This is a genomic window from Bacillus thuringiensis, from assembly GCF_001182785.1.
Classification (GTDB): Bacteria; Bacillota; Bacilli; order Bacillales; family Bacillaceae_G; genus Bacillus_A; species Bacillus_A thuringiensis_S.
The window spans coordinates 1,490,034-1,605,376 of the sequence record NZ_CP012099.1; the positions used below are offsets into that span (position 1 = coordinate 1,490,034).

Consider the following 115,343-nt stretch of genomic DNA (forward strand, 5'->3'; position numbering starts at 1 on the left):
GCGATAGGAAATCGAGATTACTTTAATGAATTACAACCGAAAGCTTCGGCGCATACATTTATAGATGATAAAACAATATTGGAGATTATTCCTATAAATGAAGTTGCGTATCATGTTCGATATGGTGTGCCGACGGATAATGACTTATACGGCTATGACGCGAATAAGGCGGCCATTGGAGTGGAACTTTGTTATGGCGGTGATGTTAACTTTTGGGAAGCATATAATCGTTTTACATGGTATCATGCGTATTTATGCCAAAACTTTGGCTTAAATCCGAAAAAAGATATCGTGTCACATAAAACGCTTGATCCGGCTAGAAAGATTGATCCTGAGAATGTATTAGGGAAACAAGGTATTAAATTTCAGCAGTTTTTAGCAGATGTCTATCGGATGTACGTTTCGTTTAGATGACAAATATATGAAAAATGAATACAATAAAGATAGGTGCCTACTGCTGTAAGTAGGTTTTTTCTTGTTTTTATAAATAGTGTATTGGTAGAAGACTAGGAGTGGACGAGTATGCAGAAAGAAACAGTTATTATAATCGGAGGCGGTCCGTGCGGATTAGCGGCAGCGATTTCGTTGCAAAAGGTAGGGATAAATCCATTAGTAATTGAAAAAGGAAACATTGTAAATGCCATTTATAATTATCCAACTCATCAAACATTTTTCTCTTCTAGTGAAAAATTAGAAATTGGTGATGTAGCTTTTATTACAGAAAATCGTAAGCCAGTTCGAAATCAAGCGCTTGCGTATTATCGTGAAGTAGTAAAACGTAAATCTGTACGTGTAAATGCTTTTGAGCGAGTGGAGAAAGTTCAAAAAGATGGAGAAGTTTTTCAGGTTAAGACGACAAAGCGTGACGGAAGTAAAGAAATATATATAGCGAAATATATTGTTGTAGCAACTGGATATTATGATAATCCAAATTATATGAATGTTCCAGGTGAGGAATTGAAGAAAGTAGCTCACTATTTTAAAGAGGGGCACCCTTATTTTGATCGAGATGTAGTAGTTATAGGTGGGAAAAACTCGAGTGTAGATGCCGCGTTAGAACTTGTTAAAGCTGGTGCGCGTGTAACGGTACTGTATCGTGGAAGTGAGTATTCACCAAGCATAAAGCCTTGGATTTTGCCGGAATTTGAGGCGTTAGTACGAAACGATACAATTCAAATGCATTTCGGGGCTCATGTGAAAGAAATTACTGAGCATACATTAACATTTATAGTTGATGGTGAAGCTTTTACAATCCAAAATGATTTTGTATTTGCGATGACTGGTTATCATCCTGACCATAGCTTCTTAACAAAGATGGGTGTTCAGATTGATGAAGAAACAGGACGTCCGATTTATACAGAGGATAGAATGGAAACGAATGCTGAAAATATTTTCATTGCAGGTGTCATAGCTGCTGGAAATAATGCAAATGAAATATTTATCGAGAACGGTAGATTTCATGGAGATGCGATTGCACAAACTATTGCATCAAGAGAAAAATAAAAAGGAGCTGTCGGGAAAACCTCGACAGCTCCTTTTTATTCGTGCATAAACATATTTTGAATGGATTCATGAGAATTTGTATTCTCTAATGCGACAAGTAATTTAATGCGTGCTTTTTGTGCATTTAAGCCGTATGTGAATACAATGCCCATATCTTTTAAATGTTTACCGCCACCTTCATACGAATATACGTCTTGAACGATACCGTTGAAACAGCGAGAAACTAATACGACAGGAATACCTTTATTTAATAATCGTTCTAGACTAGGAAGTGTTCTTGGAGGTAGATTACCTTGTCCAAGCGCTTCGATAACAATACCGTCTACAGGAAGATTTTCGATTGCTGCTAATAATGTATCATCCATGCCGGCATATGCTTTTAGAACAACTACATTTTTAGACACTTTGTTTATCGTATATGTTTCGTGATGTACTAAAGCGTGATGGAAGACAACACCGCGTTTTGTTACCATTCCAATTGGTCCATATTGTGGGCTTTGGAATGTTGCGACATTACTTGTATGTGTTTTCGTTACATTTGTAGCGCAATGAATTTCGTCGTTTAATACGACTAAAACACCTTTTCCTGCAGCTTCATCACAACTAGCAACTTTTACAGCTGATAAGAAGTTATATAGACCATCAGCACCTAACTCATTGCTAGAGCGCATTGCACCTGTCACAACGATCGGAATAGTTGCTTGTACTGTTAAATCTAAGAAATAGGCTGTTTCTTCTAATGTATCCGTGCCATGCGTAATGACTACGCCATGAATATTGTCTTGTTTTACTCTTTCATCAATGATGACTTGTAATTGTAACATTTCGCTCGGTGTCATATGAGGAGATGGTAGATGGAACACATCTTCAACGATTAAATCAACATCGCCTTCTAAATCAGGAATGAATTTTAAAAGAGGATTTTTTTCACCTGGTTGTACGACCCCAGTTTCTTTATCTTCCTCCATTGCAATTGTTCCACCTGTGTGTAAAACTAGGATTCTTTTCAATGCTTATACCCCTTTCAAGTAAAAAAATACATTTAGAACATAACATGTTTTGAGTAAATTCGACAATGGAAATGTATAAAAGTATGCCTCGAAAATGACAATAAAATTAACTGCTATATGTACGATGTATAAAATCGTGAAACGAAATGTGCAAATATAGTATAGGAGGGAGCAATTACGGTGAAAAAGATGGAGACAATTTTTATTCGTATATTAATAATACAATTCATTTGTCTTTCTGTTGTACAATTGTTATTTATACATAAGTCATCAGTGAAATATTTATCTAAAATTGTTTATTACGAAGGTGTCATGGTAAAAAACAAAGCAGAAATCTTGCAGGTGAATAGGTAGTTTTCATTTTCTTCTATGAAGGATTATGCTACAATAATTGAGGATTTAATGACGTGAAGCAAATGAGAAGAAGCAGGGTGAACACCTGCTTTTCGTTTTGTTTTATAAGTGAAAAAATGAGGTGTTACAATGGATAAACGAATTTCAATTGCTATAGATGGTCCAGCAGCTGCTGGGAAAAGTACAGTGGCAAAAGTTGTTGCGAAGGAACTTTCTTACGTTTATATTGATACAGGCGCGATGTACCGTACGCTTACATATGCAGCCCTTGAACAAAAAGTAGACATTGAAAATGAAGAACAGCTAATGGAAGTTGTAAAGAATGTAAATATTGAATTTCAGCAAGGAGAAAATACACAGCTTGTATTTTTGAATGGACAAGATGTTTCTGAAGTAATCCGTACACCTGATGTGACGAATCGAGTATCTATTGTAGCGAAGCATCGCCTTGTTCGTGAAGAAATGGTACGTCGTCAGCAAGAGTTAGCGAAAAAAGGCGGCGTTGTAATGGACGGCCGTGATATTGGTACACATGTATTACCGGATGCTGAAGTGAAAATCTTTATGCTTGCTTCTGTTGAAGAAAGAGCGGAAAGAAGACATTTAGAAAATTTAAATAAAGGTTTCGATTCTAATTTAGAGCAGCTAAAAGAAGAAATTGCTCAGCGTGATAAATTAGATTCAGAACGCGAAGTTTCTCCACTAAAAAAGGCTGATGATGCATTGGAATTAGATACGACTTCTTTATCAATTGAAGAAGTTGTCCAAAAAATTATGAGTATTGTTTCAGGAGTGTTTGCGAAATAAAGAAAGGGGATAGTCCTCTTTCTTTTTTGTTTAAATAGAAATGTAAAGGATACGTGAATTGTGAGTCTCTTTCCTTGACAAATGAGCTGATTTGTAAGAAGTTAGTTAAAGAGGAATAAAACTGTCAGAATATATTCGCTATTATATTTCAAAACATACTTTTTTCAAGCTGGTTTTGCTGTATACTATTTATATAGGTTTAATATATTTTCTTGTGAATGATATTGAAAAAGAGTATGTGATGAGAAATTCTTAAACATGCAAATGAAAACTTTGTTTTCATTTCGTATATACATAAAAATGCTTTGTCAATTCTGTAGGGAGGTATTTCCATGGTAGAGAAAATGAATGAAGAAGTTATGGATTCAAAAGAATTACAAGTTGGTGACGTTGTTACAGGTTCTGTAACGAAAGTTGAAGAGAAACAAGTGCTTGTAAATGTTGGATACAAAACAGATGGCGTAATTCCAATTAGTGAATTAGCTAACGTTCATATTGAAAAAGCAAGCGATGTTGTAGAATTAGATCAAACACTAGAGTTGAAAATTATTAAATTAGAAGAAGATGATCTTGTCTTATCTAAACGTGCTGTTGATGCAGAAAAAGCATGGGTAGAATTACAAGAGAAATTTACTTCTGGTCATGTATTTGATGTTACTGTAAAAGATATCGTGAATGGCGGATTGGTTGTGGACCTTGGTGTTCGCGGTTTTATCCCAGCTTCACTTGTAGAAGTACATTATGTAGAAGACTTTACTGACTATAAAGGTAAAACATTAGCGGTGAAAATTGTTGAATTAGACCGTGAAAAAAATCGTGTAATCCTTTCGCATAAAGCGGTAGTAGAATTAGAACTAGATTCTAAGAAAAAAGAAGCAATTTCTTCATTAAAAGAAGGGGACGTTGTTGAAGGAACAGTGCAACGATTAACTGACTTTGGTGCTTTCGTTAACGTTGGTGGCGTGGACGGTTTAGTTCACATTTCACAAATTTCACACGAACGTGTAGAGCAACCTTCTGAAGTATTAGAGCAAGGTCAAAAGGTTAAGGTAAAGGTGTTATCTGTTGATGCTGATACACAACGTATTTCTTTATCAATTAAAGCAGCTCAACCAGGACCTTGGGAAAACGTTGCTGGTGAAATAAAAGCTGGAGATATTCGTGAGGGAGTAGTAAAACGCCTTGTTACATTTGGTGCATTCGTTGAGATTTTACCTGGCGTTGAAGGACTTGTACACGTATCGCAAATTGCAAATCGTCACGTGAAAAACCCGAGTGAAGTATTGGAAATGAGACAGGAAGTAAAAGTGAAAGTACTTGAAGTTCACGTAGCAGAGAAACGTATTTCTTTAAGTATAAAAGAAGTGCTTGAGGAAAATAATGTAATTGAAGATTATAGTCAGTATGAGCCAAATGCTGATTCTGCTACTTTCCAATTAAGTGATATTATTGGTGAACAACTGAAAAAATTAAAGAAATAATGAGGGGTACAAGTGGTAAGGGCAAAACGTAAATTAGATCATATTGAATACGCTCTTTCTACTGGTCAGTCTCGTACGCATGGCTTTCATGATATTGGTTTTGTGCATCAAAGCTTGCCAAATTCAAATTATGACACAATAACATGTGAAACAAAAATCGGCGAACTTTCACTAAGTTCGCCGATTTTTATCAATGCGATGACTGGTGGTGGAGGAGAGAAAACGTTACATATTAATGAGCAATTAGCATATGTAGCGAAACATCATAACCTTGCTATGGCTGTAGGTTCGCAAATGGCGGCGTTAAAAGATGAAAGTGAGGCTGCTTCTTATAAGGTGATCAGAAAGGTAAACCCAAATGGTATTTTCTTTGCTAATTTAGGTAGTGAGGCAACTATCGAGCAGGCGGAGCGTGCCGTTGATATGATTGAAGCGAATGCATTGCAAATTCATTTAAATGTCATACAAGAGTTAACGATGCCAGAAGGAGACCGTGACTTTACTGGTGTACTTCAGCGAATCGAGAAAATTGTTTTAAATAGTAAAGTTCCTGTCATTGTAAAAGAAGTTGGATTTGGGATGAGTAAGGAAACGGTACAACAGTTAGCAAAAGTAGGTGTAGCAGCAATTGATATTGGTGGACAAGGTGGTACGAATTTTGCTGCTGTTGAAAATGAAAGAAGACAGCGAATGCTTTCTTATTTTAATAACTGGGGCATACAAACAGCAACCTCGATTATTGAAGCAACCTCTACAAATAATAACCTCTCTTTTATTGCATCTGGGGGTATACAAACAGCGCTTGACGTAGCGAAAGCAATCGCATTAGGGGCGAATACAACTGCATTTGCTGGTTACTTTTTACGTATTTTAATGGAAGATGGTATCGAGAAATTAGTGGATGAAATTGAGTTTCTGCATACAGATTTGAAATTTATTATGGCAGCTCTCGGTGCGAAGACGATAGAAGAGTTGCAATCTGTACCTCTTGTTGTAAAAGGTGAAACATATCATTGGTTAATGCAGCGTGGTATTGATACTGCGCATTATAGTAGGAGATAAAAAATCAACCGTTCGGTTGATTTTTTTGTTTTGTTTTCTTTCTCGTAATAAAAAATGGAATTGGTATTTTATAAAAGTTGTAATTGAAAAAAAGGTTAAAAAATGAAGATGATTAGTTACTAGATTTTTGGAGAAGGCTTGATTTTCTAAGGGAAATAGGTGGAGGTAAAAAGAAGTGATAGGAGGATATAGTATACAAAATATTATTTCAATATAAATAAAAAACATTAAAATGATTATGTAAAAGACGGTTTCGTACAATATTGAAACCGTCTTTTTGTATTCATTAGTGCTGGTTTTGTTTTCGAGCTTGCTCTGGTGTATCAAGTCCAGTTGCACCTGGATATTGTAGTGATTGATTACGATCAGATTCAACGCGGCGTGATTCTCGCAGTTTTCGTTCTTGGCGATCTTTACCCATAATGAATAACACCTCCTTGTTAAAAGTGTTGCTGTTATAAGAAAAAACTATGCGTAAATAAAGTGGATTAACTTTCATAAAAAGTTCCCATAATGGAAAACATAGGAGGTGAAGTTGATGGATGGAAGTACTTTTTATTTTATAGCTTGGATAGGGTGGATTGTCGTAACCTTTTTTATGAAAAAGGACCATATTCGGTGGAAGTTAGGCGCTTGTATACTGATTTTTATAATTTGCTCTCCGTTACATGTAACGATTGCCTCATTCATGGTATCAGTAAATGCTCTTTTACTTTGTATTATTTCTTTTATAGGAATCACGCTATATTCTGTTTGGAAAAAATTATATAGCTTACTTTCGGCGCTTATTATTGCAATGTTATATACAAGTTTTCATCTGTTAGAGATATATGATCCGATTTGGATTGTGGTGGATAGAGTTTTTCTGCTAAGTAGTGCTCTTGTGTATGCATCGGTGTTATTGCATGGGGATCGCATACTACGATTATGTTCCCTATATGTAGGGATGTTACAAGGAGAGTTGCTAGTGACATTTATTTTTCGGAAATTGAATTTTCCATATGATTACGGTAGTTTAGCATTTTTTGATATCGTCGCCGTTTCTACATTATTCATGGCAGTATTGTTTTGGATTGCAAAAGCATCAGTATACATGGAACAGTTTAAGAGAAAAACACGTAAAAGAAAGGCGAGGGTAATACATGACTGAATATACACCAGCCATTTTATGCGGCGTAATAGCGGGGACAGTTACAAGGGTGTTAATGCTTCGGACGGATACGCGGCAATATCCGACGAGGCTGCATGGGAAAATTATTCATATTGCAATGGGGTTAATTGCAGCAGCTTTAGGAGCGATTGCAATCCCGTCTATTTTGAAAAAAGATTTTTCTGCCATTACATTTCTTACATTAGCAGCAACGCAATTTCGTGATGTACGTAATATGGAAAGAAATACGCTTCAACAATTAGATGGATATGAGCTCGTACCGCGTGGAAATACATATATTGAAGGAATTGCATTAGTTTTTGAAAGTCGCAACTATTTGGCGATGTTAACGTCGTTTGCAACGACGTTTGCGTATATAGGGTTCCGTTCATGGATTGCTGGAGTAATGATGGCTATAATCGCATTTTTTATTGCGAAAAAATTAATGTCTGGAAAAAGGCTACATGATCTTGTTGAAATTGAGCACGTTCCGCTTCGTTTTGAAGGGGCAGGACTGTATATTGATAATATTTATATTATGAATATTGGATTGCCGGCGAGGCAAGAAGAGATTATGAAATATGGCATGGGGTTTATTTTAAAACCGAAATCAATTGATGCGATGGTGACAATCTCAAATTTAGGGCAACGACAAGCTGTTTTACACGATGTTTCGGTGGCGTTAGGGATTTATAGAGATTCTGGTACGCCAGCGCTTGTACCGTTAGCAAAGCGTGATTTAGAGGATGGCAGGGTTGGAATTTTTGTCTTACCGCAAGATCAAGATGCAGAGAAAGCGATAAGTGTCATAGGAAATGTACCAACGTTAGAAAGTGCTGTCCATATGTCATCGGAAGCCCCGAAAGGAAGGGGAGATAAGAGATGATGTTAGAAAGTGTTATCCTGGCAGTTATTACAACAGCGCCAGAAAAATTTGCAGGTGGTGCTCCTTTATTTGTTTGTGAGTCGACGGAGGAACTAGAATTTGTTGCAAATAATTTAGAAGCAATTTTAGATGGTATTGCGCATCGCTTACAAGAGAATGTATATATTATTGTGAAACATTAGGAACGTGTGTTATAATGTGAGGTGTTTTGATACGTTGAGAAATATTCTGGAATGCAAATCCCTTCTTGCACAAAGAAGGGTTTTTTACATAATAAACAGAAGCAAGTTGAAAGGATGAAAGTATATGCCGAAACCAGTAATAGCAATAGTAGGCCGCCCGAACGTAGGAAAATCTACTATTTTCAATAGAATAGTTGGAGAAAGAGTTTCAATCGTAGAAGATATACCAGGTATAACTCGAGACCGTATTTATAGTGCGGGAGAATGGTTAAATCATGAGTTTAACATTATTGATACAGGTGGAATTGATATTGGAGACGAGCCGTTCTTGACACAAATTCGTCAACAGGCGGAAGTTGCGATTGATGAAGCAGATGTTATCATTTTTATGACGAATGGTCGCGATGGTGTAACTGCAGCGGATGAAGAAGTTGCTAAAATTTTGTATCGTTCTAAAAAACCAATTGTACTTGCGGTAAATAAGGTTGATAATCCAGAAATGCGTAGTGATATTTATGATTTTTATTCATTAGGATTTGGCGAGCCATTCCCGATTTCAGGTACACACGGTTTAGGACTTGGTGATTTGTTAGATGAAGCTGCAAATCATTTTCCAAAGATTGAAGAAGAAGCGTATGACGATGAAACAATCCGTTTCTCTTTAATTGGACGTCCAAACGTAGGGAAATCATCGCTTGTAAATGCACTTCTTGGTCAAGAACGTGTAATTGTAAGTAATATCGCAGGAACGACGCGTGATGCTGTCGATACACCATATAGTAAAGATGATCAAGATTATGTAATCATCGATACAGCTGGTATGCGTAAAAAAGGAAAAGTATATGAAAGTACAGAAAAGTATAGTGTACTTCGTGCACTTAGAGCGATTGAACGTTCTGACGTTGTTTTAGTTGTTTTAGACGGAGAAGAAGGAATTATTGAGCAAGATAAAAAAATCGCTGGATATGCTCATGATTCAGGACGAGCTGTTATTATCGTTGTAAACAAATGGGATGCAGTGAAAAAAGATGAAAAAACAATGAAGGCATTTGAAGAAAACATTCGTGCTCATTTCCAATTCTTGGATTATGCACCGATTGTATTCTTATCTGCAAAAACGAAAAAACGTACACAAACGTTATTACCGGTTATCAATGAGGTAAATGAAAGCCATAGTATCCGTGTACAAACAAACGTATTAAACGATGTAATTATGGATGCGGTAGCGATGAATCCAACACCGACTCATAATGGTAGCCGTCTGAAAATCTTCTATGCGACACAGGTTGCGGTAAAACCACCGACATTTGTTGTGTTTGTAAACGATACAGAATTAATGCACTTTTCATATGAGCGCTTCTTAAAGAATCGTTTACGTGAAGCGTTCGGTTTTGTAGGAACGCCGATTCACATTATTGCTCGAGCAAGAGACTAATGGAGAGGATGTGATTTTATGACAAAAATCACAGTAGTAGGAGCAGGTAGCTGGGGAACAGCGTTAGCGATGGTATTAGCTGACAATGGACATGATGTACGTATTTGGGGAAATCGCCCAGAACTTATGGATGAAATGAATACGAAACATGAGAATAGTCGATATCTCCCAGGCATTACATTGCCAAGCATAATCGTAGCCTACTCTTCTTTAGAAGAAGCATTAGTAGATGTAGATACAGTACTGCTAGTAGTACCGACGAAAGCGTACAGAGATGTATTACAAGAGATGAAAGAAATTGTTACAGAACCGATTACTTGGATTCATGCGAGTAAAGGGATTGAACCTGGTACGTCAAAACGTATTTCGGAAGTGATCGAGGAAGAAATTCCAGAGAACTTAATTAAAGATGTTGTTGTACTGTCTGGACCGAGTCATGCTGAAGAAGTTGGTTTACGACAAGCGACAACAGTTACGTCTGCAGCAAAGCGTATGGAAGCGGCTGAGGAAGTACAAGATTTATTTATGAATAGTTATTTCCGTGTATACACAAATCCAGATATCGTTGGAGTTGAACTTGGTGGTGCGCTAAAAAATATTATCGCATTAGCTGCTGGTATAACTGATGGTCTTGGATTAGGTGATAATGCAAAGGCGGCATTGATGACACGTGGTTTAACAGAGATTGCTCGTTTAGGAAGAAAAATGGGCGGAAATCCGTTAACGTTTGCTGGTCTAACTGGTATGGGAGACTTAATTGTAACTTGTACAAGTGTTCATAGCCGAAATTGGCGCGCTGGAAATATGCTTGGAAAAGGACACTCTCTAGAAGAAGTGTTAGAAAGCATGGGTATGGTTGTAGAAGGTGTAAGAACAACGAAAGCTGCTCATGAATTGGCAGAGAAAATGGAAGTTGAAATGCCGATTACAGCTGCTTTATATGACGTGCTGTTCAATGGGAATAACGTAAAAGATGCGGTAGGTTCATTGATGGGACGTGTTCGAAAACATGAAGTAGAAGCTATACCTGATTTACTGTAAAGAAAAGCGACAGAAGTACATTTGTACTTCTGTCGCTTTTTTATTTTATGGGTCTTTTCACCATTTTTTTATTTTTGCATAGGATGAAGAGTAACTTGAGGAGAGGGTGAAAAGAATGGATAATAACATTTTTAATAATATTGAGAAGGAAGCGAAAGTAAATAAAGAGGATATTTTTAAATTAGCATCATCCGTGCAAAATGCGAATTTACGTGATGAAACTGTACTTCGTCAATTGATTCATCAAGTGGCTCTTATGGCGGGACGTGAAGTGCCGAAAGAGCAAGAGGATCAAATTGTAAAAGCGATTATTAATAATAATATGCCAGCAGATTTTGGCTCGTTAAGCAAAATGTTTAAAAAATAAATTATGAGAAACAAAGAGTTTGTAGATTGCATATGATAGCCATGAAAGAATGGGAATAGAGCTGTTTTTGGGCATATTTGGTCAACCGAAGCGAGAGATACATTCGCTTCGGTTTTATTTTTATCTAGATTGGTGAAAAATACTGAAAAACCTATTGATTAAAGTTACATATTCGCAATTTGTAGTAAAATGTTCTTTTTGTATTTGTTTAAAGATTTTAATTTGTTAAAATAGTATAAAAATAGATTAATAAAAAGGGGTGTGTATATGTCAGAAGGGCTTATGAAAATGTGGTTGGCTTTAGGAGCAATTGGATTTATGTTTTTTGCAGTAAGTTTCATTTTATTAAGTAGACATAAAATAAAGAATAAATTTTTGAAAGGGATTACAGCATTAGTAGCGTACACCCTTATGATTGTGTCAGGAATTGTTATTTTTCTTGTTGTATTTAGTGGACCTGTACAGCAGTAATTGGAATGGTCTCGAAAATACTACATACGAGCAAGTTATATTAGTATGAAAAGGTGATTGCTAGTGAAAAAAGTCCATATTATTTTAATATTTTGTTGTATGAGCCTTTTAACGGGGTGTCTGTATCCGAAAGAAAATATGAAACAAAATGCGGTTCCTTATGAAGATCAGCTACAGGTTGTTCAAAAAGCTGTTGTGACATTTAAGGAGCAAAATGATGGGATATTGCCAATTAAGACGAGGGATATGAGTACACCTATTTATCAAAAGTATCCAATTGATTTTCAACAGATTGCTCCGCGCTACATACAAGAAGCACCGGGGAATGCGTATGAAAGTGGAGGGATATATCAATACGTATTAATAGACGTTGAAACAAATCCAACAGTAAAATTAATTGATGTTAGGATGGCTGAACAAGTTCAGGAACTATCTTTAAAGCTTAGGATGTATCGTGATGAACATCAATATCCACCTTTTAAAAAAGTAATTTCAGATGGTGTATATGAACTGGATTTCAAAAAACTAGGATATAAAGATGTGCCACAAGTGACAAGCCCATATTCTGGTAAGGGACTTCCTTTTGTAATTAATGAAAAAGGAGAAGTTTTTGTTGATTATAGAATCGACTTATATGATGCTTTGAAAAAAAATGAAGGGCAGTTTACGGAGGGAGAAGATATTCGGAATATACTTTTGAAAGCTTCCCCGTTTGTACCAGCTTATTCCTTACCGTACACAGTAAAGGACGGAGAACCAATTTTTTTAAAATCATAAGTCATGAACCTTTCTTTTAGTGAATAAGTTCTAGAAGAAAGGTTTTTTATGTTATACAACTTACGATGCAAACAAAAGATATTTTTTAATAGTCATATGAAATTGGACAAAATTATATGATATATTGTCCGAACTTCTAGAATACCATTATATTATATCAGATATTATAGGCAACGTTAGAGAAGGTATTAGTTGACTATAAACGCGGAATTATTCCCAAAAATTTTGAGGGAGGGAATCACTTGGAAAAGGTAGATATTTTTAAAGATATTGCAGAACGAACAGGCGGTGATATTTATTTTGGAGTTGTAGGAGCTGTTCGAACAGGGAAATCAACATTCATTAAAAAATTTATGGAACTTGTGGTTATTCCAAATATTGAGAATGAGTCTGACCGTCAAAGAGCGCAGGATGAATTGCCTCAAAGTGCTGCTGGTCGTACAATTATGACGACGGAACCGAAGTTTGTTCCAAACCAAGCGGTTTCTATCGAAGTAGATGAAGGGCTTGAAGTGAACATTCGATTAGTAGATTGTGTTGGATATACGGTTCCAGGAGCGAAGGGCTATGAAGATGAGAATGGCCCGCGCATGATTAATACCCCTTGGTATGAAGAACCTATTCCATTCCATGAAGCTGCAGAAATCGGCACGCGTAAAGTAATTCAAGAACATTCAACAATTGGTGTTGTAATTACAACAGATGGAACAATTGGTGAAATTCCAAGAAGAGATTATATAGAGGCAGAAGAACGCGTTGTAAATGAGTTGAAAGAAGTAGGAAAACCTTTCATTATGATAATTAATACGGTACAGCCGTATCATCCAGATACAGAGCAATTACGCCAAAGTTTATCAGAAGAATATGATATCCCGGTTATTGCAATGAGTGTGGAGAGTTTAAGAGAAACAGATGTATATAATGTACTTCGTGAAGCGCTATTTGAATTCCCTGTATTAGAAGTGAATGTGAACCTTCCGAGCTGGGTAATGGTGCTAAATGAAGGGCACTGGTTGCGTCGAAGTTATCAAGAAGCAGTTCAAGAAACTGTGAAGGATATAAAACGTCTTCGTGATGTGGATCGCGTTGTTTGGCAGTTTAGTCAATATGAATTTATTGATCGAGCGAGCCTAGCTGGCATTGATATGGGGCAAGGTGTGGCGGAGATTGATTTATATGCGCCAGATGAATTATATGATCAGATTTTAAAAGAAGTAGTAGGAGTAGAAATTCGAGGGAAAGATCATTTATTGAAGCTTATGCTCGATTTATCTCATGCGAAAATAGAATACGATCAGGTGGCGGATGCACTGCGTATGGTTAAGCAAACAGGATATGGTGTAGCAGCGCCTGCACTAGCGGATATGAGCTTAGATGAGCCAGAAATTATTCGTCACGGTTCAAGGTTTGGTGTGAAGTTAAAAGCGGTAGCGCCATCTATTCATATGATTAAAGTAGATGTAGAGTCAACGTTTGAGCCGATCATTGGTACTGAAAAGCAAAGTGAAGAATTAGTTCGTTATTTAATGCAAGATTTTGAAGATGACCCGTTATCAATTTGGAATTCTGATATATTTGGACGTTCGCTTAGCTCGATTGTTCGAGAAGGAATTCAGGCGAAATTATCTTTAATGCCAGAAAATGCTAGATATAAATTAAAAGAAACGCTAGAAAGAATTATTAATGAAGGATCTGGCGGATTAATTGCGATTATACTATAAGAAAAATCCCTCTCATTGTAGAGGGATTTTTTGTTTTTTCGATTATAAAATAGAAAAATAAACAGTCATTATCTAATACATTGTTGTAAATTGTCAAGTTTCATCAGATTTTCACATTTTCAGAGTAACAATTTCCTTAAAAATATTGAATTATAAGGGAGAATCGTATAATATAGGCGTTGATAATGATTTATCTACATCTTTGTAGTATAGAATTTGTAAAAATTGCCTACAAATGAAAGTAAGACTCATTTTATGATCATTATACAGTCTTATCTTTGGGAGGAGGTGAATGGCATGAACAAGACAGATTTAATCAATGCTGTTGCAGAAGCAAGTTCCCTTTCTAAAAAGGACGCAACAAAAGCAGTAGACGCTGTTTTTGATTCTATCTTAGAAGCTTTAAAACAAGGTGATAAAGTACAACTGATCGGATTCGGTAACTTCGAAGTTCGTGAGCGTGCGGCTCGTAAAGGTCGTAACCCACAAACAGGTGAGGAGATTGAAATCGCTGCAAGTAAAGTACCTGCATTCAAACCTGGTAAAGCGTTAAAAGATGCGGTTAAATAATCCTTACATATTAACAGGGAAGAAGAGTTTCCTTTTTGGGAACTCTTCTTTTTGCTTTTAAAAACATAAATATGCTAGAATGTGTTCGTATCACTTTTAGGTTTTCGGGAGGGCTAGCGGATGGCAAAAGTTAATTTAGAACAAATTGAACATGCAGTACGCCTTATTTTAGAGGCGATTGGGGATGACCCAAATCGTGAGGGAGTACTTGATACACCAAAGCGTGTTGCAAAAATGTACGCAGAAGTGTTCGCAGGTATGCATGAAGATCCGAAAGAGCATTTGCATAAAGTATTCGGAGAAGATCACGAAGAGCTTGTACTCGTAAAAGATATACCATTTTATTCGATGTGTGAGCATCATTTAGTTCCATTCTATGGAGTTGCTCACGTTGCATATATTCCGCAAGGCGGAAAGGTGACAGGGTTAAGTAAATTAGCTCGTACTGTAGATACAATTGCACGTCGTCCACAACTGCAAGAACGTATTACATCAACAGTAGCGAACTCTATTATGGAAGTACTAGAGCCGCATGGTGTAATGGTAGTAGTAGAAGCAGAACATATGTGTATGACGATGCGTGGTGTGAAAAAACCAGGTGCGAAAACAGTAACGACAGCAGTTCGTGGTGTGCTTGAAAATGATGCTGCAGCGCGCAGTGAAATTTTATCGTTTATTAAAACGAAGTAAAGAAAAGCGGGAAACTGCTTTTCTTTTTTTTTTTTAGTAAATAAATGATATAGTTTTAGCTAGACAGAGTGAGGTTAGAAAGATTGCTTACATGAATGGTAGGTGTAGCCAAGTTTTGGTTATAGAAAATAGAGTGTATGTGTTATAATAAGTTTTATGAATTAGAAAACAAGGGTGATTTTTTGTGTGTGACATCTACGGAGGGTATGCGGGTATAAAAGAGAAATTGATGGAGAAATTACGCCATCCTTATTTTATAAACTATATTGAAGAACCATTTATTGATGAAGAAAAGATAGCATTGTTATATGGTGCTTTAAAGAGTGCAAACTTACATATAGAACAAATTGAGCATTACGTAGTAACAATTATGCTTGTGCAAATTGCGCTTGATACGCATGAAAGGGTATCAAATAAAGCAGGCGAGGAAGCGATTGAATCGCATAAATGTCGTCAATTAACAGTACTTGCAGGCGATTACTATAGTGGACTATATTATTATTTATTGTCTATGAATCGTGATATTGTTTTAATTCGTGCACTTGCTGAAGGAATTAAAGAGATAAATGAACACAAAATTATGTTATACCAAAAAGCGCATGAAACGACGGGTGACATAATGAAAAGCGTAGTAACGATTGAGTCTGCGCTCCTTCAAAAAACATGTGATCATTTTCATTTATCACATTGGAAGCCATTTATCACATACGTATTAGGTGGAAATCGCCTTCAAAAAGAAATTCAATTGTATGCTGATAAACAACATTCACCTGTTTTTCAAGCGATGCAAGATGCTTTAGGTGATAAAGCAGAAGTAGTGATTAATGGTTGGATGATGGAATTGAGAAAGAAAGAAAAACAATTTTTAGAAAATCACATAGACATAAATGAAATAAATTCTGTGTTAAGGGATAAATAGAAGACATAAGCAATTTTACATTGGAAGAAGGTACGAGCATGCAACAATCAAAAGAAGAAAGAGTACATGACGTATTTGAAAAGATTTCTGATAAATACGATGTGATGAATTCTGTAATTAGTTTTCAAAGACATAAAGCGTGGCGTAAAGAAACGATGCGAATTATGGATGTACAACCTGGCAGTAAAGCGCTTGATGTATGCTGCGGAACCGCAGATTGGACAATTGCGCTAGCTGGAGCGGTAGGTGAGCAAGGAAAGGTTGTTGGCTTAGACTTCAGTGAAAATATGTTATCTGTCGGTAAGCAAAAGGTAGAGGCGTTACAATTAAAACAAGTAGAACTTCTACATGGGAATGCAATGGAGCTTCCGTTTGAAGATAATACGTTTGATTATGTAACGATTGGGTTTGGTTTACGTAACGTACCGGATTATATGCACGTATTAAAAGAAATGACGCGTGTAGTAAAACCAGGTGGAAAAGTAATCTGTTTAGAAACATCTCAACCAACAATGATTGGTTTTCGACAAGGATATATTTTATACTTTAAATATATCATGCCGTTATTTGGAAAGATGTTTGCGAAAAGTTATAAAGAATATTCATGGCTTCAAGAATCTGCTAGTGCATTCCCAGGGATGAAAGAATTGGCCCAAATGTTTGAGCAAGCTGGACTTGAACGTGTGCAAGTGAAACCATTTACTTTTGGGGTAGCAGCGATGCATTTAGGTATTAAACCAGAATCAAAATAGAAAAAAGAAGTTTTAGGTTAAGGTGAACAATATGAAGTTACAACTTATGTACTCTTTTTTACGATCGGATATTAATGTGATAGAAAAAGAATTAAAAAAGACAGTTGCTTCTGAACAGCCATTAGTAGAAGAGGCAGCATTACAACTTATTGAAGCTGGTGGGAAGCGAATTCGTCCCGTATTTGTGTTGCTTGCAGGGAAATTTGGAGATTATAAGTTAGATGCGATTAAGCATGTTGCTGTTGCGTTAGAGCTTATTCATATGGCTTCTCTTGTTCACGATGATGTTATTGATGCTGCATTTTTACGACGCGGCAGTGCGACTGTGAATGCGAAATGGGGAGATCGTATTGCGATGTATACAGGGGACTATTTGTTCGCTAAGTCTCTTGAATGTATAACAAATATCGAAATCCCAGAGGCGCATCAAGCGTTATCACATACTATTTTAGAAGTCTGTAAAGGTGAAATTGAACAAATTAAAGATAAATACAATTATGACCAAAATTTAAGAACGTATTTAAGAAGAATAAAGCGAAAAACAGCATTATTAATTGCCGCGAGTTGCCAATTGGGAGCGATTGCTGCTGGTGCTAATCGTGATACAGTAAATCGTCTATTTTGGTATGGGTATTTTGTAGGAATGTCTTATCAAATTATTGATGACATTTTAGACTTCGTTTCCACGGAAGAGAAACTTGGAAAACCTGCTGGTGGAGATTTATTACAAGGAAACATTACGCTCCCTGCTTTATATGCGATGGAAGATCCAGTACTTCGTAAGAAAATCACATCTGTACATGAAAATACAACAGCAAGTGAAATGCAAGAAATTATTGATGCTGTAAAAAATAGTACAGCGATCGATAAAGCATTTGCGTTTAGTGAACGGTATTTACATAAAGCTTTAGAAATAATAAAACCACTCCCTCGTGGACAGGCGAAGTATGCATTGCAAAATGTAGCAAAGTATATTGGAAAACGAAAATTTTAATGTTTATTCTAAAAAATAAAATAATCTCTCTATTTCAAAACTATTGCACAATTGTGATAAGGGTGATAATATGTGTGTGGGGATATACAATTACATACATAATTCAGAAGTGGAGAGATTTTTTATGGAAAAAACATTTCTAATGGTAAAACCAGACGGTGTACAACGTGCCTTCATTGGGGAAATTGTAGCTCGTTTTGAGAAAAAGGGCTTTCAATTAGTTGGTGCAAAATTAATGCAAGTCACTCCGGAAATTGCTGGACAACACTACGCTGAGCATAAAGAAAAACCTTTCTTTGGTGAGTTAGTAGACTTTATTACATCTGGACCTGTATTCGCAATGGTATGGCAAGGTGAAGGTGTAGTAGATACAGCACGTAACATGATGGGTAAAACAAGACCACATGAAGCAGCTCCTGGAACAATTCGTGGAGATTTCGGTGTAACTGTTGCGAAAAACATTATCCATGGTTCTGATTCTTTAGAAAGCGCAGAGCGCGAGATTGCTATTTTCTTTAAAGAAGAAGAATTAGTTGACTACTCAAAATTAATGAATGAATGGATTTACTAATTATTTTGAAATAATTTGTAAACGCTTTAATCAATGTGATAATAGTAAAAAGTGCAAGGAGAATAGGGGTATTCTTCTTGCACTTTTTTTATTTTCAATTAGTTACGAAGTTTGAGCTGTTATGATATATTGATATTTAAATTAGACCTATTGGAAATATAGAATAAGAAAATGGTCGATTTATGATATAATTTCTTTAATATTTTTAGAATGATAAAAGTTAATATTATTGCTTAATATAGTGAGATAAATACATATACGAAAAGAGGAATAACGTATGCGATATATTACAGCTGGTGAATCTCATGGTCCGCAACTTACAACGATTATAGAAGGTGTTCCAGCAGGATTGTCTTTAGTAGCGGATGATATAAACGAAGAGTTAGCTAGAAGGCAAAAGGGATATGGGCGTGGTAGACGCATGCAAATTGAAACGGATCAAGCGCAAATTGTAAGTGGTGTTAGGCATGGAGAAACATTAGGTTCACCTATTACGCTCGTTGTTGAAAATCGTGATTTTGCACATTGGACAAAAGTTATGGGGGCAGAGCCTTTAACTGAGCAGGAAGAAAAAGAAATGAAAAGGAAAGTGACAAAACCAAGGCCTGGACATGCTGATTTAAATGGTGCGATTAAATATGGTCATAGAGATATGAGAAATGTACTGGAACGTTCGTCAGCGCGCGAAACGACGGTGCGTGTTGCTGCGGGTGCGGTTGCTAAAAAGGTGTTAGCAGAACTTGGTATTAAAGTGGCGGGCCATGTAATTGAAATTGGCGGTGTACAAGCTAAGAAGGTTACGTATAATTCAATTGAAGAGTTAAAGAGTATTACAGAAGTATCTCCTGTACGTTGCTTAGATGACGAAGCTGGTAACCAAATGATGAAAGCAATTGATGATGCGAAAGCAAATGGTGATTCAATCGGTGGAATTGTTGAAGTAATTGTGGAAGGAATGCCAATTGGAGTAGGTAGCTACGTACATTATGATCGAAAACTGGATGCGAAATTAGCAGCTGCAATTATGAGTATTAATGCTTTTAAAGGTGTCGAGATTGGAATTGGTTTTGAAGCAGCACATAGACCGGGAAGTGAAGTTCATGATGAAATTCTGTGGAATGAGGAGCATGGGTATACACGAAGAACAAATAATGCAGGTGGATTAGAAGGCGGTATGACGACTGGAATGCCAATTGTTGTGCGCGGTGTGATGAAACCGATACCTACACTTTATAAACCTCTTCAAAGTGTAGATATTGGTACGAAAGAGCCTTTTACAGCGAGCATTGAACGTTCAGATAGTTGTGCAGTGCCAGCAGCTAGTGTCGTTGCAGAAGCGGTTGTGGCTTGGGAATTAGCGACAGCTTTAATAGAACAATTCGGATTAGATCGTATGGAACTAATTCGTGAAAATATTGAGAAACATAATGAATATGCGAGGGGATTTTAATGGGAAACATACATATTCAAACGAAATCAAAAGAATATGATGTACATGTTGGTAAAGAAGCGTTGTCATACTTAACAACGATCGTTCAAAATATGCAGCCAGCGGTATCTAACGTAATGATTATTTCAGATGAATCTGTTGCATCACTACATTTACAGACAGTTATCGATGCATTACAAGTAGAGCAGGACGTGTTTTCGTTTGTTGTACCAAGTGGCGAAAAAGAGAAGTCTTTCGAAAATTTCTATGCGGCTCATACGTCAGCTCTTGAAAATAAATTGGATAGAAATTCTTTAATTCTTGCACTTGGAGGCGGAATGATTGGAGATTTAGCTGGTTTTGTTGCTGCGTCGTTTATGCGTGGTATTCGCTTTGTGCAGGTTCCGACGACTTTATTAGCGCACGATAGCGCAGTAGGTGGGAAAGTAGCAATTAATCATCCGTTAGGTAAAAATATGATTGGTGCATTCCATCAGCCAGAAGCAGTTGTATATCATACACCGTTTTTACAGTCTCTTCCTGAAAAAGAGTGGCGTTCAGGTTATGCAGAGGTGATAAAGCATGCTCTTATTGGTGATGTGGAGCTATATCATTGGTTAAAAGAAGAAGTACAGACATTAGCGGATCTTCGTGATGAGAAGTTAATTCATATATTAACGAAGGCGATTCCTGTAAAGGCAAATGTTGTATCACAAGATGAAACAGAGAAGGGTGTACGTGCCCATTTGAACTTTGGACATACGTTAGGACATGCTCTTGAAAAAGAGCTAGGGTATGGAAATATTACTCACGGTGACGGCGTAGCAGTTGGAATGTTATTCGCCATATTTTTAAGTGAGCAAGTGTACAAGGTTAATCTTGCTTATGAAGATATAAAGCAGTGGTTCTTGAAATACGGCTATCCAAAAATGCCAAGAGATTTGAATGTAGAGCGCCTCGTTCAATTGATGAAACAAGATAAGAAAGCAAATGCAGGAGCAATTCATATGGTGCTTATGCAGGAATATGGGGTAGTGAATGTCGTATCTATTTCAGATGAGACTGTTCATATTGCGTTAGAGGCATTTCAAAAAGATATGGTTTAAAATGATAGCGAAGTGCTGTGAAGTGCTCATTTAGAGGTATTCTCGTAATAGTGACGGTTATGATAAAAGATTACAGTAAGGGGCTATAACTGTATTGTAATCAAATTGAATGAAATGACTGGGGGAAGAAAAATGAGAGTGAAAGAGCAATTGTTAACTTTGAGAGCGTATGTGCCTGGGAAAAACATTGAAGAAGTAAAAAGGGAATATGGATTATCGAAAATTGTGAAATTAGCATCGAACGAAAATCCATTCGGTTGCTCAGCGCGTGTGACAGAAGCATTAACTTCTTTAGCGAGCCAATATGCCCTTTATCCAGATGGATATGCCTTCGAAATTCGGACAAAAGTAGCGGAACATTTAGGGATAAAAGCAGAACAACTACTATTTGGTAGTGGATTAGATGAAGTCATTCAAATGATTAGCCGAGCGTTACTACATGAAGGAACAAACGTTGTAATGGCGAATCCTACGTTTTCACAATATCATCACCATGCTGTTATTGAAGGAGCAGAAGTTCGTGAAGTATCACTTAAAGACGGTATTCACGATTTAGATGCAATGCTAGAGCAAGTAGATGATAAAACAAAAATTGTATGGATTTGTAATCCGAATAATCCGACAGGTACATATGTTGAGAAACAAAAATTACTTTCATTTTTAGAATCAGTTCCTAAGTCGGCTCTCGTTATTATGGACGAAGCATATTATGAATACGCGGACGCAGAAGACTATCCGCAAACACTACCACTTCTTGAAAAGTATGAAAATCTTATGGTTTTACGCACGTTTTCAAAAGCATATGGTTTAGCTGCTTTTCGTATCGGATATGCGATTGGGGATGCGAAGTTAATCGGACAGCTAGAAGTAGCGAGGTTACCATTCAATACATCAACTGTAGCGCAATCTGTAGCACTCGCTGCATTAGAAGATCAAGCCTTTTTACAAGATTGTGTGCAAAAGAATGCTGAAGGTCTAAATCAGTATTATGCATTTTGTAAAGAATATAACGTATTCTATTATCCATCTCAAACAAATTTCATTTTCTTAAAACTTGGTATACCGGGTAATGAAGCTTTCGAACGATTAATGAAAAAAGGATATATCGTTCGTTCTGGTGCTGCATTTGGTATCGATGATGGTATTCGTATTACTGTCGGTTTGAAAGAAGAAAATGATGAAATTATAGAGTTGCTGAAAGAGCTTGTAAATGAGCAAGTACAGAAAGAAGAAACATATTCTTAAGAGATTGTGAAGGCTCCTATTATAGGAGCCTTTTTTATCGTATTAAAAATAAAGATTGAAGTCTGGTATTTAAGTTGTTCTGTAAATCACGGTTTGTATAGCTTGATAATTAGTGAGAGAAGTTATTTGCACGGTCATAAAAGAAAGCGGTACAATAGAAGATGATGATAGGGTATCGGTGTCATATCCGAACCTTTTGAACAATTACCTATTCTGTAAGAAGAAGTATAAGAAGAAGCATGCTCATTCTAAAGGTTGCGTTCTAACAGTGAGTTGCTTATGATAAATGAACAGAAGAGAATATTTTTTAGAATTAAAGGAGACGTTTATGCAAAAGTTTGAACAAGCTGTTTCATATATTGAAAATGGTGAAGCGGAAAAAGGATTACAATTATTAAAAGAACAATTAAAAATTGCAAATGATGAAGAGAAGTATGATATCGCTCGTTACTATCATACACTTGGATTTACAGATGAGGCATTAGCGATTACTGAAGACTTACGTTTACTGTATCCGGAAGAAAGTGAATTCACTGTATTTTTAGCAGAATTATATATTGATCTAGATAAAGAAGATGAAGCGATTGAAGTACTTCATGATATTCCAGAAAATGACGATTTATATGTTCAATCTTTATTACTTGTTGCAGATTTATTCCAAATGCAAGGTTTTGATGATGTAGCAGAGCAAAAACTATTAAAGGCGAAAGAAATGATGCCTGATGAACCTGTTATTACATTTGGGTTAGCAGAATTATATAGTAGTAAAGGTGAAGAACAAAAGGCAATTACTTATTATGAATCGCTATTAGCGGAACATAAAGTAATGGGTGGTGTTGTGATCGCACTTCGTCTCGCAGAAACGTTAAGCGCAATCGGAAACTGGGAAGAGGCAATTTCTTATTATGAAGCAGGCCTAGAGGAACAAAAAGATATTCACTCATTATTTGGATATGCCTTCACATTATATCAAGGTGAAGAATATCAGAGAGCAATTGGTGCTTGGCAAGAACTAAAAGAATTAGACCCTGAGTACGCATCACTGTACATGTATTTAGCGAAAAGCTATGAAAAAGAAGGGATGCTTCAAGAAAGCTATGAAACGCTTCATGAAGGAATTAAAGTAGATGAGCTTTCAGTTCCGTTTTATGTAGAGTTAGCGAACATTGCGGCGAAATTAGGAAAAATAGTAGAAGCAGAGGAAGTTCTTCAAAAAGCGCTTGAGTTAGATCCAGGACATTTAGGCGCAACATTAAAATATGCGTATATCTTAAAAGAACAAGAAAAGTACGAAGAGTTAATTGCAATTGTAGAGCGTGCTATTGATAGTGGAGAACCAGATACACAACTACTTTGGGACCTTGCGTATGCAAAAAAACAATTAGAAATGTATTCGGATGCATTAAAACACTATGAAAGTGCATATACTTCTTTTAAGAATCATCCAGACTTCTTAGAAGAATACGGTTATTTCTTATTGGAAGAAGGAAAGCGAAAAGAGGCGAAAGAAGTATTTACCCAGTTATTACAACTAGACCCGACACAAATTCATATTGAAGAGTTGTTATATAATTTAGAGGATTTTTCATAAGTTGGAAGGAAACTGAATGCCGCTTCTTGAATCTAAAAAGAAAAGAGAAAGACAGAGGAGGGACTTAATTGCTATGAATACCCCTGTTTCTGTAAACGAGAAGAAGGATTTTGTAAAATGGTTTTTGAATAATTACCAACTGAAACAGCGTGAATGTGTATGGATTCTGAATTATTTAATGAGTCACGATCAATTAATGCATAAAGTCCACTTCGTAGAGCATGCAAAATATTGTCCGCGTGGCTTAGTGATGTCAGCGAATTGTGTGAAAGACACACCGTTTCACTTTTTTAAACAAAATGTTATGACAACAGATGCTGAAAAATCGTTTCATGATATTCGTTTAAATCGAGATGAGGATATTTATATTCAACTCAACTTTAAATCATCGTTTCAAAATGCGAATTATGTAGCTGTATTAGAAGAAAACCCATATCTACCAAAGCATATTGAAGTAAATGAAAAAGATCGTTTGCTTGCAGAAAGGTTTTTGGAAGAAAGTGTATTTTCGTTTAGGAGAGAACGCCTTTTGAAACAAATTGATGAAGCGTTAGATAAGCAAGATAAGGAAGCGTTTCATAGATTAACGGCAGAGTTAAAGACTTTATAGAATTTATTTGGATTAATAATTTTTTACAAATTTCAGACTTTTATCAAGAAAAACTACCTATATTGGGTAGTTTTTCTTTTTTTACCTCTTTTAGTATGGTTTAATATATATAAAGTGAAAGTTCTGTCATTTGCAAGTGAAGGAGGGAAGGAATTTGAAGTGGATTGTAAAAGATGTGGAACAGTTTGAGCAAGCAAGAGAGTATGTTGATACAGGAGTAATACCGCTTTTATCAATTTCGGCAGCAAAAGAAATGAAAATGGTTGTAGAACAAGGTGAATTTATAGAATTGTTGAGTATGGAATTGGAAAGAGAGTATAAAGGCAGGGTGCTTTTACTGCCTGCGTTTACGTATTTAGTAGAAAGTCAAAAGAATGAAAAAGGTCGTTTGCAAGAATGGACAAATCATTTACGAAGCGAAGGTTTTAAGCATATTGCTTATGTTACAAGTGATTTTTCATGGAAAGAGGATATACAAGAGTTACAGGGAGATTTATTTTGGTTTCCTTCATTAGCACTAGAACAATTTAGTGATCAAGCAAAAAGAGAAGTTATTCATGCACATATAAAAAATATAATGGTGATGTTGGAAGATAAGTGGGGAAACTAACAATAAACAGAAAGTTCTTATTATTATGAGTAGTATGATATTGACCTGTGCATGAGCGTATTATATCATGATAGTGTCCTAGTTTTTATTTTTTATATAATTTATCACGAGGGGACAATTTCTGATAGAGGGGGGAAATTTTCGTGAGCGAGAAAGAACATCGCGTGTCAAGAAGACAATTTTTAAATTACACACTCACAGGGGTAGGAGGCTTTATGGCTGCCGGTATTTTAATGCCGATGACGCGATTTGCGCTTGATCCGGTGTTAAGAAAAGAAGCCGGAACAGATATGGTTGCTGTTGCGCAAGTAAAGGATATTACAACAGAGCCGAAGCGTTTCGATTTTAAAGTGAAGCAGGTTGATGGTTGGTACAAGTCTGAAGAACCAAAATCGGCTTGGGTTCATAAAGATGAAAGCGGAGACATTGTTGCGTTCTCTCCAGTATGTAAACATTTAGGATGTACAGTTAACTGGAATTCGGACAAAGCACATCCGAATCAATTCTTTTGCCCATGTCATGGGGGGCGTTATACAAAAGATGGGATTAACATTAAAGGTACGCCACCCCTTGCTCCGCTTGATGTGTACGAGTCTAAAGTGAAAGATGGAACGCTGTATCTAGGAAAAGCGAAGCCAAGAGGGGGTGCAAAGTAGATGTTAAATAAAATTTATGATTGGGTAGATGAAAGATTAGATATTACACCGATATGGCGTGATATCGCTGATCATGAAGTACCTGAACATGTAAACCCGGCACATCACTTTTCTGCATTCGTCTATTGCTTTGGAGGACTTACTTTTTTCGTTACTGTAATTCAAATTTTATCTGGAATGTTTTTGACGATGTATTATGTGCCTGATATTAAAAATGCTTGGGAATCAGTTTACTATCTACAAAATGAAGTTGCTTATGGGCAAATTGTTCGTGGTATGCACCACTGGGGTGCTAGTCTCGTAATTGTAATGATGTTTTTACATACACTCAGAGTTTTCTTCCAAGGTGCGTATAAAAAGCCCCGTGAGTTAAACTGGATTGTTGGTGTTCTTATTTTCTTTGTTATGTTAGGTCTTGGTTTTACCGGATATTTATTACCGTGGGATATGAAAGCTTTATTCGCTACAAAAGTAGGGATTCAAATTGCAGAGCAAACACCGCTCATTGGTCCTTATATTAAAACATTACTCGCTGGTCATTCCGAAATTGTTGGCGCTCAAACATTAACTCGCTTCTTTGCTATTCACGTCTTCTTCTTACCAGCAGCACTTCTAGGTTTAATGGCCTTCCACTTCATCATGATTCGCAAACAAGGTATTTCCGGTCCACTATAAGAGATTGCTAAATTAAAGGGGAAAGAACTAAAGGAGGGAGATTATGCATCGCGGCAAAGGGATGAAGTTTGTAGGAGATTCTCGGGTACCAGTAGCTCGGAAACCAAATATTCCAAAAGACTATTCTGAATACCCAGGGAAAACAGAAGCATTTTGGCCGAACTTCTTGTTAAAAGAATGGATGGTTGGTGCAGTTTTTTTAATCGGTTATTTATGTTTAACAGTGGCGCATCCGTCGCCGCTTGAGAGAATGGCGGATCCAACAGATGCTGGGTATATACCACTTCCAGATTGGTATTTCTTATTCTTGTATCAGTTATTAAAGTATTCTTATGCTTCTGGTTCATTTACTGTAATTGGAGCGTTTATTATGCCAGGGATTGCGTTTGGTGCATTACTGTTAGCTCCATTTCTTGATCGAGGTCCAGAAAGACGTCCATTGAAGCGTCCTGTAGCAACTGGATTTATGCTTTTAGCAATTGCTTCGATTATCTTTTTAACTTGGGAATCTGTAGCACACCACGACTGGGAAGCTGCAAAAAAACAAGGAGCAATTGTAAAAACAGCGCCAGTTGATAAAAATGATGATGGCTATAAATTAATGCAAAAAAATACTTGTTTAACATGTCATGGTGACAATTTACAGGGCGGAGCGGCAGCACCGGCACTGCAAAACTTAACTTTAAAGCCAGAAGAAATTGCTAAAATTGCGAAAGAGGGAAAAGGTTCCATGCCTAAAGGTGTATTTAAAGGTACGGATGAGGAACTGAAGAAGCTCTCGGAATTCGTTGCAAAGTATAATAAAAAATAATAAAAAGCTGACTACAAAATTGAAGTGAACCCTGAAAACGGGACACCTATCAAAACACCTAAACCACTTGTTCCCTAAATTCTTTAGGGGATAGGTGGTTTAATTTTTCTTGAATTCGCACACAATTGTAGTAATGAATGTATTCTAGCACAATCTTTCGCACAGTTGTGTTGGATACTTTTGTTATCTCTTGTGAATAGAAGGCTTCACTTTTCAAATGACCAAAGAAGCTTTCCATGACGGCATTATCATGGCAATTTCCTCTCCGGGACATGCTGGTGATAATGCCATTTTCTTTGGCATATGCTTGAAATTCCTTCGCTGTATAAATACTTCCTTGATCTGAGTGAAGAAGGACATCTTTTACTTTTCGCCCTCTCATTGCTTGTTTTAATGTCTTCATTGCTAATGGCAGTGCTTGGGACTCGCTGATGACATAACTAATAATTTCACGATTAAAGGCATCCATAATCGTTGATAAATACAAGGTACGCTCTCCAAATAATAGATACGTCACATCCGTAAACCACTTTTCATTTGGTGCGGATGCATCGAATTGGCGTTCCAATCGATGAGGGGCTATTACTGGCTCCGCACCACTGATATATTTCTTTTTCTTTCGACGAACTTTTGAGAGAATCTGATTTTGTCTCATGATTCGTAATACTTTTTTATGATTCACACACAGTCCCATTTTCCGAAGAGTTGCGGTCACTCTTCGATATCCATATCGTAATTTATGCCGAAGACAAACATCCTTTATTTTCTCTTCTATCTCATCTCTTAGGTCCACTGTTCGTTGTAACCAACGATAAAATGTAGACCGGGGTAATTCTAATACATTACACAATTCTTTTACCGTTAGTTTTGTTTTGAAATCGGTCCATAAAGTAACTACAGTTTCCAGGTTCAACTCCTTTCGATTTCCGGATACTTTCCCCATATCAGTAATTTTGTTTTTAACTGTTTATTTTCTAACCGTAGCTGTTCCAATTCATTTAACTCTTTTGGCCCTTTTCCATAAGAATATTGCTTTCCTACAGGTTGTTGAAAACGGTACGTTTGACCGGTACGATACCACTTCATCCATGTCTTAATTTGGGAAACATTTTTAATTCCAAACTTCTCCATAATGGTCCGATTGGAATATCCATCCTTTTTCATTTCAATCACTTTCCACTTTATTTCTTCTGGGTAATGAACTCTTGTCTTCAAACCAAAAACACCTCCATTGAATTTGCATACTTAGTATGCGAATTCAGGAGGTGTTTTTTTCATGTACCACTATTCGGGTTCACTTCAAAATTTGTAGTCAGCTTTTCTATTTAGTTGGATGAAGTTTGTTATAATAGAGTAGGATTTAGTGAATGAATTACTTTTCTTGAAAGGTGTTGGACATACAGATTGGTGTACTTGTATGCAATGTTAAGACAACGATCGGTATTATTATTTTTATTAATTGTTAACATATTAGGTACAATTTACGGATTTATATGGTACGGAAATCAATTGAAAGAAACGTCACCTATATTTTGGCCGTTTGTACCAGATAGTCCTATGGCAAGTCTCTTTTTTGTCTTTGTTTTAATTGCTTTTTTGACAAAGAGAAACTGGGGATTAATAGAAGCGTTAGCGATTGTTACTTTAATAAAATATGGTATTTGGGCTGTTGTTGTAAACGCAATTATGATTTACGTAAAAGGTCCTATTGGCCTTATGGGCTACATGTTAATGCTTTCGCACTTTGCGATGGCAGTGCAAGGTTTTTTATATGCTCCATTTTACCGTATAAAAAAATGGCATTTTATAGTAGTGGGTGTGTGGACGTTGCATAACGATGCAATTGATTATTTATTTTGGCAAATGCCGCGATATGGAATTATGCATTTGTTTGTAGAGGGAATTGGTTATTTTACGTTTTGGTTAAGCATTGCTGTACTATGTATTACATATTATTGTTGCTTACGTGAGCATAGGAAACAATTTTCTTTATGATGGTTAGAACTTTTAGGGGGAGAACATGGAGAAAAATAAGAGTGGTACAAAAATATTGGATCGATTGATTACTTTAGTTGTTTCATATAGCATAGCATTTTCTATTTTTGCACTCGCAACAACGGCAGTTGTGTATGGAAAATGGCTGTATTATTTTGAAATTGATTTTTTAAATATTCCTGATTTAGCGGATATGACGAAGGATGAAATTAAAAGAAATTACGATGTGCTTATTACATATTTATCCCCGTTTTATGACGGAGCATTACATTTACCAACATTAGATATGTCTACAAATGGCCGTATTCATTTTGTAGATGTTAAAAATATTTTAGTAAAGATTCAATATGTGATGTATGCGACAATTATGATTGCAGTGATAGGCGGAATTTATTTATTAAAAAAGAAAAATGAAAAGTTTTTACTGCACGGATCGATTTTAACAATCATTTTTCCGATAGCGCTTATGTTACCAATCGCTATTAATTTTGAAAAGAGCTTTGTATTATTCCATAAGTTTTTATTCAGTAATGATTATTGGATGTTTGATATTGAAACGGATCCAGTTATATTAATGCTACCAGAGGAGTTCTTTATGCATGCTGCGTGTGCTATTTTATTATTCATTTTAGGTGGTAGTATACTTTGTTACAGCTTATATAGATATTTCGTAAAAAAGAAAAGGGTGTCAAAGAAAAAATTCTCTGCTTAAAGAGAATTTTTTCTTTGTAAAACGATAATATATTTTTCGGTTCAGTTCTGTTCTATTCTTGTCCAAATTAACATATTTTGTACTAGTAGTTATAGGGGGGACCGGGATGAAGAGAACATTAATTGGATTGATAGCATTTCTAATTATAATGTTTCCGTTACGTATATATGCTGAAGAGTGGAATGAGCTAACAGGGTTGTTAGACGACTCGTTACAGTTAGTGAAGCGTAATGAAGATGAAAAAGCAGTACAAGTATTACAACTTTTCTCGGAGCAATTTTTAATGAAGGGGAATGAAAAGAAGCAGGAAGTAACACCAGATCAAGTTAGAGTTATTTCTTTAGCTTACGACAAGGCACAGCAATCGCTCTCTGAAGAAGGCTTAGGTAAGCAAGCTAAAATGGATAATGTGTTGGCATTACAACTTGCTGTTGACGCGCAAGTATCGAAGTATCAACCGCTTTGGATGGAAAGAGAAAGAAAAGTAATGGATGCCTTTTCTCAAATGGAAAAAGCGATGGAAAAAGAAGATACTGGGCAGTTTCAACAAACATTAAATACATTTTTAAATGAATTCAATATTATTTATCCAAGTTTAATGATTGCTTTGCCAGAAAACGAGGTACAGCGTGTAAATGTTCATTTATCTTATTTGGATGAATTTCGTAACGTTATGTTAAAAACGAAAGGTGGCCAAATGCAATTAGGGATTATTAAAGGGGATTTGCAAAAGATATTTCACACAGTAAAAAAGGATGAAATTGCACCTTCTCTCATTTGGTTTATGACAATTACTGGGGGACTTATTTTATTCACATTAACTTATGTTGGATGGAGAAAGTATAAAGGAGAGAGAGAAAAAAGAAAAAGTAATGTGCATTCTAAAAATAGATAATGTAATAAGTAAAGATATGGATTGTAAGGTTTATTCATTGACAATAGTGGCAGAAGAAAATAGAATGAGAAGTACTATAATTAAAACTTCAATGGAGGTTCATGATGTTTTATTTAATTTACTTCGCGATCATAATGATCATACCGTTGTATGCACAGTCAAGAGTACGAAGTGCCTATAGCAAGTATTCACAAGTTTATTCAACATCAGGTATGACAGGAGCGGAAGTGGCTCGAAAAATTTTAGATGAAAATGGACTATACAACGTAGCTGTGGAAGAAACACCAGGTCATTTATCAGACCATTATGATCCAACGGCCAAAACGGTTCGATTATCAACAGATAATTATTATGGTCATTCAGTTGCTGGTACAGCAGTTGCAGCACATGAAGTAGGACACGCAATTCAAGATGCGCAAGATTATAACTTTATGCGTATTCGTCATTCGTTAGTTCCTGTGGCGAATTTTGGATCGAATATATCATGGGTATTTATTATGATTGGTATATTTGCGACAATGTCGAAACTATTGTTATTAGGAATTATTTTAATGGCTGCAGGTGTTGTGTTCCAACTTGTTACATTACCAGTTGAGTTCGATGCTTCAAAGCGTGCAATGCAACAAATTGAAGCGTTAGGTATCGTATCAACAGATGAATATGGCCAAGCTCGTAAAGTATTAAATGCAGCAGCATTAACATATGTAGCAGCTGCAGCTGTAGCGGTATTTGAATTATTACGTCTCGTATTAATGTATACTGGTATGCAGCGTAGCGACGACTAAAGACTATCAATTTTGATAGTCTTTTTTTGTTGTGTGGATTGAATTATATAATGTATTGCAAATAGAAATAATAGAAGTAATGCGGAAAGGCGGTGGGGGAAATGAAATATCCAGACCATTTAGTAAAACAAGTGAAAGAGCGTAGTGCTCCTTATCAACTAGAAGGTTTTTTAAGTGGACAAGGTCCTGAAAATCCCAAATTTATGTTGTTAGGAGAAGCGCCTGGTGAAACAGAAATTCATAATGGGATTCCGTTTAGCGGGAGGTCGGGAAAACAATTAATGGTTTTTTTAGATCGTATTCACGTTACAAGGAAAGAAGTATATATTACGAGCGCTGTTCGGAGTAGACCTTATAAATGGCGAGAGAAAAAAGAACGAAATGGTGAAAGCATACAAAAAAAGTATAATAGAACGCCAAATCAAGGAGAAATAGTTGCCCATGCGCCTTTGTTAGATTATGAATTAGAGAAAATAAATCCGAGGCTTATCGTCACGCTTGGAAATATCGGTCTTCAACGTTTAACAGGAAAAAATAAAAAAATCACAGATGTACACGGGCAATTATTAAAACAGCCCATTCAAAAATTAAAGGATATGCAAAGTGCAGAGTTTACATGGTCAGAGAATGAATATCATGTTTTTCCAACTTTTCATCCAGCTTCCATTTTTTATAATCGGAGTTTATTGGAGCTTATTTATGAGAATTTGGAGAAGCTTAAAAGACTTGTAATAAAAAACTAGAAAAGCTAAGGCGCTTTTCTAGTTACATTTAATTATGTAAAGGGTTTTTATTTTCATCTAACGTAAATCCTTCACCAACTACATCATGTACATCACTTACAGCGACAAAAGCATGAGGATCTACAGAAGTAATGATATTCTTTAATTTCACGATTTCATTTTTAGCAACAACGCAATACAGTACGTTACGTTCCACTTTTGTATACGATCCAACAGCCTTTAAAAAGGTTGCTCCGCGCTCCATTTCAGATAAAATTTTGGCAGCAATTTCATCATTTTTCTCTGAGATAATAGTCGCTCCTTTGGCGGCATAGGCTCCTTCTTGCATAAAATCAATGACTTTAGCCCCGATAAAAACAGCAACTAACGTATACATACCCTCGCGGTATGATAAATAGGTAAGAATAGAGACGACGATAACGACAGCATCGAACATAAACATCGTTTTACCCATACTCCAGCCAACATATTTGTGAGCTAGTCGTGCGATAATATCTACACCGCCAGTAGTCCCGCCATATTTAAATATTATCCCAAGGCCGATACCGATAAATGCCCCGGCGAATAAAGCTGCGAGTGTCATATCATTTTGCAAGTTTAAATGTAAGTTGAGTACTTCGTAACGCTGGAAAATCCATAGAAATAAAGATACGCTAAAGGTGCCAATTAATGTATATAAAAATGTCGTTCTGCCAAGTAACCTCCAACCAATAAAAAATATAGGGATATTTAAAATTAAGTTTGAGTAGGAAGGATCAAACTTAAATAAAAAATACAATAATAGTGTAATACCAGTAAACCCACCCTCTGCAAGGTGGTTTTCAATATTGATATTGACAATACCGAAAGAAAATATAGCGGAACCGATTAAAATAAAAATAATATTTCGCATCTTCAATTTTGATGTCATATAGAAATCCCCCTAATTATGTAATGATTATATTGCTCCGCTGAAACGGTAAAACATAATAAGTAATTTCTAGTTGCTAGTGAAAATAGTAAGAGCCCGATTGGTATGGGCTGATCTTTTGGGAAAAGCACGCAAAAGAAGTTTCACTTTACCCCGTTCCAACGGCTGGTAGGAGATAAAGCTCTGAAGAAAGGCGACCCAGCCGTAGGAACCTGATTGGTGTGGGCTAATCTTTTGCAAAAAGCGCAAAAGAAAGTTTCACTTTATTATAGTCTATCCAAAAAAGGGTCGCAAATAGGTGTTTGGCGGGGAATAATATTTGTCAAATCGCGATGAATTGGCTAACATGAAAGAGGAAGGATTAGAGGTGAATAGTATGGAAGCAAAAACGATGAAAGATATGCAGAAAGAAGTAGATGCATATATTGGTCAGTTTAAAGAAGGTTATTTCAGTCCGCTTGCAATGATGGCTCGTTTAACGGAAGAAATGGGGGAGCTTGCAAGAGAGGTAAATCATTATTATGGTGAGAAACCGAAGAAAACGACTGAAAAAGAAAATAGTATTGAAGAAGAGCTTGGAGATGTATTATTTGTTATGATTTGTATGGCAAATAGTTTAAATATTGATTTAGAGACAGCACACAACATTGTAATGAATAAATTTAATACACGTGATAAAGATCGCTGGACACGTATTGATGAGGGAGAGAAAGAATAATGAAAGAAATTAAAGTAATTATCGCCGGACCAAGAGGACGTATGGGACATGAAGCAGTCCTTCTTATGGAAAGAACAGAACATTTTAATTTAGTAGCAGCAGTAGATTATAAGCATGGTGGAGAGAAGATTTCTGATTTACCTGGCATGCCAGCGTTACATACGCCGATTTACGCTGATTTACATACTTGTTTAGATGAAGTAGAAGCAGATGTGTTGTTAGATTTAACAACACCAGAAGTTGGGAAACAACACGTTACACTTGCAGTTGAGCGTGGACTTCGTTCGGTTATTGGTACAACTGGATTTACAGAAGAAGAATTGGCACGTTTAACAGAGAATGCAAAAGAAAAAGCAGTAGGAACAATTATTGCTCCAAACTTTGCAATTGGTGCAGTTCTTATGATGAAATTCTCACAAATGGCAGCGAAATATTTCCAAGATGTTGAGGTAATTGAATTACATCATGATCAAAAATTAGACGCACCATCTGGTACAGCTGTAAAAACGGTAGAGTTAATTCGTCAAAATCGTGAATCAAAGCAGCAAGGTCATCCAAATGAAGTAGAGCAACTAGCAGGTGCACGTGGTGCAAATGTAGACGGTATTCACATTCATAGTGTACGTTTGCCAGGGCTTATTGCACACCAAGAAGTAATGTTCGGTGGAGATGGACAAATGTTAACAGTTCGTCATGATTCATTCAATCGTGCATCATTTATGTCAGGTGTAAAACTATCAATTGAGACAGTAATGAACCTTGATCATCTTGTGTACGGTTTAGAAAATATTATCGACTAAAGGGGAGACAACGGATGAAAATTGCCTTAATCGCACATGACAAAAAGAAAAATGATATGGTTTCGTTTGCATACGCATATAAACCAATTTTTGAACAACATGAATTATTTGCAACAGGAACGACAGGGCTTCGTATTATGGAAGCGACTGGATTAGTTGTAACAAGATATCAATCTGGCCCTCTTGGTGGAGATCAAGAAATTGGTGCAATGATTGCAAAAAACGATTTAGATATGGTGATTTTCTTCCGCGATCCATTAACAGCACAGCCGCATGAACCGGATGTGAATGCATTGCTTCGTTTATGTGATGTATATGGGATTCCACTTGCAACGAATATGGCAAGTGCTGAAATGTTAATGCATGCATTAGAGCGAGGAGATTTAGATTATCGTAAGTTAAGAAAATGAGGGGAACAATTATGAGTGGATTACATATATTAGCGTTTGGTGCTCATGCCGATGATGTTGAAATCGGCATGGCTGGTACCATCGCTAAATATACAAAGCAAGGGTATGAAGTAGGTATTTGTGATTTAACAGAAGCTGATCTTTCTTCCAATGGAACGATAGAGTTGAGAAAAGAAGAAGCAGAGGTCGCAGCTCGTATAATGGGAGTAAAAACGAGGCTGAATTTAGCGATGCCAGACCGTGGTTTGTATATGAAAGAAGAGTATATACGTGAAATTGTCAAGGTGATCCGTACATATAAACCAAAACTAGTTTTTGCGCCATACTATGAAGATCGCCATCCAGATCATGCAAATTGTGCAAAGCTTGTGGAAGAGGCTATTTTTTCAGCAGGAATCCGTAAATATATGCCGGAACTTTCACCACATCGTGTGGAGTCTTTTTATAATTATATGATTAATGGTTTTCATAAACCGAATTTTTGTATAGATATAAGTGAGTACCTCTCTATAAAGGTGGAAGCATTAGAAGCGTATGAAAGTCAGTTTTCAACAGGGAGTGATGGTGTTAAGACACCGTTAACAGAAGGTTACGTTGAAACTGTGATTGCTCGTGAGAAGATGTTTGGAAAAGAAGTTGGAGTCTTGTATGCCGAGGGATTTATGAGTAAGAAACCGGTTTTATTACATGCTGATTTATTAGGGGGATGTAAATGAAATTAAAAATAGGTATTACATGTTATCCTTCTGTAGGTGGTTCTGGAGTTGTTGGAACAGAATTAGGAAAGCAATTGGCGGAACGCGGGCATGAAATTCACTTTATTACATCGGGTTTGCCATTCCGGTTAAATAAAGTATATCCAAACATATATTTTCATGAAGTAACGGTAAGCCAATACTCTGTATTTCAATATCCACCATACGATTTAGCGTTAGCAAGTAAGATGGCAGAGGTTGCACAAAGAGAAAACTTAGACATTTTACATGTGCATTACGCAATACCACATGCAATTTGTGCATATTTAGCAAAACAAATGATCGGAGAGCGTATTAAAATTGTTACAACCTTGCATGGAACAGATATTACTGTGTTAGGTTCCGACCCTTCGTTAAATAATTTAATTCGTTTTGGTATTGAGCAATCGGATGTTGTTACTGCTGTCTCGCATTCATTAATTAACGAAACGCATGAGCTTGTAAAACCAAGTAAAGAAATTCAAACGGTATATAACTTTATAGACGAACGCGTATATTTCAAGCGTAATATGTCTCAGTTAAAGAAAGAATACGGTATAAGTGAGAGTGAAAAAGTACTTATTCATATTTCGAATTTCCGTAAAGTGAAACGTGTGCAGGATGTTGTTGAGGCATTTGCTAAAATTGTTAAAGAAGTAGATGCGAAGTTACTTCTTGTTGGAGACGGACCAGAATTCTGTACGATTTTACAGATAGTGAAGAATTTACATATTGAAGATCGCGTTTTATTCCTAGGGAAGCAAGATAATGTTGCAGAACTACTTGCAATGAGTGATTTAATGTTGCTTCTATCAGAGAAGGAAAGTTTTGGTCTTGTTTTATTAGAAGCAATGGCGTGTGGTGTACCTTGTATCGGAACACGGGTTGGAGGTATTCCAGAGGTTATTCAACACGGGGAAACAGGATATTTGTGTGAAGTTGGCGATACAACAGGAGTGGCAAATCAAGCTACTCAGCTATTAAAGGACGAGGAACTTCACCGCAATATGGGAGAACGAGCAAGAGAAAGTGTTTATGAGCAATTTCGCTCAGAAAAAATTGTTTCACAATATGAAACGATTTACTATGACGTACTAAGGGATGACAAAAATGGAAAGATTTAAAAAAGCTAGTTCTATTATTGAGACATTAAAGCAACAAGGACATGAGGCTTACTTTGTTGGTGGGAGCGTACGAGATCTTATTATCGATAGGCCGATTGGAGATATTGATATTGCGACATCTGCTTTACCAGAAGAAGTGATGGCTATATTCCCAAGAAATGTTCCTGTTGGTCTTGAGCATGGAACTGTAATTGTTGTAGAAAATGGTGAGCCTTATGAGGTAACTACTTTTCGAACAGAAAGCGAATATGAAGATTTTCGAAGACCTAGTAGTGTTCAGTTTGTTCGTTCATTAGAAGAGGATTTAAAACGTCGTGATTTCACGATGAATGCAATTGCTATGACAGAAGAAGGCGAAATGGTTGATTTATTTGCTGGGCAGGAAGCCATTCAACAGAGAGAAATTGTGACAGTTGGAAATGCTGCTGATCGTTTTCAAGAAGATGCCCTGCGAATGATGCGTGGTATTCGGTTTGTAAGCACGTTAGGTTTTTCATTAGAAACGAAAACGAAGCAAGCGATTGAAACGTATGGGCATTTGCTAGAACATATAGCAATTGAGCGCATTACAGTAGAGTTTGAGAAACTGTTAACTGGTACATATTGTGTGAAAGGTCTCAAAGAATTAGTAGAAACGAAGCTATTTTCTCATTTGCCATATTTACAAATGTCAGAAGAGAGACTGTTAAAAGCTACGCAGTATAAATGGGATTCTTTCGAAACGGATATTGACGCGTGGGCATTTTTCTTATATTGTATCGGAGAAGAACATCCATCTGTTTTTTTACGTCAATGGAAGTTTTCAAATAAAAAAATAAAAGATATTGTTGCAGTTTTATTGGCAATACGTACTAGAAAGGAGAAGGATTGGGATACAGTCCTTCTTTATAAAACGGGAATTCATATCGCTGAAATGGCAGAGAGAGTATATGAAGCGATGATTGAAAGCTATGACCCTACATCTGTTAAACGAGTACAATCAATGTTTCACGCATTGCCAATCCAGAGTCGTCAAGAAATGAATGTGACTGGTAATGATTTATTAAACTGGGCAAACAAAAAGCCTGGTCCGTGGGTTGCTGACATGCTTCAGAAAATCGAGGAAGCAATCGTACAAGGAAACGTAGTTAATGAGAAAGAGCGTATAAGGGAGTGGCTGCAAGGATGCAATCTACTATAAGAAAGCAGTTATTGCAAGTTTTTTCTGAAGCGGATGGCGAGTTTGTATCCGGCCAAACGATTAGTGATAAACTTGGTTGTTCAAGAACTGCCGTGTGGAAACATATGGAAGACCTCAGGAGTGAGGGATATGAACTTGAAGCTGTGCGTCGATTAGGTTACCGAATTGCAAGTAAGCCAGACAAAGTGACTGCTAATGAAATTCAGTTAGGGCTACAAACGAAGCGAATTGGTAGAACAGTGTATTTTGAAGAAACTGTTGAATCAACGCAGCACATTGCAGCAAAACTTGCTTATGAAGGTGCAGAAGAAGGAACTATCGTTGTAGCAGAAGAACAAACAGCGGGAAGAGGTCGTTTAAGCAGAAAATGGTATTCACCAAAAGGAACAGGAATTTGGATGAGTATTATTTTACGTCCATCAATCCCAGTTCATCATGCACCGCAACTTACTTTGTTAGCGGCTGTTAGTGTTGCACAGGCAATTGAAAAATGTACAGGTGTAAACGTGGGAATAAAATGGCCAAATGATATTTTAATTCAAGGTAAAAAGGCTGTAGGTATATTAACAGAAATGCAAGCGGATCCTGATAAAATTAATGCTGTTATTATGGGCATCGGTATTAATGCGAATCAAAAGCAAGAACATTTTGATGAAGAAATTCAGCACATTGCTACTTCATTAGCGATTGAATCAGGTAAGCCGATTGTTCGTGCAGAACTTATGCAACAAATCTATTTACAACTAGAAAAATTATATGAAGAGTATTTACAAAATGGTTTCTCTGTCATTAAAATCCTTTGGGAAAGTTACGCTGTGAGCATCGGGAAAGAAATTACTGCTCGAACGATGAGAGAGACGATTACGGGGTTAGCAAAAGGAATCACAGAGGATGGTGTATTACTTCTGGAGGATCATGAGGGGAAAGTACATCATATTCATTCTGCAGATATTGAAATTAAGTAAAAGAAGTTCCTCTTTTGGAACTTCTTTTTATTTCAATATTTTTGAGTTGAATTTGTAATATGATAATAAATTCATTTAATATTTAAAGTTCATTTCAAGATATCTTCCGTCTAGTTGGCCTGGCATGTTATTTGACGATTACTTTGCCTTCCATTCCTTTAAGGAGATGGTATCGACATATTAATTCATATGTACCAGTATTTTTAGGTTTCACGGTAATATTCTTTTCTTTTCCTGACTCGACTACGACGTCAATGCCGAGTTTTTTCACTGTAAAGGTGTGCTCGTTTTTACCTTTATTTTTCAATAGTAATGTTGTTGATCCTTCAAGCGGAATCGTGATGACATTTGGATTAAAGTAATCATCATTTAGTTCAACCTCAATCACGTTCGTTAAATCGGTAGGTTGTGTTACGACATTAACTGAGGCAAATACATGAAAGGATCCTAAAGACATCCACCATACAATCATTACAAGCAAACTGCTGAATCGAAATAACCACCTGTTCATAGACATTTGCAATTCTCCTTTGTTAAGTACTTTTCCTCAATTAACCTGCATCATTAGTTTAAGAGTTATACTATACAGTTAAATTGATTACAGAAGAAATTAACTTGGACTTTTTTAACATGCGTTGAAAAAACATGTATCTTTTCAGGATTGAATTATCTATAAAAAGTTTATCCCGCTATTTGCCGGGTAGTAAGACCCCTACCTCAAAATTCAGCGGAAGCAAAGCAGTTAGGAGGGGGAGCGGGCTGTCCGTAAAAGTCCGATTGGTGAGGGGTGATTAAAGTTTCACTTTATAGCATATATACTCTCGTGTTAAATTTCATATACCGTAATAAGAATAAAAAATTATTTTTTCGAAAAAATGTAGTAATTCCCTTTTGTAGTTTGCTATAATTAGTTCGAATGTGGGCAGTATCAGAGCGAACTGCACCATGATTCGAAGTAATACGAAAAATAATAACTTGGATTCTGCCTTGATCCAATAACGGACTGGGACAGAGGGATGAATAATGCCGACTAACACACAACCCTTCTGCCCTTTTATGGCCAGAGGGGTTTTTTATATGATTTCGGCCATCTCCTCTCTCCTGCATAAAGGAGGAGTAGTTTTTGAAAACAAAAACAGTTTTTTTGAAGATGAAAGAGCAAGGTGAGCCGATTACAATGCTAACGGCGTATGATTATCCATCTGCTAAATTAGCAGAAGAAGCTGAAGTTGATATGATTCTAGTTGGAGATTCTCTTGGAATGGTTGTACTCGGATACGATTCAACAGTACCTGTAACAGTAGAGGATATGATTCATCATACGAAAGCTGTACGCCGCGGAGCGAAAGAGACGTTTATTGTAACTGATATGCCATTTATGTCGTATCACGTATCGTTACAAGAAACGATGGTGAATGCACGCCGCATCGTTCAAGAGAGCGGGGCGCATGCACTGAAGGTAGAAGGTGCTGGAGAAGTTATATCAACAATTCAATATTTGACGAACGCAGGAATTCCTGTTGTAGCGCATTTAGGTTTAACCCCTCAATCTGTAGGAGTGTTGGGTGGATATAAAGTGCAAGGAAAAGATGCGGAGAGTGCTAAGAAATTAATAGAAGATGCAAAGAAATGTGAAGAAGCTGGTGCAATAGCGCTTGTGTTAGAATGTGTACCAATGCAGTTAGCAGAACTTATTTCAGAGCAACTAACAATACCGACAATTGGGATTGGTGCAGGACAAAAAGTAGATGGGCAAGTGCTTGTTTATCATGATCTTATCTCATACGGCGTGAATCGTGTTCCGAAATTTGTGAAGCAATATACGTCTGTTCAAGAGGAGATTGTGCGTGGGATTTCACAATACGTTACTGAAGTAAAGACAAGGCAATTTCCTGAAGAAAAACATTCGTTCACAATGAAAGAGGAAGAATGCTTAGCGTTATACGGAGGAAAACAATAATGAAAATCGTAACTACAGTGCAAGAGATGCAGCAAATTACAAACGAACTTCGTGCAAGTGGAAAGAGTATTGGTTTTGTTCCAACGATGGGTTATTTACATGAAGGGCATGCTACCTTATTACGTAAGGCAAGAGAAGACAATGAAATTGTAGTTTTAAGTGTATTTGTAAACCCGCTGCAATTTGGCCCAAATGAAGATTTAGATCGATATCCTCGTGATATTAATAGAGATGAAAATGTAGCAAAAGAAAACGGTGTAGATTATTTATTTTATCCGAGTGTAGAAGAAATGTATCCAACAGAACAAACAACAACAGTAGAAGTTGTGAAGCGCACGGACGTATTATGCGGTCAACAAAGACCTGGTCATTTTGCTGGTGTTGCAACTGTACTAATGAAACTATTTAATATTACGCTGCCAACGCGTGCTTATTTCGGTATGAAAGATGCTCAACAAGTTGCAGTAATTGAAGGATTTGTAACTGATTTCAATATTCCGGTTACAATCGTACCAGTTGATATTGTAAGGGAAGAATATGGATTAGCGAAAAGTTCTCGTAACGTGTACCTATCACAAGATGAACGTGAAGAGGCTCTTCATTTATACCGCAGCCTATGTATAGCGAAAGAAAGAATTGAGGTAGGTGAACGTAATCCGGAAATCATTACAAATCTTGTGAAAGAGTATATTGAGACGCATACGAAAGGCACTGTAGATTATGCGGATTTATATGCATATCCGTCATTAACAATGGTAGAGAAAGTCGAAGGACGAATCATTTTAGCTATTGCAGTTAAGTTTGAAAATGTAAGATTAATTGACAATATAACATTAACGGTTAAATAAGGGGGAGCATCTATGTTTCGCACAATGATGAGAGCAAAGTTACATCGTGCAACTGTAACGGAGGCAAATTTAAATTATGTAGGTAGTATTACAATTGATGAAGACTTAATGGATGCAGTAAATATTGTAGAAAACGAAAAAGTCCAAATTGTAAATAATAATAATGGTGCTCGCTTAGAGACTTACGTTATTAAAGGGGAACGCGGTAGTGGTGTTGTTTGTTTAAATGGTGCTGCGGCAAGGCTTGTACAACCAGGGGACAAAGTAATTATTATTTGTTATGGGCTAGTTACGGAAGAAGAGATTCATAAACAAGAACCAAAAATTGCAGTACTAGACGATAATAATCAAATTATTGAAATGTTAGGTGCTGAAAAAGCGGGTACGATATTATAAGTAGAAAGGCTATCTCCATTGCGGAGATAGCTTTTTTGTGCATCTTTTCATTAAGATGAGATAAAACGTGGTATAGTAACATTATATAAATTATTGTTGTTTGAAAGGTAAGAAATTGAGGTGTTACATATATGAGTAAGCGTTATGTCGTTGTTGATTTAGAGACGACAGGGAACTCCTGGAAAGATGGGAAGGATAAAATTACCCAAATTGCAGCTGTTGTAGTAGAAGATGGAGAGATATTGGAGATTTTTTCGTCTTTTGTTAACCCAAAAAGAGAGATCCCACCATTTATTACAGAATTAACAGGGATTGATGAAAGTCTTGTAAAACAAGCCCCGTTATTTCAAGATGTAGCCCCGATGATTGTTGAGCTATTACAAGGTGCGGCTTTCGTTGCGCATAATGTTCACTTTGATTGGAATTTTTTAAATGAAGAATTAAGGCAAGCTGGATATACAGAAATACATTGTCCTAAAATCGACACGGTTGAATTGGCTCAAATTCTTTTACCGACAGCTGATAGTTATAAATTACGTGATTTAGCTAAGAAGCATGAACTAGAACATGATCAACCACATCGTGCGGATAGTGATGCTCTTGCAACAGCGGAATTATTTTTACAATTTTTAAATGAAATTGAAAAGTTACCACTTGTCACGTTGCAATCGCTTTATGAATTAAGCGACGTGTTCCAAAGTGATATAGCTGATGTGCTTTCTGAAAATATTTTAAAGAAAGTAATGCATGGTAAAGAAGATATAGCGGAGTATGAAATACATCGAAATATTGCGCTGAAAAAGCGGAACTATTCTTTAAACCTTGGAGAAACGTGTCCATCAAAGTTTGATGCTTTCTTGAATAAAACGATGGATAAATTGGAATCACATATGCCAAAGTTTGATAGAAGAGAAAGTCAACAACTGATGATGAAAGAGATATATACGGCGTTAAGAGATTCTCGTTTTTCACTAATTGAAGCCGGTACAGGAACAGGAAAGACTCTTGCGTATTTGCTTCCTAGTCTTTATTTTGCAAAGAGAAAAGAAGAACCTGTCATTATAAGTACACAAACGGTACAACTCCAACAACAAATATTAGAAAAAGAAATACCGTTATTACAAAAAATAATGCCATTTTCATTTGAGGCAGCTCTTCTAAAAGGAAGAAAGCATTATCTTTGCTTACACAAATTTGAGTATGCTTTACAAGAGGAAGAAAAAAATTATGATATGGCACTTACGAAGGCAAAGATTTTAGTTTGGCTATTGCAAACTGAAACGGGTGATCGAGACGAATTAAATATTCCTGAGGGCGGAAAGTTACTTTGGAATCGTATTTGTAGTGATGCGTATAGTCCGGGCGGTATGCAAAGTAATTGGTTTAGTCGTTGTTTTTACCAGCGAGCGAAGAATAAAGCTTTATTTGCAGATATCGTTATCACAAATCATGCGTTATTATTTCAAGATTTTTCAAGTGAAGAACCGCTGTTTGCTTCATGCGAACATATTATTTTTGATGAAGCTCACCATATTGAAGAAGCTGCGAGTAGAACATTGGGTGAACAGTTCTCTTGTATGTATTTTCAATTGGTTATATCTCGTCTTGGGACGCTAGAAACAGAAGATGTACTCTCCAAAGTATATAAAATGATGAAAAAATCAGAGCAAGCATCTCGTTCAACTTTCCGTATGATAAGTTATAGTTTGAAGGAACTTAAGTTTGATGCGGATGAACTCTTCCAAATGTTACGTACTTTTATATTTAAACAAACAAAGCAAGAACAAGGAACGAATAATATGCCGCTCATCTATAGGTATAACACAGAACTAGAAAAAGGTAAGTTGTGGGATAGTATCGTCGAATTAACAAATCGTTTTATATATGAATTAAGAAGGGTAGTAACTGCTCTTGAGAAGCAAGTGGATATATTGCAAAGTAAGTTAGAATGGGAGATGCATGTTGTAACAGGTGAATTTATGCATTTAATTGAGTTGCTGAGAAAGATGGCAGAATCATTACAGTTACTCGTATTAGAAAAGAATTCGTATGTAACTTGGATGGAGACTGAAACGAAAGGGACGATTCATTCAACAGTTCTATATGCACAGCCTGTTCATATTGGTGAAAGATTTGCTGATGAATTTTTAACAGAAAAAAAGAGTGTTATTTTTACATCCGCAACACTAACAGTTAACGATACGTTTGATTATATAAAAGAGGAACTTGGTTTGCATGATTTCGCTCCAAATACTTTAAAGGTTCCGTCGCCATTTCGTTATGATGAACAAATGAAATTAATGGTTTCAACGGATGTACCTTTTATTAAGCAAGTAAGTAATGAGCGATATATTGAATCTATATCGGAACATATTGCAAAGATAGCGAAAGCCACAAAGGGCAGAATGCTTGTTTTATTCACTTCGTATGAAATGTTAAAAGAAGCGTATGCGAATTTAAAAAATAATGATGAATTAGAGGGTTTTTTATTACTCACACAAAGTGTGAATAATAGAAGTCGAAGCCGCTTAATTCGAAAGTTTCAAGAGTTCGACAAATCAATTTTATTAGGGACGAGCAGTTTCTGGGAAGGGATAGATATTCCAGGAGATGCCTTAAGTTGTCTTGTTATTGTCCGTCTACCATTTACGCCTCCTCATCAGCCGATGATGGAAGCGAAAGGTGAGTGGCTAAAAAATCAAGGTGAGGATGTATTCGCTAAATTAGCGCTGCCACAAGCAATATTACGTTTCAAACAAGGATTCGGCCGCTTAATTCGAACGAATACAGATACAGGAACGGTAGTAGTGTTAGATCGTCGTTTGACGAGTTCTTCCTATGGAAAACGATTTCTACAATCGATCCCTAACGTATCTCTTTATGAAGGGCCATTAGAAGAATTATTAGTACAATTAGAAGAACCATCAAATGAATAAAAATGGAAGAAAAATACGCCTGAAGTACTTATAAACTTCAGGCGTAAAAAATGTGGGTAGGAGGAATTTTATTTTTCTTACTTCTTGTATACAAAATGTGTTGGTTTTCGACTTGAAACCTTTTTTTGCTGTACATGTCCTGCTATAATAGATGGGTGATGAAGCAGGGGTTGTAAAGAATGTACTCTTATTGTAACCGCATTGCGTTCTTCTATAATTAGAAATTTTTGTGTAACGGAGGAGTTTTTTCATGGAGAAGAAAATCGAAGTACTATCAACGACGCGTATTAAATATTCGTCTGATTTGTATAAAATTGTTGATAGTTTGAATCGTACGTTAAAAGAGCAGGACCTCATGTTCGGACTAGCATTAGACGAAAAAGATAAAGAAACAGCTGTATTTACGATTTACAGAACGTAGTGATACAATGAAAAAGTGGATCTTTGCAATCATTATTGTTATCGTTGCTAGCGGAATATATGGGGCGTATGTTTATAATAAAGCAATGGGAAAGAAAATTCCAAAAGAGTCGAAATTTGTAGAAATTGCTAAAGAAAAAGCAAAGCTTACAAAGGTGAAATCTGTTGATTATTACAACGGAAAATCTGCATATATAGTCGTGCAAGGTACAGATGAAAAGGGAGAACAACTTATCGTTTGGGTGCCTGAGAAAAAAGGGGATACTGTAGTAAGGAAAAAGAGCGAAGGTATTTCTGAAAAAGAGGCTATACAAAGAACGTTAGAACAAGTCGGCAATGAAAGTAAGGAATCAAAAAGTAAGCCGAAAGAAATTATGAAAGTGAAATTAGGCTTTGAAAATGATGTACCACTATGGGAAGTTACATATATTGATGATGACAATCGTTATAGTTATTACTATCTTGAATTTAAAGATGGGAAATTTTTAAGACGATATAGCATTGAAAAATAGATGTAGGGGGAACTACAAATGAAATTAGCAAAGCGAGTAGCTGCTTTAACACCGTCTTCAACTTTAGAAATTACAGCAAAGGCGCAAGCATTAAAAGCAGAAGGTCATGATGTAATTGGATTAGGGGCAGGGGAACCTGACTTTAATACACCAGAGCATATTATGGATGCTGCACATAAAGCGATGTTAGAAGGGCATACGAAGTATACACCAACAGGTGGACTACAATCGTTAAAACAAGAAATTGTGAAGAAATTTACTCGCGATCAAGGTATTGCGTATGATCCATCTGAAATTATTGTATGTAATGGCGCAAAGCATGCATTATATACATTATTCCAAGTATTACTTGATGAGGGAGATGAAGTTATCATTCCAACTCCTTACTGGGTAAGCTATCCAGAGCAAGTAAAGCTTGCTGGCGGTAAGCCGGTTTATGTAGAAGGTTTAGAAGACAATGAGTACAAAATTACAGCAAAGCAGCTGCGTGAGGCAATTACAGAGAAAACGAAAGCAGTTATTATTAATTCACCGAGCAATCCAACAGGAATGATTTATAGCAAAGAAGAATTACAACAGCTTGGAGAAGTATGTTTAGAACATGATATTTTAATCGTTTCTGATGAAATTTATGAAAAATTAATTTATGGTGGCGTAGAATATACTTCAATTGCCCAGCTTTCTAATGCATTAAAAGAACAAACACTTATTATTAATGGTGTATCTAAATCTCATTCTATGACAGGATGGCGTATTGGGTATGCTGCAGGAAATAAGCAGCTTATTAAAGCGATGACGAACTTAGCGAGTCATAGTACGTCAAACCCTACTTCAATCGCTCAATACGGCGCAATTGCGGCATATGCGGGCTCACAAGAACCTGTGGAAACAATGCGTCAAGCCTTTGAAGAGAGATTAAACATCATTTATGATAAATTAATTCAAATCCCTGGCTTTACTTGTATTAAACCGCAAGGTGCATTTTACTTATTCCCTAACGTAAAAGAAGCTGTAGCTTTATCAGGATATACAACAGTTGATGATTGGGCAAAAGCTCTATTAGAAGAGGAAAAAGTGGCTCTTGTACCAGGTACAGGATTTGGTGCTCCAAATAATGTTCGTTTATCATATGCGACATCTCTTGAACAAGTAGAGAAAGCATTAGAACGCATCCATACATTTATGAAAAGTAAAGTGCAAGCTTAATTGTATATTTCATTCATGTAATATAAAAAACCTCCCTATTAATGGGGAGGTTTTTTTGACGAATTGTGGCAAAAAGAAATAGCTAAAGGTGTGTTATACTAGAGAGCGAGGTGTTTGGTGATGAAAAAGAAAATGATGTTACATTGGTTTGAGCAGGGAAGCATTGCAATTCCAAAATTGCTTATGATGCATTATAAAAAATTAGGTTTAAATGAGACGGAATTTATGGTTGTACTTCATGTACATACATTTTTAGAATCAGGTAATTCGTTTCCGACTCCTTCAGAGATTTCTGAACGGATGACGATAACGGAAATGAAATGTATGGAAGTAATTCAAGCGTTGATTCAAAAAGGTTTTTTATCACTAGAAGGTGGACAAAGATCAGAAGCGATAATGTGCGAAAGTTATTCTTTACAACCGTTATGGGAAAAAATATTACATTTCTTAATGGATGAATCAATAGAGGAAGAGCAAAAAGAGAAAAAACAGCTGCAAGTAAATTTATATACAGTATTTGAAAAAGAATTTGGAAGACCACTTTCGCCGTTCGAATGTGAAACGTTAGGAATGTGGGAGGACCAAGATCAACATCATCCAAATTTAATTCAAGCGGCTCTTAGAGAAGCTGTAATGAGTGGAAAACTAAATTTCCGATATATTGATCGTATTTTATTTGAGTGGAAAAAGAATGGAATTAAAACGGTAGATCAGGCTCAAAATCAAGGTCAAAAATTTAGAGCGAATCAACAAAGAGCACAACAAATGACAAAACAAGAGACGAAATTTACTGGAAAAGTGCCTTTTTATAATTGGTTGGAGCAGTGATATAGGAGGAGAAATATGCTTAACAAAACGCAAATCCGTTATTGTTTAGATACAATGGCGGATATGTATCCAGAAGCGCATTGTGAATTGGTTCATGATAATCCATTTGAACTTGTAATCGCGGTGGCGTTATCTGCACAATGTACAGATGTACTTGTAAATAAAGTGACAAAAAATTTATTTCAAAAATATAAAACACCAGAAGATTATTTAAGTGTTTCTCTAGAAGAATTACAACAAGATATACGCTCTATCGGATTGTATAGAAATAAAGCAAAAAATATTCAAAAATTATGCCGAATGTTATTAGACGACTATAATGGGGAAGTACCGAGCGATCGAGATGAACTTACGAAATTACCCGGTGTAGGAAGGAAAACAGCGAATGTTGTAGTTTCTGTAGCGTTTGGGATTCCTGCAATTGCTGTTGATACACATGTGGAGCGAGTGAGTAAACGATTAGCGATTTGTAGATGGAAAGATTCTGTGTTAGAAGTAGAAAAAACGTTAATGAAGAAAGTACCGATGGATGAGTGGGGAGTTACGCATCATCGTATGATTTTCTTTGGACGTTATCATTGTAAAGCACAACGACCGCAATGTGAGGAGTGCAGACTGTTAGAAGTATGTCGTGAAGGAAAGAAGCGAATGAAGGTGAAATAAGGGATGGAGCGAGTTATAGAAATACCGACAGAATTTCACTACTTACCATTTTTTAAAGAAAGCGTAAATTCAATTGAGTATCATACAGCCAAGTCTTTTGAAGAAATAATACAAAATACTTACTTTATATTTGATATTGAAAGACAGTATGAGCCATGGAAGGAAATTGAAAACAGTATTCCAACGATATTGAATGTATGGAAAAATAAGCATGAAGACATTGCTATACTGTTTCGAAATAGAAATAAGCAAGAGGCTGAGGAGCCAATGATTCTTTTTGCAGCTCACTTGTTATCGGTTGTCTATTGGCTAAATGAGCAACCTGTTCATAGTTTGAATGAAATGCAAATAAATACGAATAAATTAAAAGTGCAACCTGTTAATTTTATGGAAAGATATTCATTCATAATAAAGAAACCGAGTAATTATCATTCTTATATTCAATTAGCGCAGTTGTATATCGAAATAGAAAAGCTGTATGTAAAGAAAATGATAACAAAAAAGAAGTCCGCTTCTCGTTAAGAGAAACGGACTTCTTTTTTTGTTTATTAGGACTCTGTTGTAACAACAGTACCGTCTGCGTGAGGTGTATCTCCTCCGGTATTTTGGTGTTGCTGTTCTTGTTGTTTCTTAGCTTCTTCTTCAGCTTTTTTCTTTGCCTCTTCTTCAGCTTTCTTCTTAGCTTCTTCTTCAGCTTTTTTCTTGGCTTCTTCTTCAGCTTTCCTTCTAGCTTCCTCATCAGCTTTCTTTTGAGCTTCTTCTTGCTGTTTACGTTGTTGTTCTTGTTGCTGTTGTTGTTGTGTCTTAGCCTCTTCTTCAGCTTTTTTCTTAGCTTCGTCTTGTTTTACTTTATCTTCATTAGCCTTTTTCTGGGCTTCCTCATCAGCTTTTTTCTTAGCTTCTTCATCGGCCTTTTTCTTAGCCTCTTCTTCAGCTTTTTTCGCATCTGGAGTTCCACCAGGCGCAGTGAAGGATGCACCAACTGCTGGGCTTGTTCCAGTGCCTTTTTTCGCTACTACAGAGAAGCTGTAAGTAACACCTGGTTTAATACCACCAAGAGTAGCTGTCGTACCACTTATTGATAGGCTACCACTTGAACCGTCAGTTGCTTTATAGCTAGCTGCATATGCATCAACTTCTGCAGGTCCAGACCAGTTTAGTGTAACTGTGCTAGCGCCATCAAAAGTGACATTTAGACCACTAGGGGCATCTACTTTAATTTGTTTAATTGCATCTTTTTTCGCACCTTTTACGTATAACTCTCCGTTTATTTCTTGTACAGAAGAAGGACGTTCAAAGCGTGATTTATCTGTAGCGAATTTGCTCATCATTACTTGGAACATTTGCTGTGCAATTCTAGTGGAGCGATCACTAACATAATTTTTTGGACCATCTTTTTCGTAACCAGTCCAAACAGCCATTGTGTATTGTGGTGTATATCCAGCAAACCAGCTATCTCTGTTGGCATCAGCTGGGATGTCATATTTTTGAAGAACTGATTCATCAAAGTTTTGTGTTCCTGTTTTACCTGCTACGTCAACACCTGAAACGTATGCTGTTGGACCTGTACCACCAGAACCAGGTTTTACTACGTCACGAAGAACGTCAGTAACCATGTAAGCTGTATAGTCTTGCATTGCGCGTTGTTCTTTAGTTTTAAAGCTTTTCTTTTTCCCGTCCGGGAAGGTTACTTCTTTTACGAAGTGTGGTTTATTATAGTTACCACTATTACCAAAGGTTGCATATGCACCTGCTACTTCTAGTGGAGAACTATCGTTACTACCGATTGCTGTTGATTCGTAGACTTTTCCTTCTTTAAAGGTCATACCTAAACCTTCAGCGAAGTCTTTTGACTTATTAAGACCAACTGTTTGTGCTGTCTTTAAAGCTGGAATGTTTAATGACTTTTTCAAAGCTTCACGTAGTGAAACGTCACCTTTGTAACTCTTTGTTGCATTTTGTATTTTCTTACCATTGGAATACGTATACTCTGAGTCGTTTAATTGATGGTATGTAGACCATTGTAAATTTTCAATTGCTGGACCGTAGTCGAAAATTGGTTTCATTGTTGAACCAACTTGGCGTTTTAAATCAGTTGCCATATTATGACCTTTGAAAGTAGACTTACTTTCTTTACGTCCAGCACCAATTGCTCGAACTTCTCCAGACTGTGTATCCATAAATACGAATGACCCTTGGAATTGATCGTCCGGATACTTAATAAGATTGCCATCCATAATTTTGTCGGCGTAATCTTGAGCATCTTGATCAAGTGTTGTATGAATCGTTAAACCATCCGAACCAATATTTACATCAGGATATTCTTTTTCAACTTCTTTTACAACCGCATCTAAAAATGCTTGATACTTCATCTCAGTTACTTCTGAAGACGGTTGAAGGCCCTCCGTTACTGGGATCTTAACGGCGTTATTCATTTCTTCTTTTGTTATATAACCATGTCGATTCATTAATGATAATACGACATTACGACGATTTGTTGCTCGATCAACATTTTCCTTTTTGGTTGGATCATAAATGTTAGGACCTTGGGGTAAACCAGCGAGCATTGCAGCTTCATGTAATTGCAAGTCTTTTAAATCTTTACCATAATATTTTTGCGCTGCTGTCGCAATACCGTATGAACGGTTACCTAAATTAATCTTATTTAAGTACATTTCTAAAATCTCATGTTTAGAGTATTGTTGTTCTAATTTGTAAGATAAGTACCATTCTTGTACTTTTCTCTTAGCAGTTTTCTCCATCGTTAGAAAATAGTTTTTAACAACTTGCTGTGTAATCGTACTACCACCTTGGGAACCGAAACCACCAGTGACATTTTCCATAACTGCTTTTGTAGTTCGTTTAAAATCAATTCCACTATGATCATAGAAACGCGAATCCTCAGTTGCAAGGAATGCATTTTCAACTACTTTTGGAATTTGATCATAAGTAACATGAGTTCGTTTTTCAGCACCGTATTCATAGAAGAAATTTCCGTTTTTATCAAGAAACTTTGTTGATAAAGGATTAACAAGTTTGGATTTGTCTAATTTTGGAGCGTCCTTTACCATAACAAAGAAAGCGGAAACGCCGGCTACAAGACCAACGATACCAAGAAGTAGACAACCTATAAGGAATTTCTTGAAAAAGGAGCCTTTTTTCTTTGGTTTTTCTTCTTTATGTGTTTTTTTCTCTTGATTTTTTACATGATTTCGTTCTGTACGAGAACGATAATTATCTGACATTATACTTTCTCCTACCTTTCATTCTCTCCCTCAAAAGTCGAAAAAAGAGCCTTAGTGATGACTCTATCACGAAAAATAAACCGTGTCTAGTACACGGATATAGTCAATCCGAGGATGATAACCGCATGATAATAAGGATCCATGCTCTTCTATTTCTTCTTTCGTAATCGACTTGCGTCCACCAGTATTTTGACGATTCCAAAATGCAATAATATGTTTTGCATCTAATAAATAAAATTCATCAAAAAGTGTAAATTTAATAATAACAAATGCAATTCCATTATGAGCAACCACTTGCTTCATATGTTCAATTTGATGAAGGTGGAAGTTTTGAAGTGGGAAACTAGTTTTATTTTTTGTTTCCTTCGCTTCAAAATCGATGTATTTCCCTTTGTATACACCGTTGTAATCTGTTGTAGAAGGTTGTTTAAAATACGCTTCTTTTACCACTGCAGCACTTCGAGCGGGGTAATCTACTTTTACAATTTGAAGAGGTGTAGGTTTTTTATGTACACATGCAATATTATGGGTTAAGTAATATTGATTTGTTTCATTCAATTCCTCTTCAAGGGACATACCTCTATTACTATAAGTATGTGTTTTTATAGGTGTTTTTTGAGGTTGTGAAGCTTGATTATACCTTTTTCCATTTGGGTAACGAATGGTCATAGTGTGTCCACTCCCAACTTGTTAAGAATTACTTACAAAGGTGATTATATCAAAAAATGAAAAAAGATGTGACCTTTTTGATGAAAGGTATGATGACTTATTCATGTTTACAGGGAATGATTATATGAAAATTAAACAAAATCGAGAAAAAAAGTTTTGTACAGAGGAAGAAAAAGAAATTATTTACAATATTAAAAAGAAAACAGAAATAGCTAATGTGGACAATATTTCTCGGACGCAATCTTATCAAGAATATTATTTAAGAAATAGTGAAATCAGGTGGGCCTTTTTAGCGAGTATGGTTTCGAGAAATGCAGGATGGAATATGACTGATTTGGAAGGGAGATATTATGCTACTATTTTACCTAAAACGGTAAAAAAACATTTATTTCTTCTATACGAACAAGCTAATTGGATTATTTTCTTAGATGCATTTCCTCAGTTATTATTGTATGAGGAAAGTAAGAAGAGCCGTGCACCTCTCTTTCATTTGTTGCAATATTTCAGTGTATCAATTTTTATGGAAAAAGAATGGTTACTTTTCTGGGAAAGAAGAGATATGAATAGGCTTATGACAGCGCTTATTATAAATGAACAAAATAAAATTCAAAAACCAGTCATTGAGAATACATATTTTAAAAAATATGTATTCCATACTGCACTTTTTAAAGTACAAGAAAGATTTCATATTAGTGCAGTTATCTTCCCAACAATTGAAGGGAGAATGTATGGATTTTCGGTTTATCAATTTGAAACGTTACAACAGCGTATAGAACTGGGAAAAAAATTAGCATGGTTATTGTTTCATCCGATTTATAATGGTTCGTTTTATAAGTTTGCATTGCAAACTACACATACTGGGTCTAGAGAAGATTATGAATTTTACGCAAAGAAAACTAGAAAATCTTGTACGCCAGCACTTAGAGATGTTTATTCTGTTGTTTCACATGAAGAAATAAAAATGAGAGATTGGTTTTGTGCAAATATGAAAATGAATGTGCTATTTGTACTTGAAGAACCTAAAGGGGAAGTTAATATAACAGAATGGTATAGAAGAAAGAGGGAACAAATCTATAGGATATCTATCATAAATCGTTTTGCTAAAAGGATGGATGAGTTCATGATATAATAAAAAAGAAGTCCCGTCTTCCATTTTGAAGACGGGACTTCTTAATTTGAAATAATCCTGCTATGCTTGCTACGACTTTAATCTCAAAACGTAATGCTAGTAGGAGATTAAGGGTGACTAGAAATTTAACCGTTCGTAATAAAGTCTCGCTTTATGTAGCAGGGAAGTTTGGACCATCTAGCTTTGGATTGCCAGTCTCGGGTTTATTTTGTTGTTTGTTTTGTTTTTTCTTTTTTTCATTTTTGTTCTTTGCCATTGTAATACACCTCCTTTTTGTATTGTTACCATTTCTATAAATGACATACGAAATGATTTCTTTGACGAATAACAACTAGTTTTGTCATGTGGGCAGGAGTGGTGAATCATTCGGCGAAATTACATGACAAAGGAAAAGCAAAGAAGGAGGCGTTTTGTATATGGCGATGGTTCAGAAGGAAGATGTAATGAAAAAAATGGATCAAATGTTAAGTTCTCTCGATTTGCTGGAAATGAATATAGGGATTAGAATGAATCATGCATTAAAGGGTGCGAGTGAAAAAATATGCAATAAGATAGAAATAACAGAAATGCATATTGAACATATGGAAAATAAATTAGTGCATCACGAAGAAAAAGGGAATTGGGTAAAGACATTTCAAAACGTCGTAGTGAGTGCATAATAAGGTGGGAAAGAAATGAAGAATGAAGCATTAATACAGTCTTCAGAAAAACTCATGCAGTATAATAATGAAGCGAATGTAAAAAAAAGAGAACTGATTGAATACGATTTTTATAAGGATATGAAACCGTTTGTAGATATGGTAGATGAGGAATTAGAGAAGTGGAAAGAATTAGCTTATACGTGGATTAAAGAAGAAAAGCCAAAGTATATACATGTACAGCAAATTGATCAAGTATACGATAATTTACAAACGAATGTGTTACAATGCTTTGTAAATAAAGGTAAAGGTAAACGATTCTTTGAAACACACCAAGCCGTTTCGTATACTTTGCAAAATATAGTTGAGCAATGTAAATAACAAGAGGGAGAACCCTCTTGTTATTTTTATGCTTCTGTCATTGTTGTAGGTTTTGTTGCGCCGTTTATTTCTAATTCTTTTATTAATGTTCGATAATCTGATATGCATATTTTTCCTTCAAGATACCAATGTCTCGCAAAGTCTAATAATTCATTTGCATTCTCTGTGCAATACCCCTTTTTTTGAGAAAACGCTTGTTTTAAATCCCCTAATACCATGTTGATTCCTCCCCCATGAGAATCTTCTTCTTAATTATCATAGCATGGAAGGGTTTTCTTTCTTAATTTTTTAAAAATTTAAACTTCCGACAAAAATAGACAGATACTCCATCACACATATTATTTTATAGGTACATATTATATATGTAGAAACTTATGTAAAGGAGGAGAGAATGCATGTTTCAACAACCTAACGTATATCAGCAAACGAATCCATATGCACAGCAAAATATGTACCAATATAATACGGATACATATTTACGGTATAATATGTATCCTTTCGAGCCTTATTATGGAAATCAAAATTATTATCAACCGTTTGAAGTGTCATTTATGAATCAAGCTCAACAACCACAACAGCAGCAATCTTATGTGAATCAAGCTCAACAACCACAACAGCAGCAACCTTATGTGAATCAGGCTCAACAACCTTATGTGAATCAAGCTCAACAATCACAAGCTCAGCAACCATACATGAATCAACAACAGCAGCAGCCTTATATGAATTCGCAATATTATATGCCACCACCAACGGCCTATGCTAATCAACAAGGGATGTTTTATCCACCAAAACAACCGTATCCGACGCAGAGTAAACAAAAGCAACAACAGCCAAGTCAGTTTTCTAGTTTTGTTTCTCAATTTAAAACATCAGATGGTAACTATGATGTAAATAAAATGATGAATACAGCTGGACAAATGATGAATGCGATGAATCAGGTGACAGGTATTGTAAAGCAAGTTGGAGGTTTTTTTGGTAAGTAATGTTGAAGGGTTGTCTATGAAAGTATTGTATATGAAATAAAGGACTAGACAAATTTCCTTGTAATAAATGGGTATATATAACAAACGGCTTTCTCTCTTTTCTCATACTGTAAAGTGTAATCAGATTTTTTTAACGAGAGAGGAGAGAAAAAACTATGCATCATTGTCATCCTTGCTTTGGAGGGCATAAGCCTACAGGACCTATTTGTACAACTGCTCCTGTCATTCATCCGACGAAACAATGCGTAACACACTCTTTTTCAACAACGGTGGTGCCACACATTTTCCCAACACATACAACACATGTACACCATCAACAAATTAAAAACCAAAACTTCTTCCCACAAACAAATTCAAATGTAAATGTTGTGGACCCAATCGATCCAGGATTTGGTGGCGGATGTGGACCGTGTGGCCATGGCCATCATCATCATCATCACGGACATCAAATTTCTCCATTTGGACCAGGACCGAATGTGTCACCGTTTGGACCAGGACCAAATGTATCACCATTTTTACCAAACAATGTATCGCCAATTGGTCCAAATATCGGACCAAACGTTGGTGGAATATTTAAAAAGTAAATGATATGTTAGAACTAGCGAAATGCTAGTTCTTTTTTTGTAATTGGAGTGTTGATATGAAAGTTATTGCAGTAACAGGATATAAGCCATTTGAACTTGGAATATTTAAAAATGATCATCCAGGGGTGGAGTGTATAAAGAAGGCATTACACCGTAAATTAACCACTTTTGTAGAAGATGGTTTAGAGTGGGTTATAATAAGCGGTCAGTTAGGTGTAGAATTATGGGCTGCTGAAGTTGTTTTTGAAATTCAAATAGAATATCCAGATTTAAAATTAGCGGTATTCACTCCGTTTTTAGAACAAGAAGAAAGTTGGAAAGAAGATAATCGTGAATATTACGAATTTATTCTCTCCCAAGCAGACCATGTTGATAGTATCACGAAAAGGAAGTATGAAAGTCCAGAGCAATTTAAATTAAAAAATCAATTTTTTATTGAAAAAAGTGATGCGCTTTTAGCGGTATACGATGAAGAAAAACCAGGAAGCCCCAAATATATTGTAGAAGCAGCAAAGAAAAAAGGGGAAATAGAAAATTATCACAGTTATTTCATTCTTTTTTCTGATTTACAAGATATAATAGAAGAGGAACAGTGGAATAATGCAGAGTAATATGTAATATAGTACTCGTATATATGATTGACAAAAAGCATTGTTTCTGAAAAAATTTAGTTAATGAAAGTTTTGGTAAAAATTTGAGGTGAAGAAAATGATTTCGGATAAAATTAAATTAACAGCGAAAGATATTTTAGAAAAAGAATTTAAAACAGGTATGAGAGGTTATCAGCAAGAAGAAGTAGACAAGTTTCTTGATATGATCATTAAAGATTATGAAGCTTTCCACAAAGAGTTTGAGCAATTAAAGCAACAAAATGCTCGTTTAAAGCGTGAATTAGAGGAACAAAAACTAGCAGTAACGCAAGTTCCACAACAACCTGTACAAACACCAGTTGCACAACCGGTTTATAACAACACGAATACGGATATTTTAAAACGCTTATCTAACTTAGAAAAAGCTGTATTTGGAAGTAAGTTATACGAATGATGTAAGGTGGGAAAAGGTTTAAGCATTTTACATAGAAAAAAACGTTGCAAAATCTTTTTGTTTCCACTATACTAATGGATGTCATAACGTTTGGGTAATCGCTGCAACGCCAACGTTGTAGAGGAAAGTCCATGCTCGCACGGCCTGAGATGGCTGTAGTGTTCGTGCCTAGCCAATTCATAAGCTAGGGTATTCTGGCTGTAAGGCTGGTTTAACGGCAGGGAAAAAACCTAAGTCCTTTCGGATATGGTTTGACTACCTTTAAAGTGCCACAGTGACGAAGTCCTTGAAGAAATGATAGGAGTGGAACGAGGTAAACCCCACGAGCGAGAAACCCAAATAATGGTAGGGGAATCTTTTCCAAGGAAATGAACGACGGGAAAGGACAGGTTTTATAACCTGTAGATAGATGATTGCCACCGGAGTACGAGGCGTGGGCCGTTTGTAGTACAAAGGAACAGAACATGGCTTACAGAACGTTATGAACCAACTATGAAATAACTCAGCTCTCCTTTGTTAGAGGAGGGCTTTTTATTTGTATGAAGTTATAAAGTATGAGTTAAAATGATTAATGAGAAAATTCTTCGTAAAATGTAATGATTAGTAGAACCAATTGCTATTAATTATTGTTTGAATATACATAAGAGGTGAATACAAATGGGAAAAGTTACTTTAATTGCAACAGCGGCAATGGGTATTGAAGCGTTAGTTGCCCGAGAAGTTCGCGATCTTGGTTATGAATGTCAAGTAGAAAACAGCAAAGTAACATTTGAAGCAGATGAAAAGGCGATTTGTCGCACGAATTTATGGTTACGTACTGCAGACCGTGTAAAAATTAAAGTTGGCGAATTTAAAGCAACAACATTTGATGAGCTATTTGAAAAAACGAAAGCATTAAACTGGGGAGATTATATTCCAGAGAATGGCGAATTCCCTGTTATCGGTAAATCTTTAAAATCTGAATTATTCAGTGTTTCGGATTGCCAACGTATTGTTAAAAAGGCTGTCGTTGAAAAATTAAAAACAACATATAAACGTACAACTTGGTTTGAAGAAGATGGTCCGTTATTCCGTATCGAGATTGCAATGCTTAAGGATATTGCAACATTAACAATTGATGCGAGTGGTGTTGGACTTCATAAACGTGGATACCGTATGGATCAAGGGGAAGCTCCGTTAAAAGAAACATTAGCTGCGTCTTTAATTAAATTAACAAACTGGAAGCCAGATCGTCCATTTGTTGATCCATTCTGTGGATCAGGTACAATTCCAATTGAAGCAGCATTAATTGGACAAAACATTGCACCAGGATTTAACCGTGGTTTCGCATCAGATGAGTGGGGCTGGGTAGGTAAACAAAACTGGCGTGAAGCTCGTCAAGAAGCTGAAGATTTAGCGAACTATGATCAACGATTACAAATCATTGGATCAGATATTGATCATCGTATGATTCGAGTTGCTCAAGATAACGCAGACGAAGTAGGCTTAGGCGATTTAATTACATTTAAACAAATGCAAGTAAAAGATTTCACAACAAAAGAGGATTATGGCTACGTTGTAACGAATCCTCCATACGGAGAACGTTTAAGTGAAAAAGCACTCGTTGAACAACTGTATAAAGAAATGGGACAAGTATTCCGCCCATTAGATACATGGTCAGCGTATGTATTAACAAGCTACGAAGCATTTGAGAAGTGTTACGGAAAAGATGCGTCGAAGAAGCGTAAACTGTTTAATGGATTTATCCGTACAGATTACTACCAATACTTCGGAAAACGTCCACCGCGTAATTCATAGTATAAAACTCCTCCAGCGCGCATATACTGGCTATTATGTAATGCGTAAAGGAGGAAGTGATATGGATAGTTTCCAATTATCAATGATTCAAAAAGCTATTCACCGTACGTATGATGAGCTCGGAAAAGAAGTGGATAGTCAAGGTGTAATTGTAGATGAAATACAAAAAGCACAAGAAGAATATTTGTCAGCTCTTTCACATGAAACGGCGATTGATAAACGGTATTTAAAGTCATTAATATAGAAGAAAATTTTCCTTTTTCGAAAGGAAAATTTTTTTTCGTGAATTTCGATGTATTGCAACAGGGGAAAGAGGTTGCACACATATGTGTAGCAGTTGCTATATCTTTTTATAGAAAAACTTTTTGGTTGGAGGCTAAGGATGTTTACTGAGAAGAGATTACCATTTGAAGTAGGAAAACAAGATAATTTTTATGATAAGTTGAATGAGTGGATTGGAGATGTGTTTTACGACATCCTTCCGGAAAAAGGCTTTGAAGAGCGTGATGAACAAATTTTTATGGCGTTTCAGTTAGAACGCGCTTTCCAAGAAAAGAAAGTTATGTTCGCAGAAGCGGGTGTAGGAACAGGGAAAACAATTGTATATCTTCTATATGCAATTTGCTACGCGCGTTATACTGGAAAACCAGCAATTATCGCTTGTGCAGATGAAACGTTAATTGAGCAGCTTGTAAAAGAAGAAGGGGACATTGCTAAATTATCTGAAGCATTAGGTTTATCAGTTGATGTAAGACTTGCGAAATCAATGGATAATTATTTATGTTTACGAAAATTAGAAGATGTTATGAGTGGACGAGCTCCAGAAGTAATTGAAGACCTATATTATGAATTACCACAATTCGTATTCGATCATGGTACGATGCAAAACTTTACTCACTATGGTGATCGAAAAGAATTTCCACTTTTAAATGACGAAGAATGGTCAAGAGTAAACTGGGATTACTTCCAGGATTGCTTTACTTGCGATTCACGTCATCGCTGTGGTCAAACTCTTTCTCGTGAACATTATCGTAAAGCAGCAGATTTAATTATTTGTTCTCAAGATTTCTATATGGATCATATTTGGACGTACGATGCTCGTAAACGTGAAGGACAAATTCCGTTATTACCTGAAAGTAGCTGCGTTGTATTCGATGAAGGGCATCTTGTAGAGTATGCAGCTCAAAAAGCTTTAACGTACCGTTTAAAGCAAACGATGATGGAGCAACTTTTAACGAGATTGCTACAAAACGATATTCGTGAGGAGTTTGCACATTTAGTAGAAGAAACAATTTGGCAAACAGAGCGATTCTTTGATGTGTTACAAGAAAACAAAAAAGAAATTGCCGGTTCTGATCGTTTAGAAATTACTGTGACAGAAAAAGTAACAGCTGAAGCGAAACGACTTTATGCAAAAATCGGTGAAGTTGGAGATGCATTAGTATTCGAAAGTGAAATGCATACAGTAAACACGTATGATTTAAATATTGTTGATGAGCATTTAGATGTATTAGAACATTCACTTCGTCTGTTCATGCACGAGAAAAATGTAATTACTTGGGGTGAAGAAGGTGATGGTGCCTTCACGTTAGTGATTATGCCGCGTGCAGTTGAAGAAGTATTACAAGAGAAAGTGTTCTCGAAGAAAATACCGTATATTTTCTCTTCTGCGACATTATCGAACAATGATTCATTCGCGTTTACAGCTAATAGCCTAGGGGTAAAAGATTACTTATCATTCTCAGTTGCTTCACCGTTTGATTACGAAGAGCAAATGGCAGTAAACTTACTATCGCATACGAAAGAAAATGAATGGGAAAGAAAGTGTCAATATACACTTGAAAATATACAAAAAACAAATGGACGTACGCTTGTATTATTCCGTACAACGCAAGAGCTTGCAGCGTTCAAAGAGTATGTAAGTAAAGAGCAAATGTCGGTTCCGTTCTTATATGAGGGAGATCAGGAAATTAGCCAGCTCGTTTCTCGTTTCCAAAATGAAGAAGAGACTGTACTTTGTGCGGTTCATTTATGGGAAGGTTTAGATATTCCTGGTTCATCATTATCACACGTTATTATTTGGTCATTACCATTCCCTCCAAACGATCCTGTGTTTGAAGCGAAACGTAAGCACGTAAATGATCCATTCTGGGATGTAGATGTACCATATATGATTTTACGACTTCGTCAAGGGATTGGGCGTTTAATTCGTACAAGTGAAGATAAAGGTGCTATATCAATCTTCTTATCTGATTCAGAAGATGAGAAAGTAGTTGCAGCTGTGAAAAATGTACTGCCAGTAGAAGGTAAAGAATTATAAGGAGAAAGCTTGGCGCTTGCCAAGCTTTTTTTTATTATAAAAGGAATTTATGTTTCCGTGTCGAATTAAGTTTGAGGTAGAAAAAGGAGGCTTTTATACGATGACAGTTGCTACATATGAGGTAGAAAAACAATTTTTAACATACGTGAAGAAGATACAGAATTACGGAGAAGCATTAAGTTTAATGTTTTGGGATTTAAGAACAGGTGCACCAAAAAAAGGTGTAGATCAGCGTTCAGAAGTAATTGGTATGCTTTCGTCAGAAGTGTTTGCTATGTCGACTTCAGATGAGATGGGAAACTATTTAACAGAACTTGAAGCTTTAATACGTGAAGATAAACTTTCTGAAACGACAAAGAAAATGGTTGAAGAGTGTCGGAAAGAATATGATAGAAATAAAAAAATTCCACAAGCTGAATATGAGGCTTATGTGAAATTAGAAGCGAAAGCAGAGAGTGTGTGGGAAGAAGCTCGCGAAAAATCTGATTTCGAAATGTTCCGCCCGTACTTAGAAAAAATTGTTGAATTTAAAAAGAAATTTATTACATATTGGGGTTATGAAACATATAAATACAATACATTATTAGACATGTATGAGCCAGGTATTACAGTAGAAGTTTTAGATCACGTATTTGGTCAACTTCGTGAGCGCATCGTGCCGCTTGTAAAAGAAATCTCTGAGTCTAAAAAAGGATTAAAAACAAGTGCTTTATCGGAACAGTTTTCAAAAGAAAAACAAAAGAACTTTACATTAGAACTATTAAAGCAATTGAATTATGACTTTGAAGCAGGTCGTCTTGATGAAACAGTACATCCTTTCGAAATTACATTAAATAGAGGGGATGTTCGTATTACGACACGCTATGATGAAAAAGATTTCCGTATGGCTGTATTTGGAACAATTCATGAATGTGGTCATGCAGTATATGAACAAAACATTGCAGAACAATTTGAAGGTACACCACTTTGCAGTGGTACATCTATGGGTATTCACGAATCACAATCATTATTCTTTGAGAACTTTATCGGCCGTAATAAATCATTCTGGAAGAAAAATTATGATTTATTAAAAGAGTATAGCGATGGTCAATTTGATGATATTTCAGTCGATGAGTTTTATGATGCAATTAACGAATCGAAGCCGTCATTCATTCGTATAGAAGCAGATGAGCTTACATACCCGCTTCATGTTATGGTGCGTTATGAATTAGAGAAAGAATTATTTGATGGTACATTACAAGTGAAGGACTTACCAGCAGCTTGGAATGATAAGATGGAAGCATATTTAGGAATTCGTCCGGAAAATGATGCGCAAGGTGTATTGCAAGATGTTCACTGGGCAGGTGGCTCATTTGGATACTTCCCATCTTATGCGCTTGGTTACATGTATGCAGCGCAATTTAAGCAAAGAATGTTAAAAGATATTCCGAACTTTGATGCATTATTAGAAGAAGGAAACGTAACACCGATTCGTGAATGGTTAACAGAACATATTCACCAATATGGTAAAACGAAAAAGCCACTTGAAATTTTAAAAGATGTAACAGGTGAAGGCTTAAATGCAAACTACTTAGCCGATTATTTAGAAGCGAAATATAAAGAGATTTATGAGTTGTAAAAAAAAGAGCTGCTTAATTGCAGCTCTTTTTGTTAAAGGGGATGGGAGAATGGGTTATACATATACAGTAATGAAGCAAGAAGAAGCGGAGGAAATTGCGTATAACTGGCATTATGAAGGGAAATATTCTTTTTATGATATAGAGGCAGATGAAGAAGATTTAGAGGAATTTTTACATGGTGAGAGTAGAGGGAATCATACATTTTCTGTGAAGCAAAATGGCATTCTCATTGGTTTTTTTACTGTTTGCAAAATGAATGATGGAACGGTTGATATAGGACTTGGAATGAGACCTGATATAACTGGCAATGGATTTGGTTTACAGTTCGTAAATGCTGGACTAGCTTTTAGTGAAGAAAAATACGGATGCAATTATATAACACTATCAGTAGCGACATTTAATGAGAGAGCAATCAAAGTGTATAAAAGAGCAGGATTTGAGGCGGTTGGAACGTTTATACAGAAAACAAATGGTAGTTGTTTTGAGTTTTTGAAAATGAACTACATATGTAAACATGATTAAAAAACAGAGGGGTCTTCTGTTTTTTATTTTGATTTAGAAATATATGATACATATTTTTGTACTTGTTGTATGTAATAGAGGGTTTTGAAATTTTGGTAAAGGATGTGTATGATAGAAGTTTAGTAGCAAATAGCAGGTTTAGTAAGGAAAGGTAGAGGTAGTATGATTACAATTAAAACGAAAAATGAAATAGATTTGATGCATGAATCTGGAAAATTACTTGCTTCATGTCATAAAGAAATTGCGAAAATGATAAAGCCAGGTATAACGACACAAGAAATTAATACGTTTGTTGAAATGTATTTAAAAAAGCATGGTGCCACATCTGAACAGAAAGATTACAATGGGTATCCATATGCGATATGTGCATCTGTAAACGATGAAATGTGTCATGGGTTTCCGGCCGATGTTCCTTTAAATGAAGGAGATATTGTAACCGTTGACATGGTAGTAAACTTAAATGGTGGTCTTTCAGATTCTGCTTGGACGTATATAGTCGGAAATGTTTCTGATGAAGCAGAAAGGTTATTGTTAGTAGCTGAAAAAGCTTTATATAAAGGGATTGATCAGGCAGTAATCGGTAATCATGTAGGAGACATTGGCTATGCAATTGAAAGTTATGTAACAAATGAAGGTTTTTCTGTCGCAAGAGACTTTACGGGACATGGAATTGGTAAAGAGATTCATGAAGAACCAGCAATTTTTCATTTTGGGAAGCAAGGACAAGGGCCTCAGTTACAAGAAGGAATGGTGATTACGATTGAGCCGATTGTCAATGTAGGTATGCGATACTCGAAAGTAGATTTAAATGGATGGACTGCAAGAACGATGGACAGGAAATTATCAGCTCAATACGAGCATACAATTGCGATTACAAAAGATGGACCAGTCATTTTAACGAAGTTGTAATTGGGAATGAAAGAGTTTACAAAACTCGAACGAAAATAGTAGTTTTTAAAAATTCGTACGTGTTTTTTCGATAAATGCTTTTCAAAGTATAAAAAGTGCGTTATAATCCTTCTATAAAATAAATAGTTAGCTACACTCATATAATCGCGGGGATATGGCCTGCAAGTTTCTACCGAAGTACCGTAAATACTTTGACTATGAGTGAGGACGAATATAATTGCTTGTTTAGCATTCTTTTTTTGCGAAACTCCAAAAGCGCGTCTCTCACTTGTAACGAGTGGTGGCGGCTTTTGGAGTTTTTTTATTGCATAAGAGGGGGAACAAACATGAAAGTATTACAAGAAAAGATTTTGAATGAAGGAAAGGTTTTATCTGGTGATGTATTAAAGGTGGATGCATTTTTAAATCACCAAATTGATCCAGTACTTATGCAAGAAATCGGAAAAGAATTTGCTAAACGTTTTAAAGAAGAGAACATTACAAAAATCGTGACGATTGAATCTTCAGGCATTGCACCAGCTGTTATGGCTGCATTAGAGCTTGGTGTAAAAGTAATCTTTGCAAGAAAACGTAAATCGTTAACGTTACAAGATAATATGTACGTTGCAAACGTATATTCATTTACAAAACAAGAAACAAATGAAATTTCATTATCTCGAAATCATATCGATGAAAATGATCGCGTGCTAATCATCGATGACTTTTTAGCAAACGGTCAGGCTGCTTTAGGTTTAATGAGTTTGGTAGAGCAAGCAGGAGCAAGTATTGCAGGAATTGGAATTGTTATTGAAAAAGCATTTCAAGATGGAGGAAAGAAGCTTCGTGAACAAGGCGTTCGTGTTGAATCACTAGCAGAAATTGCATCACTTGATAACGGCACAGTTACATTTGTACAGCAAGAAACTGCGGAGGTGAAATAAACGATGAAGCAGCATCCATTTAAAATTGCATCGCTTGGTATGCAGCATATGCTTGCGATGTATGCTGGAGCAATTATCGTTCCGCTTATTGTGGGCGGTGGACTTGGTTTAAATCAAAAAGAGTTAACATATTTAGTCTCAATTGATTTATTAATGTGTGGCGTTGCGACAATTTTACAAGCATTATCAAATCGCTTTTTCGGTATTGGACTTCCCGTTGTACTTGGTTGTACATTTACAGCCGTTGGACCAATGATTGCGATTGGAAAACAATACGGTGTGTCTTCCATTTATGGAGCAATTATTGCTGCTGGATTGTTCGTTGTTATTTTTGCAAAGTTATTCGGGAAACTTGTAAAGCTTTTCCCACCTGTTGTAACAGGATCTGTTGTTACTGTAATTGGAGTTACACTTGTTCCAGCAGCAATTAATGATATGGCTGGAGGAGTAGGAAGTAAGGATTTCGGTAGTCTTGAAAATTTAGCATTAGCATTTGGTGTGTTACTATTTATCATCATTATGTATCGTTTCTTTGATGGATTTATTCGTTCAATCTCTATTTTACTAGGTCTATTGTTCGGTACAATCGTTGCAGCGTTTATGGGGAAAGTAAGCTTGCAAGCGGTTGGAGAGGCTGATTGGTTCCATGGTATTCAACCATTTTACTTCGGTACACCAACATTTGAATTAACACCAATTATTACGATGATTCTCGTTGCGTGCGTAGGGATTGTAGAAGCAACGGGTGTATACTTTGCATTATCTGATATTTGCAATAAAAAAATCGGTGAAAAAGAATTAACAAAAGGCTATCGCGCAGAAGGGCTAGCGATGGTGTTAGGTGGTATTTTCAACGCATTTCCATATACAACTTACTCTCAAAATGTAGGACTTGTTCAATTAACTGGAGTGAGAAATCGCGTTATTATTTATACTTGCGGTGGTATGTTAATCGTTCTTGGATTCATTCCTAAAATCGCAGCTATTACAACAATCATTCCAAAATCAGTACTTGGCGGGGCGATGTTAGCAATGTTTGGTATGGTTATGGCATATGGTATTAAAATGTTAAGTAGCGTTGATTTTGGTAAACAAGAAAACTTATTAATCGTTGCATGTTCTGTCGGAATCGGGCTTGGTGTTACAGTCGTTCCTACATTATTCTCACAACTTCCAGAAAGTATTCGTATTTTAACAGATAACGGAATTGTGCTGGGAAGTGCGTCAGCAGTACTTTTAAATATCGTATTTAATATGGTGCCGCAGCGTAAAGAGAAAGTAAAAGAAGAGCCGGTGTCTATGCAAAGTGCAGTAAGAGAAGCGTAAAAAGCAAGGTCTCGTTATGAGACCTTGCTTTTCTTTTTAAGGGGCATCATTTTTCTGTAAGTACCAAGACGCCAAATGTACTCAAGTGGCCCGTATTGGTAATGTGAAAGCCACCAGCGGCTAATAAAGATTTGTAACGTGTAGAAACTAATGCAGAATAGTGGTCCAACCCATAGTGGAGCAAGATAATCATTTTTAAACAATAGCCCGAATACAAGTAATGTAACAATTGTATGCGAGATGTAATTTGTTAATGCCATTCGTCCAACGTATTGGAATGGACGTAATAATGTTTGCCATTGTTCTTTTTGTAATAAACGCATGAGCGTGAAAATGTAGAATATGAATAATGTTTTGCCGCTAAAAATTGTAAAGGCCTGCATATAAATTGGTTCATAAGATGGTTTTGATAAGAAATAACGGACCATGAAGAACCACATTGGCAATGTTAAAATGAACATAATAATTTGCCATTTTTTAAGCTTTGGATCTAACTCTTTCGTACGGCGGAAAATATCCTTTTTACCGGCATATAAACCAAGTAAAAATAGCCCAACTGTTTCTGGTAGCATGAATACGTTTAGTCTAATTCCATCAGCATAAAATGCATGGAAACGATTTTGTATTTGTGACACCCAGTCTTCAAGTGGCATGATTGGTAAGGATAACCCAAGCTCCTCCTTTGGCATGAAGGCAATACCAATACTAGCAATTAGCATAAGAAACTGAAAAATACTTAATAAAACGATTGCCCATATTAAAATGGTACGAGGTTCTCTCTTATAAAATAAAAATAAGAAAAATCCAGCGATTGCATACGTATGTAAAATGTCTCCGTCCCATAGAAGAACGTAATGTAAGAAACCAAATAATAATAAAATAAGTAAGCGACGAACAAATAAAGTTTTTGGACGATCTGCTTTCGCTTCAGCACGAGTCATAAAAATATAAAATCCTAGGCCAAATAAAAACGAAAAGATAGTATAAAACTTTGTTTGTATAAACATATCGTAAAATAGACGGATATAGCTATCTAGCCCCTCATAAACTCCTGAAAGATCACGTGAGTCAACCCCGGCGACAACAGGCCAATTTACAAGAAAAATACCTAGTACAGCTATTCCTCTAATAATATCGATGGAATGTATCCTCTCGCCTTGTGAAATGTTTTGTGTCATTATTTTCCTCCTTGTTAAGTAATTCCCTTTTATTATACAAAATGTAAGATGGAGGGGATAGGGGATATTTCCATTTTTTTAAACTGTTAAGTTATGTAGGATGAGATATAATAAGAGTGCACAACAAGTTTTAACCTTTTTCAAAACAGGCAGTAAAGCTCCTTCTTATAAGGAGCTTTCTTTATGGAAAGTGTTGATAATGATTCTCTTTAATGATAAAATGTATTCAAAAGTGATAATCATTATCAAAAAAAGGTTGGTGCATGAGTATGGTATATGCATTAGTAGCAGGTACAGTTGCTGTATATGCAGTTATTGCAAAGTATGTTTTAAATGGAGTAGGAACAGCAAAATGAGTGATATGACATAAAATCCCTTTCATTTGTAAAAAGAATGAAAGGGATTTTTTATTTTTAATGAGAATATGCTGAAAATTTAGTATGATAGTAAAGTGAAACTGTAATCAATGGGTAGGTGTAACTCTCACTGGTTATGAGCTCGCAATTAGCGGGGAAAAGTATATACATCTTGGATAAAGGGGAACAAGGGGATGACAAACATAGTACAGACAAACGGTATGAAAAAACTTGTTTGTTTTTATGAAGAGTGGCAAAAACACGGCGATGCAGAGAATAGCTTAAAGTTGTTTGAAGTAATTCAAAAATATAAACGAGAGCAGCTTATGATAGCGTTCTGCGGTCACTTCTCAGCAGGGAAATCAACGATGATGAATCATCTATATAAAGCGCAGTTGTTACCAACAAGTCCAATTCCGACAAGCGCTAACGTCGTTAAAATTGAAAAGGGATTTGATCGTGTTGTTGTTACGATTAAATCTGGAGAACAGTACGAATATGACGGTGCATATTCAGCAGAAGAATTAAAGCAAATTTGTAAAGATGGCGATGAGGTAATTGGTGTTCATATTTATCGGAATGATGCACCAATTCCTGAGGGTGTTATGTTAGTTGATACACCAGGGATTGACTCAACAGATGATGCCCATCAACTAGCGACAGAATCAACGCTACATCTAGCAGACGTAATTTTTTATATGATGGATTATAATCACGTCCAATCGGAAGTGAATTTGCAATTTGTTAAAGAATTGAAACAACGTAATAAAACGGTTTATCTCGTTATAAATCAAATAGATAAACATAAAGAAAATGAATTATCATTTGAGGATTATAAAGATAGTGTGAAACAATCGTTCTCTAACTGGGATATTGAAGTAGATGGAGTTTATTATACGTCATTACGAATGATGAACCATCCACATAATGAAATTGGAAGTTTAGAAACATTAATTACTTCTATTATGAAAGAAAAAGAGCAGTATGTAAGAGAGGGAATGGAGCGAGAAACAGAACATTTAATGGGAGAACATTTCTCGTTTATTGTTTCTGAAAATGAAAAAGCTCTTTTGACATATGAGGAAGAGTTAGCATCACCGCTTTCGATTTCAGAAATAGTTGAAAAGAAAGAAGAGCTAACGGAAACTAAACATCGCGAGGCTAGTAAAGAATCTCATGTGAGAAACGAATTTATAAAAGGTTTACAAGCTATATTAGATAACGCGTATTTAATGCCATTTGAAATGAGAGAATTGGCAAATGCATATTTAGAAACGAAATTAACAAAGTTTAAAGTTGGTTTGCTATTTGCGAAAGGAAAGACGGAGCAAGAAAAACAAAGACGTGTAGAGGCGTTTTATTCTGCCCTTCAAAAGACTGTTGAAACGCAACTTGATTTTCATGTGAAAGAATTTATTGTAGCCTTCTTAAAAGAAGAGGGATTGTTCACGGAGGAAATTGGGAAAGACATATATGCTTTAGAAATTGCTTTTGGACCAGAAATGTTAGCTGAAGTCATTAAACAAGGTGCAGGTTTCACAGGTGATTACTTACTTCTTTATACAGCGGATGTAGCGAATGAACTGAAGAAACGTTATTTTACAAAAGCACAGCAAATTTTTGATAAAAGTGCAGTCGTTTTAAAGCAAAAAGTGAAGGAAGCAGTTGCTCGTATGGAAGAAGAGATTGAAAAATATACGATGTTGCAAACGGCAAAAGAGACGGAATTACAATACAGTAACAATTTAGAGACATATGAAAGTTATTTACAAAATGTTTGGCACGAGCGTGTTGCTACACCAGAAGGATTGCAAATAGAGGAGATATTGCAACGTGAAAAACAAATTGTTAGTGAGAAATTCACACTACAAGAGCAGGAAATGGTAAATGATAACGTAGCGGCTCATGAAGAAGAGATAAAAGGAACGGCAGCTTTAAATATTCAGCGTATATTAGAGAAAGTGAAGAAAGCTGAAATGATATTAGAGCCATTGCCAGCGCTGAAACATGTACAGCAAGAGGTGATAGAAAAAAGGCGTCGTGTGGAAACGAAACAATTTACAGTAGCGTTATTCGGAGCTTTTAGTGCTGGGAAATCATCATTTGCCAATGCCTTACTTGGTGAGAAGGTACTTCCTGTATCACCAAATCCGACGACGGCAACGATTAATCAAATTTTGCCGGTTACAGAGGAAAAACCACACGGAACAGTAATGGTTCAATTCAAATCAAAGCAAGCTCTATTAGAAGATATGAAAGCTGTTTATAAGCTGTTTCATTATGAGATTACTACGTTAGATGAGGCGTTAGCACAAATTGATAAAGTTATGAAATATCCTTCACCGACTGGGAAGCAAAAAACAACATTTAGCTTCTTACGAGCGGTACAAAAAGGGTATGATGCAGTTTCTACTTATTTAGGAGAACAAGTACAAGTCACATTAGAAGAGTTCTCTGATTATGTAGCGAATGAAGAAAAATCATGCTTCGTTGAGTATATGGAGCTTTATTATGATTGTGCTTTAACAAGGCAGGGAGTAGCGCTTGTAGACACACCTGGGGCGGATTCTATTAATGCTCGCCATACGGATGTTGCATTCCAGTATATTAAAAACGCAGATGCTATTTTATTTGTAACATATTATAACCATGTATTCTCTCGTGCTGATCGTGAATTTTTAATTCAGCTTGGTCGTGTAAAGGATACTTTTGCCCTTGATAAAATGTTCTTCTTAATTAATGCGGCGGATTTAGCAGAGTCTGAAGAAGAACTTGAAATGGTAAAAGGTTATATCGCAGATCAGCTACTGCAATACGGTATTAGAAATCCGCGTTTATTTGCAATTTCAAGTTTATGTGCGCTTGAAGAGAAACAAGGAAAGAATGTTGAAAAAGAGAAGTATGGTATTTTACAAAACTCTGGAATTACTAAGTTTGAGGAATCATTTACGTCCTTTATGATGAGAGATTTAATGCTTGTTTCTGTGCATGCTCTATACGGTGCGTTGCAAGGGGCAGATCAGCTTTTAGTAAACATGATAAATGGTGCAAAGCAGGGGAATGAAGAGAAAGAGAAGCAAACGAAAAAATATGAAGCAGAGCGCGGTCAACTACTTCATATCATTTCATCATATAGTGTACTTGCTGAAGAACAGGCGATGCAAAATGAAGTGAAAGAGTTGCTTTATTACGTGCAACAGCGTCTATTCCTACGCTATAACGATGTGTTTACTGAATTTATTAATCCGGCGTCACTTCGAACGGATGGAAATGTGAAAACACAATTGCAACAGTGTGTTATGGAATTGGTAGCATTTATTCAGCATGATTTATTACAAGAAATGCGTGCGACATCATTACGTCTTGAAAAATGGATAGACGAAGCGATGAAGCGTGCAAAGGACGAAATTGTAGTGAACTGTAAAGTAGAAAATCAATCAATTTCTATGAATGGAACAGTGGAGTATGAATATAAAGATATTACACATAAAGAACCGTTCCCTTCAGTTGAAATAAAAGATTTCAAAAAAGCACTGGCACATTTTAAAAATGAGAAAAGCTTTTTTGAAAAGAATGACAAAGCTTTTATGCAAGAAGACGCTAAATCTGTATTAGAACCGCTCGTATCAAACTATGTAGCCGATGAAAAAGATTTATTTGTTCATCATTATAAGCAAGAATGGGATATGAAGTGGAACTTATTCCAAAAAGTGATGCAACAAGATGTGATGAACTATTATGAAAGTATATTGTTTGCATTGGCTGAAACGATCGATGTATCTCTATATGAACAAAGTAAAGAACAATTGCAAAAGCAGTTAGTAGAGATTGAAAAAGAAATTTATGTTATATAGTCGTTATGAGAAAAAGATTCGTTCAATTTTCTTTTGCAGTACAGTATCTAAAGATTTGACAAATCCAGCAAATTCATCGGTAGAAATCATATGAGTAAGAACGAGTCGTCTGCCATCTGGTGTTTCACCGCATAAGACGAATGAAGAAAATTCATATGTTTTGTTTTCTACTACTAATTTTGGGTAGGAATACGTGTCGCTTTTCTTCTTCTTTCCATCAATAGAGATGACGTTGCATTTTTTCTCATTGTTGTCCATGGTGAATCCCTCCTTTCTATTATTTATGGTAGACAAGGAGGGTTTAGAACAATAGAGATGGGGGGATTTTTTATGTCTTTTGTAATAGAACGTATTTTAAAAGAGGCTATACCGAAGTCTTTATTGCTACTTGCTGATCCAAGTGAACGGCAAATAGCTACATATGTACAAAGAGGGTTAACATACGTAGCAAAGCAAGGGGACAGCGTCATCGGTGTGTATGTTCTTTTGGAAACAAGGCCGAAGACGATGGAAATCATGAATATTGCGGTTGTAGAACATATGCAAGGAAAAGGTATTGGAAAGAAGCTATTAAAGCATGCTGTAGAAACAGCTAAGGAATATGGTATGTCCAAAATTGAAATTGGTACAGGTAATTCTAGTGTTTCACAACTTGCTTTATATCAAAAATGTGGATTTCGTATTTTTTCTATTGATTTTGATTACTTTTCAAAGCATTATGAAGAAGAGATTATTGAAAATGGGATTGTATGTCGTGATATGATTCGGCTTGCAATGGAATTGAATTAGAACGTATAACTTATTTAGGGGGAAGAGAAGATGGAAGTACATAAAGCAATTACAGCACATTCTCGTAAACAAAATGAAAGTGTAAAAGCATGTTTACAATTAGATGCGCAGCGTGAAGCAGCTATTGAAGCAGCCGTATCTCTTGCGTCAAATGGGAAAGAATTTTCGGTGGATGTCATTAATGTTGTAACAAAGCAAATTAATGATCTTGCAAAAAATGGTGTTACCTTGCAGCGTAAATATGTTACAGAAGAAATGGTTATGGAGTATGTAAGTCGTTTACAAGAGAAAGAAGGTCGTTAAAGATGATAGTTACAGTCGAATGGTTACGTGAGCATATAGAAGATGAGAACGTCCGTGTAATCGATTGTCGTTTTGATTTAGCGAAGCCTAATTGGGGTAGAGAAAAGTATAAAGAAGAACATATTCCTCATGCGTTATATTTTGATTTGAATTTAGATTTATCAAGTCCTATAGCAGAACATGGTGGCCGCCATCCGTTGCCAAGCATTGAAGAGTTTGCGGACAAGCTTTCGGAGGTTGGTATTGATGAACATACGACAGTAATTGCGTACGACAGTCAAGCTGGTGCAAATGCTGCTCGTTTATGGTGGTTATGTAACTATGTAGGACATGAGAAAGTATATATATTAGATGGTGGTTTCCCGGTTTGGAAAGAGAATGGACTACCGACAACAACGGAAATTCCTGTTGTTATACGAAAAACATTCAAAACAAACATACAAGATCATATGCTTGTATCGATGGAAACAGTAAGAGAGAATATCCAGGCAGGTGCAGATGTTACGTTAATTGATTCAAGAGAGCCAAAACGTTATGCTGGTGTAGAGGAACTTGTCGATCATAAAGCAGGACATATTCCGACAGCAGTAAATTATTTTTGGAAGGATGGAATGTTGCAATCAGGACAATTTCAGAATGAAGCTGAGCAACAAGAACGATTCCAAAACCTGTCGAAAGATAAGGAAACCATTGTATATTGTGGTTCTGGTGTTACGGCATGTCCAAATATCGTTGCATTAAAATTGGCTGGATTCCAAAATGTTAAATTGTATGCAGGTAGCTGGAGTGATTGGATTTCTTATCCAGAAAATCAAATTGCAAAAGAAGAAGATTAATCACTTGCATGCAAAAATAATTTGTATTAAAATAAGGTCACAAGCAAGAGATTGCTCGAAAAACTTTGTATTTTACACATTAGAAACAATGTGATAATATAACGACAAGTAAATAATACATCCTGCGGTGTGCGTAACTTATTTATGTCTAAAACCGATGTTAGTTATACGGAAGCTCAATATTTAGCGACCATCATCAAGCCTTCCTTGTGGAGGAAGATGTACGGTAACTGTGAGGGCATCCACCTGCGAGTAGCGGGTTTTTGGACATTTACGAGGAGCGGCACGTGCGGGGGTCTTATTTCAACTAACCTTATATAAAATTCCTACGGTGTACGTAGCTTATGCATGTCTTAAACCAATAAGTTTAATATGGAAGTTCAATATTTAAATGTAGCTAACATGCCATCTTTTTAAGAAGGAAGTTACAAACATTTGTGAGAGCATCCACCTGTGAGAGCAGGTTTATGGACATCTAGAGAGAACGGCATATGTGGGGCTATATAAAAACCTTACGTTTTATACGTAAGGTTTTTTTGTTGCATAGATATATCAATATTATCTTGATTCACCTGTGAAGTTTCCGTAATAAATGTAGCACTTTCTGTCTTCATCAATCTCTCTTGAATCCAAGGAGAATTCCATAGACATGCCGTCTCGCTGAATATATATAATATCTGAATGAAGAGATGGTAAAATTTCTTCGTAGTTCCATACATCTTGACTATCTACTATGTTTGAACTCGTTTCACTTAGTTCTCTAATTTCAAAACCGATGTAGGAGTATGTAGGGTCTGAAGGGTCATTTGCGAAAACTTCTTTTTGAATATAAATAACTACTGTTCCGTCTGGATCAACCGAAGTTGCAGTAACAACATAAGTATTTTTCTCTTTAATAAAATATTCACAAGTCATGCGTGCGATAATTTCAGAATTAGAAATATTTGCGTAGTTCCATAAAGCAGGATACCCTTTTGTTTCATCATTAAGTCGATATTCTAAGCGCATTTAATCCCTCTTCTTCCTTTTTCTTCTACTTTATCATGCCGTCTTATATAATAGAAATATAATTTAAAAAGGGGAGTGCGAAGGTGACAAAAACGAAATGGCTAGTAGGTGGTGTCGTAACATCTTTAATGACTGGCACTTTATTTGGCTGCGCACAAGATCTTCCCCCAAAACCGAATGATAATAGTTGTTCTGATTGGGATTGGGATGATGAACTTGGGGTATGGCAGTGTGATGATAGTAGTTCAGGTTATCGTGGGCATTATTTCTATGGTGGGCGATACTATCAAAATAAGTCCACCTTTAAAAATTCATCGGCGTTTAAATCGTATCAATCGTCTGCTGAATTTAAAGGTGGAATTGGAAGCGGTTCAAAGGGAGGATTTGGGGGCTAAAATATGTCGCAATACATAAGAAATCGAAAAGAGTTTTATTTGAAATATCCGAATTTTTGGTCGGATTTATATGAATGTGAGTATAGTTTGTTTCATGTTTTTTCTATAACAAATCAGACTTTGGAACAATTGCAATTAGCTACTGAACGAATGGGGAAAATATTTTTTAAGACTGCTAGACTTTTACGTAATTTAAGTGACGAACAGCTTCTTGAGCTTGGTTTTCCTCCTGCGAGCTTATCATTCATTAGAATGAAAGAATTATATCCTGAATCTGTTATTTCACGATTTGATTTCGTTATAACGGACGATAACCAAATTAAAATGCTTGAGTTTAATAGTGATACACCAACTTTTATTATGGAATGCTTTCAAATGAATGGAAAAGTTTGTGAAAACCTAGGATATGATGATCCAAACTCGGATCAAGAACGATTACTATCTTCTGGTGTTACGAAAGCCGTAATGGAAGCGACAAAGGGATTAGACAATCCAAATGTTGTTTTTACAGCACATCATGAACATATTGAGGATTGGAATACGACTAAGTATTTGAGTCAGTTATGCCATGTTGAAAATAAAGTAGTGCCAATGTCAGAACTTAGAATTACGAAAGATGCTCTAGTCGATAAAGATGGGGCGAAGATTGATGTTTTATATCGCCAAACATATCCGATAGAAGATTTAATTGAGGATCAAGATCCTGAAACAGGAGATTTGGTAGGTGTGGAACTGTTACAACTTGTAAAAGCCGGAAAGCTTTTTATAATAAATCCTTTGTCAGCATTTTTACTTCAGCCAAAATCAATTCAGTGTCTTATTTGGGGGTTAGCAGAAGAAGAGGCCTTTTATACAAATGAGGAACAACAGTGGATTAAAGAATATATGTTACCTACATATTTAGAACCAGATTTATTTTTAGGAAAAGGTTCTTTCGTTCAAAAACCTTCATTTGGGAGAGAAGGAGATACAATTACGATTCGCGATAAAGACGAAAATATTATGCTTCAAAATGCACACCAAACGTATAAAGCGTCACTGCCGATATTTCAAAAGTATATAGAACTTCCAGTCGTATCCTTGGAAACAGAAAAAGGGATGGAGAAACTGTCGTATGTGTTTGGTTCGTTTTTAATTGCTGGAAAAGCGAGTAGTATCGGTATTCGCGCGGGAGAAAAGATTACAGGAAATGAATCGTACTATTTACCGGTAGGTATAAAAAGGAGGGGGAAAAAATGATTAATTTTTTATTATATCTAGCAGTAACACTCGGACTTTTATGTATTGGTCTGTTCTTGATGGAAGTGACAACGAAAGTTAAGGAATTTAAGTTAATGGCTCAAGGGAATAAGGCGGTAAGCTATGTGCTTGGAGGACGATTACTTGGGTTAGCTATTGTTTTATATTCGACAGCAGCTAATTCAATTTCACTTCTTGATATGATTTCGTGGGGAGCAGTTGGGATTTTGGCTCAAATTATCGTCTTTTATTTAGCTGAGTGGCTTACACCACGCTTTAATATAAACAAAAGTCTCGAAGAAGATAATCAAGCAGTCGGTCTTTTTCTTATGTTTTTATCGCTTTCAATTGGGATTGTAATCGCTGGTTGTATAACTTATTAAAAACTTTACGTTTAAACGTAAAGTTTTTTATTTTATCCCGCTATTTGCCGGGCAGCCCGATTGGTGAGGGCTAATAATCAGTGGGGGATGAACAAAACCCCCACTGATTAAAGTTTCACTTTATATACGTTAGTTTGCCATACCTTTTGAAAAAATTGTAGGCTACTGTTGACATCTAATTTAAATAAGAGTAACATTTTCAATGTAATGAAAATAAGTCTCTGTTAGGTGAGGCTCCTGTATAGAGAAATGCTACTGCCCAAAAATGTCGAGAGACGCCAATGGGTCAACAGGAATGATCGAATTAAGGTTTTTCTTAACGTAGCTGGTAATGTACCTATGCTATACAGTGCTAAAACTCGGCGAGGGAGAGGTCCGTAGATTTCTAATTATATTAGAAATCGTTTATTTGTGTATGTAATGGCCACTACTCTCTTAAGGGTAGGGGTCTTTTTTGTTACCAAGCTATGAGTAATATCATAGTATAAAATATAAAATTAAACGAGGAGGTGAGGAGCATGTCAAATTCTGACTCGGTTCCGTTACCCATATACTTCAAATCAAAAATATATGATGTAGGCAGGAAACGATTTGTTCCTCCCTCTATATTTATCACAATGTAGCGTTTATAAAGCGCTAGACACTTTCACAGCAAAGTGGATAAATTGAGAAACAAAGCGTTTCTTCCTATGTTGTAAAGGAGGAGACGATAATATGTTATATGCAAACAAAACTGTGGGTAACACGTCATATAAACTAAATAAAAAATCAATAAAAGAACAAACAATGCTCCAAAAAAATAAAGATTTATTAATTGAAATTGCAACAAGAGATGTAAAATCTGTATTTGCATATTTTAAAACAACAAGAGACGGACTATCAATGAAAGAGGCGCAAAAACGTATTCAAGTATATGGCCGAAACGAACTAACTTCAAAAAGAGCAATTCTTGCAGAAGTAATGATGAAGCTTGGTGGCATGATTCCAGGTTTTTCAAAACAACGTGTGTGTGATGAATTACAACGTGAAACGATTACTGTATCTAGAGTAGAATGTTCTAGTAGTACAGGGCTAAATAGTGAACTGAAAATGATGGAGATACCAGTGCAAGAACTTGTACCTGGAGATATGATTTTTCTTTCGGCTGGAGATGCTGTGCCAGCTGATGTACGTATTATTTATGCAGATGATTTATTAGTGAATGAGTCTGTGTTAACGGGAAACGAAGCGAGTATAGAGAAGTTTGAAAGCTGCTATCACCTTGAACGTAAACGATTTATTCCATTAAAACGGATGAAAGATTATAATCCACTTGAGCTTGAAAATGTATGTTTTAAAGGTTCGCATATTGTTAGTGGAAATGCAAAGGCTGTCGTTGTTTCTACTGGGAAAAATACGTATTCAGGCATATTGCATACTTGTTGTAGTAGGATGTCTTAATGTGTTAATGGTGCTAAATATACAAAAACCATGTATAATAGACAAAGTTGAGCAAAAACGTAGAATGGTAATCTATTTATATAACCTTACGTGATAACGTGAGGTTATTATTTTTTTAATAGGAGAGGAATTATGAAAAAAGTATTATTAGTTGATGGTATGGCACTATTATTTCGTGCTTTTTACGCAACAAGTGTCTACGGACAATTTATGAAACGACAAGATGGAACCCCTACGAACGGGATTCATGGTTATATGAAACACTTGTTAACAGCTACGCAAGCGATCGAACCAACACATATCGTTACATGCTGGGATATGGGAAGTACGACATTTAGAACAGAATCGTTCTCGAATTATAAAGCAAATCGTGCAGCGCCACCAGAAGAATTAATTCCTCAATTTGATTTAGTGCAAGAAATGACTGCGAAATTATCCATTCCAGTTATCGGTATGAAAGGCTACGAAGCCGATGATTGTATCGGTACGCTTGCAAAACAATATTGCAATGAAGCTGAAGTTTATATTTTAACTGGTGATACAGATTTACTTCAACTTGTTGATAAGAACGTTACAGTTATGCTTCTGCGTAAAGGAATTGGAAATTACGAATATTACACACCGGAGAAAATCATGGAAGAAAAAGGTGTAGAGCCGTGGCAAATCGTCCATGCAAAAGCTTTCATGGGAGATACAAGTGATAATTATCCAGGTGTAAAAGGTATCGGTGAAAAAACAGCGTATAAGCTTATTCAAGAGCACGGAACAGTATCCGCTGTACTAGAAAATGTAGAATCATTAACAAAAGCGCAGCGTACGAAGATTGAAAGTGATTTAGAGAACTTAAATATTTCGTTGCAATTAGCACAAATTCACTGTGAAGTTCCAATTTCATGTTCACTAGAAGAGGGATTACACACAATGGATGAAGAAAAACTTAGATTTGTTTGTGAAGAAATGAATTGGGGAAGACCTGAAATATTAATAAATATGCTATAAATAGTTTGGAAAGAGGGATGTTGCATAAGTCGAAATTTGACTTGGTGACTCCTTCTTTTTGTTTTTGTAAACAGTATTATAGTAAATAAAATTATGTCGAACTCAATTTTAAATATATAAATGTTTTGACAAGATATAATGATAAAAGTTGATGGGAATAGTAATTTTTATAATGAAGTGAATTAATTTCAACATAGTTTTAGAGAGTCTTTCTTTCGTGTTCACAAAGTTGTCAGAAAATAAACGGAATTTTCATATGAAGTTCAAATAGAATTCACAACAATCAATTATTATAAGGACACACAGATAATTCTTTATCTTTTATATAAACCATCCCCCAAGGAGGACAATGAAAATGAGAAAAAAAGTGAGAAAATCTTTTAAACAATTATTAATTGAAAATAAACAATCACTATTAAATAATAAAGAAAATATGAAAGAAATTGAAGAGAGAATTGAGAAACGACATGTAGCATATAGTGGTGCCAGTAATTAAATAAAATAAAAAAGATAGCCTATGTAGGCTATCTTTTTTATTTTATATTGAAAAAACGCTATTCATCTCTTTAATTTATGTAAATATGCAAGATATTTTTATAGTGTTTTTCTATCAATATTACTCATTTTTCGAGGTTGAAATTGGTATATACCAATTTTTGAGATTCGCTATTCATAATATTACAAAAAATGTTACAATACACTCAAATTTATACTATAAAATCATTTTAATATGAAAAATTGGAATGAAAAGAAAGGAGAGGAATATGAATAAAGATGTCGCTTTGAAATGATTATTATCATTTCATTAGGAGTTGATGTAAAAAGATGAAGAGATACGAAGAATTGGATTCTATAAGAGGGATTTCTTCATTAATAGTAATGATCGGTCATCATTTAATGATTTTTTCAGCATTTCAAAATTACAGTTATGAAGATAATAAACCATTTGTTGTGTATCTATTAAAAGAAACGCCTGCTCGTCTTATTTTTAGTAGTGGTAACGAATCTGTTATTATCTTTTTTGTTTTGAGCGGATTTGTTTTGTATGAATCTATTCAAAAAACCTATAGTAGCTACGGGTCATACCTTTTAAAACGTATATGCAGAATATATATTCCCTATATTGTGGCAATAATTATAGCTATTATATGCCAGGCTACAATTAGTGAATATGGTATTTCTTATTTAAGTGAATGGTTTAATCGCTCATGGACGATTGAAAGTTCTCCAAGCTTAATAGCGCAACATATTTTATTGGTTGGGAAATATAATACAGATGCATATAACGGTGTGATTTGGTCACTTGTCCATGAAATGCGAATATCAATAATTTTTCCGTTAATTTTGATGATTTGTTTACGAAAAACGTTAAGGCGTTCATTACTATTATTGTTTAGTTTTAGTATATGTTCTGTCGTAATATTATTTTTGTTTCGCTCGGGCTTAACATTAACAAGCTATGCGTTAACGTTGCATTACACGGTGCTGTTTTTACTAGGAGCACTAGTTGCGAAGTATAAAAATAATTTAATAGTTTTTTATAGTAATTGTACTAAAAACACGAAAATTGCATGGTTTTTATTTGCGATTTTACTTTTTATGTATGAAGGACTGATTGGAGAAATTAAAGTGCTCAATAATTTTATATTTCGAGACTACGTAGTGGCGATAAGTGCATGTCTATTTGTTATATTAAGCTTGTCAATATCAACTTTGTCGTCCTTGCTACGTAATAAATACTTGTTATATTTGGGGAAGATTTCTTACAGTCTTTATTTATATCATATTATATCGTTATTTTCCCTTGTATACATGCTCCATGAAATATTACCGTTGCCTATTATTTTAATTTTCTCGCTTATTTTTTCGTTTATATTTGCAATGCTTTCGTATATATATGTAGAAAAATTTGCATTCAGAGTCGGAAAGTATGTAACAAAACAAGTGGATAGAAAGGAGAAAGGGTTATCTGTAAAGAGTGACTTGCAGGATGTTATTCAGAAAAGGGCGGTGAAATAATTGAAGCAAGAAATGAGTATAAAAGATTTTCAACAATTATTGAAAAGAAGATTCGTAACGATTATTTTAACGATGTGTTGTTTAACCGCTTCTTTAGTTCTTATCTCTATGTATGTTTTAAAGCCGTCATATCAATATTCAACGCAAATTCTTGTTGGGAATTTAGATGAGTTTAATAAGGAAAATTCAACAAATAAAACACAAGAAAATAAGCAACTAGTAACATCGTATGTCGATATTTTAAAAAGCCCATTAATTATTTCAACAGTCAAAAAAACTTTGAAATTAGAGCAATCAAGTTATGAATTAGCACAAAAAATCTCGGTGGTGAATACGGACAACTCACAAATTGTAACTGTTACAGTAAAAGATTCCAATCCGAAAGTCGTGAAAGACATTGTAAAGACATTGGCAGAGCAATCACAAAAAAGCTTTCAACAGTACACAAATGTACAAGGAGTGAAAGTATTGACTGATCCTGAGTTACAGGAACAGGCTGAAAAATTGTTTCCGAAATTTCAACTGATTATTCCTATTTCTTTAATTGTTAGTTTTTTTGTTGGGATAGGTTTAGCTGTATTTCGAGATTATTTTGATGAACGTATATACGTGGAACAGGATTTAGAGAAAATAACAACAGTCTCTGTTATTGGTCACATAAATATGAAACCGAATAGAAAAAAGAAACCTACAGAGTTTGATAAACAATCATCTATATATCGAGGTGAACATGTCGATGTTTAGGACAAAGAAACAGCTGCCATTCGATTTGCATGATGATCTGATGAAAGAGCAGTTTTATACGGTGTATCACGAGTTGAAAAAATCTGGAAAACAACTGTTCACAGTTAGTTCAACGAAGGACAGAGGGGTTGTTGCCTCGCTTATAGTAAATATGGGTCTAGTGTTTGCGGAAATGAAGAAAAAGGTATTACTTATTGATGTGAATTTTTCTGACCCTAAACTACATGTATTATTACAAAGTGATCACATGATAACAGTAAATGATATCATAAGCTCTTCCCCCTGTAATTATGAATCTTTTTCTAGTAATTTGTCTAAATACTTATATTGTATTCCTGCAAAAAAAACAGTACACACAGGGACGCCCTTAGTTGCTATGGATGAATTTGATAATGCGATTGCTAAGTGGAAAGAAGATTTTGATTACATTTTCTTTTATTCTTCTGAAGTATTTGAGCTTCCTGCTACGCACATTATTGCAGGGAAATGCGATGGAGTGGTCTTAGCAGTTAAAAAGCGAAAAGATTCACTACGTACAGTGCAAAAAGTAATAGCTGATATAAATAGGAAAGAATGTGAATTAATAGGTATAATTTTATATTCTTGAATGTGGGGGTAACGATCCATGATTCGTGAAACAAATCAAGCCAAGTTGTATACGATTCCGGCTCAAGAGAAGCCTAGCATATTGAATCGAAGTGTAAAACGCTTGTTTGATATTATATTTTCACTCATATTGTTACTATTAACGATACCAATTATGTTGTTCTTTTGTATTATGATTACTTTAGAAACATCAGGGGCTCCAATTTACTTTCAAGAACGTTTAGGTATAAACGGGAAGAAGTTTAATGTATTTAAATTAAGGTCGATGGTAAAGGATGCTGAGATAAATGGCCCACAATGGGCAAAAGAACATGATCCAAGAATTACAAAAGTTGGATTGTTTATAAGGAAAACGAGAATTGATGAATTACCGCAACTTTTAAATATTTTAAGAGGAGATATGTCTTTTGTAGGCCCTAGACCAGAAAGAGAGTTTTTTTATAATGAATTTGATACGTATATTCCAGAATTTAAGGATCGTTTAATGGTAAAACCAGGATTAACAGGATGGGCACAAATAAATGGAGGATATAATCTTGATCCAAAGGAAAAGTTGAGGCTGGATATGGAGTATATTGAAATGAAAACGATTCGGATGGACATCCGTATTTTATGTAAGACCGTTTTAATTGTATTGAACGGTAATGGTGCAAGATAAATTTATATGCAAACAAACAACATATGTAAGTAGGTTACTTGCAAAGGAGAACTGGTATGGGTAGATCTATTCTAAATAATATTATCCATCTATTTTATAGTACGATTTTAGCTAACCTTCTTCAGGCTGTCAGTTTAATTATTTTAGCAAACTTTTTTAACGCACAACATTATGGGATGTTTAGTGTTGCCATAGCAGTGACGTTTGTTATGTTATTTTTTACAGACTTAGGACTTAGTAATACGTTTCTTCGAGAAGGGGCAAAGGATGGGGCAGATTTAGAGAAGATTTTATCATCGTATATAAAAATAAGGATGATTTTACTTATTTTTATTTCTATCATCGGTTATATTGCTATTCATTATATGTATGCGGATAAAAATTTAATTTATATGATGATAAACGTAATGTTTTTCATGTTAATAGGATTAACTTGGCAAAACATAGGGATTGTCTATTTTCAACTGACGGAACGTATGAAGTATATAGCGCTCATAAAAGTTGTATCAGCATCAGTTGTCATTATAATTACATGTTTTTGTATTTTCGGAGAGTTACCGGTGTATGTAACGGCTCGCTTATATGCTTTTGGGTATATGATGGGTGGTTTATTCAGTATATATACCATGAGAAGAAAGACGAAAATGAATATGAATATGAAAGTCGTAATTCATAAAGCGTTATTTTGGCAATTAACTCCCTTTATTATTAGCGGTTTTTTAATAATGAGTACGCCACAATTAGCGCCTATCTTGCTTAACTATACATTACCATTAAGTATGGTAGGTGTTTTTGCAGTGGCGTACCGGATGCCGGCAGCTTTATATCAAGTACCAGGGGTGATTGCAGGTGCATTTTTTCCAGTGCTCTTTAAGCATTATAACCAGAATAATATAGAAGAGCATACGAAATTAAATTTACTTCAAATTAAATCAATGGCGATTGTAGGAATATCTATGACGATCGGTTTATATCATTTAGCACCATACTTTATTTCTATATTTTTTCATGAAGAATGGAGCAATGCAGTAGAACCACTCCAAATATTATCATTTCTTATTGTGCTACAAAGTTTAAATATTGCCATTGCTGACGGTTTAACGACGAGTGGATGTCAAAATAAGAGGACTGTTGTGCAGTGTGTAGCATTGGTGATAGGTGGGGTTATGCTTTATAGCTTTAGTAGTATTGGTGGAGTGATAGGAGCGGCATATGCTATGGTTTTATTTGAAATCGTCGCTTTAGTGGGATACATAGCGGTAAGTGTAGTGAAGAAAAAAATTGTATTCCAAATTGTAATACCGTATACAATTTATTTTGGTGTAACCTTTATTGGAGTGCAATATATATTGCATACATATCATTTAATTGCGCTTGTTCTTAATATACTAATCGTAGTAGCTGCCATATTCCTATATGATTATGAGCTGAAAAAACTTCTTCTTTCTTTTATAAGAAAAATACGCAAAAAGGATTATATTACGAAACAGGGGATATAGCCTATGGAAAATAATATGAAAGTATCGATGGGATGGATTATTCTTCTAATATTATTTGTTATGTTAAGTAAATACAATTTATATATTGGATTTTCATTGAAGATATATATGATTTTTTTAGTCATATATTTTTGTTTAACAATTAAAAACTTTCATATTCAAAAGTTATATTTTCATGAAGTTGTATTTTTACTGTTTTATTTCATTTATTGTTTAAGTGGAATTCTTTCTATGTATTTAAATGCTAGTATTCGTATGATTTTTGGCGTGCTACTCGTTTTAGGATGCTATTTTATAATGAGGAATTTATTGGGGAATACTGAAATAGTGGTACTTGAATCATCTATTGCTTATGTAGGAGTAGTATTTAATGTTGTAAGTCTAATACTCTATATAATCGGTTTACAATACTTTAGTTTATACGGTGGAGAAGAGAGAGAAATTTTTGCTGGGTTATTAGTGGATAGAGGATATCCACGGTTAATTGGATTGCTAGATGATCCTAACATTTTTATTTTCTATAATACAATATTTTTTATGTACTATATGACGAATTTACAAAATATCACTAACATCCTAGGGTTAATTTTATGTGTTACGACGAGTCTATTAACCTTTTCAAGGGGTGGTATATTAGCGCTTGTGCTTGTCGTTTTTGTATATATATGTATGTCTAGTTTCGCCAAAAAAATAAAAATAATTATGAGTTTAGTATTGTTTAGTGTAGTTATTTTTAGTTTATCGAACAGTGTAATCGGGGGCCAATTAGATGACATATTAAATAAACGAATTTCTGATTTTTCTCATGATAATGGAAGTGGTAGATTTACATTATGGGAAGCTGCTTTTAAATATTATTTATCCAATCCATATATTGGAATTGGTGCTTTTAACTTTTCGAATTATTATGAGTATCAATTTAATGAAAAATTATATGTACACAATACATTTTTAGAAATTTTGTCTGAATCGGGTACAATTGGTTTTCTTCTATATAGCGCGTTTTTATTCATATTAATGTTCAAGTTAGCGCAGCATACTTTGTTTCGTGAAAAACCATATCTTCTATTGACTATGATTGCATTTTTATTTCAGATGATGTCATTGTCACTCATTATTAACGAAGCGTTCTTTTTATTTTTAGCAGTTGTTGTGAAGTATATTTCAATATATGAAGGAAGGGGAAAGATAGATGGTAAAATGTCTATCAGCACATAACGAGCCGCCTTATGTTTCTGTAATAACACCTTCTTATAATAGTATACGATTTATAGGTGAGACAATTTCATCTGTACAGAATCAATCGTATGAAAACTGGGAAATGATTATCGTTGATGACTGTTCAACCGACCAATCTGCCGCAAAAATTAAAGAGATAATAGAAGGAGACTCACGAATTAGGTTATTATCATTAAAAGAAAATGTCGGTGCTGCTAAAGCTCGGAATTTAGCGATCAAAGAGGCAAGAGGAAGGTACATTGCCTTTTTAGATAGTGATGATATATGGTTGCCACATAAATTGAAGACACAATTGTTATTTATGGAAGAAATGAATATTGCTTTTTCATATGCGTCGTATAGTTTAATTGATGAAAATGGTAATGAATTAAATCGCGAAGTGAGTGCACCAAAATCTGTTGACTATCATTATTTAGTAGGAAATACAATTATCGGTTGTTTAACAGTGATGATTGATCGTGAAAAAATTCCATATGTCGAAATGCCTAGTATACAGCCGGAAGATACAGCGTTATGGCTGAACTTATTACATGAAGGGTATGAAGCAAAAGGGATACAGCAAGTGTTAGCAAAATATAGAATTGTTACAAATTCTGTTTCTAGAAATAAAATTAGAGCAGCTTTCCGGTATTGGAAATTGTTAAGGGAACAAGAACGACTGAATTCGGTGCAAATTTTTTACTATTTTAGTAAGTATGCTTATCATGCTTATAAAAAAAATAAAATCAATGTAGTTGGGAAGACGCAATTATGAATATACTGTTGATGACAGATAAATTGATAACTGGCGGAGCTGAGAGCTATTTCTGTAAATTGGAAAGTAATTTGCGTTATGATGATTTTAAGATTTATACAGCTGCAGGTGATGGAGAACTATATGAATCTCTTACTAGAAAAGAAAATTTTATATTACTTAGTCGATGGAATCATTTGAGAAATATTTATTATTTACGAAACGAAATTTGTAAACGAAAGATAGAGCTTATTCATGCAAATAGTTTGCGAATGGTATTATATGCTTTTCTAATTCAAAAGTTTATTAAAAAAAAGATAAAGATTGTTTATACGAAACATAATGTAACGATATTAGAAAAGAAAATGCCAACGCTTTTTCGTTATTTCATGAATAAATATGTAAACAATATTATTACAGTAAGTGAGTTTGAAAAGAATAATTTAATTTCAATTCATGTAGCAGAAGAAAAAATAAATACAATTTATAACGGTGTCGATATTGAAAAATTTTTATTCCAGCAGAAGAAGAAAGAATCTACATATAAAATAGGGATATTAGCTAGATTATCCAAAGAGAAAAACCATCAACTATTTGTAAAAATTGCAAATGTATTGAAAAAGAGAAATGATTTTATGTTTTATATTGCTGGTGATGGACCAGAGAAAGAATCGATTATGAAAGAAATAGAAAAATATGGATTGCAACAGAGTGTAAAGATGTTAGGGAATATTTCAGAGCCGCATGAGTTTATTGGGAATATGGATGCCTTACTTTTATTATCTTTTCGTGAAGTGTTTCCAATGGTAGTAATTGAAGCGATGGCTACAGGGACACCAATTGTTTCGATAGATGTTGGCGGAATACATGAAGCGGTAATAGATGGAGAATCAGGTGTTTTGATATCTGAATATTGCGAATCGGAATTTGCAAGTGCGCTTGAGGAACTACAAGGTAATGAAGAAAAGGTAAATGATATTAGATTGAAAGCACGAGAGAAAGCAGTGAGGTATTTCTCGTTAACTAAAATGATAGAAGAAACGAAAAATATATATGAATTAAACAAATGACCGGGTAGGTCGTTTGTTTTTTTTATTATAGAAACTTTTAAGAGAGAACTCACATATTATATGAAAAAGGTAATATGAGGAGTGAATTTATTTTGTCAGAATATATTTCTTCCCAAGAAGATTGTGCGCCAGAAGGTAGCGTTCACATCGATTGTTTTGGCGCAGTTCCAAACTCGGGAAATGATAGCTCATTAGCAATTCAGCAAGCTATTGATTATTGTGTAGCGAATCGAATTTCGACGGTTAGAATTACAGGGGTAAATACGTACAAAATTGTAAAGCCGATTGTTATTAAATCAAACGTAAGATTAGAGTTAGATCCTACCGTAACGCTGCAAATTGATGGGGATTTTAATGCGTTTGAGCTACAAAGTAACGCTTCGATTGTTGGTGGTACTATTCAAGTTATAAATTCATTGTTTCAATCTGCTGTCATTTATGTTTCTGGTTCACAACAAATCGAAGTACCTAATCAATCTGTTATATCAAATATAAATATAATAAATACAACTCCATCGTATAAGGGAAAAGCTATACACTTTTATTGTCAAAAGGTATGGGATTATATTAGTTTCTTTCAAGTTAAATTTATTCAAATTAAAAACTTTCAAACTGCAATATATTTGAAAACAGAGTATATAGATGATATCAATACACCTTGCTGGATTAACGCCAATGTATTTCAATCTATTTTTATTGATGGGTGTGGGTATGGGATTGAAGTCGATGGAAATAGTGATTTGCCAAATGAAAGTTCAGGAAATACGTTTCATGATATTCAAGTGCAATGTAGACAACAAACGAAAAAAGTAATTCGTTGCTCAGGTGCGTATAATACATTTGATTGTATGATTTGGGATACGTACCGGATGAGTAGTGAACAAATTGTTATTGAATTTTCTTCCAATTCTCATCGTAACTACCTTTTTTCAAATCTGCTTTCGACAACTATTGTAGATAAAGGACAATACAATGTTTGTAAGTCTACTTATGAAGAATCCCTACGAATTCAGTTACCGTTGACGTTAAATAGACCTCATTTAATAGGAAACCAAGATGATATTTTAGTAAATGCTCAGCAGAAATATAATGTTAAGCAAGTAAGTGGGAAAGTGCCGTACGGGGGGAATCTCACAAATTGCTTTAATTTAATAGATGAACAAAGTGTAAACTATATTGACGTTCCAGATAGTAATCCAGTTGTAATTGAACTGGATTTTACGAAAAAACCAATACAAATGTTAAATTGTTTTGGAATGTATTTTGGGTGGGGAGAGAGTCCAAAGAAAATTAAAATTGAATATGCATTAAGTGCAACTGGAAGTTGGGTTATTGCGTTGGATGTTCCATTAAATGTTGGCGATACAATTATATCGAATATGAAGGCGAGTCAGTTATATAAAGTTAGAATTACATTAAGTGGGTATTCTCAAGATCATAAGCGTTTTCGAATTAATCGTATTTTTGCAAGGTCTTCTATGGAAAATGGGAGCGCTTGGTTAGCGACAACTGGTGGAAGAATGTTTGGAGATATTGAAATAGAGGCAAGTAAAGGTATAATCATGAAGACTGCTAGTGGAGTGAAATGGAAAGTTACTATTAATGAAGCTGGCCAACTTATTACGACTAAGATAACTTAAGATGATATTTAATTATATATCCTTGGACGAGTTCCATTGTAGTGTGATAAAGGTAATGAAAAAGAGATTGTAATTTGGTTTCAACCAAACTACAATCTCTTTTTTTTGTTTAAATTACTTCCACCAAATCCAAGTCCAAAGGTAATTTCGTACATTTCGAGGAGTAATGCGAATGAAGCGTTCACCGTCAAAGAAGCAATTTAAATTTGGAAGTGTTTCATCTGGATTTTCTGGAACAAAGGTGACGATGTTTTCGTTACTTGTAACGGTTACTGTAATTGGTGGATCGGTAGGCGAGACTTGAAGTTGTAACGAAATATTGGCCGTATTTTTAAATTGATTATTAACAGGTGGACTTATTACTTGTACTGTGAAGAACACGATAATTGTTTCGTTTGGCTCTAAATTAGTGGCAACTAGGAAACCGATATTCGGATTCGCTAGTGGAGAGCGTTCACCGTTAATAAAGACAGTGCCGTTTATAAATTGTAAACTTGCTGGAATGGTATCTTGTAAAGAAATATTTGAGAGTGAAATTTCGGAAGTATTTGTAATACGCACCGTGTAATCAAAATATTGATTTAAATAAGCTGAGCTGACGGAAGCATTTTTCGTGACTGTTGTAGTTATAAATTGAACTGGTATACGAACGATATTTGAATTAACAATGAAAGTAATAATTGGATCCTGTGGTGTCAATTGAAAGGCAGCGGTAACTGTTGCAGAATTTATAATTGTACTATTTGAAGGAATAGAAGTTACGAGAACTTGGAATGTTATAGTTGCTACTGAATCTGCAGGTAAAGAGCCGATATTAATACCAGTGTCTGGACGAACATTTGGAACGGGAGTACCGTTAATTGTTACGCTGTTTTCTATAAATGTTGTACCAGCTGGAATTGTGTCTATAACAGAAGTGCTGATTGTCGGAATTGGGGAGTGATTAAATACCGCTAATGTGAATGTAATGATATCTCCTATAACGACAATAGATTTGTCAGTTGTTTTTTCAATACGAACCATCGGATCAATGACTGTCGTTGTAACGGTATTTGTTTGCTTTGTAATTGTAATAGGTGGTTTTGTTGGATCAATGATAACGGTATAGGAAACAGAAGCATCGTTATTAATTGTAGGTTGAAGAGTAGAAGAAGATATTGTCACTTGGAACGTAATAATAGCAGAGTCATTAGGAGCAAGATTTCCTAACGTAATACCATTTTCAGGATTCTCATTAGGCTGATTGATTCCGTTAATCGTAACACTACCAGCAACAAAAGTCGTATCTATTGGTATGGTGTCTATAGCAAGAAGGTCTTCAATCGTTACATTACCGCTATTCGTAATTGTAATCGTATACGTTAAAGTTTGACCGGATAAGGCATTTGTTACATCAACAGATTTTATGGCAATGACATTATCATTTTGGACAGTAGTTGTGACGGTATTTGTTGTAGTCGTATTTGTAACGGGTATGTTATTTGGGTTGACTATATAGTTAAAAGTAGTAATTGCGTTGTTGTTTAGTTCATTTGGTGTTGGAATAGTAGTCACAGTTACTTGGAATGAAACGATAGCATCTCCATCTACAATTATAGTACCAATTGGTATGCCGCTTACTGGATTCACTCCTGGAAGAGTTTCTCCGTTTACAATGACGCTATTTTCTATAAACGTAGTACCTTGAGGAATAATATCTTGAATGATTACATCATTTACTGCAACATTACCGGTTTGATTTAGTGTAATCGTATACGTTAACGTATCACCAACCGTTGCAAATGCAAGGTCAACAGCTTTATTACTATTCAAATTCGCGTGATTAATTTCTGTTGCGGCAGCTGATGAAATAATAGTTTCGGTAATAGGTGGTCGATCTGGTACCGTGTATTCATATTCAATTGTACTCGTGTTAGAGATTGGATTTGTTTGTGGAATCGAAGTAACCCGTACTTGGAATAGAATAGTTGCTGTCGTATTAGGCGGAATGTTATCAATTTGTATACCGTTAAGAGGGTTGTCATTTGGCCGAGCGTTGCCGTTCACGATAACACTATTCTCTATAAAGCTCGTATTTGCTGGGATGATATCTGTAACAATAATGTTTTCGACTTGTATATTTCCGTTATTTATGATGGAAATTGTATAAGGGATGATAGTTTGTAAGTCAGCATATTGGATAGGCGTTGTTTTTGTCGCAATTACATTAGCAGAAATAACTTCAGTGAAAGTAATATTGCTAGTCGATATTTGTTCTTCCACGTTTATTGTATAACGAGAAGTTGATTGATTTTGAACATGGCCGCTAGCAGGAAGAGCTACGACGGTAACAGAAAATGTGACTGGGATAGAAATATTAGGAGCAATCGTTCCTACAAGTATACCTGCACTTGGGTTGGCGTTAAGCTGAGGGATGTTATTTACTAAAACGCTACCGTCAATAAAGGTTGTTCCATCAGGTATATTGTCTGTAAATACAACAGCAGTGGCATCCGTATTCCCTGTATTCGTTAAAGTTGTTGTATAAGTTAAAATGTCACCAATTGTTACAGAGGTCAAATCAACCGTTTTAAGTGAAATGATATCAGCATCATTAATTTGAACGAAAGTGGTATTGGAAGTAGTAGATTTTTGAATTGGTGCAAAGTCAGGATTGAAAATAAAGTCGTAGCCGATGTTTGCAGTATTAGGTGTTGGATTTACAGCAGGTAAATTCGTAACGGAAACTTGGAATGTTATTGTAGCCATTTGACCTGCTGCAACATTAGGGATAGAAAAGCCGATATTCGGATCTGCTGCAGGAAGTACAGTATTGTTAACTATTACACTTCCTGGAATAAATACTGTTCCATCCGCTATAGTATCTGTAAAAAAGATGGAGTTAGTTGTAGTCGATCCATTATTTTGAATGAATACTGTATATTCAATGGTTTCATCAATGTTAGCTAATACAGTATTAGCGGATTTTGTAGCAATAAGAATAGCATCAATAAATTGTATATTTGTAGCATTGGAAGAGGTTGTTTCTGAAATTGGTGGTGCGCTTGGGTCTGGTCGATACTCATAGTGAATGACGGCGATATTATTAATGTTATTTTGTGGCGGTATAGAGACTACGCTTACTTGGAACGTAACAATAATCGTATTATTTGGAAGAGTTATATCAAGATTGATACCGGTAATTGGATTTTCGTTAGGTCTTGGTACGCCATCTACAAGAATGCTATTTGGAACGAATGTGGTGCCAGCAGCAATTGCGTCAAGTAGAAGCGTATTTGTAATAGGTATTGTACCAGCGTTTGTAACTGCGACTGTATATGTGATGATTTGACCGATACGTGTAATGGATCTATTGGCGGATTTAATGGCGCTAACATTTGCCGTCCGCACTTCAGTATTTACTGCATTTGATAACGATCTACGCTGAATAATTGGAGAACTAGGTTCAATTTGGTATTCGTACGAAGTGTCTGAAATATTAATGACTGTATTGCCCTCTGGTATATTTGTAAGTTGTACTTGGAATGAAAGAGTGACTGTTTCATCTGGTTGTATCGTGCCGAGAGTTACGCCATTCTCTGGGTTCGCACCAGGCTGAATGACATTATTTATTGCTAAGCTATCTTCAATGAATATAGTACCTTCCGGAATGTTATCAATGAACACGGTATTGTTAGCTGGAACGGTTCCTATATTTTGTAGTGTATTTGTGTAGGTAATAATTTGCCCGATTGATACGAAAGTTACATCCGCGCTTTTAACAGAAATAATATTTGCGTTTTGAAGTGATGTTGTAACAATGTTAGAATTTGCAGAGCGATTTACTGGTGGGGCTGTAGGGATACTTACATATTGGTAAGTTGCTGAAGATTGATTTACAATTTCGGTTTCAGTAGGTGGATTATTTGTTTGCACTTGAAATAGTATCGTTTTGGAACTGTTTGCTGGAATTGTTCCAATTGGTATTCCGTTTTCAGGATTTACACCTGGCTGAAGGACACCGTTAATTGTGACACTATCGGGAACGAATGTAGTCCCAGTTGGAATAGAATCTGTGAAATTAATATTTATTGCGTCAACATTACCGATATTTTTCACTTCAGAAATATAAAGTATAGTTCCACCGATATCTACAGTTGTTGGATTGGATGTTTTTGTAATTGTCAATTGTGCTTGCACGAAATTTGTAATGACGATATTACTAGTAGATGTTTCACTAATAGGCGGTTGCCCTGGGTCTGGTTGGATTGTATATGTTGTATTGGATTGATTTGTAATCGATTCTTGCGAGAATGAATCGTTAATAAGAATTTGGAACGAAATAAGATGAGTAGCGTTTGCTACTAGGGTAGGCAAAGTAACACCTACATTTGGATTGGCACCAAGTATAGTTGTTCCGTTAAGTGTAAAACTATTTTCTACGAATGTAGTATTTTGGGGAATAGTATCTGAAAATATGAGATTAGTAGCTGGAATATTTCCGGTATTTTCTAGTGTTATCGTATAAGTCAAAATATCACCTGTTGTTGCTTGTTGTGCATTGACTCCTTTTAAAGAAAGGATAGTCGCATCTGAAATTTGTGTGAAAGCGGGATTAGACGTAATTGTTCGAGAGATGATAGGAGCAGTTGGATCGGCGATAAAAGTGTAGTCAATACGGGCTGTATTAGAAATTGGGTTCACGCTTGGAATAGATTGAACGATAACCTGGAATGTTACAGTGACGATTTCTGACGGTGCGATGGGGTTTACTGGTATTCCTATGTTAGGATCAGCACCTGGAACGGAAACGTTATTAATAGTTACGCTATTCGGAATAAATGCAGTTCCTTCTGGGACCAAATCTGTTAAAGTAACTGTATTTGCAGTAGTATTTCCGTTATTTTGAACGACTACTGTGTAAGTGATTGTACCGTCAGTAGATTGTACGAGAGAATCTGTACTTTTAATTGCGGATAATGATGCATCAACAACAGCTGTATTAACTGTATTAGATGAGGATGTTGCTGTAACAGGAGGTTGACTTGGATCGACAATATACGTGTAACTTGTAAGTGCTTGATTTATAATCGCTCCTTGCGGTGGAATAGAACTTGCAAGAAATTGGAACGTAATAGTAGCGGAATCACCTGGTGCGATAATACCAACTGGAATACCAAGAGTTGGACTTGCATCTGGAAGTGAAATCCCGTTGAGCGTAACACTATTTGGAACAAATAATGCTCCTTCAGGAACTCCGTTAATGAGTAATACAGAGTTTGCAGGGAAGTTTCCAGTATTCGTTAATGTTGCTGTATACGTAATTATATCCCCGATAGATACGATTGTTCGATTTGCTTGTAAAACAGTTGTAACAGTTGCGTTATTAATTTGTGTTGAAGCGCTATTAGAATTTATCGTGCCTGTAACAGGAGAAGAGGCCGGATCAACGATGAATGCGTATTGAATAGATGCTACGTTTGTAATTGGATTTGAAGGTGGAGTTGATGTAACTATGACTTGGAAAGTAACGGTTAAGGAACTACCTGCACTAACTGTTCCGACATTAACTCCATTATTTGGATTTGCGCCTGGAATGGTACTTCCATTTACAGCAAAACTATTTTCAACAAAGGTCGTACCTGCTGGAACCATGTCTGAGAAATTTACATTCGTTGCATTTGTATTGCCGCTATTTTGAATCAAAACTGTATAAGTGATCGTATCTCCAATATTTGCAAAGGCTGTATTAGCAGTTTTTACAGCTGAAAGTATTGCTGAATTAATAGAGGTAACGAAGACGTTCGTTTCCACATTGCCAGGTTGAGCCTGTAATGCATTGCCTACGTTATATTGGAAGTTAACAAATCCTAAGTTTTGGAGTTCAGGTGTGAACGTTGTTGGATTACTTACGATTTGTACTTGGAATATGATTGTAACAGTTTGATTTGGATTGATTGTATTTATGCCAACACCGTCAATGATAGAAGCCGATGGTAATGGAGTGCCATCAACAACAACTGATCCTGCAACAAATTGTGTCCACGATGGTATAGGGTCTGAAAAAATAGCGTTGTTAGCAGGAATATTGCCTGTGTTCCTAATAGTCGTTGTATACGTAATCGTATCACCGATCGTTGCAAATGTTTTATCTCCTATTTTAGTAGTGTTTAAAATTGCACTTTCAATTTGTGTTGAAACGCTATTAGAAGCAATGTTTTTTGAAACTGGAGGATTAGCTGGATTAACGATATGCTGGAAGCTAACGCTAGCTTGATTAGTAATTGGATTTATAGGTAGAATTTCATTGGCATTAATGTGAAATGCTACGATTACAGACTGGTTTGGCGCGATATCACCAATTGGAACGCCTGTAATGATATTTGCATTTGGGATGCTAGTTCCGTTCAGTGTAAAACTATTCGGTTCAAATGAAGTTCCGTCTGGAATAAGGTCGGTAAAAATAACATTTGATGCACTAACATTGCCGCTATTTGTAATTGTAACGGTGTAGGTAATATCCTGCCCGATATCTGCCGTAGATACATTTGAATTTTTTTGTGCAGTAAGGATAGCGCTATTAATTTGTGTGGTCGTTGTATTAGATTGATTGGACGTTGTAATAGATGGTTGGCTAGGATCAACGACATAATGATATGTGATAGAAGCAGAATTGGAAATAGAATTAAGTGTAGGAAGTGTGGTAACAGTTGCTTGGAATGTGACGATTGCCGCATTACCGCCGTTAATGAAACCAATATTTACACCAGTAGATAAATCCACGTTTGGAATGGTTTGCCCATTAACTGTGAAACTATTTGAAACAAAAGTTAAATTGCTATCAAGTATATCGATAACGGTAACATCAGTTGCGGTCACATTCCCGGTATTAGGGAGGTTAAGTGTAAATGTTATTGTATTACCAATATCCGCAAAAGTAAGGTCTGCTGTTTTTGTGCTAATAATAGTTGCGGTGTTTATTTGAAGAAGTGTAGTGTTGGAAGTAGCTGCACTTGAAATGGGAGGATTAACAGGATCAACAGTAAACTCATACGTCGTTGCTGCTGTATTTGGTGCAGGATTAATAGGTGGGATGCTGTTCACTGTAACTTGAAAGACGATACTATATATTTCATTTGGTGGAAGTGTTGCAAGTAATACACCTGTATTTGGATTCGCATTCGGTTGTAAAACGCCATCGACCGTTAATGTGTTAGGAACAAATGTGAGTCCACTTGGTAATGCATCTGTGAATACTATATTAGTTGCATCGGTATTGCCTATATTGGTAATAGAAGTAGTATAAAAAGCAGTTTGCCCGATATCTGCAAAGGATACACTTTCATTTTTCGTCATAGATAATATTGCTTCTTTAATTTGTGTTGAAACAGGATTACTAATTGAAGTTTCTGCATCAGGTGGTGAGACTAATTGGTACGATGTTGATGAGAAATTTACAATTGGGTTTTGGGTTGGTAATGAGGTCACATTTACTTGGAATGAAACAGTTATTGTAGCCCCAGCTGTTATCGGCCCAATATTTACACCGTTTGTTGGATCCGCACCACTTTGAGGAATTCCATTAATAGAAAATGAATTTGTAATAAATGTAGTTCCGCTCGGCATAGCATCTGTGAAAATAACATTTTGTGCGGAGGAATTTCCATTGTTTGTTAAAGTGACAGTATAAGTGAGTGTATCTCCGATATGGCTAAAAGCTTTATCAACTTGTTTCGATGAAAGAATGGTAGCAGTATTAATTGTAGTAAACGTTGTGTTTGAAGTAACATTTCTTGAAACAATCGGTGCATTTGGATCAGCGATAAATGTGTAAGAAGCATTAGCGGAATTGGCAATAGGATTTTGAACAGGGGTAGAAGTAGCGGTCACTTGAAATACTATAGATATTGAGCTGTTAGGAGCAATTGATCCAATCGTTATGCCTGTATTAGGATTCAATCCAATTTGTGTGATTCCATTTATTGTAACGCTGTCAGTAATAAATGTTGTGCCATCTGGTATAAGGTCAGTGAAAGTAATATTCGTTGCATTTGTATTACCGCTATTCGTTAAAATTGTCGTATAGGTAATGGTATCGCCTAGTGTTACAAGCGTTTGATCGACCGATTTTACCATCGTTATCATAGCATCTAATACAGGGTTTGTAGCAATATTCGTTGAAGTAGAGGTAGTAGCAGGAGCGCTGTTAGGATCAACAGTATAAGAATATAAAATTGTGTCATTACCCATAATTGAACTGGAAGGGGGAACAGAAATAACATTTACTTGGAAAGTAACAGTTACTGTTTCACCAGGAGCGATATTTGGTATGTTTACTCCAAGTGCTGGTTGCACACCAGACTGCTGAACACCATTGATTGTGACTGAATTTGGTATAAAGGTAGTGCTAGCTGGAATAGCGCTTGTGAAAGTAATATTCGTTGCGGCTGTATTTCCTGTATTGGTAATAGTAGTTGTATACGTAATCGTATCTCCAACTGAAACTATAGATTTATCAGCACTTTTTTGGGTTGTTAAAATTGCACTATTAATAGTTGTCGAAACCGCATTAGATACATTCGTTTGTGATACGGCAGGTTGGCTAGGATCGACCACATGTGCAAATTGTACAGAACTAGAATTAGAAATTGGATTTATACTTGGAATGTTTGTAACAAGTACGTTGAGAGTAATCACGGCCGTTCCATTTGGGTTTATATTTCCAATCTGAATCCCGTTAGCTGTATTTCCGATTTGCTGTGTACCAGAATCGTTTGTAAGAGCTCCGGAAATAAATGTTGTTCCGTCAGGTAAAATATCTGTGAAAATTATATTTTGTGAAGTGACATTTCCAGGGTTACTTAATGTAATCGTATAAGAAATTGTATCGCCAATTGTTGCGAAAGTTTTATCTACAGATTTGATTGCCACAATTTCCCCAGAATTTATTTGTGTCGAAACGGGATTAGATGTCGTATTTCTTGAAACGAGTGGTAAATTAGGTCCTGTCATAAATTGATAATCAATAGAAGCTCCGTTTACAACAGGTGAGTTTGGACCCCCAGGTCCAATTGTGAAAATTGGATTTGGAATGCTAACTACTTGCACACGGAAGGTAACGTTTATAAAATCTCCTGCAATAATATCCCCAATTGGTATCCCATTCGCTGGATTTACCCCAGGTAATAAGACTCCGCCTACTCGAACGCTATCTGTTATAAATATTGTGTTATTTGGAATTGGATCTGTAAAAATGATATTCGTAGCAGTTGTGTTTCCTATATTATCCAATAAAACAGTGTACGTTAAAAATGAATTTCCAGGTGCTACGTCAGAAAATAGTCGATCTACACTTTTCGTTGCTTGAATAATTGCTTCATTTATTTGAACTAAAGTTGGATTACTAGTAGCGGTTTCTGTCACCGGCGGCTGGGTAGGATCCACAATAATCGAGTATGTCGTGCTAGATTGGTTCAACGTTGGGTTTGTAGCTGGTATTGAGCCAACGATTGCTTGAAAGCTAATTGTTGTCGTTCCTCCAACTGGAATTGAGTCTAAAGAGATCCCGCTATCTGGTCTAAATCCAAGTTGTGGGATGGTATTAATTTGTACGCTATCGGGAATGAATGAAAGTTCAGGTGGTAATATATCGATAAAAACAGGTGTGTTTGCGGTAGTATTTCCGCTATTGGTGAGGGTAGTTGTATACGTAATTGTATCTCCAACAGCAGCAAAAGCACTGCTTGCAGTTTTTGTTGCGATAACAGAAGCAGTATTTACTTGTGTAAAAGTTTTATTAGATTTAATTGTTCGTAAAACTGGCGGTTCATTTATATCTACAATAAAGCTATATTGAAGCGATGATTTGTTCGGGATTGGATTAGGGTTTGGAAGTGTTGTAATGTTTACTTGAAAACTGAGTGTAGCAGATGCATTTGAATTCAAGTTACCAATATTGATACCGTTTTGTGGATTTGCATTCGGAACGGTTACACCATTTATCTTAAAGCTATTTGAGATAAAGGTAGTACCGTTTGGAATTGTATCAGTAAAAGTAATGTTGTTCGCAATAGTATTTCCGGTGTTTGTAATAGATGAAGTGAATGTAATTGTATCACCAATTGTAGCGAAAGTTGTACTAGCGCTTTTATTTATTACTAAAGTAGCGTCAATAATTGGTGTAACTGTTGTATTTGTTACGGTGCTACCAACAGCAGGAGATTGGTTTGGATTAACGGTATATTCATAATTTACAAGAGCATTATTTGTTAATGTGCCACTAGGTGGTATCGCTAAAATTTGTGCTTGAAAAGTAATGAATACAGTATCTCCTGGCGAAATATCTGCCAAGTGAACACCAAGTGATGGATCTAATCCTGGTTGTGGAACATTATTGATAGTTACGGAGTTTTGGATAAATGAAGCTCCTGCGCCAAGCCCATCTGTTAAAACAGTTGCACTAGCAGGGATATTACCTGTATTTGTTACTGCAATCGTATAGGTAACAATATCACCAATTGCAGCTGTCGGTGTATTCACAGACTTAGTAGCGACAATAGTAGCGTTATTAATTTGAGTTGTTATTACGTTACTTAACGTATTGGCGGATGCTGGAGGTAAGTTAGGATCTACGACATACTGGTACGTTGTATTGCTTTGGTTCGGGATTGGATTTGGATTCGGGATAGAATTTACTTGTACTTGGAATGAGATAATCGTATTTGCATTCGGATTTATTGGGTCGATTGCAATTCCGCTTGCTGGATTGACATTAGGCAGTGTATTCCCGTTTACAGTAACACTATTAGGGATGAACGATGTCCCATTTGGAATTACATCTGTAAATATTACATTTGATGCAAGTGTGTTCCCGTTATTCGTTAAAGTAGTCGTGTACGTAATAATATCATTTACGTTAGCAAACTGTTTATCTGCCGATTTAGTAGCGGCAATTGAGGCGTTATTAATAGTTGTCTGTACAGTGTTAGAAGCAACCATCTGCATCACAGCAGGTTTGGATGGATCATACGTATATTGGAATGTTGTGCCTGATTGATTTGTAATTGGGTTTACAGCAGGGATAGTTGGTACAAAAACTTGGAATGCAACGGTGCTTGATGAACTCGCTCCTATCGTACCAATTGAAATGCCGTTAGCAGGATTTGCATTAGCTATAGGGACATTATTAATCGTTACAGTATTAGGAATGAAGAGGGTACCCGCTGGAATGATATCTGTAAATGTTACATTAGCAGCAGGGATATTCCCGTTATTCGTTAAAATAGTCGCATATAGTATGACATCACCAATATCAGCGAAGTTTGTACTCGTTAGTTTTGTAGCAACAATATTAGCAGTATTAATTTGTGTAGTTACTATATTGCTAGCGGCGTTTCTAACAAGAGCAGGTAAGTTTGGATCAGCGATAAAGCTATATTGAAGTGCAGCGCTGTTTTGAATTGGGTTTGGTGAAGGTAGCCCATTTGCACTTATTTGAAAAACAATCGTTGTAAAACCACCTGAAGGAATGGAGCCGACTTGAAGACCGGTACTAGGGTCTGCACCTAGTTGTAAAGCACCACCTATAAAAATACTATTTGGTACGATTGTGGTGCCATTAGGGATTATGTCGGTAACGATAACATTATTTGCTGTAGTATTGCCAAGATTAGCTAAAGAAATTGTATATGTGATTGGTTGCCCGACATCGGCGATAGTTAAATCTACTTCTTTGACAATCACTACATTTGCTAAATTAATTTGTGTACTTACAGTGTTACTTACAGATGTTTCTATAGTTGGTGGATCGCCCGGATTTAGAATAAAGCTATACTGTGTACTAGATGAATTTAATGTTGGGTTTTGTGTTGGTAAAGAGGTGACGGTTACTTGATAAGAGACAGTAAGTGAGCCATTAGCAGCAATGGAAGGTAGTGGAACACCTATATTTGGATCTGCGTTATTTTGAAGTACACCATTAATAAGAAAAGTGTTTGGAATAAAGGTAGTACCGTCTGGATTCGTATCTACGAAAGTAGGGCTATCAGCAGAAACACTTCCTGCATTCGTCAAAGTAACAGTATAAGTTAATATATCCCCTACGGTAGCGAACGCTCGATCCACTGTTTTGGCTGAAATGACATTTGCATCGTTTACTTGAGTAAATGTAGTGGTTGAAGTAGTGTTCTTACTTACAGGTGAAGTGTTTGGATCAACGATAAAGTTATAGGAGATGGAAGCGCTATTTGAAATAGGGTTTGGATTTGGAATGCTAGTTATTACTACTTGGAATGAAGCTGTAATTGTAGTATTAGCATTGATGCTACCAATATTGATGCTAGCTGGTGTAACGCCTGGCTGAGTAACACTGTTAACTATAACGCTGTTTGGGACAAAGGCGGTTCCATTCGCAATTGAATCAGATAGTAATACATTGTTCGCTGCAACATTTCCATCGTTAGTAAGAGCAAAGGTGTAAGTTAATACATCGCCAACTTCCGCAAACGTTTTATCTACAGATTTATTAACATGGAGATTTGCTAGTCTAATTGTTGATGTAACAGAATTAGAATTTGCTGTTTTTGAAGTCGGTGGCAAACTTGGATTTACAGTGTAAATATAAGAGGCGAAAGCGTTATTAATGATAGGATTTTGGGCAGTGATGTTAATGACTGTTACTTGAAAGGATAAGGTAAAAGTAGCTCCACCAGGAATTGTGCCGATAGGTAAAGCAACGAGAGAATCTACATTCTGCAAAACTCCGTTTAGTGTTACAGTACCAAGAGTCAATATCGTTCCGTTTGGAAGTGGATCTGTTAGTTGAACGTTATTAGCGGCTGCATTTCCGCTGTTTGTAATAAGGATTGTATAACTTATCGTTTCGCCAATTGTGGCAAATTGTTTGTTAGTTGATTTTGTTAAAGTTAAATTCGCATTGTTAATTTGAGTGGAAACGAGATTAGAAGAAATGTTTTTTGTAACGGGAGATTGGCTAGGGTTGACGGTATATTGATAAGAAGCGCTTGATCCGTTAGATACGACATTTGACGCGGGTATTGTGTTTACTACTACTTGAAATGCAACATTTTTTATTGTGCCGCTTGGGATGGATCCAATGTTCACGCCGGTAGCGGGATTTGCGCCCACCTGTGTCGTGCCATCTATTGTTAAACTGTTTAGAACAAAAGTTGTTCCAGTAGGAATGATATCTGTAAAAATAACATTGTTCGCATTTGTATTACCTGTACCTGTAAAGGAAACGGTGTACGTTAGTGTATCACCAATATCTGCGAAATTTTTATCTACTGCTTTTGCCATTGTTACAGTAGCGTTATTCACTTGAGTAGATACGATATTGGTCGTATCAGTCCCACTTACTGCAGGTTGATTTGGTACAGGAATGTATTGATATGTTGTTGTACCACTATTTAATATTGGATTTGTTTGGGGGGTAGAAGGAACGAATACTTGAAATGAAATAGTAGTAGTAGAATTTGCGGCAATTGATCCAATTGATATACCATTAGCGGGATTTGCGCCAGCTTGAGTAACTCCGTTCACAGTTACACTCCCTGGAATGAAAGTAGTCCCGCTAGGAATCGGATCCGTATATATAACATTTGTTGCAGCGATATTTCCTATATTAGCTAAGGCAATACTGTAAGTTAATGTTTCACCAATATCGGTAAAAAGTTTGTTGACTGATTTTGTTCCATTAATATCTGCCAGGTTAATTTGTGTTCCAGCAGAATTGCTTGTTGCAAGACCGTTAAAGGTTGTTCCTCCGGCGATTGGTGTATATTGAAATGTAATATTCGCAGTGTTAGAGATAGGATTTTGACTTGGAAGAGAAACGACAGTAGCTTGGAAGGTTACTGTGCGAGAAGTACCATTATTAATTGTTCCAAGAGATATACCAGCCGCGGGATTTGCATTTGTTTGTGGTACGTTATCTACTGTTACAGTGCCGGGTATAAAAGAAGTACCGTTAGGGAGACTATCTATAAAAATAGCGTTATTGGCAGGAAGAAGCCCGGTGTTAGGGATAGTAACTGTATAAGTGAGAATATCTCCAATTGCAGCAACGCTTTTATTCACGCTTTTCGTTGCTTGAATATTTGGGGAGTTTATATTAATTTGTAAGCCGACTGTATTTAACATATATGCATCTCCGTTAGTAGTTAAACGGATTGCGGCGGATACTTGTGAGTTTGTTAAATAAGAGGAAATGTCAATGGAAGTAATGTCCCAGCCCTGTCTTCCTGCGGAGATGTTTGTACTTGTAGAAGCACTTTGATTTCGCGTTCCAAATGTCCCTGTTGTATCTAAGTTCCCTGCAGCATTATTAACTTGAGAACCGAAGAAATTATTTATAGCATTGTTTGGTCCGGATAAAGCATTTAATGAACTGAAATTTGGTCCAAATAAAGCTTGATCCCCGGTTAAATCTGCATCTCCTTCCGTAGAACTTAAAAATAATCTCCCGCTTACTGGTCCTCCGGAAGGTGTTAAAAATCCAGAAACAGATACATCGGCACTACCAGTTTCTGCAGAAACACGGTTACCCGCTACATAAATGGTTAAGTTTCTTGCTGGCAATGTGCCGTTTTGATAAGCGACGATAAGCGTCCATCCAGCCGAATTAATTGTTCCATTAGAAGCATCTATAGGATCTACAAGTCCAGGAACCGATCCTGTAGTATAGGAACCAGAACCTCCCGCTTGAATAAGAGTTGTTACGTCTGCCGAACGAGTGTAAAAGCCAAATGTAATAGAGTTTGAAACAAATGTTTGATTTGAAGCCGTAACAGCTGAAGGAGTAATCGAGTATGTTGAAACAGGTGTTGAAAAAGAAACTGGGTTTCCTAATACACTCGTAATGTTTTGATCACGAGATAAATAGTTTCCACCCCAAACGAGTTCGGCGTAAAGAATAGTACTACCAGCAGGGATATTTAAAATAGCGGTAGAACTATTTTGTGTATAGTTTAACGTTGTACCAGCAGGAAAAGTAGGTACTTGTAAAGCAGTATTCGTAGTTGCGAATGCACCAATTGCCCCGATTGTACCAGCACGGTTTTGATTACTAATTTTACTTAAGCCTAAAGTATTTCCTGTAATAGCGAGTGCGCCGTTAGTGGTGGTAGAAAATCGATTCGTAATGGGCATGTTGTCACCTCATTTACAATATAGTCTTGGTCAAAATAACATATGTATGTGACAAATAAAGGGAAACATGTACAAGTTGATTTAGTAATAATGATTTAAATGTCTAGATAAGGGAATGGAGTATGATTGAATTGGAAATTAGGGTGGAGCGTCTTGGGAAAGAACAAATAGGCGATATTGTAGCATTATCTTCTTATATTGGCTGGGATTATAACAGAGAAGAAATTGAGACTATTTTTGATTCAGGTATCGTATATGGTGTGTGGAATGAGAGGGAGAAACTAATTGCTAGCGCGGCAATAATATTATATGGGGAGAAATTAGCGTCTATCGGAATGGTCATTGTACATCCAGATTATAAGGGGAGAGGGATTGGAAAGGCGATAACGAATTCATGTATTAAGAGCGTATCGGTTCAAACTCCCATTATACTTATTGCTACGGATGAGGGAAAGCCTCTATATGAAAAATTAGGATTTAGAGTAGTAAGCTATGTTTCTAAATACATATGTAACTCGTACAATGTGAATGATTATTGTGTAGGAAATGAAGATTATATGGTGAAGTATGAAGAGTGTGATTTAGAAGAAATAATAAAATTAGATGAAAATGCGTTTGGAACAAATAGAAAAGTATTTTTAACGAAAAGAATGATACAAAGTGAACAGTGCATCGTTGTAAAGGACAACAAACGAAATGTATTAGGTTACGGTTTAAGTATACAAACATCAGAAAATAAAATAATAGGACCAGTTGTTGCGAAAAATGATACGATGGCAATGAGGATTGTACATTATTTAGCAAGAGAGCATCATGGTAAATTAAGAATGGATGTACCAGAAGGAAAGAATGGTTTCATGAAAGAATTAGAGATTACTGGTTTTCAAAAGGTTAATACACCACCAATTATGATGAAAAATAGCGATAAATTATTAAAAAGGAGTAATGAACTGTATAGCATTGCAGCACAAGTTTTTGGGTGAAAAAAGAATCCTTTCGTGAAAAGGATTCTTTTTTATAGCCAATTTAATCACGATATTGGTCATGAGTAGGTTGAAAGAGGTCTTCCTCGACATCTCTAACAACTGAAAAATGATCAACGTTATAATGGCCGTGTAAAGTTTTATTGTGATGACCAATAATTTGCTCTGCAGACAATACGTTAGAATCAGTTGTTGAATGACCGTTTTTAATTAATGTAACGTCAAATCCTTGTACAGTTGCTGTCCTAACGGCAGTGTCGATGCAATGTTCTGTTTTACATCCGCCTATAACAATATGATTAATGTTTTCTTCTTTTAAAAGTTCAAGTAAAGAAGTGCCGTAGAATGAATTGGTTGCTGCTTTATTAATAAGGATTGCAGACTGGGGTACTTGAATTTGATTATGTACTTCAAATCCTTCGCCGCTGCCAGAAGCAACATCGATATCTCTTACGAAAACAATAAGAGCATTTGAATCTATTGCTTTCTGCAGTGCTGTATTTAGTGTAGATAATAGCTCGGTTTTGCGAAAAACTTCATTTTCTTGCTCATTTCCATCAATTAATTCTTGTTGAGCGTCGATAATTAATAGTGCTTGTTTCATCGTGTCTCCCCTTTAATATGAAATAAGTTCCACTTTACATATTCCTTCAGGTTGTTAGGAAATCCTCCATTGTAAGCGAAGTAGAAGATTGATTTACAAAGTTGTCAAAGAAATTTCATTCTCATAGCGTGTAAAAACATGTATGATAGGAGATGGAGAATTTTTGAGTAGGTGGGAATAACATGCAAACAGTAGAAGATTATCTTTCATTCTTACATACGAAAGGATTTAAATTATCAGAGGAAGCACAAGGGTTTATTATGTTCGGACAAGGATATACTGGTGCGTCTGATGGGATTGTGAACGCAGCAATAGAAGCAACAATTAAACATCAATTGCAGTTTGATGGTAGTTATTTCGTTGCGTTATTAGAACGATTGAAAGAGGAAGAAATTACAGATAAAAAAAGCGCTAAGGCTTTTATGCGGAAGTTACAAGCGTAACTTCACGCAGCCTGCGCTTCTTTTTTTGTTTTGGAAGGTAATTCAACAAAAATCATGCCTAGGAAAATACAGAGGCATCCGATAATAGCAGAAATAGAAAGTTGTTCGTTTGCAACGAGAACGCCTGTTAAGGCAGCAAAAACGGGTTCCATTGCGAAAATGATTGCTACTCTCGTTGGAGACGTATGTTTTTGTGCTGATGTTTGAATGAAAAAAGCAATGGATGTCGCAAATAGGGAAGTTAAAAATAGAGCGAATAAAAAGGAAGAATTCGTCCATAGTACTACTGAAAATAATTTTTCCCAATCTTCAAACAAAAAGGCGCAAATAGAAGAAAACATACCGACAGCTAATACTTGCGACGTGCTTAACAATAAAGGTGATATTTTCTTAGAGAAGAAGCCGTTAACAAGAATATGGGCAGCGAAAGCGACTGCACAACCGAGAACGAGTATGTCTCCAATGTTTAATTGAAAAGAATCAGCAGCTGTTAATAAGTATAAACCCGTTGTAGCTACAGCAATACCAAGTACGATGAAAATGGTAGCTTTTTGTTTTAAAAAGATAAATGATAAGATTGGGACCATAACAATGCTTAGCCCAGTTAAGAAACCTGCTTTTGAAGATGTTGTATAGAGTAAGCCAAATGTTTGCAATAAATAACCGACAAATAAGAAAAAACCAACGATTATCCCTGCCGTGCTACTATGTTTTATATCTTGTTTTGAAGTTTTTTGTGAGAAAATAATTTGAACGAATAATAAAATAATTCCAGCGAATAAAAAGCGAATACCATTAAACGTAAATGGACCAACGAAAGACATAGCGTTTTGAACGACAACAAACGTAGCTCCCCAAATAAAAGAGACAAATAATAAAGCAAGAGGAGCAATCCACTCTTTTTTCACACTCATACCCCCGTTAATTTTGTAATATAGCTTTTCTAGCTAATTCATCAGCTACTTTATTTTGACTACTTGGAATCCACTTAATAAAAAAGAGATCGAAGTTTTTTATGTACTGCAGTGCTTCATCTAAAAGAGGTGCAAATATTTTATTTTTTGCGTATTCCTTTTCAACAGCCCGTTCGACAAGCTGGGAATCTGTACGAAAAGAGACAGTGCTATAATTATGCTCGATGCAATATTTTAATGCTAGAAGTAAAGCGCGATATTCTGCTTCATGATTGGACATTGTTCCAAGTGGTAATGATAATTGTACAGGCGGCTGAACGCCTTTAATAAACACTCCTGCACCAGAAGGACCAGGATTTCCTTTTGATGCACCATCAATATATACTTCAATCAAAATGAGAAACCTCCAAATTATAAGATTATCCCCTACTTAAATATTTTTTGAAGTAGGGGATAGAGTAGTTATCCGATTGTGATGCTGTAACGACATGTAAATGTTTCATTCGCTTGTAAAGATTGAATTCCCTTTTTGTCCTTGAAATCTTTTGCTGGTTTTACTTCATCAGCGATTCCGTACCAAGGTTCAATACATAAGAAAGGTGCGTTATCCCCTGGTGTCCATACGCCGACAAATGGGAATCCATCAAATTCTACTTTTACAAATTTATTATGTTTATGAGAACGAATCGAAATTTCATGCGTATTCATATTTTCAAAAATAAGCGCATCATTTTTGAATAAATCATATGTAAGTGGCAGTTCAGTCGTATTTTCAGCGATTAATTGCTTTTTGTTTGAAAGGTAAGGTCCTTCTAATACGCTTGTTTCTAAGCGTTCCGAACCATTAAACGCTAAGTGATAATCTGTAAATGATTCACCGTCCAATAAAGGGAAGTTGAATCCAGGATGTGCTCCGATTGAGAAGAACATCTCTTTAGAAGTAGGATTGTTTACTTCATATGTTACATGAACGCTTTGTCCATCTAGCTCATAAGAAACGAGTAATTCGAATTCATATGGGTATTTTTTTAATGTTTCTTCATTACTAGTAACGATATAAGTGATCTTTGTTTCACTTTGTTCTTTCACAGAGAAAGTAAGATCACGAGCGAAACCGTGTTGTGTTAATGAATATGGTTTACCGTCTACGTAGTATGTATTATCTACTAATCGGCCGACAATTGGAAACAAAATTGGTGCACGGCGTCCCCAATAAGTAGAATCACCTTGCCATAAATATTCTGTGTTGTCTTCTTTTAAGCGAACGCTCTGTAATTCTGCACCTTTGTCAGAAATGGAAACGATCACTTTTTCATTTTGAATTGTTGCTGTCATGAAGTGAAACCTCCTAAATCTTTCATATGTTTCATTATACGTTGTCTAAAAGGAAAAAGGTAGTTTATGATAGGAATCTATTGACGAAAGAGGGGCTACGACGTAAAATATAATCTTGTTGCTTAAAAAACGAATAACGTGGTTCGAAACCATCCCACGTAAAAAAACTAAGGAGATTTTGTCATGAATATTAGAACTTTAGTCGGTAATGGTATTTTAGCGGCATTATATATTGCTGTTTCTATGCTTATTCAGCCATTTGGCTTTACGAATGTACAATTTCGTATTTCAGAGATGTTTAATCATCTCGTTGTATTTAACAAGAAAGCAATTTACGGAATTGTATTAGGTGTATTTTTAACGAATCTCTTGTTCTCACCTATGATCGCTTATGATTTAGTATTTGGAGTAGGTCAATCTATTCTTGCATTAGTTGCAACGATTATTTCTATGCGATTTATTAAAGGTGTTTGGGCTCGTATGATTTTTAATACAGTTATCTTTACGATTACAATGTTTATGATTGCAATTGAACTTCATCTTGCATTGGGTTTACCATTTATGTTGTCTTGGTTAACATGTGCAATCGGTGAATTTGTTGTCATGGCGATTGGTATGCCTGTAATGTACTGGATTAATAAGCGAGTACAATTTGAAAGATTTATGTAATAGATGAAAGAGCTATTCCTATAGGGATAGCTCTTTTTGCATGTGATAATATTGAATATAATTCTTTGACTCTTGATAAAATATAATAAAATAAAGTGAGGCTTTTATTAGCTGGCTACATATAAGAAGTCTTACATAAGGGGAATGTAGTATGAAATATAAAATTCATTGGTTGTATAAAACGAAGCGCGGATTGCAGACGGAATTAACAACAGAGTATATGAACATAGAAGAAGTACTTCAATTTGCAGAGGATTTTGAGAAAACAGGAAGAGCTAAGGAACTTTTATTTTACGATGAAATGGACGCAGAATGGTCATTAAAAGAGATGAAAAAGTTAAGTAAGCAAGTAGAGGAAGAGCCCCAAGAAATACTCGTTTATTTTGATGGGGGGTATGATGTGCAAACGAAAGAAGCTGGCGTTGGTATATGTGTGTATTATAAAAAAGGAAATACAAACTACCGCATTCGCCGCAATGCATATATAGAAGGTATATATGATAATAATGAAGCGGAATATGCATCATTATTATACGGTATGAATATACTCGAGGAACTAGGGATTAAGTATGAAGCAGTTACACTTCGCGGAGATTCACAAGTGGTACTGCAGCAATTAGCCGGAGAATGGCCTTGTTATGATGAGCATTTAAACCATTATTTAGATCAAATTGAACAAAAGGCGAAGCAAATGAAATTAAAACTTGTATGTGAACCGATATCTAGAAAACAAAATAAAGAAGCACATCAATTAGCAACGCAAGCATTAGAAGGAACAGTTATTGATAGTCATAAAGAAATAACCGAATAGAGAGGTGCAAAGGTGGATAAAAAGCAACTCATTACAGAGGTAAATGACTTATTAGAAACGTATTGTGAAGGATGTTTTTTGCGAGAACATAATCGAAAGACAAATAGTAAGTATTATGCTCATTCATTTTGTATAAGGCAATGTACAGTTGGTGAAACATTGAAAAAGTATGGAGAACAGTTGTCATGAAAAAACATCCAGAGAAAATTCTCTGGATGTTTTTTTAGTGCTTTGCTTCGTTTAATTGCTGCTCGCATTTGCTTAGTTTCTTTTCCTCGTTCATTAAAAAGGGTTCATCTAAATCTACTGCAACAGATTTCATAATTTCAAGCTGTGAGCGAGCTGCTTCTACTGCAGTAGTAGCATGCTCTAATGTATCTGGATCCATTGAAATTGTTGCTGAGCCTACCATTTTTTGTGCTGTTTCTACACGGAATTTTACTTCTTCAAAATCATTTACTTCTGATCCCATTGTTACTGCCTCCTTTGTATATTGCGCATTTCACATAGTTTTTGCTCTGTAAAACGGAAATATACAAAGGAATAATAAAGGAGGTTACCAAGTAAGGTAACCTCCTGTTATATGTTGGATTAAAGTTTTACTACGTTAGCAGCTTGAGGTCCACGGTTACCTTCAGTAATGTCGAAAGATACTTCTTGACCTTCTTCTAAAGCTTTGTAGCCATCTCCTTGAATAGCAGAGAAATGTACGAATACATCGTCAGCGCCTTCCATTTCGATAAATCCAAAACCTTTTTCGTTGTTAAACCATTTTACTTTTCCTTGCATGTTATAATTCCTCCTAAAAGCGTTTACTATTTTCATTTAGTGAAATTCATTTGAAAAATAATATAAACTAAAAATGCTATATTCTTGAATATTCTGCTAAATGATTAATTTAAATATACACGAATTGGGAGAATTTAGTCAAGTAAGCGATTTTATTTTTTGTATTTTTAAATAATTTTTCAGTCGAATTTTTAAATAGGTATAGGACAGGCCGAGTATGTAATATTCTTAATTGAATGCTATACATAATGAGGTGAAAGAATGAATAAGTCTTACTTATTAGATAATGAAGAAATGAGAACGAGAACCGACATACCGGATTGGGTTGCAAAAGAATTTGAGATTTTTTCAAGTGTCGTGTTAGAACCAACTTTTCCATGTTATTTCGGTTTAACAGCTTTGAAAAAGAATGAACTTCGCTATTCATTTCTTTCTCATAATGATTGGAGTCATTTGCCACATACAATGTTATCTTTTTTAGAGTTAATGAAAGAGAGGCCGATTGTAAGAAGGGGCTTTTTCCTTTTTGTAGAACCGGAATGTGAAGAACAATCACTCGAATATTACCGTGATTCCTTTTGGAAAGTGCTGCAGTATTTACATGAAAACGATAATCAAGCATGGCCAAAGCAAATTCCTGAAGATCCAGACCATTATTTATGGGAATTTTCATTTGGTGGTGAGCCAATATTTGCATTTGGAAATGCGCCAGCTTATAAACAACGAAAAACTAGACATTTAGGGAATTCTCTCGTTATTGGGTTTCAGCCACGCACTATTTTTGATGGATTAGAGGGGGATCGTCCTAAAGGAGCATATTCAAGACAAATGGTCCGTGAGCGAGTTGAAAAGTGGGATCAATTGCCGAAACATCCTAACATTAGTCATTACGGTGACCCAGAGCATCGTGAATGGAAACAATATTTCATAGGAGACGATGTAGAGCTAATAAAAGGGAAATGTCCTTTTCTTCATAGGATAGAAAAATAAGAGCCGTCATCTGGATGGCTCTTTTGTATATTTTGGATAAAAAAGGGTATTTTATTATGAAAGCTAGTCTATTTTTTAAAATTACATCATTAACTAGTAGTAAAAAGAGAAGAAAGGATAGAGCGATGTTTGGAGCAATTATACAGCAAATCGTATTAGGTATTTCATTAGCTGCGCCAGTAGGGCCGATTAATATTGAAATGTTAAAACGAGGAATTGAACGTGGGTTTTGGCATGCTTGGGTTGTTGGAATTGGTGGAATGACTGCAGATGTTTTATTTATGCTTCTCATTTATTTCGGTTTATCTTCTGTGTTTATGTATACATATGTACAAGCCTTCATGTATTGCACGGGTTTTTTCTTGTTATTTTATTTAGGATTTCAAAGTGTAAAACAAGGAATTTTCCACTCGAATATGGAATATAAAAAAGAAGAGGTAGGTGGCCTTAAGCAATCGTTTATGGCAGGATTTTTAATTGCGATATCCAATCCATTAAATCTTGTTTTTTGGTTTGGTATATACGGAAGTACACTTAGCTCATTACTTACGAAGGTAACGAAACAAGAAGCTTTTTTGTACAGTCTTTGCATTATTGCCGGTATTATTTTATGGAATTTAAATATTGCTTTTTCTGTACATTTTGGAAGAACTTTATTAAAACCAAAAGCGCTTGGCTATATAACAGCCGGAGCAGGTATTATTTTAGTAGGGTACTCTATACATTTTGCATACAAAGCTTTACAGTTGTTCACATAAGATTGAAGGGGAGATTTTTATGTATCGAACCACTATTGACGGAAAAGAAATTATCATTACGTTAGCGCCAAAAGTCCGAAGAGAAATTACTGATAGAAATCCACTATATGAAGCGGTATTTCATAATGCTGCAAGATTGCTACAAACAAAGCAACCGACGTTTGCAGTAAATCATGAAATATTTGGTCTCATTATTGGAGAAGTGCAAAGAGGAGAAGTAACAGTGTTTGCGGTGGAACATATTATTCCGAAGCAAAATATATTTGGACCGAACAATTTTTTCTCGACAATAGAACAGCAGGCAAATTTGTAAAATGAATAGAATAAGAATAGAAAAGAAATAGTCGTAACGATATGTTGCGGCTGTTTTTTTGGAAAAGGGGGAAACAAGATGAAGAAAGTGGGGAAAGAGTTCTTTTTACAACATGATATCGTTATTATGTATAGCATTCTATTTATTTTCATTATTATTTTAAAAATGCAATTTTTCACGTGGTTTGGCATGTTAGCATGTATGTTTGGGATTGTTTTCTATACACTTAATGAATACATGACACATCGTTTTTTATTCCATATTAAGCCGCCTAAAAACACATTTCTATTAAAAATGTTAAGAAGATTACATTATGATCACCACGTATATCCAGATGATTTAAAACTTTTGTTTTTACCTGTATGGTTTAGTATACCTAGTTTTACTATTTATTTACTTATAGCATATGGTATTACAAAAAGTGTTACTATTACACTTTCATTTGGAATCGGAATGATTATCATGCTGCTCGTTTACGAATGGAAACATTATATTGCCCATAGACCGATTCGTCCCGTCACTAAGTTTGGAAGATGGCTAAAAAAACAACATATATTACACCATTATAAAAACGAAAAGTTTTGGTTCGGTGTTTCAAATCCAGTATTCGATTTTATATTTGGAACACTTAAAGACGGAAAAGATGTTGAGTTAAGCGAAACAGCTCGTAATTTAGAAAAGGAAAAAAAGACAAAAGTAGTGCGTTAAGCACTGCTTTTGTCTTAATGAGGAAAAAATAAGTAAGGTGTCACTTTATTTTGAAAAAGTATATTAAAAATTTAGGAGAAATTGCCGAAAAATGTCTATCGAAAAACCTTTGCATGAATGCATGGATTGTCTAAAATAAGTATAAGTTTCTGAATATTTATAAAATTTAGTCTTTAGGTATACAAGGAGGAAGTGTATTTCAAGTAAGAGAGGGGATCGGTTAATGAAACGAGATGATACGTCAGCACGTAAGTTGCAAAATGAAGTGAATTATACAGAGGTCGTTCAGTCGGAAGAATTTCAATTGTTATTAAATACGAAAAAGAAGTTTATCGTTCCAATGAGTATTTTCTTTTTTAGTTTTTTTATTGCACTGCCTATTTTAACGTCGTATTCAAAGGTGCTTAATACACCTGCATTTGGTGACGTTACATGGGCGTGGGTATTTGCTTTTTCCCAATTTATCATGACATGGGCACTATGTATGATTTATAGCAAAAAAGCAGAATCATTTGATGAAATCTCCCAAAAAATTCTGCAAGATATGCAAAAAAGGAGGGGCTGAACTTGAATACTACTGCATTTGCAC

The 115,343-nt window shown here is 35.6% G+C and carries 115 protein-coding genes, 3 other RNA genes and 3 riboswitches (2 of these 121 cut by a window edge); of the genes, 100 read left to right on the forward strand and 18 right to left on the reverse strand.

Translation table 11 applies throughout. The features are described 5' to 3' along the window. Together AC241_RS07875 and AC241_RS07880 are read left to right on the forward strand one after the other, a co-directional pair. A protein-coding gene (locus tag AC241_RS07875; RefSeq protein WP_001240655.1) for a peptidoglycan recognition protein family protein crosses the window boundary here: on the forward strand, nt 1-414 show its 3' portion. It extends 117 nt beyond the left edge of the window; the window shows 414 of its 531 coding nt (coding positions 118-531); its start codon lies off the left edge, out of view; the stop codon is at nt 412-414. Nucleotides 415-522: 108 nt separating this feature from the next. Next, nucleotides 523-1,503 carry a YpdA family putative bacillithiol disulfide reductase gene (locus AC241_RS07880; RefSeq protein ID WP_029441849.1) on the forward strand — a complete coding sequence of 327 codons (981 nt, stop codon included), beginning with the start codon at nt 523-525 and terminating at the stop codon, nt 1,501-1,503. Between the two features lie 35 nt (nt 1,504-1,538). On the opposite strand, the gene ansA is transcribed toward AC241_RS07880, so the two are convergent. Continuing rightward, nucleotides 1,539-2,513, reverse strand: a complete 975-nt coding sequence (gene ansA, locus AC241_RS07885) for an asparaginase (protein WP_080117234.1) — start codon at nt 2,511-2,513, stop codon at nt 1,539-1,541. 180 nt (nt 2,514-2,693) lie between these two features. Here ansA and AC241_RS34730 point away from each other — a divergent pair, with 180 nt between their 5' ends. From AC241_RS34730 to AC241_RS07905, 4 genes are all read left to right on the forward strand, one after another. Then, entirely contained in the window at nt 2,694-2,867 is a 174-nt protein-coding gene (locus tag AC241_RS34730) for a YpfB family protein (protein WP_016082271.1), read from the forward strand. Nucleotides 2,868-2,996: 129 nt separating this feature from the next. Next, on the forward strand, nt 2,997-3,674 hold the full coding sequence (gene cmk / locus AC241_RS07895) for a (d)CMP kinase (protein WP_000361252.1): 678 nt from the start codon (nt 2,997-2,999) through the stop codon (nt 3,672-3,674). Nucleotides 3,675-4,006: 332 nt separating this feature from the next. After that, complete coding sequence (gene rpsA / locus AC241_RS07900; RefSeq protein ID WP_050843074.1) at nt 4,007-5,155, forward strand: 30S ribosomal protein S1; 1,149 nt, start codon at nt 4,007-4,009, stop codon at nt 5,153-5,155. A 12-nt stretch (nt 5,156-5,167) separates the two neighbouring features. Continuing rightward, nucleotides 5,168-6,217, forward strand: coding sequence for a type 2 isopentenyl-diphosphate Delta-isomerase (locus AC241_RS07905; RefSeq protein ID WP_050843077.1), 1,050 nt, complete (start codon nt 5,168-5,170; stop codon nt 6,215-6,217). A 286-nt stretch (nt 6,218-6,503) separates the two neighbouring features. Here the strand turns inward: AC241_RS07905 and AC241_RS34275 are convergent, their stop codons facing one another. Further along, a complete protein-coding gene (locus tag AC241_RS34275) occupies nt 6,504-6,638 on the reverse strand; it encodes a YpzI family protein (protein ID WP_000513902.1) in 135 nt (44 codons plus the stop codon). Between the two features lie 117 nt (nt 6,639-6,755). Between AC241_RS34275 and AC241_RS07915 the strand changes: the two genes are divergently transcribed. The 24 genes from AC241_RS07915 (at nt 6,756) to qcrC (ending at nt 27,476) form a co-directional block, all read left to right on the forward strand. Then, complete coding sequence (locus AC241_RS07915; RefSeq protein ID WP_016082268.1) at nt 6,756-7,367, forward strand: YphA family membrane protein; 612 nt, start codon at nt 6,756-6,758, stop codon at nt 7,365-7,367. Continuing rightward, nucleotides 7,360-8,253, forward strand: coding sequence for a YIEGIA family protein (locus AC241_RS07920; protein ID WP_016082267.1), 894 nt, complete (start codon nt 7,360-7,362; stop codon nt 8,251-8,253). Before AC241_RS07915 ends, AC241_RS07920 begins: the two co-directional genes overlap by 8 nt. Continuing rightward, the gene (locus tag AC241_RS07925; RefSeq protein ID WP_016082266.1) at nt 8,250-8,435 is read left to right on the forward strand and encodes a capping complex subunit for YIEGIA; all 186 of its coding nucleotides are present in this window, start codon (nt 8,250-8,252) and stop codon (nt 8,433-8,435) included. The genes AC241_RS07920 and AC241_RS07925 overlap by 4 nt, the downstream gene beginning before the upstream one ends. 124 nt (nt 8,436-8,559) lie before the next feature. Next, complete coding sequence (gene der, locus AC241_RS07930) at nt 8,560-9,870, forward strand: ribosome biogenesis GTPase Der (RefSeq protein ID WP_001125890.1); 1,311 nt, start codon at nt 8,560-8,562, stop codon at nt 9,868-9,870. Between the two features lie 18 nt (nt 9,871-9,888). After that, nucleotides 9,889-10,911 (forward strand): NAD(P)H-dependent glycerol-3-phosphate dehydrogenase, encoded by a 1,023-nt coding sequence (locus tag AC241_RS07935; RefSeq protein WP_050843079.1) that lies wholly within the window; start codon nt 9,889-9,891, stop codon nt 10,909-10,911. A gap of 115 nt (nt 10,912-11,026) precedes the next feature. After that, on the forward strand, nt 11,027-11,278 hold the full coding sequence (locus AC241_RS07940) for a stage VI sporulation protein F (protein WP_000369753.1): 252 nt from the start codon (nt 11,027-11,029) through the stop codon (nt 11,276-11,278). Between the two features lie 267 nt (nt 11,279-11,545). Beyond that, nucleotides 11,546-11,749 (forward strand): DUF2768 domain-containing protein, encoded by a 204-nt coding sequence (locus AC241_RS07945; RefSeq protein ID WP_001289004.1) that lies wholly within the window; start codon nt 11,546-11,548, stop codon nt 11,747-11,749. Nucleotides 11,750-11,812: 63 nt separating this feature from the next. Continuing rightward, nucleotides 11,813-12,526 (forward strand): hypothetical protein, encoded by a 714-nt coding sequence (locus tag AC241_RS07950; protein WP_050843082.1) that lies wholly within the window; start codon nt 11,813-11,815, stop codon nt 12,524-12,526. A gap of 242 nt (nt 12,527-12,768) precedes the next feature. Continuing rightward, complete coding sequence (spoIVA, locus tag AC241_RS07955; RefSeq protein WP_016082263.1) at nt 12,769-14,247, forward strand: stage IV sporulation protein A; 1,479 nt, start codon at nt 12,769-12,771, stop codon at nt 14,245-14,247. Between the two features lie 297 nt (nt 14,248-14,544). After that, nucleotides 14,545-14,817: an HU family DNA-binding protein gene (locus AC241_RS07960; RefSeq protein WP_001043860.1), complete on the forward strand. Its 273-nt coding sequence runs from the start codon at nt 14,545-14,547 to the stop codon at nt 14,815-14,817. A 120-nt stretch (nt 14,818-14,937) separates the two neighbouring features. Beyond that, nucleotides 14,938-15,507, forward strand: coding sequence for a GTP cyclohydrolase I FolE (folE, locus tag AC241_RS07965; RefSeq protein WP_001151478.1), 570 nt, complete (start codon nt 14,938-14,940; stop codon nt 15,505-15,507). A gap of 184 nt (nt 15,508-15,691) precedes the next feature. Further along, the gene (locus AC241_RS07970) at nt 15,692-16,426 is read left to right on the forward strand and encodes a heptaprenyl diphosphate synthase component 1 (protein WP_029441853.1); all 735 of its coding nucleotides are present in this window, start codon (nt 15,692-15,694) and stop codon (nt 16,424-16,426) included. Nucleotides 16,427-16,464: 38 nt separating this feature from the next. Continuing rightward, nucleotides 16,465-17,178, forward strand: a complete 714-nt coding sequence (menG, locus tag AC241_RS07975; RefSeq protein ID WP_001187668.1) for a 2-heptaprenyl-1,4-naphthoquinone methyltransferase — start codon at nt 16,465-16,467, stop codon at nt 17,176-17,178. A gap of 31 nt (nt 17,179-17,209) precedes the next feature. Next, the gene (hepT, locus tag AC241_RS07980) at nt 17,210-18,172 is read left to right on the forward strand and encodes a heptaprenyl diphosphate synthase component II (protein WP_016082261.1); all 963 of its coding nucleotides are present in this window, start codon (nt 17,210-17,212) and stop codon (nt 18,170-18,172) included. A 124-nt stretch (nt 18,173-18,296) separates the two neighbouring features. Further along, nucleotides 18,297-18,743 (forward strand): nucleoside-diphosphate kinase, encoded by a 447-nt coding sequence (ndk, locus tag AC241_RS07985; RefSeq protein ID WP_000415883.1) that lies wholly within the window; start codon nt 18,297-18,299, stop codon nt 18,741-18,743. A 277-nt stretch (nt 18,744-19,020) separates the two neighbouring features. After that, nucleotides 19,021-20,193 carry a chorismate synthase gene (gene aroC, locus AC241_RS07990; protein WP_016082259.1) on the forward strand — a complete coding sequence of 391 codons (1,173 nt, stop codon included), beginning with the start codon at nt 19,021-19,023 and terminating at the stop codon, nt 20,191-20,193. After that, nucleotides 20,193-21,278 carry a 3-dehydroquinate synthase gene (aroB, locus tag AC241_RS07995; RefSeq protein WP_043935499.1) on the forward strand — a complete coding sequence of 362 codons (1,086 nt, stop codon included), beginning with the start codon at nt 20,193-20,195 and terminating at the stop codon, nt 21,276-21,278. Before aroC ends, aroB begins: the two co-directional genes overlap by 1 nt. A gap of 132 nt (nt 21,279-21,410) precedes the next feature. Then, nucleotides 21,411-22,523 carry a histidinol-phosphate transaminase gene (gene hisC / locus AC241_RS08000; RefSeq protein ID WP_050843084.1) on the forward strand — a complete coding sequence of 371 codons (1,113 nt, stop codon included), beginning with the start codon at nt 21,411-21,413 and terminating at the stop codon, nt 22,521-22,523. A gap of 328 nt (nt 22,524-22,851) precedes the next feature. Continuing rightward, on the forward strand, nt 22,852-24,114 hold the full coding sequence (locus AC241_RS08005) for a tetratricopeptide repeat protein (RefSeq protein ID WP_001168671.1): 1,263 nt from the start codon (nt 22,852-22,854) through the stop codon (nt 24,112-24,114). Nucleotides 24,115-24,187: 73 nt separating this feature from the next. Continuing rightward, nucleotides 24,188-24,724: a ReoY family proteolytic degradation factor gene (locus AC241_RS08010; protein WP_001095925.1), complete on the forward strand. Its 537-nt coding sequence runs from the start codon at nt 24,188-24,190 to the stop codon at nt 24,722-24,724. A 136-nt stretch (nt 24,725-24,860) separates the two neighbouring features. Next, complete coding sequence (locus tag AC241_RS08015; RefSeq protein ID WP_105434158.1) at nt 24,861-25,334, forward strand: YpiF family protein; 474 nt, start codon at nt 24,861-24,863, stop codon at nt 25,332-25,334. Nucleotides 25,335-25,477: 143 nt separating this feature from the next. After that, nucleotides 25,478-25,990, forward strand: coding sequence for a menaquinol-cytochrome c reductase iron-sulfur subunit (gene qcrA, locus AC241_RS08020; protein ID WP_001290418.1), 513 nt, complete (start codon nt 25,478-25,480; stop codon nt 25,988-25,990). Further along, nucleotides 25,991-26,665 carry a menaquinol-cytochrome c reductase cytochrome b subunit gene (gene qcrB / locus AC241_RS08025; RefSeq protein WP_000932700.1) on the forward strand — a complete coding sequence of 225 codons (675 nt, stop codon included), beginning with the start codon at nt 25,991-25,993 and terminating at the stop codon, nt 26,663-26,665. It abuts the gene before it with no gap. 43 nt (nt 26,666-26,708) lie between these two features. After that, a complete protein-coding gene (gene qcrC / locus AC241_RS08030; protein WP_000554603.1) occupies nt 26,709-27,476 on the forward strand; it encodes a menaquinol-cytochrome c reductase cytochrome b/c subunit in 768 nt (255 codons plus the stop codon). 58 nt (nt 27,477-27,534) lie between these two features. On the opposite strand, the gene AC241_RS08035 is transcribed toward qcrC, so the two are convergent. After that, nucleotides 27,535-28,691, reverse strand: a protein-coding gene (locus tag AC241_RS08035; RefSeq protein WP_155417042.1) for an IS3 family transposase whose coding sequence is annotated in 2 segments (ribosomal slippage) — nt 27,535-28,442 and nt 28,442-28,691 — 1,158 coding nt in all. Because the reading frame shifts where the segments join, the coding sequence is not laid out codon by codon here. Nucleotides 28,692-28,880: 189 nt separating this feature from the next. Between AC241_RS08035 and lhaT the strand changes: the two genes are divergently transcribed. From lhaT to AC241_RS08065, 5 genes are all read left to right on the forward strand, one after another. Beyond that, on the forward strand, nt 28,881-29,471 hold the full coding sequence (lhaT, locus tag AC241_RS08045; RefSeq protein ID WP_155417054.1) for a lipoprotein heptaprenylglyceryl N-acetyltransferase LhaT: 591 nt from the start codon (nt 28,881-28,883) through the stop codon (nt 29,469-29,471). Nucleotides 29,472-29,496: 25 nt separating this feature from the next. Continuing rightward, entirely contained in the window at nt 29,497-30,183 is a 687-nt protein-coding gene (lit, locus tag AC241_RS08050; RefSeq protein ID WP_016082254.1) for a lipoprotein intramolecular transacylase Lit, read from the forward strand. A 106-nt stretch (nt 30,184-30,289) separates the two neighbouring features. Continuing rightward, the gene (gene ypjB / locus AC241_RS08055) at nt 30,290-31,078 is read left to right on the forward strand and encodes a sporulation protein YpjB (RefSeq protein WP_016082253.1); all 789 of its coding nucleotides are present in this window, start codon (nt 30,290-30,292) and stop codon (nt 31,076-31,078) included. Nucleotides 31,079-31,179: 101 nt separating this feature from the next. Continuing rightward, complete coding sequence (locus AC241_RS08060) at nt 31,180-31,863, forward strand: zinc metallopeptidase (RefSeq protein ID WP_011109966.1); 684 nt, start codon at nt 31,180-31,182, stop codon at nt 31,861-31,863. Between the two features lie 101 nt (nt 31,864-31,964). Continuing rightward, the gene (locus AC241_RS08065; protein WP_050843086.1) at nt 31,965-32,606 is read left to right on the forward strand and encodes a uracil-DNA glycosylase; all 642 of its coding nucleotides are present in this window, start codon (nt 31,965-31,967) and stop codon (nt 32,604-32,606) included. A 28-nt stretch (nt 32,607-32,634) separates the two neighbouring features. On the opposite strand, the gene AC241_RS08070 is transcribed toward AC241_RS08065, so the two are convergent. Then, a complete protein-coding gene (locus AC241_RS08070) occupies nt 32,635-33,516 on the reverse strand; it encodes a YitT family protein (RefSeq protein ID WP_000202121.1) in 882 nt (293 codons plus the stop codon). A 376-nt stretch (nt 33,517-33,892) separates the two neighbouring features. Between AC241_RS08070 and AC241_RS08075 the strand changes: the two genes are divergently transcribed. The 7 genes from AC241_RS08075 to AC241_RS08105 are packed head-to-tail and all read left to right on the forward strand — an operon-like array spanning nt 33,893 to nt 39,447. Continuing rightward, entirely contained in the window at nt 33,893-34,234 is a 342-nt protein-coding gene (locus AC241_RS08075; RefSeq protein ID WP_014894810.1) for a nucleotide pyrophosphohydrolase, read from the forward strand. Then, nucleotides 34,234-35,034 carry a dihydrodipicolinate reductase gene (gene dapB / locus AC241_RS08080; RefSeq protein ID WP_016082251.1) on the forward strand — a complete coding sequence of 267 codons (801 nt, stop codon included), beginning with the start codon at nt 34,234-34,236 and terminating at the stop codon, nt 35,032-35,034. The genes AC241_RS08075 and dapB overlap by 1 nt, the downstream gene beginning before the upstream one ends. Nucleotides 35,035-35,048: 14 nt before the next feature. Continuing rightward, complete coding sequence (mgsA, locus tag AC241_RS08085) at nt 35,049-35,444, forward strand: methylglyoxal synthase (protein WP_050843088.1); 396 nt, start codon at nt 35,049-35,051, stop codon at nt 35,442-35,444. A gap of 11 nt (nt 35,445-35,455) precedes the next feature. Next, the gene (gene bshB1, locus AC241_RS08090) at nt 35,456-36,160 is read left to right on the forward strand and encodes a bacillithiol biosynthesis deacetylase BshB1 (RefSeq protein ID WP_000015660.1); all 705 of its coding nucleotides are present in this window, start codon (nt 35,456-35,458) and stop codon (nt 36,158-36,160) included. Beyond that, nucleotides 36,157-37,302 (forward strand): N-acetyl-alpha-D-glucosaminyl L-malate synthase BshA, encoded by a 1,146-nt coding sequence (gene bshA / locus AC241_RS08095; RefSeq protein WP_000768317.1) that lies wholly within the window; start codon nt 36,157-36,159, stop codon nt 37,300-37,302. The genes bshB1 and bshA overlap by 4 nt, the downstream gene beginning before the upstream one ends. Further along, entirely contained in the window at nt 37,289-38,482 is a 1,194-nt protein-coding gene (locus AC241_RS08100; RefSeq protein ID WP_050843090.1) for a CCA tRNA nucleotidyltransferase, read from the forward strand. The genes bshA and AC241_RS08100 overlap by 14 nt, the downstream gene beginning before the upstream one ends. Next, nucleotides 38,467-39,447, forward strand: a complete 981-nt coding sequence (locus AC241_RS08105) for a biotin--[acetyl-CoA-carboxylase] ligase (RefSeq protein WP_016082248.1) — start codon at nt 38,467-38,469, stop codon at nt 39,445-39,447. The genes AC241_RS08100 and AC241_RS08105 overlap by 16 nt, the downstream gene beginning before the upstream one ends. A 127-nt stretch (nt 39,448-39,574) precedes the next feature. Here AC241_RS08105 and AC241_RS08110 read toward each other — a convergent pair whose 3' ends face one another. Beyond that, complete coding sequence (locus AC241_RS08110; RefSeq protein ID WP_000062380.1) at nt 39,575-39,964, reverse strand: cupredoxin domain-containing protein; 390 nt, start codon at nt 39,962-39,964, stop codon at nt 39,575-39,577. Between the two features lie 606 nt (nt 39,965-40,570). On the opposite strand from AC241_RS08110, the gene panB reads away from it, so the two are divergent. From panB to AC241_RS08165, 10 genes are all read left to right on the forward strand, one after another. After that, the gene (gene panB / locus AC241_RS08120) at nt 40,571-41,407 is read left to right on the forward strand and encodes a 3-methyl-2-oxobutanoate hydroxymethyltransferase (protein WP_050843092.1); all 837 of its coding nucleotides are present in this window, start codon (nt 40,571-40,573) and stop codon (nt 41,405-41,407) included. Beyond that, a complete protein-coding gene (gene panC / locus AC241_RS08125) occupies nt 41,407-42,255 on the forward strand; it encodes a pantoate--beta-alanine ligase (RefSeq protein ID WP_050843094.1) in 849 nt (282 codons plus the stop codon). The genes panB and panC overlap by 1 nt, the downstream gene beginning before the upstream one ends. Nucleotides 42,256-42,267: 12 nt before the next feature. Further along, complete coding sequence (gene panD, locus AC241_RS08130) at nt 42,268-42,651, forward strand: aspartate 1-decarboxylase (protein WP_000490182.1); 384 nt, start codon at nt 42,268-42,270, stop codon at nt 42,649-42,651. A gap of 131 nt (nt 42,652-42,782) precedes the next feature. After that, nucleotides 42,783-45,587, forward strand: coding sequence for an ATP-dependent DNA helicase DinG (gene dinG, locus AC241_RS08135; RefSeq protein ID WP_050843096.1), 2,805 nt, complete (start codon nt 42,783-42,785; stop codon nt 45,585-45,587). Between the two features lie 250 nt (nt 45,588-45,837). Continuing rightward, complete coding sequence (locus AC241_RS08140; RefSeq protein WP_000412179.1) at nt 45,838-46,008, forward strand: YpmA family protein; 171 nt, start codon at nt 45,838-45,840, stop codon at nt 46,006-46,008. Between the two features lie 7 nt (nt 46,009-46,015). After that, a complete protein-coding gene (locus AC241_RS08145) occupies nt 46,016-46,519 on the forward strand; it encodes a cell wall elongation regulator TseB-like domain-containing protein (protein ID WP_000758740.1) in 504 nt (167 codons plus the stop codon). An 18-nt stretch (nt 46,520-46,537) separates the two neighbouring features. Continuing rightward, nucleotides 46,538-47,725, forward strand: a complete 1,188-nt coding sequence (gene aspB, locus AC241_RS08150; RefSeq protein WP_029441861.1) for an aspartate transaminase AspB — start codon at nt 46,538-46,540, stop codon at nt 47,723-47,725. Between the two features lie 120 nt (nt 47,726-47,845). Next, nucleotides 47,846-48,553 carry a DNA replication protein DnaD gene (dnaD, locus tag AC241_RS08155; RefSeq protein ID WP_050843098.1) on the forward strand — a complete coding sequence of 236 codons (708 nt, stop codon included), beginning with the start codon at nt 47,846-47,848 and terminating at the stop codon, nt 48,551-48,553. Nucleotides 48,554-48,568: 15 nt separating this feature from the next. After that, a complete protein-coding gene (gene nth, locus AC241_RS08160) occupies nt 48,569-49,216 on the forward strand; it encodes an endonuclease III (RefSeq protein ID WP_016082245.1) in 648 nt (215 codons plus the stop codon). Between the two features lie 3 nt (nt 49,217-49,219). Then, nucleotides 49,220-49,738, forward strand: coding sequence for a YpoC family protein (locus AC241_RS08165; protein ID WP_050843100.1), 519 nt, complete (start codon nt 49,220-49,222; stop codon nt 49,736-49,738). A gap of 26 nt (nt 49,739-49,764) precedes the next feature. On the opposite strand, the gene AC241_RS08170 is transcribed toward AC241_RS08165, so the two are convergent. Continuing rightward, nucleotides 49,765-52,461 (reverse strand): PBP1A family penicillin-binding protein, encoded by a 2,697-nt coding sequence (locus tag AC241_RS08170; RefSeq protein ID WP_050843102.1) that lies wholly within the window; start codon nt 52,459-52,461, stop codon nt 49,765-49,767. A gap of 66 nt (nt 52,462-52,527) precedes the next feature. Beyond that, nucleotides 52,528-53,130 (reverse strand): Holliday junction resolvase RecU, encoded by a 603-nt coding sequence (gene recU / locus AC241_RS08175; RefSeq protein ID WP_000155599.1) that lies wholly within the window; start codon nt 53,128-53,130, stop codon nt 52,528-52,530. Between the two features lie 103 nt (nt 53,131-53,233). Here recU and AC241_RS08180 point away from each other — a divergent pair, with 103 nt between their 5' ends. The 3 genes from AC241_RS08180 to AC241_RS08190 all read left to right on the forward strand — a co-directional run bounded on the left by AC241_RS08180 (nt 53,234) and on the right by AC241_RS08190 (nt 55,278). Further along, entirely contained in the window at nt 53,234-54,259 is a 1,026-nt protein-coding gene (locus AC241_RS08180; RefSeq protein WP_050843103.1) for a DUF2515 domain-containing protein, read from the forward strand. Between the two features lie 416 nt (nt 54,260-54,675). Continuing rightward, nucleotides 54,676-54,918, forward strand: a complete 243-nt coding sequence (locus AC241_RS08185) for a hypothetical protein (protein ID WP_016082241.1) — start codon at nt 54,676-54,678, stop codon at nt 54,916-54,918. Between the two features lie 15 nt (nt 54,919-54,933). Continuing rightward, nucleotides 54,934-55,278 carry a YppE family protein gene (locus AC241_RS08190; RefSeq protein WP_000786937.1) on the forward strand — a complete coding sequence of 115 codons (345 nt, stop codon included), beginning with the start codon at nt 54,934-54,936 and terminating at the stop codon, nt 55,276-55,278. A 26-nt stretch (nt 55,279-55,304) separates the two neighbouring features. On the opposite strand, the gene AC241_RS08195 is transcribed toward AC241_RS08190, so the two are convergent. Next, nucleotides 55,305-55,496, reverse strand: a complete 192-nt coding sequence (locus tag AC241_RS08195; RefSeq protein ID WP_000242652.1) for a YppF family protein — start codon at nt 55,494-55,496, stop codon at nt 55,305-55,307. 177 nt (nt 55,497-55,673) lie between these two features. Here AC241_RS08195 and AC241_RS08200 point away from each other — a divergent pair, with 177 nt between their 5' ends. The 13 genes from AC241_RS08200 to pbuX all read left to right on the forward strand — a co-directional run bounded on the left by AC241_RS08200 (nt 55,674) and on the right by pbuX (nt 67,302). Then, nucleotides 55,674-56,261 (forward strand): YppG family protein, encoded by a 588-nt coding sequence (locus AC241_RS08200; RefSeq protein ID WP_050843105.1) that lies wholly within the window; start codon nt 55,674-55,676, stop codon nt 56,259-56,261. Nucleotides 56,262-56,416: 155 nt separating this feature from the next. Next, nucleotides 56,417-56,845, forward strand: coding sequence for a CotD family spore coat protein (locus AC241_RS08205; RefSeq protein ID WP_016084316.1), 429 nt, complete (start codon nt 56,417-56,419; stop codon nt 56,843-56,845). A 56-nt stretch (nt 56,846-56,901) separates the two neighbouring features. After that, on the forward strand, nt 56,902-57,456 hold the full coding sequence (locus AC241_RS08210; RefSeq protein ID WP_016082238.1) for an SLOG family protein: 555 nt from the start codon (nt 56,902-56,904) through the stop codon (nt 57,454-57,456). 97 nt (nt 57,457-57,553) lie between these two features. Next, the gene (gpsB, locus tag AC241_RS08215; protein WP_000622431.1) at nt 57,554-57,889 is read left to right on the forward strand and encodes a cell division regulator GpsB; all 336 of its coding nucleotides are present in this window, start codon (nt 57,554-57,556) and stop codon (nt 57,887-57,889) included. An 86-nt stretch (nt 57,890-57,975) separates the two neighbouring features. After that, an RNA gene (gene rnpB / locus AC241_RS32730) (RNase P RNA component class B) lies at nt 57,976-58,366 on the forward strand. 180 nt (nt 58,367-58,546) lie between these two features. Beyond that, complete coding sequence (locus tag AC241_RS08220) at nt 58,547-59,686, forward strand: THUMP domain-containing class I SAM-dependent RNA methyltransferase (protein ID WP_016082236.1); 1,140 nt, start codon at nt 58,547-58,549, stop codon at nt 59,684-59,686. 61 nt (nt 59,687-59,747) lie between these two features. Next, nucleotides 59,748-59,930: a DUF3921 domain-containing protein gene (locus AC241_RS08225; RefSeq protein WP_000376898.1), complete on the forward strand. Its 183-nt coding sequence runs from the start codon at nt 59,748-59,750 to the stop codon at nt 59,928-59,930. 138 nt (nt 59,931-60,068) lie between these two features. Next, nucleotides 60,069-62,006 carry an ATP-dependent DNA helicase gene (locus AC241_RS08230; protein ID WP_016082235.1) on the forward strand — a complete coding sequence of 646 codons (1,938 nt, stop codon included), beginning with the start codon at nt 60,069-60,071 and terminating at the stop codon, nt 62,004-62,006. Between the two features lie 100 nt (nt 62,007-62,106). After that, entirely contained in the window at nt 62,107-63,624 is a 1,518-nt protein-coding gene (ypwA, locus tag AC241_RS08235; RefSeq protein WP_050843107.1) for a carboxypeptidase, read from the forward strand. A 49-nt stretch (nt 63,625-63,673) separates the two neighbouring features. Further along, nucleotides 63,674-64,147, forward strand: coding sequence for a GNAT family N-acetyltransferase (locus tag AC241_RS08240; protein WP_050843110.1), 474 nt, complete (start codon nt 63,674-63,676; stop codon nt 64,145-64,147). Nucleotides 64,148-64,309: 162 nt separating this feature from the next. Further along, a complete protein-coding gene (locus AC241_RS08245) occupies nt 64,310-65,056 on the forward strand; it encodes a type I methionyl aminopeptidase (RefSeq protein ID WP_016082232.1) in 747 nt (248 codons plus the stop codon). Between the two features lie 116 nt (nt 65,057-65,172). Next, nucleotides 65,173-65,274: riboswitch (purine riboswitch) on the forward strand. Nucleotides 65,275-65,382: 108 nt separating this feature from the next. Next, nucleotides 65,383-65,976, forward strand: coding sequence for a xanthine phosphoribosyltransferase (locus AC241_RS08250; RefSeq protein ID WP_000866483.1), 594 nt, complete (start codon nt 65,383-65,385; stop codon nt 65,974-65,976). Nucleotides 65,977-65,979: 3 nt separating this feature from the next. Beyond that, nucleotides 65,980-67,302: a xanthine permease PbuX gene (gene pbuX, locus AC241_RS08255; protein WP_048565233.1), complete on the forward strand. Its 1,323-nt coding sequence runs from the start codon at nt 65,980-65,982 to the stop codon at nt 67,300-67,302. A gap of 14 nt (nt 67,303-67,316) precedes the next feature. Here the strand turns inward: pbuX and AC241_RS08260 are convergent, their stop codons facing one another. Then, nucleotides 67,317-68,480: a DUF418 domain-containing protein gene (locus AC241_RS08260; protein ID WP_050843112.1), complete on the reverse strand. Its 1,164-nt coding sequence runs from the start codon at nt 68,478-68,480 to the stop codon at nt 67,317-67,319. 550 nt (nt 68,481-69,030) lie between these two features. On the opposite strand from AC241_RS08260, the gene AC241_RS08265 reads away from it, so the two are divergent. Then, on the forward strand, nt 69,031-72,690 hold the full coding sequence (locus tag AC241_RS08265; protein WP_050843114.1) for a dynamin family protein: 3,660 nt from the start codon (nt 69,031-69,033) through the stop codon (nt 72,688-72,690). Nucleotides 72,691-72,693: 3 nt separating this feature from the next. Here the strand turns inward: AC241_RS08265 and AC241_RS08270 are convergent, their stop codons facing one another. Then, the gene (locus AC241_RS08270) at nt 72,694-72,948 is read right to left on the reverse strand and encodes a DUF3931 domain-containing protein (protein WP_000369740.1); all 255 of its coding nucleotides are present in this window, start codon (nt 72,946-72,948) and stop codon (nt 72,694-72,696) included. Between the two features lie 72 nt (nt 72,949-73,020). Between AC241_RS08270 and AC241_RS08275 the strand changes: the two genes are divergently transcribed. The 5 genes from AC241_RS08275 to ssrS (AC241_RS32745) all read left to right on the forward strand — a co-directional run bounded on the left by AC241_RS08275 (nt 73,021) and on the right by ssrS (AC241_RS32745) (nt 75,122). Continuing rightward, nucleotides 73,021-73,479: a GNAT family N-acetyltransferase gene (locus AC241_RS08275; RefSeq protein ID WP_016082228.1), complete on the forward strand. Its 459-nt coding sequence runs from the start codon at nt 73,021-73,023 to the stop codon at nt 73,477-73,479. Between the two features lie 30 nt (nt 73,480-73,509). Beyond that, complete coding sequence (locus AC241_RS08280; RefSeq protein ID WP_000451820.1) at nt 73,510-73,782, forward strand: YpbS family protein; 273 nt, start codon at nt 73,510-73,512, stop codon at nt 73,780-73,782. 2 nt (nt 73,783-73,784) lie between these two features. Further along, the gene (locus AC241_RS08285; RefSeq protein ID WP_029441874.1) at nt 73,785-74,618 is read left to right on the forward strand and encodes a sulfurtransferase; all 834 of its coding nucleotides are present in this window, start codon (nt 73,785-73,787) and stop codon (nt 74,616-74,618) included. Between the two features lie 116 nt (nt 74,619-74,734). Next, a non-coding RNA gene (ssrS, locus tag AC241_RS32740) (6S RNA) lies at nt 74,735-74,917 on the forward strand. Nucleotides 74,918-74,938: 21 nt separating this feature from the next. Beyond that, nucleotides 74,939-75,122: non-coding RNA, 6S RNA (ssrS, locus tag AC241_RS32745), on the forward strand. Between the two features lie 54 nt (nt 75,123-75,176). Here the strand turns inward: ssrS (AC241_RS32745) and AC241_RS08290 are convergent. Beyond that, entirely contained in the window at nt 75,177-75,626 is a 450-nt protein-coding gene (locus AC241_RS08290) for a hypothetical protein (RefSeq protein WP_025688552.1), read from the reverse strand. Nucleotides 75,627-75,709: 83 nt separating this feature from the next. On the opposite strand from AC241_RS08290, the gene AC241_RS08295 reads away from it, so the two are divergent. The 15 genes from AC241_RS08295 to AC241_RS08365 all read left to right on the forward strand — a co-directional run bounded on the left by AC241_RS08295 (nt 75,710) and on the right by AC241_RS08365 (nt 90,290). Next, the gene (locus AC241_RS08295) at nt 75,710-76,021 is read left to right on the forward strand and encodes a hypothetical protein (protein ID WP_000169030.1); all 312 of its coding nucleotides are present in this window, start codon (nt 75,710-75,712) and stop codon (nt 76,019-76,021) included. A 3-nt stretch (nt 76,022-76,024) separates the two neighbouring features. Next, nucleotides 76,025-77,260 (forward strand): glutathionylspermidine synthase family protein, encoded by a 1,236-nt coding sequence (locus AC241_RS08300; RefSeq protein WP_043935520.1) that lies wholly within the window; start codon nt 76,025-76,027, stop codon nt 77,258-77,260. Further along, on the forward strand, nt 77,257-77,643 hold the full coding sequence (locus tag AC241_RS08305; protein ID WP_000606857.1) for a DUF350 domain-containing protein: 387 nt from the start codon (nt 77,257-77,259) through the stop codon (nt 77,641-77,643). Before AC241_RS08300 ends, AC241_RS08305 begins: the two co-directional genes overlap by 4 nt. 213 nt (nt 77,644-77,856) lie before the next feature. Then, a riboswitch (M-box (ykoK) riboswitch) is annotated at nt 77,857-78,022 on the forward strand. A 335-nt stretch (nt 78,023-78,357) separates the two neighbouring features. Next, nucleotides 78,358-79,083 (forward strand): P-type ATPase actuator domain-containing protein, encoded by a 726-nt coding sequence (locus AC241_RS08310; protein WP_029441876.1) that lies wholly within the window; start codon nt 78,358-78,360, stop codon nt 79,081-79,083. Nucleotides 79,084-79,215: 132 nt separating this feature from the next. Next, nucleotides 79,216-80,082 (forward strand): 5'-3' exonuclease, encoded by an 867-nt coding sequence (locus AC241_RS08315; RefSeq protein WP_000757072.1) that lies wholly within the window; start codon nt 79,216-79,218, stop codon nt 80,080-80,082. Between the two features lie 355 nt (nt 80,083-80,437). Beyond that, nucleotides 80,438-80,578 carry an FbpB family small basic protein gene (locus AC241_RS08320; protein WP_001228048.1) on the forward strand — a complete coding sequence of 47 codons (141 nt, stop codon included), beginning with the start codon at nt 80,438-80,440 and terminating at the stop codon, nt 80,576-80,578. 329 nt (nt 80,579-80,907) lie between these two features. Next, nucleotides 80,908-82,101: an acyltransferase family protein gene (locus AC241_RS08325; RefSeq protein ID WP_016082223.1), complete on the forward strand. Its 1,194-nt coding sequence runs from the start codon at nt 80,908-80,910 to the stop codon at nt 82,099-82,101. Next, nucleotides 82,102-82,845 carry a YveK family protein gene (locus AC241_RS08330; RefSeq protein ID WP_016082222.1) on the forward strand — a complete coding sequence of 248 codons (744 nt, stop codon included), beginning with the start codon at nt 82,102-82,104 and terminating at the stop codon, nt 82,843-82,845. It abuts the gene before it with no gap. Then, nucleotides 82,832-83,452 carry a CpsD/CapB family tyrosine-protein kinase gene (locus AC241_RS08335; protein ID WP_016082221.1) on the forward strand — a complete coding sequence of 207 codons (621 nt, stop codon included), beginning with the start codon at nt 82,832-82,834 and terminating at the stop codon, nt 83,450-83,452. Before AC241_RS08330 ends, AC241_RS08335 begins: the two co-directional genes overlap by 14 nt. A gap of 18 nt (nt 83,453-83,470) precedes the next feature. Continuing rightward, nucleotides 83,471-84,109, forward strand: coding sequence for a sugar transferase (locus AC241_RS08340; protein WP_016082220.1), 639 nt, complete (start codon nt 83,471-83,473; stop codon nt 84,107-84,109). Nucleotides 84,110-84,165: 56 nt separating this feature from the next. Then, entirely contained in the window at nt 84,166-85,608 is a 1,443-nt protein-coding gene (locus tag AC241_RS08345; RefSeq protein WP_050843116.1) for an oligosaccharide flippase family protein, read from the forward strand. Between the two features lie 3 nt (nt 85,609-85,611). Next, nucleotides 85,612-86,826 carry an O-antigen ligase family protein gene (locus AC241_RS08350; RefSeq protein WP_050843118.1) on the forward strand — a complete coding sequence of 405 codons (1,215 nt, stop codon included), beginning with the start codon at nt 85,612-85,614 and terminating at the stop codon, nt 86,824-86,826. Then, nucleotides 86,801-87,601, forward strand: coding sequence for a glycosyltransferase family 2 protein (locus AC241_RS08355; RefSeq protein ID WP_016082218.1), 801 nt, complete (start codon nt 86,801-86,803; stop codon nt 87,599-87,601). Before AC241_RS08350 ends, AC241_RS08355 begins: the two co-directional genes overlap by 26 nt. Then, complete coding sequence (locus tag AC241_RS08360; RefSeq protein WP_050843120.1) at nt 87,598-88,650, forward strand: glycosyltransferase family 4 protein; 1,053 nt, start codon at nt 87,598-87,600, stop codon at nt 88,648-88,650. Before AC241_RS08355 ends, AC241_RS08360 begins: the two co-directional genes overlap by 4 nt. 92 nt (nt 88,651-88,742) lie before the next feature. Continuing rightward, nucleotides 88,743-90,290: a glycoside hydrolase family protein gene (locus AC241_RS08365; RefSeq protein WP_050843122.1), complete on the forward strand. Its 1,548-nt coding sequence runs from the start codon at nt 88,743-88,745 to the stop codon at nt 90,288-90,290. 114 nt (nt 90,291-90,404) lie between these two features. Here AC241_RS08365 and AC241_RS08370 read toward each other — a convergent pair whose 3' ends face one another. Further along, a complete protein-coding gene (locus AC241_RS08370) occupies nt 90,405-105,437 on the reverse strand; it encodes a DUF7507 domain-containing protein (protein ID WP_050843124.1) in 15,033 nt (5,010 codons plus the stop codon). 122 nt (nt 105,438-105,559) lie between these two features. Between AC241_RS08370 and AC241_RS08375 the strand changes: the two genes are divergently transcribed. Beyond that, entirely contained in the window at nt 105,560-106,420 is an 861-nt protein-coding gene (locus tag AC241_RS08375) for a GNAT family N-acetyltransferase (protein ID WP_050843126.1), read from the forward strand. A gap of 43 nt (nt 106,421-106,463) precedes the next feature. On the opposite strand, the gene AC241_RS08380 is transcribed toward AC241_RS08375, so the two are convergent. After that, nucleotides 106,464-107,024, reverse strand: a complete 561-nt coding sequence (locus AC241_RS08380) for a cysteine hydrolase family protein (RefSeq protein ID WP_016082214.1) — start codon at nt 107,022-107,024, stop codon at nt 106,464-106,466. Nucleotides 107,025-107,206: 182 nt separating this feature from the next. Between AC241_RS08380 and AC241_RS08385 the strand changes: the two genes are divergently transcribed. Next, nucleotides 107,207-107,467, forward strand: coding sequence for a DUF6123 family protein (locus AC241_RS08385; protein ID WP_001195212.1), 261 nt, complete (start codon nt 107,207-107,209; stop codon nt 107,465-107,467). A 2-nt stretch (nt 107,468-107,469) separates the two neighbouring features. Here the strand turns inward: AC241_RS08385 and AC241_RS08390 are convergent, their stop codons facing one another. The 3 genes from AC241_RS08390 to AC241_RS08400 form a co-directional block, all read right to left on the reverse strand. Beyond that, entirely contained in the window at nt 107,470-108,375 is a 906-nt protein-coding gene (locus AC241_RS08390) for a DMT family transporter (RefSeq protein ID WP_016082213.1), read from the reverse strand. A 13-nt stretch (nt 108,376-108,388) separates the two neighbouring features. Further along, on the reverse strand, nt 108,389-108,775 hold the full coding sequence (locus AC241_RS08395; protein WP_000573877.1) for a reverse transcriptase-like protein: 387 nt from the start codon (nt 108,773-108,775) through the stop codon (nt 108,389-108,391). Between the two features lie 68 nt (nt 108,776-108,843). Then, nucleotides 108,844-109,716, reverse strand: a complete 873-nt coding sequence (locus tag AC241_RS08400) for an aldose 1-epimerase family protein (RefSeq protein ID WP_050843128.1) — start codon at nt 109,714-109,716, stop codon at nt 108,844-108,846. 132 nt (nt 109,717-109,848) lie between these two features. Continuing rightward, nucleotides 109,849-109,893: riboswitch (PreQ1 riboswitch) on the forward strand. Between the two features lie 6 nt (nt 109,894-109,899). On the opposite strand from AC241_RS08400, the gene AC241_RS08405 reads away from it, so the two are divergent. The 3 genes from AC241_RS08405 to AC241_RS08415 all read left to right on the forward strand — a co-directional run bounded on the left by AC241_RS08405 (nt 109,900) and on the right by AC241_RS08415 (nt 111,385). Continuing rightward, nucleotides 109,900-110,385, forward strand: a complete 486-nt coding sequence (locus AC241_RS08405) for a QueT transporter family protein (protein WP_001026480.1) — start codon at nt 109,900-109,902, stop codon at nt 110,383-110,385. A 151-nt stretch (nt 110,386-110,536) separates the two neighbouring features. Further along, complete coding sequence (locus AC241_RS08410) at nt 110,537-111,196, forward strand: ribonuclease H family protein (protein ID WP_000875548.1); 660 nt, start codon at nt 110,537-110,539, stop codon at nt 111,194-111,196. 12 nt (nt 111,197-111,208) lie between these two features. Continuing rightward, nucleotides 111,209-111,385, forward strand: coding sequence for a zinc-finger domain-containing protein (locus AC241_RS08415; protein WP_000358801.1), 177 nt, complete (start codon nt 111,209-111,211; stop codon nt 111,383-111,385). A 34-nt stretch (nt 111,386-111,419) separates the two neighbouring features. Here AC241_RS08415 and AC241_RS08420 read toward each other — a convergent pair whose 3' ends face one another. Beyond that, nucleotides 111,420-111,668, reverse strand: a complete 249-nt coding sequence (locus AC241_RS08420; protein ID WP_000534400.1) for a DUF2564 family protein — start codon at nt 111,666-111,668, stop codon at nt 111,420-111,422. A gap of 119 nt (nt 111,669-111,787) precedes the next feature. Beyond that, on the reverse strand, nt 111,788-111,985 hold the full coding sequence (gene cspB / locus AC241_RS08425) for a cold shock-like protein CspB (protein WP_001161731.1): 198 nt from the start codon (nt 111,983-111,985) through the stop codon (nt 111,788-111,790). Nucleotides 111,986-112,246: 261 nt separating this feature from the next. Here cspB and AC241_RS08430 point away from each other — a divergent pair, with 261 nt between their 5' ends. From AC241_RS08430 to AC241_RS08455, 6 genes are all read left to right on the forward strand, one after another. Then, entirely contained in the window at nt 112,247-112,975 is a 729-nt protein-coding gene (locus tag AC241_RS08430) for a YqcI/YcgG family protein (RefSeq protein ID WP_001043750.1), read from the forward strand. Between the two features lie 14 nt (nt 112,976-112,989). Continuing rightward, a complete protein-coding gene (locus tag AC241_RS08435) occupies nt 112,990-113,733 on the forward strand; it encodes a LysE family transporter (protein ID WP_016082209.1) in 744 nt (247 codons plus the stop codon). Nucleotides 113,734-113,752: 19 nt separating this feature from the next. Then, the gene (locus AC241_RS08440) at nt 113,753-114,046 is read left to right on the forward strand and encodes a hypothetical protein (protein WP_016082208.1); all 294 of its coding nucleotides are present in this window, start codon (nt 113,753-113,755) and stop codon (nt 114,044-114,046) included. A 78-nt stretch (nt 114,047-114,124) separates the two neighbouring features. Continuing rightward, nucleotides 114,125-114,754, forward strand: coding sequence for a sterol desaturase family protein (locus AC241_RS08445; RefSeq protein ID WP_000755397.1), 630 nt, complete (start codon nt 114,125-114,127; stop codon nt 114,752-114,754). 223 nt (nt 114,755-114,977) lie between these two features. Then, nucleotides 114,978-115,319 (forward strand): DUF485 domain-containing protein, encoded by a 342-nt coding sequence (locus tag AC241_RS08450; protein WP_048565245.1) that lies wholly within the window; start codon nt 114,978-114,980, stop codon nt 115,317-115,319. A 2-nt stretch (nt 115,320-115,321) separates the two neighbouring features. Continuing rightward, nucleotides 115,322-115,343, forward strand: partial view of a solute symporter family protein gene (locus AC241_RS08455; protein ID WP_016082206.1) — the start only. It continues 1,529 nt past the right edge of the window; 22 of the gene's 1,551 nt are visible here — the first part of the coding sequence; its start codon is at nt 115,322-115,324; the stop codon falls past the right edge of the window.

Excerpts from the sequence above, each read along its gene's own strand:
- AC241_RS08225 (WP_000376898.1), top strand. The coding sequence starts at position 59,748 with ATGGATAGTTTCCAATTATCAATGATTCAAAAAGCTATTCACCGTACG.
- aspB (WP_029441861.1), top strand. The coding sequence starts at position 46,538 with ATGAAATTAGCAAAGCGAGTAGCTGCTTTAACACCGTCTTCAACTTTA.
- AC241_RS08110 (WP_000062380.1), bottom strand. The coding sequence starts at position 39,964 with ATGTCTATGAACAGGTGGTTATTTCGATTCAGCAGTTTGCTTGTAATG.
- AC241_RS08450 (WP_048565245.1), top strand. The coding sequence starts at position 114,978 with ATGAAACGAGATGATACGTCAGCACGTAAGTTGCAAAATGAAGTGAAT.
- AC241_RS08410 (WP_000875548.1), top strand. The coding sequence starts at position 110,537 with ATGAAATATAAAATTCATTGGTTGTATAAAACGAAGCGCGGATTGCAG.
- AC241_RS08075 (WP_014894810.1), top strand. The coding sequence starts at position 33,893 with ATGGAAGCAAAAACGATGAAAGATATGCAGAAAGAAGTAGATGCATAT.
- AC241_RS08205 (WP_016084316.1), top strand. The coding sequence starts at position 56,417 with ATGCATCATTGTCATCCTTGCTTTGGAGGGCATAAGCCTACAGGACCT.
- der (WP_001125890.1), top strand. The coding sequence starts at position 8,560 with ATGCCGAAACCAGTAATAGCAATAGTAGGCCGCCCGAACGTAGGAAAA.
- aroC (WP_016082259.1), top strand. The coding sequence starts at position 19,021 with ATGCGATATATTACAGCTGGTGAATCTCATGGTCCGCAACTTACAACG.
- AC241_RS08170 (WP_050843102.1), bottom strand. The coding sequence starts at position 52,461 with ATGTCAGATAATTATCGTTCTCGTACAGAACGAAATCATGTAAAAAAT.
- AC241_RS34275 (WP_000513902.1), bottom strand. The coding sequence starts at position 6,638 with ATGGGTAAAGATCGCCAAGAACGAAAACTGCGAGAATCACGCCGCGTT.
- AC241_RS08355 (WP_016082218.1), top strand. The coding sequence starts at position 86,801 with ATGGTAAAATGTCTATCAGCACATAACGAGCCGCCTTATGTTTCTGTA.
- ndk (WP_000415883.1), top strand. The coding sequence starts at position 18,297 with ATGGAAAAAACATTTCTAATGGTAAAACCAGACGGTGTACAACGTGCC.
- qcrC (WP_000554603.1), top strand. The coding sequence starts at position 26,709 with ATGCATCGCGGCAAAGGGATGAAGTTTGTAGGAGATTCTCGGGTACCA.
- AC241_RS08270 (WP_000369740.1), bottom strand. The coding sequence starts at position 72,948 with ATGGACAACAATGAGAAAAAATGCAACGTCATCTCTATTGATGGAAAG.
- hisC (WP_050843084.1), top strand. The coding sequence starts at position 21,411 with ATGAGAGTGAAAGAGCAATTGTTAACTTTGAGAGCGTATGTGCCTGGG.
- cmk (WP_000361252.1), top strand. The coding sequence starts at position 2,997 with ATGGATAAACGAATTTCAATTGCTATAGATGGTCCAGCAGCTGCTGGG.
- AC241_RS07920 (WP_016082267.1), top strand. The coding sequence starts at position 7,360 with ATGACTGAATATACACCAGCCATTTTATGCGGCGTAATAGCGGGGACA.
- AC241_RS08145 (WP_000758740.1), top strand. The coding sequence starts at position 46,016 with ATGAAAAAGTGGATCTTTGCAATCATTATTGTTATCGTTGCTAGCGGA.
- AC241_RS07935 (WP_050843079.1), top strand. The coding sequence starts at position 9,889 with ATGACAAAAATCACAGTAGTAGGAGCAGGTAGCTGGGGAACAGCGTTA.
- AC241_RS08010 (WP_001095925.1), top strand. The coding sequence starts at position 24,188 with ATGAATACCCCTGTTTCTGTAAACGAGAAGAAGGATTTTGTAAAATGG.
- AC241_RS07960 (WP_001043860.1), top strand. The coding sequence starts at position 14,545 with ATGAACAAGACAGATTTAATCAATGCTGTTGCAGAAGCAAGTTCCCTT.
- AC241_RS08300 (WP_043935520.1), top strand. The coding sequence starts at position 76,025 with ATGTCGCAATACATAAGAAATCGAAAAGAGTTTTATTTGAAATATCCG.
- AC241_RS08190 (WP_000786937.1), top strand. The coding sequence starts at position 54,934 with ATGAAGAATGAAGCATTAATACAGTCTTCAGAAAAACTCATGCAGTAT.
- AC241_RS08290 (WP_025688552.1), bottom strand. The coding sequence starts at position 75,626 with ATGCGCTTAGAATATCGACTTAATGATGAAACAAAAGGGTATCCTGCT.
- AC241_RS08060 (WP_011109966.1), top strand. The coding sequence starts at position 31,180 with ATGATGTTTTATTTAATTTACTTCGCGATCATAATGATCATACCGTTG.
- ypjB (WP_016082253.1), top strand. The coding sequence starts at position 30,290 with ATGAAGAGAACATTAATTGGATTGATAGCATTTCTAATTATAATGTTT.
- AC241_RS08310 (WP_029441876.1), top strand. The coding sequence starts at position 78,358 with ATGTTATATGCAAACAAAACTGTGGGTAACACGTCATATAAACTAAAT.
- AC241_RS08340 (WP_016082220.1), top strand. The coding sequence starts at position 83,471 with ATGATTCGTGAAACAAATCAAGCCAAGTTGTATACGATTCCGGCTCAA.
- AC241_RS08380 (WP_016082214.1), bottom strand. The coding sequence starts at position 107,024 with ATGAAACAAGCACTATTAATTATCGACGCTCAACAAGAATTAATTGAT.
- AC241_RS08185 (WP_016082241.1), top strand. The coding sequence starts at position 54,676 with ATGGCGATGGTTCAGAAGGAAGATGTAATGAAAAAAATGGATCAAATG.
- gpsB (WP_000622431.1), top strand. The coding sequence starts at position 57,554 with ATGATTTCGGATAAAATTAAATTAACAGCGAAAGATATTTTAGAAAAA.
- AC241_RS08280 (WP_000451820.1), top strand. The coding sequence starts at position 73,510 with ATGGAAGTACATAAAGCAATTACAGCACATTCTCGTAAACAAAATGAA.
- AC241_RS07925 (WP_016082266.1), top strand. The coding sequence starts at position 8,250 with ATGATGTTAGAAAGTGTTATCCTGGCAGTTATTACAACAGCGCCAGAA.
- AC241_RS08375 (WP_050843126.1), top strand. The coding sequence starts at position 105,560 with ATGATTGAATTGGAAATTAGGGTGGAGCGTCTTGGGAAAGAACAAATA.
- folE (WP_001151478.1), top strand. The coding sequence starts at position 14,938 with ATGGCAAAAGTTAATTTAGAACAAATTGAACATGCAGTACGCCTTATT.
- AC241_RS08165 (WP_050843100.1), top strand. The coding sequence starts at position 49,220 with ATGGAGCGAGTTATAGAAATACCGACAGAATTTCACTACTTACCATTT.
- cspB (WP_001161731.1), bottom strand. The coding sequence starts at position 111,985 with ATGCAAGGAAAAGTAAAATGGTTTAACAACGAAAAAGGTTTTGGATTT.
- aroB (WP_043935499.1), top strand. The coding sequence starts at position 20,193 with ATGGGAAACATACATATTCAAACGAAATCAAAAGAATATGATGTACAT.
- AC241_RS08240 (WP_050843110.1), top strand. The coding sequence starts at position 63,674 with ATGGGTTATACATATACAGTAATGAAGCAAGAAGAAGCGGAGGAAATT.
- AC241_RS08385 (WP_001195212.1), top strand. The coding sequence starts at position 107,207 with ATGCAAACAGTAGAAGATTATCTTTCATTCTTACATACGAAAGGATTT.
- panC (WP_050843094.1), top strand. The coding sequence starts at position 41,407 with ATGAAAATCGTAACTACAGTGCAAGAGATGCAGCAAATTACAAACGAA.
- panD (WP_000490182.1), top strand. The coding sequence starts at position 42,268 with ATGTTTCGCACAATGATGAGAGCAAAGTTACATCGTGCAACTGTAACG.
- AC241_RS08370 (WP_050843124.1), bottom strand. The coding sequence starts at position 105,437 with ATGCCCATTACGAATCGATTTTCTACCACCACTAACGGCGCACTCGCT.
- ypwA (WP_050843107.1), top strand. The coding sequence starts at position 62,107 with ATGACAGTTGCTACATATGAGGTAGAAAAACAATTTTTAACATACGTG.
- AC241_RS08360 (WP_050843120.1), top strand. The coding sequence starts at position 87,598 with ATGAATATACTGTTGATGACAGATAAATTGATAACTGGCGGAGCTGAG.
- AC241_RS08210 (WP_016082238.1), top strand. The coding sequence starts at position 56,902 with ATGAAAGTTATTGCAGTAACAGGATATAAGCCATTTGAACTTGGAATA.
- AC241_RS08305 (WP_000606857.1), top strand. The coding sequence starts at position 77,257 with ATGATTAATTTTTTATTATATCTAGCAGTAACACTCGGACTTTTATGT.
- AC241_RS08345 (WP_050843116.1), top strand. The coding sequence starts at position 84,166 with ATGGGTAGATCTATTCTAAATAATATTATCCATCTATTTTATAGTACG.
- AC241_RS08245 (WP_016082232.1), top strand. The coding sequence starts at position 64,310 with ATGATTACAATTAAAACGAAAAATGAAATAGATTTGATGCATGAATCT.
- qcrB (WP_000932700.1), top strand. The coding sequence starts at position 25,991 with ATGTTAAATAAAATTTATGATTGGGTAGATGAAAGATTAGATATTACA.
- AC241_RS07915 (WP_016082268.1), top strand. The coding sequence starts at position 6,756 with ATGGATGGAAGTACTTTTTATTTTATAGCTTGGATAGGGTGGATTGTC.
- recU (WP_000155599.1), bottom strand. The coding sequence starts at position 53,130 with ATGACCATTCGTTACCCAAATGGAAAAAGGTATAATCAAGCTTCACAA.
- AC241_RS08430 (WP_001043750.1), top strand. The coding sequence starts at position 112,247 with ATGAATAAGTCTTACTTATTAGATAATGAAGAAATGAGAACGAGAACC.
- hepT (WP_016082261.1), top strand. The coding sequence starts at position 17,210 with ATGAAGTTACAACTTATGTACTCTTTTTTACGATCGGATATTAATGTG.
- AC241_RS08105 (WP_016082248.1), top strand. The coding sequence starts at position 38,467 with ATGCAATCTACTATAAGAAAGCAGTTATTGCAAGTTTTTTCTGAAGCG.
- AC241_RS08400 (WP_050843128.1), bottom strand. The coding sequence starts at position 109,716 with ATGACAGCAACAATTCAAAATGAAAAAGTGATCGTTTCCATTTCTGAC.
- AC241_RS08070 (WP_000202121.1), bottom strand. The coding sequence starts at position 33,516 with ATGACATCAAAATTGAAGATGCGAAATATTATTTTTATTTTAATCGGT.
- bshA (WP_000768317.1), top strand. The coding sequence starts at position 36,157 with ATGAAATTAAAAATAGGTATTACATGTTATCCTTCTGTAGGTGGTTCT.
- menG (WP_001187668.1), top strand. The coding sequence starts at position 16,465 with ATGCAACAATCAAAAGAAGAAAGAGTACATGACGTATTTGAAAAGATT.
- AC241_RS08420 (WP_000534400.1), bottom strand. The coding sequence starts at position 111,668 with ATGGGATCAGAAGTAAATGATTTTGAAGAAGTAAAATTCCGTGTAGAA.
- dinG (WP_050843096.1), top strand. The coding sequence starts at position 42,783 with ATGAGTAAGCGTTATGTCGTTGTTGATTTAGAGACGACAGGGAACTCC.
- AC241_RS08005 (WP_001168671.1), top strand. The coding sequence starts at position 22,852 with ATGCAAAAGTTTGAACAAGCTGTTTCATATATTGAAAATGGTGAAGCG.
- AC241_RS08335 (WP_016082221.1), top strand. The coding sequence starts at position 82,832 with ATGTCGATGTTTAGGACAAAGAAACAGCTGCCATTCGATTTGCATGAT.
- bshB1 (WP_000015660.1), top strand. The coding sequence starts at position 35,456 with ATGAGTGGATTACATATATTAGCGTTTGGTGCTCATGCCGATGATGTT.
- rpsA (WP_050843074.1), top strand. The coding sequence starts at position 4,007 with ATGGTAGAGAAAATGAATGAAGAAGTTATGGATTCAAAAGAATTACAA.
- AC241_RS07940 (WP_000369753.1), top strand. The coding sequence starts at position 11,027 with ATGGATAATAACATTTTTAATAATATTGAGAAGGAAGCGAAAGTAAAT.
- AC241_RS08265 (WP_050843114.1), top strand. The coding sequence starts at position 69,031 with ATGACAAACATAGTACAGACAAACGGTATGAAAAAACTTGTTTGTTTT.
- AC241_RS08325 (WP_016082223.1), top strand. The coding sequence starts at position 80,908 with ATGAAGAGATACGAAGAATTGGATTCTATAAGAGGGATTTCTTCATTA.
- AC241_RS07880 (WP_029441849.1), top strand. The coding sequence starts at position 523 with ATGCAGAAAGAAACAGTTATTATAATCGGAGGCGGTCCGTGCGGATTA.
- dnaD (WP_050843098.1), top strand. The coding sequence starts at position 47,846 with ATGAAAAAGAAAATGATGTTACATTGGTTTGAGCAGGGAAGCATTGCA.
- AC241_RS08065 (WP_050843086.1), top strand. The coding sequence starts at position 31,965 with ATGAAATATCCAGACCATTTAGTAAAACAAGTGAAAGAGCGTAGTGCT.
- AC241_RS08285 (WP_029441874.1), top strand. The coding sequence starts at position 73,785 with ATGATAGTTACAGTCGAATGGTTACGTGAGCATATAGAAGATGAGAAC.
- AC241_RS08100 (WP_050843090.1), top strand. The coding sequence starts at position 37,289 with ATGGAAAGATTTAAAAAAGCTAGTTCTATTATTGAGACATTAAAGCAA.
- AC241_RS08405 (WP_001026480.1), top strand. The coding sequence starts at position 109,900 with ATGAATATTAGAACTTTAGTCGGTAATGGTATTTTAGCGGCATTATAT.
- AC241_RS08320 (WP_001228048.1), top strand. The coding sequence starts at position 80,438 with ATGAGAAAAAAAGTGAGAAAATCTTTTAAACAATTATTAATTGAAAAT.
- mgsA (WP_050843088.1), top strand. The coding sequence starts at position 35,049 with ATGAAAATTGCCTTAATCGCACATGACAAAAAGAAAAATGATATGGTT.
- AC241_RS08445 (WP_000755397.1), top strand. The coding sequence starts at position 114,125 with ATGAAGAAAGTGGGGAAAGAGTTCTTTTTACAACATGATATCGTTATT.
- AC241_RS07945 (WP_001289004.1), top strand. The coding sequence starts at position 11,546 with ATGTCAGAAGGGCTTATGAAAATGTGGTTGGCTTTAGGAGCAATTGGA.
- lit (WP_016082254.1), top strand. The coding sequence starts at position 29,497 with ATGGAGAAAAATAAGAGTGGTACAAAAATATTGGATCGATTGATTACT.
- nth (WP_016082245.1), top strand. The coding sequence starts at position 48,569 with ATGCTTAACAAAACGCAAATCCGTTATTGTTTAGATACAATGGCGGAT.
- AC241_RS08315 (WP_000757072.1), top strand. The coding sequence starts at position 79,216 with ATGAAAAAAGTATTATTAGTTGATGGTATGGCACTATTATTTCGTGCT.
- AC241_RS08140 (WP_000412179.1), top strand. The coding sequence starts at position 45,838 with ATGGAGAAGAAAATCGAAGTACTATCAACGACGCGTATTAAATATTCG.
- AC241_RS08275 (WP_016082228.1), top strand. The coding sequence starts at position 73,021 with ATGTCTTTTGTAATAGAACGTATTTTAAAAGAGGCTATACCGAAGTCT.
- AC241_RS08435 (WP_016082209.1), top strand. The coding sequence starts at position 112,990 with ATGGCTCTTTTGTATATTTTGGATAAAAAAGGGTATTTTATTATGAAA.
- AC241_RS08350 (WP_050843118.1), top strand. The coding sequence starts at position 85,612 with ATGGAAAATAATATGAAAGTATCGATGGGATGGATTATTCTTCTAATA.
- AC241_RS08230 (WP_016082235.1), top strand. The coding sequence starts at position 60,069 with ATGTTTACTGAGAAGAGATTACCATTTGAAGTAGGAAAACAAGATAAT.
- AC241_RS08220 (WP_016082236.1), top strand. The coding sequence starts at position 58,547 with ATGGGAAAAGTTACTTTAATTGCAACAGCGGCAATGGGTATTGAAGCG.
- AC241_RS08440 (WP_016082208.1), top strand. The coding sequence starts at position 113,753 with ATGTATCGAACCACTATTGACGGAAAAGAAATTATCATTACGTTAGCG.
- AC241_RS08195 (WP_000242652.1), bottom strand. The coding sequence starts at position 55,496 with ATGGTATTAGGGGATTTAAAACAAGCGTTTTCTCAAAAAAAGGGGTAT.
- AC241_RS08200 (WP_050843105.1), top strand. The coding sequence starts at position 55,674 with ATGTTTCAACAACCTAACGTATATCAGCAAACGAATCCATATGCACAG.
- AC241_RS08180 (WP_050843103.1), top strand. The coding sequence starts at position 53,234 with ATGTTTACAGGGAATGATTATATGAAAATTAAACAAAATCGAGAAAAA.
- AC241_RS08250 (WP_000866483.1), top strand. The coding sequence starts at position 65,383 with ATGAAAGTATTACAAGAAAAGATTTTGAATGAAGGAAAGGTTTTATCT.
- pbuX (WP_048565233.1), top strand. The coding sequence starts at position 65,980 with ATGAAGCAGCATCCATTTAAAATTGCATCGCTTGGTATGCAGCATATG.
- AC241_RS08260 (WP_050843112.1), bottom strand. The coding sequence starts at position 68,480 with ATGACACAAAACATTTCACAAGGCGAGAGGATACATTCCATCGATATT.
- dapB (WP_016082251.1), top strand. The coding sequence starts at position 34,234 with ATGAAAGAAATTAAAGTAATTATCGCCGGACCAAGAGGACGTATGGGA.